The organism is Bacillus sp. 1A (assembly GCF_052682215.1).
In genome coordinates this window covers 682,843-798,185 of record NZ_JBQYLZ010000001.1, presented here as the reverse complement: position 1 = coordinate 798,185, position 115,343 = coordinate 682,843, and the positions used below count along the sequence as shown (strand labels likewise).

Sequence of the window (115,343 nt, the reverse complement as noted above, 5' to 3'; positions counted from 1 at the left end):
TGCTCTTCTCACAAAATACGTCATTCACTTTATCTTTCATCAGTCTGAATATCTTTTAGTTTTAGACCCACTATACATATTAATATTGATTACACGATTGCTTATAGGAACTATCCAGTATATAAACATACTTTAATACAAAACAAATAACTCTAATCGCTTAACACTAAATAGATTGTATTTTTCACAAAACTTAATTGTTTATGATGTCGAAATAGAGTGTTTCCTTTAGTACTTTTATATTGTACTTGTTTTAGCTGATCATTCTACTAAATGTGATATTAATACAGATTTCAAAATATAACTTCTAAATTTCTCTTCCATCTCAATAACACAAGTATACTTGTTCATTTGATACTTACTGCACTCTTTTTTTACAAATACCCATAGTAAAGGTTATGTAAACTGATAAAAAGTAAGTTGGTAAGCTAACCTACTGCATAACAATTGTCTAGAGGCATTTAGATCGATACAGTTATACCCTTTTTAATATTTTTGATTTTAGAAGCTATAACTTTGTCACTTAACATGCAAAATTATAGCCTCTTAATGTTATAGCATAAACTATATTATTTATTACTTTCCATTATAATTAACTTTACACTTTTAATTAATTCCATAACATCATTCCAAAAAGAAAATAATTCATCTTTACTAAAAACCACTCCAGAATCATGAGACATCTCATTTGCAATATTCACCAATTCTTGCTTCACTTCAGTTACAGGAAGCAAGAGCTCTTTTATTTACGACAAAATGGAATTATTATCATTTATTTCTCAACATTTAATATATTGAATTAAATTCTCTTTATTGGTATTATAATGGTGACAGTTTGTTTTTAGTGCTTTAGTTTAAGGACCTGTTTTAATACATCAGGTCCTTCTTAATTTTCTCACTAATAAAATATTTTTTTAACTAGATAAGCATGTTTTATTGTATAAAGACTTTCCACCCATAGAAATCTACCTCTTTTAAGATTATGCTTATATATTTGTTCTTCCTACTAGCTATGAAATAACGGTTTTGTTTCGTTTTTTATACACCTAAATTTCCATAAACATCCCCATTTACTTCAAACTCATTCAAGTCTTTAATAAGATACAGCTTTAATAAGCTAGCAAATCCCTCAGTCTTAAATACCAAACATGGATATAACCAACCATAGTATCTTCAATTATTTATGTATTTTCACTTTCTACTTGAATACTACCCAAATCAACTCTCTATAGATCCAATTTAAGTTTTTCAAAGGTTTGCATACCAAATGAACTCTACCTAGTTTCAATTTTTTAAATTATGCTATACGATTGTGAAACATAGAAAAATTTAAAAAAACGCCTAAGATATCAAGGGTATCTCTTTCTCATTTCTTTAAAATTACCGTCCGTTTTTCTATAAAAAATTAAAAAGCTGTGTTAATAGCGTTATTAATTCTTTAGTTTCTTTTATTAGAGATATATTTGATTAAGATACACACTAGCTAAATGTTTTAATACTTGAAAATGGATATTGGAGAATTTGAAATAACTGGGGCTCTATAAACTTTTTTAAAAGTAATAAATGATTATAATAATCATTTTGACTAGTAATCTAAATTATAAATAAAAAGAGAAGAACCCACCATAGTTCTTCTCTTTTTATTTATAATTTAGGGTATTCATATCCACCGATATGAATAGAAGTAAATTAATGGATGAATAATTTACTAATAGAATTATAACATAATAAACAAAGGCTTTTATATGCAATATTACATATAAAAATCCGATTTTCAAACAATCCTATTTTATAAAACATTTAAATTTAATATCATAAATATAAAATATTAGTTTTGGGATATTATAAACTACCATAATTACTCATTTAGTTATTTTGGTAATTAAACTGATAATAAAAAAGCAACTCGGATTGGGGTTCGAGTTGCTTTTTTAAGTAATGCTTATATATGTATTATAACATTTCGCATAACAAATCCAATATCAAATGACTAAATTTTCTTATTTCTCAATATTTTCAGTTTTATAAAATTACTCTTTAGCGTTTGGAAAACTATTGTAATTACCAAGATTTATTAAATTTTTTCAATAATATACTTCTTAATGAATGATAGAATGTTATACTATTTCATGAGTATAATTGCTTTTACAATTTGTTGAAAATAGATACTCAATAACTTTTGATCATCCGATGCTTTTTTCATAATATAAATTCCTCCTTTTTAAATTTTTTATCACATAATATTTTATATCTATATCTGAATACCTTTATAATACTAAACTCTGATTTGATTTACCATTTCACCTGTAATGGTAAAAGGTTATATTTTTTCTATTTGAAACTAATTTGAAAGGATTTTTTATCAAATGAAAAATACCGTGATTCAAACTAAATCCACTAACATGATTGGAGCGGAAAATAACAATAAGGAAACAAATACAACTTCTTTACAAGCAATATTAGAAATAAAAATAAAAGAAGGACAATTCCAGGAATTTATGGATTGTATACAGCTTGAAACAAATATTGAATTTTGTTATAGAGTTACAGGGAAGACTGATTTTATTGCTAAAATTATACTAGCTGATTTGAGAGAATTAGAAGAATTTGTTGATAATTATATTTCTGTAGCTCAAATAATATCTAATCTTATAATATTCAAAACAAATACTAATTATGATTTGACAGAGAATTAAGGTTATAATCGATTTTTCCTAATAATAAACACCATAACTAAAAACTACACTCCTAACAATTTGAGTGTAGTTTTTTGACAATATAAATTAAGTTTAAGTCACCACTCTAAAACATAATATAAATACATTACTACACAAAACACATAGTAAAATGGAACTAATACTTTCATATCTATATAAAGAATTAACGTGGATATTGTTTCATTTGAGAAATCTATTAATAGAGTAGTTGAAATTTAATTGCTTATTTGAATTGGAATTAGGAAATGATATTGACTATTTTAATTATAATTAAAGGCGAACTAAAAGAAATGAGTACTGTATAATACAGTACTCATTTCTACATAGTTATTTATACGTTGTTTCGACGTTATAAAATTTACTTCATTAGCTATTCTTTTCATTTAATACGCTGCTATTAAAATGATTTTGGAGCAACTTCTTGTTGTAAAACTTCTATTTTTTTTCTATGATTTAGTTCATTAAGATAAATTACCATCATAGTAGCAGCAACAACCGTACCTATCACTCCAAACAGATGGCCTGCATTCATAATCCCAATCCACTGAATAGGTAATGCTAACGATAAAGGTAAAGCGGCTTTGGTAAACTGGAATGCTAGTGTAGATCGACTAGACCAAATAACCGTTTCTTCTTTTGTTTTAATAAAGTCAAACATGACAGTTCTTTGATTGATACGTGAACGATTAAAAACAAAACCAAGCATAAATGAAACGGCAATTGCTAAATACCAGGAATGCACTAATCCTAAAGTAATATCAAAAACAGCAATTAATAGAAAAATTGACCTTGGAATAAATTTTTCAAATTTCCCAACAAGTGTAGCTAATAAAGCCCCTAAACCTGCTGCAGCACTAACAAATCCATACTGCATAGGATCCCAACGATATACATCGTGAAATAAAATTGGTACTAAAAAATTAAATGATGCAAGTTGTATTGTTAAAACAGCAATACCAGTAATTGTAATCCATAATATTTTTGAATTATCTATTGGATTTATTTTTTCAATATGATTTGATACAGGTTTTTTATTTTGCTGAACATCTTTACTTTTTAATAGCGGCATTAGAAGAGGTAAAAATACCCCAATACCTAAAGAGAATGCTAAACCATAAAGTACATTATTAAATCCACCTACATTCATCATAAATCCTGCTATTGCATTCCCACCAAATGCTCCAATTTGTATTGCAGTTTGTAACATATTTGAAGCCTTTCCTGCTGGAATTTCTCCTGATAGTACCATTTGAGACATATATGTTTCTAAGCTTTGCGTAGATAAAAATAAAATAATAGAAAAAACGCCTGCAAAAATATATAAAGTAAAAACATTAATATGCTCACTATTTAAAAGACTTATTATAATCAGAACAATACCGATGCAACGGACACCAGAGAAAATTAACAATGGACTTTTTGTTAACCACATCTTAAGACTTTTCGAATACTTTTGCATAAAGAATGGTAATAAACTCATTAATGTTAATATAATCCCTAAATGAGTAACTGATCCCCCTTTATCCAAAATTGTCCAAGTTAGAGTTACTGTTAACATACCTTCCCCACAAAGAGTCAGCGCCAATAGTACTATAAATATAAATTGAATTGGCATTATACATTCCTTCTTTCTTATATCGGTTGTTTGACCTTAAATTTGTTTTAACTTGTTTAAAGAAAGGGATTTGGAAAATACATAACAAAATTGCACATTGGAAATATTCTGTTATATCCGCCCTAAATACTATTAAATTGTTATTTAAATACTGTAAACAATCCAATCACTCTTATTTGCATTTTGTTTTTTATAGAAATTTTGGGCAATCATATTATCTTTTGCGGTAACCCATTCCATATATGCATAATTATTATCTTGGACGTACTTTTTGCAAGTATTAAATAACATGTCCCCAACACCCAAATTTCTATAATCAGGGATAACAAATAAATCATTTAAGATCATTGCTCTCCCCATACTTAACGTACTGAAAGTGGTATATAAAGTAGCAAATCCTATTGGCTCTTTATTAACCGTACAAACGTAGAATAATCCCAAATCTTTATTTTTTATAATAGTCTTAACTAATTTATCTAAAGAACTTTTTTCATGAATAGGTTTTTCATAGAATTCCATATACATTCTAATTAAATTGATAACAGTCTCTCTATCATCATAAGTCGCTTCAAAAATTTCAATATTCTCGAGATTGTTCATAGTCTTTTCTCTCCTTATACTCCAGTAATCATTTTCGCTATTCTCTTACCAATACCAGGAGCCAATTTTACTCCACCACCACTCCAGCCAGTTGCAACGATTAAACCTTCTGCTTGTGGAAATTGTTCTATAATTCCTCGATTATCTGATGTATATGCATCAAAGCTTCTTCTCCCACCTATAAATAAGTTTTTATTTAGATATGGCAATCTACTTTTTGAATTTTGAAGCATTTCTTCTAAGTCATTTGGGTCAATTGACATTTTTTTGTCCGGATCAATATCATACTTATCTACTGGATACCCTACTAGAGAAGTACCCAGATTATCAGGTCTGCCATATAATCCAGTACTATCATCTATAAAAATTGGATGGTCTTTTTGTCCTATTCCATCAAAGAAATGAATTTGAATAATTTTACTTCTTACTGGAATTTTAATACCTATAGTATCTAATATATTTCCACTCCAGGCTCCTGCTGCAACAACAACATGTTTACAATGTATAGTCCCATAGGAGGTCTTAACGCCTACAACACAGTTATTATCCATTAAAATTTCTTTCACTTCGATTCCTTCACAAGCTAATGCACCTTTATTTTTAGATGTTTCAATCCATGTATTCGTGGCTAACGCTGGGCTAATGTACCCTGCTTGTTCCTCGTAAGCTACACAGCAGTTTTTAGGGGAATTTATAAATTTAAATTCTTTCTTTAATACTTCAGGTGAAAGGATACTAATTTTATGTCCGGATTTTTCAAGTTCTCCAATTTGCTTTTCCATTTTTATATGTTGTGTTTCATTTTCAACATATAACATTCCAGTCTGCTTAAATTTAACCTCTTCACTAATACTAAAAAAGTCATTTATTCCTTCTTTTGCTATTTGAGTTAGATAAGGATCATTATGATAGACCCTTATAAAACCTCCAGATTGGCCTGTTGATCCACTACTAAAGGAATTTTTCTCTAATAAAATTGTATTTGTAATATTTTGCTTGGTTAAATAATACTGTATAGCTGCACCAATAATGCCGCCGCCAATAATAACTACATCAGCTGAATGTTTTATGGTAATTCACCTCAACAAAAGATTTATCAATAACTTGTGCAATTATCCATGAAGCTCCTAAACGATCTCCATTGCTTGAAAATTTAATTGTAGAATTACCTGTTGCTAATTTATTAATTAAGTTTTCTACATTAGATTCAATACATTCTAATAGATACGAAGCTGCAAGAAATGATGTTTCTACATAATCCTCTTTTGCTTTTATGGTAAAAGCATCATTAGAATAATCTTGGGCTAATTCTATAAATTCATCTACATAAGAATCATCTGAAGCTATAAAAATTCCTTTATACCCTCTCATCCTTAGTTCCCTTAAATAAGTTGCCGAGTTAAAGTGTGTCCCAGCAAAGAAGATTGCATCGCTATACTTATTATTTTCACTATTAAAATCTTCAATTCTAGTAACTTCTTTAAATAAAGAAGTTGCACTTTGATAAAGTAAATCTGCTAGGCTTTTCCCGTAAAATGTTTCATCAGAAACTGCCGTAATCGTTTGAATATCTTTAGTTTTCAAAAAATTAATAACGGTTTCCACTTGTACCAAATCATTAGAACAAAACCTAAATACTAATTCCTTGCTATTAAGCGTAACGTCTAAATTAGTTGATGCAGGAACTAAGAATGGAATTTTCGCCTTGGAATAAAACGGTATTGCTTTTAAAGCACATGCACTATTAAAGTGTCCAATTACAGCAACAACCCCTGATTCAATCATTTTTTTAGAAATATCTTTGATGGTATTTGGATCTCCTTTATCATCTTGATAAACCCATTCGATGTTACCAGCATAATTTAGCTTCGCACGATTTACACCCTCAATTAACATTTGTCCGTATACAGACCTAGGACCTGAAAAAGGGCCTACTACTCCAATTTTTATTTTCTCTTTCATAATTTGAGCTCCCTATATATTTTTTATTAGGAAATATAAGGAGGTAAGTACTACCTCCTTATATCATCAAATATTCTGAAGATAAAAACTGTCGTTTGTTTTTGAAAAATAATTCTCTTGAAGATCTACTTTCTGTCCAGCAGGCAAAAAGCTTACTTCGTCATCCAATTGCATGTCAATATTAAATCCCAAATCCCCCCATAGCATTTTACCAAATGTAGGCATGATTGGGCTAGAAAATAATGCTAAAATTTTTGCAGTATATAATTCTAGTGCAATAGCAGTATTTCTTCTTTGTTGATTATTCTTTAATGCCGTTAAAAATTCTTCTCCTGCTGAGAATTTTTTAGCAATTCTGACTAATTCATTTAATAATCTAACTACCTTTTGCGGTGAAAATGTATTTGGTTCATATGCATTCATAATTTCATTCATAATTCGATTTACATGTTGATAATACATTAAATAGTTACCTGATAGTGTCTCTAATTCTGGAGCACCATTTGGAAAATCTGCTTCTAACTTGCATTTTAAATCATATAACCATGATTCCCATTCTTGGTTTAAGTTCGTATCTACAATATGATTAAATTCTTCCATAGTGAAGTTTGTTTCAACTGTTTCCGGTCTACTATAAGATAAATAATACCTTACAACATCATGTGAAGCATTTTCTAATAATTCTTTGCCCCATACAGCATGTCCCCTGCTTGTTGAAAACTTAAGACCCTCTAGTTGATAAAATTCATTTGTTATCATTGTTTTAGGAAGAGTTATATCTTCACTATATGCTAGCCAAATAGCTGGGAAAAGCACTGAATGGAAATAGCCATTATCATATCCAAAGAAATTAATGATAGTCGTATCTTGATTATTCCAAAAATCTCTTAACGTATACGAAAGGTTTTTATCCTGAATTAATTCGTTTGTTGCAGATAAATATCCAGGTGCCATTTCAAACCATACATATATAGTTTGATTTTCATATCCTTCTACCGGAACTGGAATTCCCCAATCAGATACATGTGAAATAGGAATATCAGGCAAATCCTCATCTAGCATTCTCTCACATAATGCCGTTAGATGTGGCCCTATTTTTAATTCTTTGTAGTACTGTTTTAATTGTGTTTTATAATTACTTAATGGGAAAAATAGTTGTTTAATTTTAGATTGCTCTGGTTCGCTGCCACAACATTTACAAGTTGGGTTTAATAAATCTATACACAAATTAGGTCTACCACATTTTTCACAAGCGTTGCCATCTGATAATTCATCACAATGTGGACAATTACCTCTCACATAAGCTTCATAAAGGTGCTTATCGCATTGCTTACAGAATAGAATGTCGACTTCTTTTTCTACTAATTTACCTTCATTCCAAAGTTTTTCAAAAAACTCTTTGACAAACTCAATATGGAATGTTGAAAAATGAGGTTTTACAAAAATATCCGGATTAATTTCTGCTAGTCTTAATGTCTTTTCAATTTCATTAGCAAAATGATCTGCCGTTTCTCTAGGAGATTTTTCTAATTGTCCCGCCTTAAACGGCACATAGCTTTGATGATCATCTGCCCCACTCATATAAAAGACTTCATTTCCTTTAAGTTTTAAATATCTAGTTAAAATGTCAGCTCCTGTATATGGACCAGATAGGTGCCCCACATGTAAATCACCATTAGGTGTTGGTGGTGTGGCCGTTATTAAATATTTCTTTTTACCTGAATCTAACTTCTTGCTATTTTTTTTACTAAAAGCATTTTCCCACCATATGGTGAAGAATATCAAATTTTCATCTGTTGTATTTTTCAAACTATGTTCTTCAAATGGTGGAATAAAGATGGCGTCCCCTTGCGTAACAGGTTCTTCTTTTTTACCCACTTTAACTATTCCTTCACCCTTAAAGATAATAAAAGTTTCAACTTCATGATGTCCATGAATTTTAGAAATTTCTCCAGGTTCTATGATTCCCCACATTGCACCGAATGGTGAATCATACAATTTATTTGAATGCGGAAATAATCGTTGACACATAATATCATATTCATTTGTGAAAATCTGTGGATTTATCTTTTCAATATGCATCTTTAGACCCCCTATATTATGAAACCACGTTTTTAGTTTTTTCTTCTGTTAATGAATTATTTTCTTGTACAGTTTTTAAAATTTCATTTGATCGAATAGATAAATTAGATAATAAAGTGTCACTCAATCCATGAGTGCTTTCATTTACACCCTGCAAATAAATACCAGGTTTAAATTTATCCGTTGTTTCTAAACGATAATTTCGGGAAACTTCAATACTATCTGAAATGTATGAGTTAAGATTTTTTAATAAGGGATGGTTCTTTTTACTTTCGTACCCAGTAGCAAGAATTACAGCATCAGCTTCAATAACAACTTCTGTATGTTTAACTATGTCTTTGTAATAAACAACCGCTTTATCAGACAGTGTTTTTATCTCCGTTAATTCTAAAAATGGTTTTATTCTAAAACGATCTTCTCCATGAAATTTTTGGTTATATAAAGCTTTATTAATTTGGCTTATTAAACTTCCATCCGCAGCTGCATAATTAGTATCACTGTGGTGTTTTAATAAAGCATCTCGATTTTTTTCTGGTAAAGAATAAATAAAATCAATCATATTAGCGTCAAATATACGATTAACAAGCTTACTTTCATTTACAGCTTTATATGAGAAAGGTCTCATCGTTGCCGTAATATCTGATTTCGGATAATTATTGATTAGATGGAAAAATAATTCAGCTGAACTTTGTCCTGATCCTACAACTAAAAACTTATGAGCATCATTTTGTTTAAAGTTATTAATTTTGTTTTTAAATTGACTTGAATGAAATACTCTACTATTATTCATTTCAATATGTATTGGCGTCCTTGGTGTTCCACCCGTAGCCAAAACAATATTTTTAGTAATATAGCTCTCTAATTGATTAGTTTCTGTATTTTGCACAATAACTTCTAATAATTCGACAGAATCTTCAGATATAATAGGGTCTACTGAAATTACTGTTCGACTATAATAAACGTGTTCTTCTAATTGAGAAGCAACCCAAGACATATAATCATTGTATTCAAGTCGTGACGGATAAAACTCTGAGAGATTAATAAAATCGCTTAGTCTTTCATTTTCATGTAGATAATTTAAAAAGGAGAATTTACTTTTAGGATTTTTTAGAGTTACAAGGTCTTTCAAAAATGAAATTTGAATATTTGTATTCTCTAAAAGCATCCCCGGATGCCATTGATAGTGCGTTTTTTCTTCCAAAAAAATTCTTTCCATTGAATTATTTTCTTCTTCAATAGCAGTTGCCAAAGCTAGGTTTGCTGGCCCAAATCCAATTCCAATAACATCATAGATTTTATTATTCATTTGACTCGTCCTTTTCGTTTTTTTTAATTCTCGTATATAATTTTATTTTTTATAGTTTTAAAATTAATTTCAGAAAGCATTTTATTTAGACATAGTAACCTTCTTACTTAAAAGTCCAGTGATAAGTTCAATTGTTGTGTTGACAGTAATATTATCTATATCTAATATAGGGTTTATTTCCGTGAACTCTGCCGCTATTAGGTTTGTATTATTTTTTAACATATCAATTGCTTCTTTTGTGTCATCTAAACTTAAACCATGTGGAACAGCTAATCCTCCTCCAGGAGCAAATTCAGGATCTAAAGCATCTAAATCAAATGTTAGATGAACTGCATCTGTATTATTATTGAGAATCTTAATCGCCTTTTCCATAATGTTTTTTATTCCATGCTTTCTCACATCGTCTGCTGTAAAAATTGTTACTCCTAAATTTTTGAGAAACTCTTCTTCCCCAGGGTCTAAATCACGAACTCCTATTTGTACGATATTCTTTGGATCAATTTTAGATTCTTTCTCTAGAAAATCTTTAAATTTTTCGTTACCGTATCCTAAGAGAATTGCTAAAGACATCCCATGAATATTACCAGAAATCGATGTTTCAAATGTATTTGCATCCCCATGAGCATCAAACCAGATTACTCCCAATCGTGGTATTTTTCTAAGAATTCCAGTAACAGTACCAATTGCAATACTATGATCTCCGCCTAAAACTAATGGGAAATGCCCTTTTTCTAATTCGTTCTCAACTGTTGAAGCAATATTTTCACATATATTAATGACTTCATTTGTAAAGTCTTGTTTGATAATTCCATAATTTTCATTATTGGTTGAAGGAAGAGAAATATCTCCTAAATCAACAAAATCAATTCCGATTTCAGTTAATTGTTTGGATACACCACCATATCTTACAACAAATGGTCCAAGGTCAACCCCTCCTATACTAGCTCCAAAGTAAGTAGGTGCTCCCAAAATAGATACTCTTTTATTCATAATATTTTCCACTCCTCCCCCATGTTAATGCACATAGGATTACTTGGTTTTTAATCGCTACTATTAAATACTTTACCAATAAATCTAGCGGTTATATTCCTCGTTTAAGACAAGGAATATAACAACCAGATTTACTTAAGTTTTTATGCATGCACCGGAATTTCTAATTCTATATCTAATTGATTATCTAATACTCTAGCTCTTTGGCGCAATTTTTCCACATCAGATTTAGCATTATATGGTGCTCTTAATGAAAGTAAGCCCGTTATATCAAATCCTTTTGGAGCATGATATACTTCAGCTCCTACTTTTGCTACAGGATAGTACGCCTTATACTCTGGCTGTTCAGCAACAATTCCCAATTCATTTTTCTTTATAATTCCAGATCTATATACAAATTTAATACAAGTACAAGATTTTGGTGTTGTAGATCTAGTTAAGAAGAATTCCATAATATCCCCTTTGCAATCTAATAAACCAAGAATATTAACGGCTACTAAATCAATTCCATGTACATCACGTATATTACGATAAACATGCCCGCCACTGATTCTAGTACTAAATTCTACAACTTTAAAATTCCCTTGCGTATCTCGGCGTAGTTCTACATTAAATAAACTGTTTTCAATAGCTAATTTTCCACATATTTCTTTAGCAATATTAACAACTATATCTTCATCTACACCAATATACGGTAAAGTGTATTCATCTTCCTCGAAATATGGACCCATCATTTTATTTTTATTGTGAATTCCACCAAGGTAAAATTCTCCATTTAAAACAACTCCATCAACTGTAATTTCTTCCCCAGTCAGAAATTCTTCTACTAATGCCACACATTGTTGTGTTTGGTTAAAATAGAATCCTTTATTTGTTTTAGAAAGATTAATAATTTTTTCTAATGAATTATTCAATTCTTCTAAACTGTTAACTAAATATACAGATTCACTGCTAGCAGCCATAGTAGGCTTAATGATTACAGGGAAAGGAATATTTTCTATTTCTTTCTCTGCATCCTCTATAGAATTAACTTTTGCAAATTTAGGACTAGCAATAGAATTCTTTAACATAAATTCTCTCTGCTTTGATTTATCTCGAGATGTCGTAGCAGCTTCAACAGATAACGCTTTATTCCCAAAGCGTTCATTAATTTTAGCAGTTAAGACAATATCAGTTTCTTGCCAAGTTACAAAAAAGCTAATTCCTATTTCTTTTCCTTTTGTAAAAATATAATTTTCAGCATCTATTTCAGAAGCCTCTTCAAGTACAATTACTTCTTTAAAGCGCGCATCCATTGTTTTACTTGATACACTCGTAAACAAGTAAAGTTCATCAGATATTCTCCCTGCAGTTTCAATATGATCACCATGAATGCTATAACCTTTTCTCATGATGATTCCAATTTTTTTATTTTTCATATGTAATCTCCTTTTCTTCTCTGTATATCTTGATAACACGTTGTAATCGTATACTAAAACTTTTGATTGTTCAATAGATTAGAAATATTTAGAAATATTTTTCCGTAAATATATTTTTATGTAAAAAAATACCAAAAACTCTCAAATTGAAAGGCATGCAACTAGATATTTTTACTTGAAAAAACAAACAAGAATTCATTAAAAATGCCGTAAGATTTACCTTTTTTAAACATAAATTTACTAATTTTAACATTTTAGTTTTTTTCTATTGATTATTATTTATTGAAAAAGTTTATTTTTCTTTAATGTAATAACATACCTGCCTATAATTAGTTGTTGTCTAATTTAAACAAACTTGATAAAAAGACTTTCATTTTCACCTTCTTATTATGCAATTATCGTTGTAATTTAAAATCTTTTTCGCAAGAATATTCAGCAGGTGCAAAGAAAACAAGTACCGTGAGATCTTCTTCAATAGTATGAAATCTATGTTTCATATTAGCCTTTACATAAATAATAGAACCAGATTCAACAAAAATATTTTCACTCTCTACTTCAAGTTGTGCTTTGCCATTGATAATATAATATACTTCATCTTCTGTATGTGGTTGTTGCATATCTAAAGAACCTGCTTTCAATTCATAAATTCCCATACTTAGGTCCGTTTCATGCAAAAATTCGTAATAATTTTTCTCAATATTTCTTTTTTCTCTTAAAATCTGTGTAAGTTGATAATTTTTCATTTGCTATCCTCCTAATGTTATAAAATTCTAGAATCAATTAACTAAGTTGACTTAATAAAAGGAATATATCAGGTATAATTTACATTCCTTTACATGTTTGTAAATAATTGATTAAAGATATATAAACTGCCAGCATTACAAAAAGAGATAGAAATAGTCCTATCTCTTTTCTACATAAGGGACATGCTTACAGATTATCCTTTCATATTAATAGGGGAAATCTTAATATTCAATCTCTAAAATATTTTCTCAATATGTATAATTTAATCTTTAATTTATACTATAGTTAACTCTTATTTAACACGTTATCCAAATGTATGGTGTTTTTTCAATCTTATGAAGGATATTAATTCAAGGATCATGTCGAGATCAATTTATTACTAGTATAGTTAACAAGTTCTTTAATGGACTACCTATTTTTCCTTACATAAAACACTTCTTATCAGATATCACGCTTTGTATAACAAATTACTAGATAATATCTTTTTGTTTTACTTTACCTTTAACCTTTTATTATAATTCGTAAAATAAAGAAGCAATGTATGTAATAATGACATACCAACTATCTTAATTATGAGCAGCCTTGTGAACTATAAACATCAAAGAGGAAGCTATATGCATACTAGTATTATTATAAATACCTTGGAACAAGGGGATTCATTCGGTTATGTTAAAATTAGTTCGATAGTAGCTATTAAATATAAAAATTAATCAGGGTAAATGCTACAGAGTGTTGGGGAGTTCATGTAACCATTTCGTATAATCAATAAATATTGAAAGGAGATACATACATATGAAAAAAGTGAAATTCATTAGATTACTTATACTTATATTCACAGTTATAGCTCTAGGAGCATGCAAGAATGCAGAACTTAACAATTCACTAAATTGGGATGTGCAAAAGTTCTCATTTACAGATCAAAATGGGAAGCAATTTGGATCAGCTGAGTTGAAAAATAAAATTTGGATAGCTGATTTTTTCTTTACAAGTTGTCAAACAGTTTGTCCACCTATGACAGCAAATATGGCAAAACTCCAGAGAATGTTGAATACGGACGGGATTAAAGATGTAGAATTTGTATCATTTAGTGTTGATCCTGAAGTAGACACACCAGAAAAAATAACAGAATTTATGAAGGTCTATGAAATGGATGGAGTTAAGACTCATTTCCTCACGGGGTATAAAAGAGAAGATATTGAAAAGTTTGCTAAAGAAAACTTCCAATCACTTGTAACTAAGCCAGAAAATGATACACAAGTTATACACGGCACAAGTTTTTATCTGATTGACAAAAATGGGAAAGTTCTCAAAAAATATTCAGGTGTTGAAAATACTCCTTATGATGAAATTATTCAAGATATAAAAAAATACGATAAACAATTCCATTGAATCAATATTTAGAGGGAAATGAAAGTAAATTTTCTATAACACTTAAAACTGTGTTTATAATAATTTTCTTAATATAGATAATCTTATTGATTATGGTTTTAATAGTGAACTCCCCGCCACTTAACGTCCTAACGGACTGTTTGAAGTGGCGGCTTCTCAGTTAATCGTTACTTTTGATAGCTAACAAATTAGCCTTAAGACAGCCGAGCTAAGTCCCTTGTTCCAAAGCTTATTTTTTTCAATATCAGACTATCATGAACAAAAGTTAGAGAGTTATGGAATAAAATATAATGTGTATGTAGGGGTTCGGAAACGATTCAAGGTATGAGGGGCCACTCTGGAGAAATATTCAAATTGATATGATAAATATAAACAAGAAACCTATCTGCGGATAGGTTTTTATTTTACAATTAAGATGGTTGAATATTGAAACATATATAGATTCTAGGGGGATTAGTTATGCCTAGTATTCAAGATACGATATATCCAAGAATCAAACATAATCTAAGTACAGAAGATTTAAGGAGTGTATATACACCAACCAGAAGTGAAATAGAATGGACAAGTATGAAAACAAAAGGAACATTACAGCAACTAGCATTACTAATTTTGCTAAAGACTGTACAAAATCTTGGCTTTTTTACACGTATTTCAGATATACCTCCAATTATAATTAAACACATTGCTCAGTCCGCTCAATTACCCATCCCTATTGAAACCGAATGGGAAGCATACAGTAAAACACGTACTATAAAAAGACATTATCATTTTATAAGACAATATCTAAAAATTCAACAATTCGATCATAATGCTCGTCAAATCATGCTTGATACAATGAAACATGTAGCCGGAAGCAAAGATGATTCAGCCGATTTAATTAATGCAGCTATTGAAGAATTAATACATCAAAGATATGAATTACCCGTTTATAACACTTTTAAAGAAGCGGCTAATGAAATAAGACGCAAATCGTATCGTTTAATTTATGAGCAAGTATATGAGTCCTTACATGAACAACAAATACGACAAATAGATTGTTTATTCCAAACAGAACCTGACACCTTTTATAGCCCTTGGAATCGTCTCAAAGAAGACGCCAAACGTGCCTCCTTATTTCATTTAAAAGAGTTAATTCTGCATTACGATTGGTTAATACATCAAAAAATACCTGTTTACCTTCTTGAAAGCTTTTCTTCAACCAAAATACAACAAATGGCTGCTGAAGCTAAAACATTAGATGCTTATCGTCTGTCAGAAATAGAAAAGAAGAAAAGATATACGTTAGCCATCTCTTTGATTTCTGTACAAACATCAAGAATTGTTGCAATTTAGCACAAAATTTCGTTCTGGGGGTACTATAAAATTTTAGCTAGATGCAATGTAGCGCTACCCAAAAATACAAAAATCTCTATCAAAAAAAGAATGGCGCCTACGCACCTTTCTTTTTTAATTCACTTGTACTCTCTTCAGCATCCAAAATCTGAATCACTTTAACGTAGCATTGTACGGACCTAATTACTTTTTAGAAAAATAATGAATTGTCTCCTTACTTTTCAGTAACATATTTCCTTTTATAATTAAAAAATAGGTAGCTACTAGAAAATAGATTATCCCTAATATCCAATCCAAATTTGTAGCTAAATTGTGTAAAAGAACATATCTCATATATGCATAACCAATCGGAACATGTAGTAATACAACCGCACCTAATCCTGGGTTGTATATTGTTTTAGCTTTTATATTCGCAAAAATACCATCCCATATGAATTGAAAAAATCCCATTAAAATAGGTCCCAACCCAAGCCATATAATATAATGAAAAAAATTGTGAAATTTTATAGCATTATGTAAGACATTTGATATCAAATATATTACATTCACTATGAAATTAGTTTATTTATAGAATTTCTATAGATAAACAAGGTACTAAATTGACTCTTAAGAAGTCATTACCATTACATTTGTCGAAAAATTGAAAAAATATGTGTAGATAGATATCATCTTAATTACATATATAATTAATTTTAATTCTCTGACATAATTCTTAAACCAGTTTTTTGTACATTATGAAATAAAATATTACACAATGTCAGTCTTTAAAAGATTATATATCAAAACTTTTAGAGAGGAAGAAAAACTATGAAGATGAAAAGAAAAATCATGATGACAACAGCACTTGCAGCTACATTAGCTACAGGTGCACTAGCTACCACATCAGTGTTTGCTGCAGAAAAAGAGGCTTCTATCCAACAAAACGAGGCACAAATGAGTATTCAACCATTAGCACAAAATAATTTAGAAACAGCAGTTAATGCTGCCTTAAATGGTCCAGAAGTCAAAAAAATAAAAGTATTTGAGCATGAATTTAACGTAAAAGAAATAGAAGTAGTAAATCTAGGTGCAGGAAAAAAATATGTTAAGGGACAAATTTCTCATCATTTAAGTTTCCGTCCAGATGATCAATTTTATTATGAGTTTACTGTGCAAGATGGAAAAGTAGTAGATAAGCCTGTATTTAGTATTGATAGAGGTGGTTGGACACCATTTGCTGCTCCACTTTTATCAATTCTTGCTGCTTATAATGGAATTCCAGTTAATCCAAATGATTTAAATGCACTTGGTCAGCAGATTGGTAAAGTTATAGATGGAAGCTGGGAACATGCAGCCCAATCTATCGCAACTGTAGTTAGTCTAAGTTTTAATGAGTAGAATGTTTTAATTTTTATTAGTATTATAGGGTCCACTTTTCCTAACTAGCCTTGTTATAAGAAATTCCTGAAACAGCTATAAATAGATTTTTACCACTCACTCACATTATCTTAATGTGTTAACCACTTTATCATTCATAATATGTCACAAAATAGAAGTCTTTTTAAGGCTTCTGTTTTGTTTGTATACAATACAGCAAAAAGCTTATTTTTTACCTTTCTATGCTTCCATTCTTTAAGAATCCGTTTGGCTGTTAGATACAATTCATTACAGTAAACTAATAATATCTCAAGTTAGCTCACTACCCCTTTTTCAATTACAAAAATTCATTGCATTAGGAATAATAAACAATAAATATAGTAAAGAACCATTTTATTATAGCTATTGTTTAAAAGTCAGGAGAGATATAATGATTAAAATAAAAATGAAAAATTTCTTTAAAGTTAGCATACTCACTTGTTTTACACTAGCTAGTTTAAGTACACCATCTATTATTTTAGCTGATAGTCATCCAGGTTATTCCTATGAATCCAATATAGGTTATCAGAATCCATCGTGGATGTCAGAAGTAGCTGATTCAACAAAATTAAGTGAAATATCTATTCCAGGAACTCATGGTACAATGGCTTTACATGGAGCAAGTTTTCTTGATGAAAATTTGACAAGAAATCAAACTATGAGTCTACCCCAACAATTAAATTCTGGAATTCGATATGTAGATATGCGTGTTAAACGTGTAAAAGATTCTTTTTCAATGTACCATGGTATTGTCAATCAAAAAGTAGTATTTGAAGATGTATTAAAAGAAGCACTTAAATTTTTGAAAGATTATCCGACAGAAACAATTTTAATGCGCTTAAAAGAAGAAACTACTCCCGAAAGTGGATCTCTATCATTTGAGGAGATATTTTTAAAATATAAAAACGTTAATGCTTCATATTTTTGGAATCCTAATTCCGTACCCACTATAGACAGAAACAACCCTACTCTAGGTGATATCCGGGGTAAAATTGTAATCTTACAAAACTTTACATCCTCTAAATTGTACGGTATTGATTACGATGGTTTAAATATACAAGATAAATTTGAAATTGGAAGCGGACCAGACGAAATATATGAAAAATGGAATGCGATAAAAACCCATTTACAAAGTGCAAATACTAACTATAATTATGGAAAAATATATCTTAATCATTTTAGTGGTACGGGTGGTGCAGCCGCATTTTTAAATAATGTATATCCTTGGTTTGTTGCAAGCGGAAAAGAGAATAGAAATACTGATAGTAGTCCTAAGTTAATTCAAACAAATTTCACTGATGCGTGGAGTGATTTCCCCCGCGACAGAAATGGGCAAGTATATTATAGTGGGATGAATACACTTGGGACCGAACTCTTACTACAAGGTAGAATTAGACATTCTGGTATTATCGCAGCTGATTTTCCTGGACCAGGTTTAATTGATAGTATCATTAAATTAAATGGTGTACATTCGAATGAAAAAGAGATATTAATTTCGCAAATCCCATCCGAATCTAGTCCTTTATCTGGACAAAAAAATCGTTCTAGTCAAAACTTTAAAATTGATAATTTACCTGTAGGGACTAAAGAATTAAAATGGGTTATTGAGCCTTCAGAGAAAGATCATCCTTCTACTATCTCTTTCAATGTAATGATTGATGTTTCCTTAGGTACCGATTCTATTCGTTGGAAAAATATTTCACATGGATCTAGGACTGAGGCTTACAAAAATACTAAATATTATATCGCAAGTCCAATTGGTGCCACTAGCAAATTCACTGTGAAAATATACGCTATTACAAATTAGAAAATAAAAGAATCCCATTGGAGTTCCTTTTTGATGGAATACCATTGGGATTCCTTTCTGATTTCATTTCGTAAACATTAGGATGATGATTAAATTTATTAGCATATCATTTAAATCATTAAGGGATTTATATTTGGAACAACCCTTTACTTTCAAAGAAAAATCCAAAAATTTTAACTACATTTTCCCGCTTATCATTTATTCAAAACTGGCTTCCAAAGCGATAGGGCAAAAATCCAATTTGTGTCACCATTGCCTTGATAATTTTGAACTGCTTCATACACTTTTCCCTCATGTACTACTCTATCACCTTTTGTATATGCTTTTCTTGCATCCCATTTTTCATATGTGGAATCCTCTGACTTTGTTATTACATTTAATACATCACTTCTACTAGATTCATTTCCAGCTAAATCAACCGCCGTCACTACATATTTATACGATGTATTAGCCTTTAATTCTTTATCCATAAAGGATGTATTAGCCGTTGTCCCAATTTTATTCATAACTCCAAAGCTTTCTCTATATACAATATAATGATCTACACCTACATTATCTTCAGACGGACTCCACATCAAATCAACAGTGGTCGCTGTTGTACTCATACTATGTAACCCTTTCGGTTGAGTCGGAGCTTCTATATCTGGGATTTCATTTGTTGTCTTAACCTTTAGTTCTTCACTTTCTTTTGATATGTTTCCAGCAGAGTCTAACGCCTTTATTGTATAGGTATATTCCGTATTTTCTTTTAGTTTTTTATCAATAAATGTTGTACCTGATACCGTATCAATTACTTCCCCATTGCGTAACACTTGATATTCCTTTACACCTATATTATCCGTAGAAGCCTTCCATGTTAGTGCAACACTATTGGCAGTAACTTTAGACGCATTTAATCCAGTTGGTTGACTTGGAGCTACTGTATCGGGAGTTTCATTATTTACTAGATTTACATCAATTACATTATAAAACGCATTTGACGTATCTGCTACATCCCATACAGCTAAAATAACATGATAACCATTGCGATCAGTTGGTACATTAATTGTATGTGTTAAATTATTTGATGCGGCAGAACCGTCATGTTTCACAGTTCCAATTGGTTCTAATTCAGCACGTGTTAATGGTTTATTAGGATCCCATCCCTTTTTTGTAATGTAATAATGCCATTTACTTGTAGGATGTGCAGCTGTATATTTCCATGTAAATGTATTTGCTCCACCCTTAATCGTATTTTTGAACCAGCGATTTGATGTTTGTTGGTCAAGAATCCCTCCAAACAGTCCTCCTGCCGAAGCGATTTTCCCATCAATCGGTCCACCATCTGGGAATCCTTTAGGTGCTTCTAAGCTTTGTGGTTCGTACATTATATTTCCACAATTTAAATTTAATGCTCCATAATTCTGACTACATAAAGCAGCACGGCTGCTTGGCTTTTCAACAAATCCATGTGCATAAGCACTTTGAGGAATCATTGTAATAGCCGTCACCCCTACAGCTAAAATACAGGCACCAATTCCTTTTTTACTTTTTCTTAATCCTTCAAATTTAGATGTTAATTCCAAATTCATTCTTGTCCCCCCAATATATTATTGTTATCGCTAATATAATAGCAATATAGAGATAAATGAACAAATTGCTATTAAATATACTAATATCTCTCATATATTGATACATTTATTATTATTTTTAATCTCATATATTAATAAAATAAATACAATAACTCTATTTTGTAACATTATGTATTAATAGAGGAATAAAATCCTTACATTGTTTCACAAAAAATTCAAATATTAATTTAAAGAATTATATTTATCCTCATGCTAAAAAAATACAATTTCAAAGTAAAAAAGTCTGGAAGAAGCTGATTAAATCAGTCTCTTCCAGACTTCACATTTCTGCTATATAACATACAAACAAGTCATTTCCAAGGCTAAATTCACACATATTTTCTAAACCCTAAAAAACACATTAAATAATCTGTTTATATTCACATGGTGAATGCACAAAAATCCTTTAATCTTAGACATTTACTCCTATAACCACATAACTACTGTAATTTATATATTGATTTGCTTCAGGATGTTCAAACTCATATATTAAAATTACCAGGCAGAATGAACTACCCACCACTTAGCAAAACATAAAGTGGGAGCTTCTCAGTTACACGACGAAATTAACCTTTCGTTTCCCTGATCGTTTGTCCAACTTAACTTTATAGTCCTTTTTAATAGTCATCTCCTACCCTGTTAATCCTTATTTTAAACAAATCATCAAGAGATTGATTATGTAAGATAAGAAAGAGAATTAAAAATCCAATTTTCCCCATAACGTTCTACCAATTTATTGTATTATTTTTACCTAATAAGGTACAGAAACAAAGGGAAAAACTTCAGTATGCTTGAGGTTTAATACTAACGTTTTTAGGGTGAAACGTTTAAAGGGTACAATACTGAATTTTTATTAAATGTTCCTGTACCTAGTATTTAAATTAACTTATGTCAAAATATTTTACAATACAAGTATGAAACGTTACATATTTCTATATTTAATGATACATTTCATCAACTTACTCTCCTAATCTTTATGCTAAATATAGAAAATTAAGCTCGTTTAGATTTAATTTTAGAATTCTCATAATAGCAAATGAATAGATTAGGCACATAACTGTCACAAATTAATGACTTATCTATTTTTTCATCCATGAAAACTTTATTACCACTTCAATATTTACACTTAAACTAAAACACATCTATACTCACACTTAATTAATAATCTTTCAAATGAGTCGATTCTTTTATATTTTTTATTTTTTTATTGTACATTTGTACATTTGATGTTAGGATTATGCCTATTAAAATTGAATCCTAACGATTCTTCTTTATAATTCCTATATTTTTATTTTCAAATGAAAATATAGATTCTAAAACACGATCAAAATCAAAACAAAAATGTCGTTATTTCACAATGATGTCATGAAATACCTTTAGAATGGAAAGATGTATGCAACAACGTGTTAAGGGGTTACAGGGGGAACAAAAATGAGAGACTTTTTTGATGATAAGTATAAAAATATTGAATTAAAAAGGAGGTTAATCAATTTAATAAGTGAAATTAGCGAGTTCAAAGGAAAATTAGCTGCTTATCAGGAACAAAACCCTGAAATATTTAATAGTTTAGAAAAAACTATACCGTTACATTACATAAAAAATTTCACTACTATTTATGAGGATATAAAAGTTCCTCATAAAAGATTAAAAGAACTTATTTTAGATGATATAGTACCTCAAAACATTTCGGAAGATGCTATTTTTTGTTATTATCAAACACTTTCTTTTGTACATAAAAACTCCTGTACTTTATCAATTAATCCAGCAACTATACAGGAATTACATTTTCAACTAATACATTACATTACCTCTGACAGTGCCAATTGGCGTGAAAAACCTTTTATTATTCCAGGTATTCCTGAGCATGGAATGCACTTGAATAGTTACCGCATTCTTCCACATGAACTTATCCCACAGTTTATGGAGCAATTATGTGATCAATACAACTCATTAAATACTAGTAAGGGGCTACATTCGCTTTTATTAATAGCTCGTTTTATATTAAATTTTTATTGCATAGTCCCTTTCAATCAAGGTAATGGCAGGCTAGCATTTATGTTAATGCAGTTGTTGCTAATTAAGAGTGGACATACATTTGTAAAATATATATGTTTGGATAAGTATATTAAGAAAAATGAATCTGAATATTACAATTCGATTTATAAATCTTCGGTAAATTGGTACTGCGAGGAACATAATAGTAGCTTTTGGTTAAAAACGTTTTTAACTATTATATTAGAGGCTTACAAAGATCTGCATAATACCGTTCTAGATTCTATATGTAAGCATACTAAAGTTGAGAGAATTCAGGATTTTATATTTAAACAAAAACAACCCTTTACTAAGGAAAGTATTCGTAACAGATATCCAGACATTGCAGAGAGTACAATTAGTAAGGCTTTAAATTCCTTGCAATTATTTGGCCATATTAAGCTAGTTACAAAAGGAAGAAACGCAAAGTGGACTAAAGTTTGACCATACTTTTACAACTCTTACGGTTCAAAATTCAATTATAACGTTATAAATGGTTTTTATGACTTTGGGCTCAAATTCATTGAATTTCATTTTAATTTTAGGCTATTATTACTTTAGTTATATCTAATTCCTACAAAACATCTTATAGGAAAAGGTACGTTTCCCTCCACCTTTTCCTATAAAAATATTGGATATCAACGCGGGAAAATTGTCGAAAAAAGTCGTATTTTAATATTTTTTCTCTATTTTCTGGTTGTAAACGTTTCATTTTCATGTTACCATCTTAATCAAACAATAGAGGGTAATAAAAATGAAAGTAATTCTTTCCCTTAGAAACATATAAATGTACGGTAACATCAAGAAAATAAGGCCAAAGAAATATTTGATACCTACCAAAATAACCAATAGGAATTTTGCACATTAATTTTTCTGTTAATTCAAAAAACATTTTGTCCCTAAACAAAATTTGTTAGCATGCAAAGTTCAAATACACTAGAACACCCAAATTAATGTAACATCCTTTTTAATCGAGCATTAAGGTATGAAAAAACAATTCTTCCTACAAAATTCAGCTGATTAACTTAAAGACATCTAAATTACTACCTTAATTATCCTCTATTGTTGACAACATATTTACCAACTATGAAAAAGAGCCTATCAAGGGTTCTTTTTTATTATAATCATTCAAATTTCAATTCTATCTTGATACTTAGATTTCCCCACAAATTACCTCTACTTTTTTGCTCTCAATTATTAATTCCCATTCCCAATTTGTTTAAATTTGTGAATAAAATTCCATCTTATAAAAATAATAAATACAACTAATCGTTATATATTAAAGAGGTGTCAATTTTGTCCTTAAATGAAGAGGCCTTAGAAACTAAAACAGATAAAAACATTGTAAAAATCCAAACAAGTAACTTAAAAGAACTTAAAAATACATTAGATAATATCTTTGATATTAGTGCAGATTTAATTGAACACCCTTTGCAATTAAAAACAAACACGAATATTTTACTATATTACTTTGAAGGTCTTACTGATGGTGTCGCTTTAAAAGGCAATGTTGTTACACCACTATTACAAGAAGTAAATGAAGACAGTCAAATATTTAATTCTAATATTATTGCTACTCATACCAAAATAGTATATACATGGAATGAAATTAAAGAAGGATTACTTGAGGGTCAATGTGTTCTATTTATGGAAGGAGAAAAGCGCTCACTTCTAATAAATACAAAAGGCTGGGCAGAAAGAGCAATTCAAGAACCAATTTCAGAAGTTACTATTAAAGGATCCCATGATGGATTTATTGAAAATGCCACAAAAAATATAGGCTTAATCCGTCGATATCTTCCTTCTACAGAGTTAAAAATCAAAAAGCTGACGATTGGAGAACGGGCCACTTCTTTAGTCTATTTAATTTACTTAGGAGATGTTGCGAACGCAGACGTAGTCCAAGAAATAGAAAACAGAATCTGTAGAATTAAAACAGATGCGGTATTAAGCATTGGTGAGCTATCCAATTTTACAAAGGATCAAAATTGGTCTCCTTTTCCACAGGCTTATTTAAGCGAACGCCCAGATGCTATTTCAAATCATATACTTGATGGAAAAGTAGCAGTATTAGTTGATAGATCTCCTGGCGCGATGATTGTCCCAATGAATTTAATTGGATTTTTTCAGACTCCAGATGACTATAATATACATTGGCTCATTGCATCATTTTTTCGCTTATTACGATTTGCAGGATTTATTATAGCTATTTTTTTACCAGCATTTTATATAGCTATAGTCTCTTTTCACTTTGAAATCATTCCTATAGATTTATACACTTCTATTGCAACGTCAAGAGTCAAAGTCCCGTTCTCTCCCTTATTGGAAGCTTTTATAATGGAAATCACACTAGAAATGCTACGTGAAGCTGGTATTCGCTTACCACAACCAATTGGACAAACCATTGGAATTGTTGGAGGGATTGTAATTGGACAGGCGGCTGTTCAAGCGGGTCTTGTTAGTAACGTTATGGTTATTATCGTATCTATTACAGCCATTGCTTCATTTATTGTTTCTAATTATGATTTATCGAGTTCTATACGCCTTATTCGTTTTCCAATGATGTTATTGGCTTACTTTTATGGGATTGTAGGTATTGTTAGTGGATTAATGCTCTTATTTGCTCATTTTGTTTCACTAACTTCTTATGGTTCACCATACGGATTGCCAATAGCACCATTTCGTCTCCAAGAGTTAAAAGATTCTTTTGTAAGATTTCCTATTTCTATGCTTACCAGCCGCTCTAGTACAGGTCAACCGAAACAAAGAAAGAAAAAAGAAGGTGGTTCACATGGGGAATCTTAAATTCCAAAAAGTAACTTTATTCGAATTTATTATTTTCATTCATTCACTGCAACTTGCATCTGGTATGTTAATTATGCCAAGCCCACTTGCTACTACGGCTGGTACAGATGGCTGGATTTCGATCATTCTTGGATGGATAGCTACTTCTATAACCGGCGTATTTATTATATTAATGTTACAAAAAAATCCTAACAAAAATTTCTCACAAATCTTAAAAACTTACTTTGGTAAATGGATAGGGACAATTCTTTTTCTTTTATATGCCTTTTATCTATTTTTTGCTGGCTTTAATACTTTATTAAAGGCAACTGATATTGTAAAAGTGTGGATATTCCCTTCCACTCCTGCTTATCAAATCACCATATTATTACTATTACCTTTTATTATTTTAGCTCTGAGTGGGTTAAGGGCTCTTACTAGTTATTCTATGCTTGTTTTCTTCTTCACTACTTGGATGCCACTGTTTCTTCTTTTTTCACTAAAGAGTAACTACAACCCTTTACACCTACTACCTATTTTTAAAGAGGGATTATACCCTATTGTAAAGGCAACAAAAGAAACTATTACTCCTTATGCTGGCTTAGAAATTGCATATTATATATATCCGTTCTTACAAAAAAAACAAAAGGCCATAAAAGGACTACTAATAGCTAATACTGGAACCATGATTTTCTATCTATATGTGACTATTCTTTCTTATATATACTTTAGTCCCGAGGGGATAAAAGACGTAATTTGGCCCGTATTTCATTTGTTACAAGGGGTTCGTTTTTCTTTCATGGAACGATTAGAAATTATTTATATCGCTTACTATTTAATTGTATTCTCCACTACTTTATATCCTTATTTATTTTTCAGTTTTGAATCTATGACCATATCACTTCAAAAAAACGCCCGAAATTGGGCGCTGCTTGCTTTTATGTTATTTATAGTTGGCCTATTTATTTTCCTAAATCCCGATGTGGATCAATATTTTTTTATATATTCTCTTCTGGATATCTTAAATATCATTTTCTTTATTCTATTACCGATATTATTTTTCGTTTACAGTATTCTTTTTACTTGGGTTACTAGGAGGAAACAACTTTGATTCGAAAATGGATATGGATTGTAATTTGTTGTGTATATATAATTGGTTGTAGTCAGAGAATTCCTCTTGAGAAGGTTTCATTAATCCTGTTAATCGGCTTGGATAGAACCCCTAATGGAGACATAAAAGTTGGAACAAGCATACCACTCTTTCATCATAAACAGCCAAAAAGTACTATAGAACATTGGACACAAGCATCAACTGTGTATACTGGATTCAGTAAGATAGATACGAAGTTAACGGGCTATATAACAGCTTCCAAAGCTGAAATCATTTTAATTGGGAAAAAATTAGCGCAAGAAGCAAATTGGTTGCAGGAACTTGATTCTTCTTACCGTGATCCTTACGCTACCATTAATGCTAAAGTAGTACTTGTAGATGGACCTGCAGAAGAAATTTTTAAAATTCATAAGCCTAGTAAACCATCACTATCATCTTATATAAATGGTGTAATCGAATCCTCCATTCAAAATAACCAATCCGTCTCTTCTACAATTCAACAATTAATGAGAGAACAAAATGAAGAAGGCATGACGCAAACTGTTCCAATTATCAAAAAAACAAATAATGGAATCGACTCAGTAGGAATTGCATTTTTAAATCGCCGAGGGAAATATTTAACTCATCTCCCTAAAAAAGATGTTAAATTTTTCAACCTTATAAATAAGCCAAAGAGTAACGGCCGAATGATACTACACCTTGCGCTTCCTCCTAAAAAATCCAACAAAAAAACAAACACTTCTATCTTCGTACAGAACGCAACAAGGAAGGTAGATGTTACTTTTCAAAACGGAAAGTTTGTATTTAATCTCGATATCAATGCCAATGTAGCTTTAATAGAAAAAACCAATCCGATTTTAATTAAGGCGCACTATGATAATAAAAAAAATATAAATAATTTAAAAAGTGCTATTCAAAAAGAAATTAATAATAATATACAAAATATATTAAATGAAATACAGCAGAATAAAATTGATCCAATCGGATTATCCCTATATGCTAGAGCCTATCAATATAAAGAGTGGAAAAAAGTAAAAGGAAATTGGTTGCAAGCGTTAGTAGAGGCTAAAATAAATGTAAAGACACACGTCAAAATAAAAGACACTGGGACCATTAGAAATTAGTCTGGGATTTAATAGCATTTCTTAATGGAATTATCCCTCTTCAATAATTATTATGTAAAAGATGCTAATTCAAAGAAAAATCTACTGGTTAAATGCTAACCAATAGATTTTTCTTTTTATCTAAGGATTTTTTTAAAAGGATTACAATTTTACTACAGTAAACAAGGACAGGTTTCTAATTTAAGTTACTGGAGAATATATAACCCTCGTGTAATATCCCTACCACTTTCATTCCAATGGCAACTCCATGATATAACATCAAAAATGAAATTTCTAAACTTAGGAATTTTATCTTTTTAAGTTTGTACGAATGTCTTAGCTCTATATACTTGGATATATAGGTCCACATCAATATATTACTGCAACATATACTGAACAGATAATTTAAATTTTTTTATAAAAAGGATGATGAGAATGAACCTAGAAGATATACAAAAATCCTATGGCGTAATTGTAAGTTTAGGAGGATTGTGTCAAGTTACCAACCAAACCAAAAGGCACCATCTAAGAACATTTTCTGGACCTTTAGATTGGTTTTATTATCCATCACTTTCAGATGTAAACAGATTACTTCAAAATCGATTTGAAAAATTTATGAAGTTGGAAAATATGGTCATAGAAGGTTCAGAAAGTTACGGTCTTATTGAATCAGAATTTGATAATCAGACTAAATGGGCAGAACGAATTACCTACTGTATAAAGGACACTTATTATAATTGTTTTTCAATGCATGACTTTCCTATTAACTCAGATGAGGATTGGAAAGTAATCTATCCTTCTTTTAAAGCTAAATTAGACACTAAAATTAATCAATTCCTTGAAAAAATAACTAGTAGTGAATCCATTTTATTCATTAGAATTTGGGGAAATCGAGATGAAGCAGTTGAATTACAGAACGTATTATCCAAAATTACAAATAAAGATTTTAATATTCTTATCGTTAACTTTAAGGAGGGTTTATCTAATATTGTTGAACAAAACTGGGGCATACCGAGGGTTTGTTCAATTGAACTCCCACGTTATCAGGATAGATGGGAAGGTGATGATTCCGATTGGGATTATATTTTAAATAAAATAGCATTAACTTATTAATTTTCTTTTTACTTTTCACATAATTTTGTCTGTAGATTAAAATAGGCGTAGAGAAATAAAATTCCCCTCTAATTGATACACACTTAATTCATTATCCGTTCATATAATAATTCATAAGTCCTTCTTTATAGGATCAATAGTTCTTTACAAAATTAATTCCATGACTAGAGCACCTTTATGCGGTGCTCTTTTTTAGATTTCTAGAATGTAAAATGTAATATTTGTTCACTTTTCCTTTAAATAGTTAATTTCTTTGAAATCATTTATACAATCAGTATATTCTGCTACATAGTATGTTCATGACTACTTACTTCCATACTTTATCTTATTTTCAGTATAATTTTGTCTTCTTAGATTTTTCATTATAAGCTTCTTCAATTCCCCTCCCCCTCCCCCTCTTTTATCTTACGAACAAGCAATTTCTTTCATTAGTATTAAATAAAACTAAAGCATTAATTTTTAAAACAACCTAATTTACATACAATTGATGATAAACTACAGTGCGTATTCTCCACATTTAATCAGCATTTGAATTATAAATTTAACATATTTTTTGTAGTTGATTGTCATTATGGTACAACCGTGTATACATTTATCAAACAAGCTACATAGTTTAAATTAGTAAAATATATAGAGAGGAAGGAAATAGATCTATGAAAGTCATAATTTTGTGTGGCGGAAAAGGGCTACGGATGCAAGGAATTTTAGAGGACATTCCCAAACCATTAGTTCGAGTTCAAGGAAAGCCTCTCCTCTTGCATATAATGAATTGGTATAGAAAATATGGACATTCTGATTTCATTTTGCCCTTAGGATATAAAGGTGAGAAAATTAAAGAATATTTTATGGATTTTAGCTGGAAAGAGAATGACTTTAGTTTGAATTTTAAAACCAGTCAATATACGCTACTTCAGGAATTAGAAAATTGGAATATACACTTTATAGATACAGGAATTGATACAATGACCGGGGCAAGACTAAAAAAACTTGAACCCTTTGTACAGGGTGAAACCTTTTTATTAACTTATGGCGATGGATTAGCCAATATAGATATTGATCAACTAATAGCATTCCATAAAGAAAAAGGAAAAATTGCTACATTAACTGGAATTAAAAAGAATAGTCAATATGGCCTATTAGCGGTTGAAAATGGAATTGCTATTGATTTTAAAGAAAAACCATTACTTGATGAAGTAATTAACGGCGGGTTTTTTGTATTTAACAAAGAAATATTCAATTATTTAGGTAATAATGATGATTGTGTTCTAGAAGAAGATCCTCTCCGAAATTTAATAAAAGATAATGAGCTGGCAGTCTATGAACACAATGATTTTTGGGCTAGTGTCGATACACCTAAAGATTTAAAAACCGTAGATGAAAGTTGGAATCCTAATAAATTTTAGTAGAGAGGACTGAATAAACATTGAGCTTTAATGATAAAAAAATAAGTTTACCTCGATTATATATCCCCTCTAATGAGAAAATAATTAACCCGCTTTCAACAGAAATTAAGACTTCAAATCTCTCCCCTAAAAATACTCAAAAACAAATTAACCCTCAATTCTATAATCAACAACATGATCTAAATAATCATTTCTGTGTCATTGTAGGTAGTGAATATGTCTTGAAAATCATTGCCTTACAGCAATCATTAATGCAGTACTCAGAAAACTTTACATTGTGGATTTGTTGTATAGATCCTTTTGCATATTCATTATTAAAAGAAATGAATCTAATTAACGTAAACCTTTTACAAGTTGAAGAATTAGAAGATAGTGAACTAAAAGCAATTAAGAGAAAAAGAAAAGTAAATGAATATTGTTGGACTTTAAAATCTGTCTTAATAGAATATTTATTGGTAAATTACCATTTACCATCTATTCTATATTGTGATGGTGATTTATGCTTTTTCTCTAATCCTAATATTATTTTTGAGGAATGGGGTGAACATTCTATTTTCCTTACTCCCCAAAGAGATCGCGATTGGGTAGAAAAAATGTACGGTAAATATCAGGCTGGTCTAATTGGATTTAAGAATGATCTCTATGGACTAAAGAGTGTAAGGTGGTGGAAAAATAAATGTATAGATTGGTGTAGTGCCGAACCTGAGGAGGGAAAGTTTGGCGACCAAAAGTATTTAGATTATATCCCTATCTATTTTCCAAAAGTAAAAATTTCCAATAACTTAGGTATAAATGCTGCGCCTTGGAACTGTATATATAATAACGATTACAAAATTGACAAGAGTAACAATGATGTACTTATTGAAAATGATAAACTAGTTGTTTACCATTTTGCATGTATTACTATCTTTACTGAAAATGATTTTGATCTATGGTCTTTGGGAGCAATTTCAATACCAAACAATATATTAAACCATATTTACACTCCTTATTTAGAGAGAATCCAATTTGTTTTAAAGCAATTAAAAGAAAAATTCAATAAAAATACAAAACAATTTTTAAGTAAAAAAGATATAAATGAAGCTCAAACATTATATAAAGATTCACAATTAAGAAGAAAAATGAATCAATCCAATCATTTTATGAACTTTTCTATGATTATAAGTAAAGAACGATTAATTCAGGGATTGACCTCTTATTATTCCTTAGAAAATCTCGACACTAAATTTACTGTATGGATCTGTTGTATGGATGATTCAACTTACCAAATATTAGAAAACTTAAAATTAAAGCACGCCATACTCATTCCAGTAAAAGATATTGAAAATCATGAACTACTCAGTATAAAAAATGAGAGGAATTTACAAGAATATTGTTGGACATTAAAAGCACCTCTTTGTCTACATGTCCTTAGTCTTTATCCCGAAGTTGATCACATTATATATTGTGATGCTGATATGTATTTCTTTACAGCACCTAATATCATTCTTGATGAATGGTGGAAATACTCTATATTCCTATGCCCCCAAAGAAGTTCTATTGAAATTGAAAGCATACACGGTATATACCAAGCTGGTTTAGTAGGCTTCAAAAACGATCAAAATAGTAAAGAAATTTTAACATGGTGGAAAGATAAATGCCTAGAATATTGCAAAAATCATTATGATGTTGAAATGAATAGATGGGGTGACCAAAAATATTTAAATTACATCCCTAACATTTTTTCTAATATAAAAATCATGACTCATAAAGGTATTGATGCAGCACCTTGGAATGTAATTCTAAATAGCAGTTCTATATCAAAAACAGATAACAAAGTTCTTATTGATCAAGATGAATTAATTGCTTTTCATTTTGGAAGTATGCAGATTATTAATCCAAATGAGTTCGACTTATGGAAACATGAAACTTTAGACTTACCTCCAACGATTTTAGATCATATATACATTCCTTATATTGAACAATTGAACAAGACATGTCATATCCTTAATGAGACTTTTCAAAAATCCCCATCCCCTTTATTTGCTGGCCAAATTGATACAAATACAATAAAAAATTATTTTAAATACTCCTTCCCTCATCACAATTAAGACTGATATTCTCCTTATGTTAAAATAAGTGAATTTATTCCATTAACTAAAAATACATCTTAATAAAGGATAGATTATCACTATGATTACTTCATTTAAAAATAAAACTTTTCTTATTACTGGTGGATATGGTTTTATTGGTTCTCACTTGGTACGAAGACTTTTAAATTTACAAGCAAAAATTGTTCTTTTGATAAGAACATCATCCAATTCTTGGAGACTGAACGATATTCTAAAAAATATTGAAACCTATGAAATAGATATACGAGACAAAAAACAAGTACAAGATGCAATAAAGAAAGTTAATCCGGATTATATCTTTCACCTGGCAGCCTATGGTGTAAATTCTGCCCATACAGACTACATGCATGCTATAGAAACAAATATTATAGGGACATGTAACATAATTCAGGCAGCAAAATTAGTAAACTGTAAAAAAATTATTCATATGGGCAGTAGTTCTGAATACGGCAATAAAATGGAACCTATTCATGAAAATATGCTACTAACTCCTGTGGATATCTATGGATGTACCAAAGCTGCCGCTACTATATTAGCCCATCAAATTGCAAGCGAAAACAATATTAATCTTATAACACTAAGACCTTTTGGCATATTCGGAGAGGCCGAGGAGCCACATAAAATATTCAGCTATATTATCTTGCAAGTGTTACAAAATAAAGATGTAAATTTAACTTTATGCAATCAATTAAGAGATTATTGTTATATAGAAAATATAATAGATGCCTGTATCCTAGCAGTAGAAAATACCACTGTACAAAATGATATCTTTAATATTGGGAGTGGTACCATTCATCCCTTAAAACATTATGTAGAATTATTATTCAAACATTTGAACACCAATTCCAGACCAAATTACGGTGCAATTTCCTCTAGAACAAATGAAAGATGGGTTCCTGAAGCAGATGTTCACAAAATTAAAGAATCTCTTTCTTGGGAACCTAGAATTAATATTGAAGAAGGAATTATTAAAACTATTAATTGGTATAAAAACAATACACATTTATATCTAATCCCCTAAAAATATTGTACTAAAGGAGGTGGATTAATTGTTAAACAAAAACTTTAATAACGCTTTTTGCGGAAAGAAAATTTTAATTACAGGACATACTGGTTTTAAAGGTTCTTGGTTATCCCTATGGTTGAAGGAATTAGGTGCCACTGTAATTGGATATTCATTGGATCCTAAAAATAAAAATGACAACTTTAATGTTACCAATCTTCAAAATGATATAATAGACATTCGCGGAGACATAAGAGATTTTAGTAAACTAAATAAAGTTTTTACAGATTATAATCCTGAAATTGTATTCCATTTAGTTGCACAACCGCTAGTTAAGTATTCCTATGAATATCCTAGAGAAACATACGAGGTAAACGTTCTAGGAACTATGAATGTACTAGAGGCAATTCGATTACATGAATCCGCTAAAATAGGAATTATGGTGACAAGTGACAAGTGCTATGAAAATAAAGAATGGCCTTGGGGTTATCGTGAAATTGATCCTATGGGCGGTCATGACATATATAGTTCAAGTAAGGGATGCTGTGAGCTTTTAATTTCTTCCTATCGAAATTCTTATTTTTCAGAAGAGAAATTTTCTCACCACAAGAAAATAATTGCAAGCGTTCGAGCTGGTAATGTAATTGGTGGTGGTGATTGGTCAATAGATAGGATTATTCCTGATTGTATACGAGCATTAGAATCGAATAAAAAGATTATTATTAGAAACCCTACTGCTATTAGACCCTGGCAACATGTACTAGAACCCTTAAACGGGTATTTACTCCTCACAGAAAAAATTATTAATAATGGTATTATTTTTTCAGGTGCATGGAACTTTGGGCCATCCCTAGACAATATTGTTCCAGTAGAAAAATTAGTGACGAGCTTACTAGATATTTGGGGTTGCGGGGATTGGACATCAGAAAATATGGGTCCAATGAATTTTCATGAAGCAAATTTACTAAACCTTGACATTAGTAAAGCAAAATTCAAGCTTAATTGGCAACCGAAGTGGTCCCTACAACAGACTTTAGAAAATACAATAGAATGGTATAAACATTATAATTCTTACACCAGTACAGAGATGCTAAATTTATGTGTTAACCAAATCAAACAATATTCCACGCTTTGAACTATTCCCCCTTACTCATACTCACTGCTTGTTTCTTAAGGTGGGAGTCTTCTTAGCTAAAGACACATTAACTTTTTTAGTCTAAATTGTGAACCTACTATACCTAGAATCATGTGACTGCCCATTAACAAAGATTTTATTTCTTCGTTTATTTCAAATCATTCATAGACATTATACTTAAGAATAAAGGAATCACATATTGTGCTAGTGATTCCTTGGTTCAGAGAGAATAATGCCTTACTTTAACGACAATACAGTATATGAACTTATTCATTTATTTGTTCTAGTTATGAAGAAAATCTTTTCCTATCAAAAAAGCTTATTTTAAAGAAAAACTTCCTATCTTCTTCGACTTATCCTATCAGAAAAGAAAATAAGGTGAAAATTCCGGTAATTACACTGAACTTTAACAAATTTATACCTATCCCCTTCTTATAGCTACTTCACCAAAGCTCTTGCTTATATATTGAGTCTCTCATTTACTTTCACCAATGGTAATAAATTCATGAAATGTTTATTCTGTAGACAAATAGCTTTAAGAACCATCTTTCCAGAACGATTAAAGGAGATTTTCTCTTTTATGCACGTTATCCCCTACCGGTCTTTAAATTTCCTTTAATCAACGAAAAGAACACGACCTTAAAATAGTGCACCTTCTTCTTAAGCTCACAAAATTCCCAAATATTAAAATTCTAAATGCTAATACTCGTTATATAATGAAATCAAGTCATAAGTAAGATAGTTTCCCTGTTACGAGTAATGAGATAGTCTGTCTCACCTTTTTACATTATCTAAAAAACTTGTAGGAATGCCTACAAGTTTTTTTACTTTCTTTATTCTCTTCTTAATTTATATACGCAAAGTTTATACATTTCTTGGTAATACATACTATAGTACCCAATGAATTAATTTAAAAATGAATACGTAATGAATCCGTTTTATGAAAAGGAAATTTCTTAAATTCTAGGTACATTCGACATGAATTGATTATTTTTTATGAATTTTATTGAAAAACATTGTAAAATACCTCCATTTTTCCTTCTATTTTGCTATGATAGTTACAATTTAATAGGACTATGATAATTCTATAGAATGGGGGAATATATAGTGAGTGTTTCTGTAAAGGACAATGAACAATTAACCTCTCTATTGAACGACTGGTATCGATCTATGCTATCTCAACAGGTTGTAAAAGCTACTAATCTAAAAAAGAAAATTGATGAAAAAATTAATAAGTTAAGCATTGAGTCAAATCAAGAACGTCAGGATCAAAATTTGTTACTATATTACTCATTACTTGAATTTCGTTACACAGTCTTAACAGATAGTCTCGGTATTCAACAAAATAGTTTTGATGCTATTAGTGATTATGATATGCCTACAGACCATTTTCTACGCTTCTATTATCACTTTTTCAAATCCATTCATTCTACTTTTATATCAAGTTTTACTGAGGCAGAGGAACATTATAAACTGGCAGAAAAGATATTAGTAGACATTCCAGATGAAATCGAACACGCTGAATTCTACTATAGAATTGCTACCTTTTATCACCATACCTATAACATGCTCGCTTCTATTGAGTACGCAAATAAATCGAGAGCAATCTTTTCAAAGTATGAAGGTTATGAAGTAAAAACAGCCTTTTGTAATAGTTTGCTAGGAGGTTGCTGTATCTATTTAAAGCAGTACGAACAAGCAGAAGAATATCTGCATTATGCAATTGAATTACTACAAAAGAATAAGGAAGAAGATTCCTTGTTATTCGTAAAAAGTACTTTGGGATGGCTGTATTCTGATCAAAGTATGTCTACGTTAGCTATTCGTCACCTTTCAGAAGTAACAGAGAAAATCCCTACACACTTTAAGGCTATCTTCCTACAAGCTAAGGAGCATTATAAATTAGGACAACAATCAGCAGCTAGCAAACTCATTGTTAAAGGATTACAAATCTGCAGAGGAATTCATAACGAAGAATACACACACCACTTCTCTATTTTAAAAAGATTAAATGAAAATATTCCACTGGAAGAATTAGAAAAAATAATTCAAAAAGGAATCTTATACTTTGAGGAAGAAGAATTATGGGAATATGTTGTCGAGTACGCTGAATTATTTGCCACAAAATGTAGACAATTAGAGAACCACCAAAAGGTAAGTGACTATTTCCATATTTGTTACCAAGCAAGACGAAAATCAATCGAAAAAGGAGTGTTAAAATAATGAAAAAAATCAACCTATTATTATCGGGGATTGCTTTTATTGGGGTTCTAACGGTGGGGATTTCTCAATTTTCTAAAGCGGATCAGTTTGCTACTCATGGACATTATCCCGCTCCCACATATAGTGTTGGTGATCATGATGGTGCACCACAACAAACTTAATGTAAGTGTATTTAAAGCCCCCTCCATTCGGAGGGGCTTTACATATCAAAATTTATCTCTCACGTATCACCCTGTACACGCTTAAGGAAGGCGAATCTTTTAGGAAAATCTGTTAAATAATAATGGAAACACTCTAGCTATTATAACTACCGACTCTACATATGCAATATTACCTTCCCCAAAGTTAATTATAGAGTATTTCCCAAAAAAAGACACTCTTGTAGTGTCTTTTTTATAATATTTTGATTTACTCTCATCTTACTTTTGTTAAACTCGGATATGTAATAATGCATATTTTTTAGATTGTATATTATGATATACTCTCATTGTGAGCTGATACATAATTTCTTTAGATTGGAAAACTAAAACCTCGTTTACCCAAATTTGGGGCGCCTTATGGCGTCTTTTTTTTTTGCTATTGAAGTAAAAAACAGGACCGTAATATCATTGTTAAAAAAAATTGTATACTTTAACAAGAATTCCGCCTACTAACCCTTATTTTTTGCGGCTATTTATTTGTTTCAACATAATAATTTTCCATCTCGTATATGCAATAAACAATGATAGCTAAACTCCAACTAACACCATAGTAATCATGTGTGTAGAAGTCATAACCTGCCTTAATACCTTTTTCCATTACAACTAACGTAAATCCTAACGCCACCCACTTGTTAATTTTCATCTTAATATACGTTATCGCTATAATTATTAAAAATAAAATATTTGTAAGGTAGTTTATCATTAGCTCATATTTTTGAATGTATACTGCCATTATACAAGCAACCATATTAGTCGCAATGCCCAAGGCAACCACGGCTCCCCAAATCCTGTCCAGAATTCCCACTCCTGATTCAGTCCCTTCCTTAATCACATTCTTTTCCTTAATTCGTTCCTACACCCTATTCAAGGTATGCTGTATTATCCTTGTCTGATGAATATCTACTTATCTTTTCATATAGAGCAAACAAAATTTCCACTCATAATTTTTTCTTTATTAGGCAAACTAGGTTTAAGCCGTTTGAACTAGTGGCTTCACTCTTCTGGTAATGGGGTAGCAATTTATAGTAATTGACTAACTCATTCAGTCTATTGGCACCGGCAGGCGACACAATTGTTGTCTGCCATTTTCATGTATACTTTTTCTGATTCCATTTCAAACCTTATGTTTGCTGTACTGCTTTTGAAAAGAACGGTATTTGATTTTTGAATAAGTAAAAAAAATACAGCTCAGTCCACTTTTGGTATAGGACTATTTCTTTTTACATATACTATTTTTGAGCCTTTTTACCAATACGTGTTCTATTGGTGTCTTGAATTCCTCCTAAAAAGGGCGGCAGATACGACTGCATGTCCTTTTTATTTATATTGCTGTTCTATATCCAATACAGCAATTGAAAACTAAAGATGCACTATTACATATTTTTTTCAGTTCAGATTATGTTAAAATTTCTTAAGTTGTTTATTTCATAGTTGAATTATGGTTTCATATCTAATTCAGCAATATGTGAGCTGTACCCCAAAAGAAAAGACACTCAAAAGGTGTCTTTTCTTCTTTTAATTTAAAAAACATCTTTCTTTTTCAGGAAGATCCAATTACCTCAATAACCTAAACCCCTTATTTAAAGAAAGTTTGATCACGATGCTCCAAAGTTTTCATCTATATCAACAGATAAACAGTTCACTTCCAAATCATATCTCCACCAATATATTTCTTAAAGATTTTCTGTCTTGTTCTTAATTTTGTCAAAATCCTCTTATAACTATACAAAAAATATATGCTATTATGTTTTTAAGAAACTATGCGTTCCCTTAACCCTGTATCCGACCCTGTATTTTTTTACAGGGTCTTTGTTTATTTTATTTACTTTCATTAGCTTATAAGAGTTAATACAAACCCCATTTCAATTAAAATCGTTTAAATGTTAGTTAGAATTTGAAATGATAAATCTATTAGCTTTTTTGACAATTATAATCTAATACTAGATTTCTAAATGTATACTACACTAAACATCAGTTAACACTATACACATAGTGCTAACTATATTAATTGAATATTAGTAATAGTAAGTATAAACATTATCAATTTACTATATCTTACATTTATGTAAAAATAGACGTATGTTAAGCTTTTTCAAAATCTTTCCCCTAATAAAGATTTGAAGTAGCATTTCATGATTCTCCTTACTATTAATATGCCTTGAAAAAGAACCCAATAGGGTTCTTTTTCTTCTCATTATATCCTACGTAATTACTTATTTAACATACAAAAAGGACTGACAATTACTTGCAGTCAGTCCTTTTTACACCTTAATATACACTTGTATTAAGTACTTAACTCTTTATTTAGCATGCATATGAACTAAACCAGTCATTATTATATATATAAAACACTTCAAAATTTAGAAATACACAATAACAAATCTTTCCCAACTTCCAGCTACATAACTATTAGCAGTTAATTCTCTACCACTATTTGCTGATATAAATCTACCATTACTTAACGCTTGTAATACATATATCCTATTGTCTCCACCATTATATAAAATAAATTTTTCCCATGCCCCAATTGATGTACGATCTGCTACTACTCTACCATTTGGCTCAAACGAAACGTACTTTCCATTACTTTTCGCTTTTAAAGCATACGTATATAATTCCCCAGTCGGAATTAATTCGAATTTCTCCCATTCATTAACTGCATTACGATTTGCTACTACATTTCCCGATGGCTCAGCAGAAACATATTGTAAATTTGCAGCTTGTATAGCAACAGTCCAGCTTCCATTAAATAGACTCACACCTTTTAGTGAACTTGCCTTTAATTGCTCGGCTGCCAATGCACCATTCGATGGGGTTATCATCATTATCATTAGAACCATTGGCACCACCATTAAAACTAACTTTTTAAAGATCCTATTACCATTTGCATGAATTATGAATCTCTTCATTCCCATTCCTCCCTTAATATATATCACTCATATACATCATACCAAATATGTAAAATATTGTAATACAAGAGAGTCTTTATCAACAAATACCTTATTATTCTGTTTCTTTTTTCTCAAATCTATAGCACCTAAACATCACTCAGTCCTCAAACATATTTTTAAAATTAATTTCACTTTATATTAAATAAAAGCCAAATAGCCGTTCATAATGAACGACTATTAAGCATCTAACTAAAAATCCGAATATTTTTCATGTTAATCTATTTTGTTTAATCCCGTTGAAGTAACTTGATAGATTCTTTTATTGCCTATATATTCTTGTTTATTATTCTCAAGGTTAGTAAGTGTAGCCCGAGTCTTTTCATTCACTGCTTCCCCTTCTATATGGGTAAACTCAATATAATCTCCCACTTTGACTGGCACAGTTTGGCTTTCAGCAGTTTGCTGTCTATTTCCCACTATTTCCTTATTGTACACAACACTACCGGATGAATTCTGTACTTTGATACTCGCATATGTATTATTAAAATAAGAATGTGGTACGCCTGCTTCTAAATTCACCTGTATTTTCTCTGTTACCCTATTATAATTTACTTTTGCAATTTTTCTATCACTATATCCTTTTAAAGACCAACTAAATTGATTTCCATCTAAAACCGTTGTTTCTGGCATTTTTTCTACTTTTTTCAAACCTTCTTTTGTAACTTCGTACATTGCTTTTTTTCCAAAGCTTTCTTGTTTACTATTATCTACATTTGTTAAAGTAGCTCTATGCACACCTTCTTGATGTGTTAACTCAATATAATCTCCTACTTTAACTGGAACTTTTTGCAATTCAGCATTTTGTTGTTTGTTTCCATAGATGTCTTTATTGTATACTACTTTGCCTGATGCATTTTGTACTTTAATACTCGCATATGTTTCATTAAAATAATGATGCGGTACGCCTGCTTTTAAGTCCACTTGCATTTCTTCTGTCGACTTATTAAAATTGATTTTGGCAAACTCGAAATCACTAATCCCTTTTAGTGACCAGCCAAATTGATTTCCATCTAAAATTGTTGCTTCTGGCATTTTTTCTACTTTCTTCAGGCCTTCTTTTGTAACTTCGTACATTGCTTTTTTTCCAAAGCTTTCTTGTTTACTGTTATCTACATTTGTTAAAGTAGCTCTATGCACACCTTCTTGATGTGTTAACTCAATATAATCTCCTACTTTAACTGGAACTTTTTGCGATTCAGCATTTTGTTGTTTGTTTCCATAAATGTCTTTATTGTATACTACTTTGCCTGATGCATTTTGTACTTTAATACTCGCATATGTTTCATTAAAATAATGATGCGGTACGCCTGCTTTTAAGTCCACTTGCATTTCTTCTGTCGACTTTATGAAATTGATTTTAGCAAACTCGAAATCACTAATCCCTTTCATTGACCATGCAAACTGGCTTCCTTCTAAAATATTATTTGCATTAGGCACATCTGGTTTAATCGGATTAGAATCCGTCCCCTTCCAAATCTCTGCTGTTAAAATCGGATATCCTAATGCAGCCACTTTTTGAATGGTATCATTGTTTGGACGTAATCCCCACTTCTCAAAGAAAGGCATCAAATTTTGTTTGGCTACTTTTGATGCTGAGATCATAAATAATTGTTTTTTATTTTCATCAGTTTGTGGAAGTTCATTAGAAGGCATATCTCTATACAATTGATGCAGTTTAGGATAGAAGTCTTCTCCATATGCTAATTGTAGTTGCCAAAGCATAACAAGCTTAACAAAAACATCACTAATTTCGTCATAATTTTTATTCGTTTGTTCTAGATATTGAAACGCTTTCAGATAAATTCCACTTTTCTCTAAATTGGATGGTTGATTAAACGCCTTTTCTACAGAAAGGCTGTAAATATTATTTTGTACTTCTGTCATATTATAAAACTTCCATGGTGATTGCTGTCTCAAATGCCCTGCCTCATGCCAAGGACCCCAACCATCTTTTATAAATTTATTAATATCTAACACGTATTGAATTGCATCTCCTACATATGCAGTTCGATAAGAAGTCGCATACATATAATAATCTGGTGAATGATTTTCTTCTACGTAATGAATATAATGCTTGTCAGCTTGTTCTTCGGATAATCCAGCTACTTTGTCTTGAATTCGGGTAGCTTCATCCATCTTTTTTAAGAGTTGTACAGGATCTGTATTAGAACCTAGCAAATATTTCTTAACACGTGCAGGGCTGGCCGTAATTAATACACGTTCTCCTTTTAGCTCCACTGCATGTGCATTTGGGTATTGGTTCAGCATGTCTATTAAATCTTGTTTTGTATGCTTGCCTAGTTCAAAGAGAGGAGTAGTCGTTCCACCAGTTGTGACTGTTGTTCGAATGGTACCACCTTGTTGTTTATTGTAAAAATAAATCATTCCTCCATTTGGAGATTGGATTGTGTTTATACCTGGTTTTAATGTAAATGATTTTATTTTAGAATCTTCTCTCCAAGAAGCATCATACGAATACGTTCCAATGTATGCTTGAATATTTTGATATCCTTCTACATTAATCGTTATTTGTTCATTTGGCTTTGCATATAAACCAGTCGGTTCATATGGACTAAATGCCATACTTTTTCTTTCCTGTTGTTTCAGTACCTCTACATCCCCTTTTCCTGGGACTGTATATGTCCTATTTTCTGATTTAACTGACTTTTCCTCCTGAAGTGATGTCGATATTTTATTTTGCTGCTGCGTTTCCTCTGCAATGATATTTGTTGTAGAAATCATTCCAGTTGCAAGCATAGTTACTGTAGCGGTGGCTGCAAGTATTTTTCTAGTTTTATGTTTTGAATTATTCCCCATATTATCTCCCTCATTTTTCCTTAATGCACTTAAGGATTTTTGTTTTTTTTATGTTTTTACACCCCAAGCTATTCATGATTCATGCTATCTATGTTGTATCTTTTAATCTATTTTTTCTCATAATAATCTCCTTTTCTTTATTTATCATTGTATACAAATACTATTTGATGACACATTAAATAACAACTTTACGATAAACTCATCAATAACAAACTATTATGTTTTGATTCAACACCCTTAACTTCCATCTAATTGTATAAATGTATTCATTTGGCGAAATAAGTAAATAAATTTCAACATTTAAAGCTTATAATCTAGCAAAAAATTCATAAAAGTTTTTTTAACTTCAAAGGTTTTAATAATTGCAACCACATTTATTTAAACTTCCTCAACTTTTTTCTAAGCTATTCTCTAAGAATTTTATTGTTTATTGTAAATAAACCAGGTTGCTACTCTATATGTAAAAGAAAGGCGGAATCTTTAATATGACTCCGCCTTTTTTGATATAAAAAGCATCTAATTCTATTTGAATTAGATGCTTACGCTTAGTTCTTAAACCAAGCATTTTAAACTACTTAAGCCCCTGTAAATCTTTTTTTATTACATCCCATAGTGGATTATCTTGACGTATCGGCTTACCCTCTTCGTCCCATTTTATTTTTCCTGTTCCCAATTCATAATTCATTCCCGTCCATGTGTCTTCACGGAATGCATAGAATGATTTATGCCAACCTTTTTGGTTGAAGATAGAAATAAGATCTTGCATGTATTGGGTAGCTCCTGGAACGGTACGGTTAATTCCAAACTCCTCTGCAATAATTCGATTAGATGGTACATGATTTTTCTTAGACCATTGTTGAATCGGTTTTAAAAATTTCTCTAACCCCTGTTTATTCCACATTACAGGTTTCTCTAAATCCCCTACTTTTACTAATCCAGGATATTGATATTCCTTGTTTTGTTTTTCAACTTGACTCGTTAATTCATATGGTTCATACATATGAAATGCGTAAAGTGTTTTTTTATCCTCTACTGGTTTTAAATATTTAAAGGCCCATGGAGTAGCATATAAACCTGAATCTAATATAACCGGTGTTTCTTGATCCACTTCTCGAATGGAATTGATCACCTTTTCATAAAATCTGTTTAAATCTGCTGTCGTTCCTTTTACTTTTGCATACCATTTCTCGTAATCTTCCGTCCAAAAATCATTATATCTATTATTTTTGGCTGTTTCTGGATGCGGTTCATTTATAATATTATAACCGACCACTGCAGGGTGATCTTTTAGCTCCAAAGCAAGGTCTTTCCAAAATTGACTTGCTTGTTCTTGATATTTCTCGTCTTCCCATATTCTGTCGTCATTCTTGTTATTATTAAATTGGCGCCACCGATCACCGGGCAATGATAACATTGTAAGAACAACTTTCATTCCCTGCGATTGTGCGGCATCTAAATCCGCTTTTAATTTTTCTAAATCCTCCTTTACTAATCCCTGATAGTTATCTGCATTACCTATCAGAAAATCCTTTCCAGAGGTATCTGGTTTATCATCAAATAAATAGTCTTTATCTTTTGCCCATTTATCAGGTGCTAAACGAACATATTCAATATTAGCTTCTTTTGCACTTTTATAGTTCTCAGGTAATGACGTACTATTCATGAAATTAGTACCCTTTCTTTTTGAATCCCAAAAACTAATTTTTGAATCGCTCTTGTAATAGGTATCAGCTCTTACATTCATTTCCTGTACTCCAAAATTCATCATGCCTAACAACGCAACAATTGGTAAAATTTTTTTCACAACTTTTCCTTCTTTCTCTTTATCTTTTACACACATAACATACCTTTGTTTTGTTACAGGAATATGGCAATTTTCCAAAAATACCTTTTATGTTTATAAAAAAGACAGAGATAATAGGAAGTTGCTTCATTTTCTAAAAAACAAAAAAGGAATCCTTTACGGATTCCTTTTTGACTTGCACTCTTTTTCAAATAGTGCATTTTTGCACCTACTTTTAATATACCTTACAATTCTTATAAAATAAATAAGATTAAATGATTTTTCTATATTTTCAAAAAACATCATACTCTCTTATAAATTTACAGATAAAACAGCGTATTATTAAAACTCATCTCTTGAACATTCCTTTAGTTGTTCCATAGCAATCTTTCGCGCATGCTCCTCACTATCTATCAAAGTCAATCCTTGTGATATATAACTCCAAAATTCATATCCACAATCCTCCATCCATCTATAAGCTTCTGTCGTATATAGCCCATCTTTTCTCCTAATGATTTGAACCTTATAGTTTTTACTTGGAGAAAAAAACTCTTGTATAACCTGCTCCATTTATGAAACACATCCTCCTTAAATCTATTATTTGAAATTATATTTTCACATAATCTCGTAATAGAAACCTCTTTTTACGATAAATTACTATCACTTTTTGAAAGGATAATATACCTTACATCCTCCCATCATTTTCTTCCTGTACTAACCAATATAAAATGATAAAAAAGATCAACTACCATTTAAAGTAGTTGATCTGCATGTGCAATCTCTATAAAAAATACATATTATATTTACTTACTACATTATAAGGTTTTTAACTGCTATCCTTAAACATACTATCTAGGATTCTATCCTAGAATCTGAACTTATATCTTAAATCCACCAATTAATTCTTGAAGTTCTTCGGCCATCTGTGCTAATTGTATTGCTGAAGAATTTATCTCTTCCATAGAAGCATGTTGCTCCTCAGATGAACCGGCTATCGTTTGCATACTTGAAGAATTCTCTTTCACAGCCATAGATATTTGATTAATTGATGTATCGACTTCCATTACATCACTTGTCATTTTATTTGATAATTCCACCATACCATGTACTTTTGACACGATATCATTTGCAGATTTTGAGATTTCATAAAAACTTTGTTTTGTATCATTCGCAACCTGAATCCCCGACTGCACTTCAACTCCTACTTCATTCATAGCTTTTACAGTTTCATGTACATCTGCTTGTATTTCAGTAATTAAATTTCCAATTTCCATTGAAGATTCGGATGATTGCTCTGCTAACTTCCTGACTTCATCGGCAACAATTGCAAATCCACGCCCTTGTTCTCCTGCTCTAGCCGCTTCAATCGCTGCATTCAATGCTAATAGATTTGTTTGTTCTGCAATATTTTGAATTGCTTCTAAGATACTTCCGATTTGCTGCGATTTTTTATCTAATAATTTAATTACATTATCGGATTGAGAAACAGAATGATGGATTGACTCCATTTGCGTTACAGTTTGTTCTACTAATTGTTCGCCCTCATTAGCTTTTTGTTTTGTATATAAGGATGAGGCCGATACTTCAGAAGCATTATCAGCTACGCATTGAATGTTACGCGTAACATCACCAATTAATTTCGCTCCAGACGCCACTTCATTATTTTGAACCTCTGCACTATTCGATATCTCTTCCATTTCTTTTGTAATTTGTTCTGTCGCAACACTTGCTTGCTCTACGCTAGCAGTTAGTTCCTCAGACGAAGCGGCCACATGTCCTGCAGATGTGTTAATTCGAGAAATTATATTACGTAACGACTCTGCCATTGTGTTAAAACTACTACCTAATTGACCAAATTCATCCTTGGAACGAATATCTATTTTCTCAGTTAAATCTCCCTGACTAATTCTTTGAGCTGAAATAACTAATTGTCTTAGTGGATTAATAATAGATTTAAGAATGAAGAAAATTACAATTCCACCTAACAACAATGAAGCCACAATTATAGTGAGCGTTTTATAAAAAATAGGATTGGTAGCTTCTTTAATTTCTTTAATAGGCATTACACCAGCTATTTTCCAACCTGTTTTTTTGTTTGTTTTAAAGCTTATGTTTCGATCCTCGCCATTAAGACTATAAGTAATTACTCCATCTTCTTTCTTGTATAGTTCATCTGCTAATGATTTCTCTAATTTCTCACCTGGCTTAAGTGTAGGATGAACAACGATAGTCTTATCTTGACTTACTATAGATACAAAGCCTTGTTTTCCTATTTTTATCATTTTAGAAGTTTTTACGATATCATCAATATTTAAGTCCACACCAATGACACCACTTTTATCAGCATTTTGCTTTGCAATTGCTATTACCATATTTCCTGTAGACTTTGATTTATAAGGAGACGAAACAATAATTTCTCCATTGGCTTTTACTGCATCCTTATACCAACTACTTTCTAACGAATTAAATCCTTCTGGTATTTTTCCAACAGGTGCTTGAATAAATTGATTATTACTGGATGTAGTATAAATTGTTTCTATCTCTGGATGTAACTGTATATATTGTTCAAATTTACTTTGTACATTTTGCAATTGGTCAGCATTATAATCACCTTGTTTAAGTATCTTTGCAAAATAAGTTACATCTACTTGTTTATTTTCTAATTCATCATCAACTATCTTATTTAAAATACTCACATTATCTTTCGCAGCTTGTAGAATTGTATCATTAAGATCTGTTTTCGACTCATTATAAGATGTTATTCCCACAATAAGACTTGGTATAATTAATATTGCAATAAATGCCATAGACAACTTCGTTTTAAGCTTCATTTGTTCCAATCTTTCTTTTATTTTAAACACTCTCTACTTCTCCCTTTCATTCTAACAACTGATATAGTTTATTTAATCGCTTGCTCCTTTATTTTTTCTACATTCATTTATGGTATCATTCAATATGAACTCACCGTTATATCCTTTTACATATATCTTATCATATAACAATTTAATTTTTACAAGCAGAGTTTTATCTATCCACCTTTCAAATATGTTATTTTCTATATTAAGCAATGTTAAGACTACAAATTATTCTAAATTACCTAGATGAAACATGGAATTCATTTAAATGCTGATTTTTGACTTTGATGGAATCACAAGTTTAATCTAGAACGATTCAAATTTAATGAAATCCTTACCATAATAAATTTTCTAAAACTTAACTAAGTGAATTTATTTTTGGTTAATTATACTTAATAGCCTTTTAAACACTCTAACCGCTTCATTTATTTATTTATTTATTTATTTATTTACTACAACCACTTTTGTATTATTGGATACTAAACCATAAATTCTAAATAGGAGAATAAAATAAATTGGAGAACTTCATTGTAACACGTGTCCAGAAGTTTTAAATATTAAAATTTAAAAATATTTTTTCATTATCTTCTCTTCATGAATTACTAATAATAGATTGCAGACTTTTTTGGACTAGTGTTTATATCAGGGTATTACTAAGAGTCAAATGAATAACAGCACCAATCAATATGTATTTTAATGATGATGTTCTTTATTTAACCCACCACTAAGTTATTTGTATATTCTATAGATATATCATTACTCTATCCCTATTAATAAAACAGGACACTTAGTCAGTAAAGAAAGTTATTCTATTACCTAATTTGTTAATTTTCGCTAGATTCTCTTTTGATATTTTCTTACTCTTTTTTTTATAAATATATAACTACGTTTTTCCCATATGTATACATTATAGATGCTTACTTTTCTTTAAACTGAAACTTACATTAGAATGTTTTTCTTTATTTCTCAATATTAAGACCCTAGGATTTTTATTAATTAATCATGTAATATACGAGCCAGAAGTAAATAAAAAGACTTACTCTGCGCTATTGAGGGAGAGCCTGAGGGCCATCTCAATATGTGGCTACATAGAGTCTCGCCACCAAAACTTGGATATTATACGCTAAAAGACAGTTCAGATTTAAAAGCCGATTTTCGCACGTTAAGGAATTTCCCTTCTTATGTTTCTAGCATATTCACACATCATTTTTTAAAAATACAGTTGAGATGAGTTCAAAAAAATAGAAAGACCTCATTCAAGCATACTTATCATGAATGAAATCTTTCCCTTATAAAAGTTATTTAATTTCCACCTTGAAAATGGTATATGTTAATTGATTTTAAATAATTAAGTCCAACTAGTTCTATTTCATTTAAATCTTTTTAACAAATTTAGATTTTAATTTCATAGCTCCAAAACCATCAATTTTACAGTCAATATCATGGTCGCCATCTACTAAACGTATACTTTTTACTTTTGTACCGATTTTCACAACCGATGAAGTTCCTTTTACTTTAAGATCTTTGATTACTGTTACAGAATCACCATCGTTTAAGACATTTCCATTAGCATCTTTAATAACCTTTGCATCTTCATTATTTTTAGTTTCTGATTCTAAAGTCCACTCATGAGCACATTCTGGGCAAACAAAAAGATTTCCATCTTCATAAGTGTATTCTGAATTACATTTTGGGCAATTTGGTAAATTGGACATATTTTTATTTCCTCCACACTTTATCATTCTAATAAGTATTTTTTAAAATTTCTGTTTACAACTTCATAAGAATAGCAATTATGAACTTTAATTTTGAAAAGTGGTTCTTATCTGTATCTCAAACACCTATTTTCATCCCATAGCTTTCAATTTCTTAATAATCATGTTCGGTGTCGCCCATTCTTCACGGTCAAAGTCAGAAATAGACACTTCGATGTTTAAACGGTCTTGAAATTCTACTAATAAAGATACTGTAGCAAAAGAATCTAGAATTCCTTCTTCAAATAATTGCACATCTGGGTTCTCTTTTACGATATCATTTTCACATACTTCTTCTAACACATTTAACACTTGATCTTTAAATTCAGACATTATTTTTTCTCCTCTATAACTATAATTTATATTAAACTTCTTCATAGACTTCTATTTTTTAACACATTATTTTTAAAAATCTATCCCATCATCATTACAAAATTATGCCTGGTCTTTGTATAATAGTTATTAAGGCATAACAGATAGTTGTTCCCCGGAACATATGTGATTACAAATCTGGTATTTGTTTCTTGTGGAAAAGGAATATATATAATCGATACCGTTTATATAATCCATTTTGCGTTTAAACGTAAGGAAAATATTCTCTTCTTGCTGTTCGATAATCATTTATTGGATGTATGAAAAACCTTCTTGTTCACACCCTGTAAAAATATGCTCCGCATTCGCCAAAGTAAACTTTCTCCTTCTCTATTTTTATAAAAGGATTAAAAGAGTGAATCAAACAAACTTTGTATGTGAAGTGAATTTTTTAAAAATCTAATGCATTTGTCTTATTCTTTATTGTATTCACTTCCTGGGATTGCTGAGAAAGCCCGGTACACTCATGAAATGCGAAATGCTTACATCCTATACATCTTTTTGTATTCAAATGTCCTAAAGCACAATTAATAGCTTCCCCGGTATGATCAAAAAAGTTTTCTTTCCCAATCTCAGCATACAATCCACTCTTATCTAGTGTTACTTTTAGTTCTGATTGAATTCCTGAAATAAGAAGTATGCCACCTTGTTTTTTAAAATGATGAACGATATTCCTAAAGTAAGACTCTCCTGTGGTATCAATAAAAGGAACTTTTCCCATACGCAAAATTAGAACTTTTGGTTTATAATTAATGGTCGTTAAAATATTTTGTTCAAAAGTTTGAGCAGCCCCAAAGAATAATGGCCCTTCTATTGTGTAAATACTAATTTGTGGGCAGTCATGAGCTTTGCTTACCACATGTGGTAACAATTTTTCATTCTTTTTTGTATGATCAGGAAGCACTTTTGTTATGACAAGCATATTACTCATACGTTTTGTAAACAAAATAATAGCTAAAATAAGACCAATTTCCACAGCTGTTGTTAAACTAGTAAATACAGTAAGTAAAAATGTTACCAATAATACAAGAGAGTCTCCAGTCTTCATTTTAAGTATGTGATAAAAATGTTTTTGTTCGCTCATATTCCAAGCTACCACCATTAAAATGGGAGCCATACTAGCAAGAGGAATATGTGAAGCATATGGAGCTAACAATAAGAGTGTAAATAACACAAATCCCCCATGAATAACACCCGACATCGGAGATACAGCTCCACTCTTAATATTAGTTGCTGTACGGGCAATTGCTCCAGTTGCAGGAATTCCACCAAATAATGGGGTTACAATATTAGCAACTCCCTGACCGATAAGCTCTTTGTTGCTGTTGTGTTTACTATTTGTCATACCATCTGCCACGACAGCAGATAAAAGAGATTCAATTCCACCGAGCATCGCAATAACAAATGCAGGACCAATTAACTGTTTTATACGTTCTAATGTGATTTCTGGTATATCAAACTGAGGAAGTGTATTTGGAATCGTACCATATGCTGTACCAATAGTAGGTACATGACCTGAGAAAAATACAGTTGCAATTACAGTTGAAATAACAACACCCACTAATGAACCGGGTACTTTTGGAAAAATCTTTGGTGTGATAAGTATAACAAAAAAGCAAATCAAAGCCGTTATAACACAATAAAAATTGGTAGTATTGATATGCATAAAGATTTCCTTCAGATTCGCTGAAAATTCCTCATGCTTTTTTATACCTGTTAGACCTAAGAAACTAGCAATTTGTCCCGTAAAGATAATAACAGCAATACCTGACGTAAAGCCAATTGTTACAGGGCGTGGGATAAACTTAATCAAAGATCCTAGTTTAAAAATTCCCATAAGGCATAAGATGATTCCGGCTAATAAACCAGCAAGCAGTAAATTTTCATACCCATAGGTAATTACAATTCCTAAAAGAATCGGAACAAAAGCACCTGTAGGCCCTCCAATTTGATACTTCGAACCACCAAATAGTGAAATGAGTATCCCAGCAATACATGTTGTATAAATTCCATACTCCGGCTTAACGCCAGAAGCTATAGCAAAGGACATAGCAAGTGGAATCGCTACAACTCCGACAATCATTCCAGAAAGAAGATCACTTTGAAAATGTCCCAATGAGTATCCTTCAAACCTTCCCGTAAATAACCCTCTCATTACAAACCCTTCTTTTCTATTTTTAATAAATCTTACTTCTTTTGAAAGAATATTTTTTTGATAAAATTGAGCTACAAGTGCGTTTCTCATACCCTTATACAGACAATTTTTAACTCTTTACACAAGAAAATCATCCTAATATTGGTTATATGTTTTACTTAAATGACGTTCTAATTTACCAATATCTCCTCCTTCTTGTATATAGGAATTTAATCTTTCTACTAAAAGTAAACTACCTCGACTATCTAAATTTTTCAGTTCAATAAACGATTTAATTTTCACATTATCTGGGGTGCAATCTCTACGAAACATTTGCCCCGGAATTCCATTCCAGAAACGATTCCATTCGTTCAGTAACCCTATTTGATCAAATAAAAAGCTTTGAATCCCACATAACCAAGCTGTACAAGCTGTATTTCTCTTTTGACATCCAACTCCATCCTGTAGATGCTGGCATGAAAAACAGCAAGAATGCCCACTTTTAATACAAACATTACAAACATGATGGGCTCCTATTGAGCTAAATACTTCAATCCCATGCTGAATGATATCTTCTTTTTTAACGTCAATGCTCAACCTATCCCTCCGTTACCATGGTTTCACTTTCTGTTTCATCTAGCTCTTCTAACATTGAAATTGTATCGATTAAATGGTTGTTAAAAATTTTACGTGCAACTACCAGTAAATCCACAATCATAGGGTCTCGTAGAGAATATAAAACTCGTTTTCCATCTTTAGTACCAACAACAATGTTTTTTGAACGAAGCACACTTAATTGTTGAGAAACAGCTGAACCTTCCTTGTTAAGGATAGTTTGAATTTCATTTACACTTCTTTCACCCTCTGACAATAGTTCTAGAATACCTATTCGTAATGGATGTGATAAGGCTTTAAAAAAATCAGCTTTAAATTGTTGCATTTCATTTCCCATAAAAACACCTACTTATTTTTGATTAAAAACACAAAAGTATCATATACATCTTCAAATGTTTGAATATGTATATGATACTTCCAGGACTTTAAATTTTCAATACAAATCATAAAATATTAAATAAGAAACAAAAAGCACAGAAAACATTTGCTACACTCTATTCGCAAAGAAACAGCATCAGATTCCATTGTCATGAGCAAAATGGACTCTTACTCCCGGCAAAACAGTCTTATACCAGCACTAAGGGACGCATTGAAAAACACTGTTTAACCTAGACTATATTTTTTCAAAACCTTACGCCAATAGATTCCACGAAGATTGAAATTATGAGTAGTTACAAATGCCTTAGCACACGTAATTTTTTTGGAAAATACGGGGATTTTCGAGAATGAGCACTACAAGACCAATTACAGCGTGCCAGTGCATTAAATTTAATTATCAATACAATCAGCATATGGAATACTGTGTATCTAACCAATGATTATTCAAATAAAAACTCCCTTATCATTAAACAGATACGGGAGTTTTTTTATCAATTTCACTTTCCTCATTGTATAAACTTTACTTTTCAGACACATCGCTCACATTTTAACGATTTTATACACCAAGCGATTCTCAAAAATAGCGTAATAATATTCATCCCACCATTCATTTCCATGGGGTATACACTTCTTGAAATAGCCTTCTCTCCTCATTCCAATTTTCTCCATCACTCGATATGATGGGGTATTTTCTGGCTGACATGTAGCTATAATTCTATGTAATTTCATTTCCTTAAACCCATATTTCAATGTAGCTTGTGCTGCTTCAGAAGCATATCCTTTATTATAATATTTAGGATTGAATATCCAACCGATCTCATAAGTATGATCACCAAAATATTTATGAAAAACAATATGACCAATCAGGATATTTTCATCTATTAGTATCACAGGAAAGTTCTTAGCATTTTCACCCATATTTTTATTTACAAAATTTCTTGTACCTTCTTCAGTAAAAACCCCTTCAGGTATGTATTTCATAACATTGCTATCTGATGTATACTCATGAACAGCTTCCCAATCCTTGAATTCAAATTTTCGTATTAGTAATCTTTCTGCTTCTATAAACATTTACTTTTCTCCCCTCAAAAAATCGTTACTTTATTTCAGATTCACATTTAATCCTTAAAAAAGAACTTGCAGGAATCTCTACAAGTTTTTTTATATGAGGTGAATATATGGGACAAACAAACTATCTTACCGATTCATCATAGAAACTACAGGGGTAGTACTTTGACAACTATATTATATAACAGATATTAACATCCGCAGATTTTATTTTTGAAAATTTTGTTAATTAAGAGCAAAATTATCTTTTTCCTTAACTATTCTAACTTCTATTCACTTAAATAAACTACTCAGTTTGATTTTTTAAAACTTCTTGAGAATGCGTAACAACAATTACACAATTAACTTCTTTATGCGCGAGTTCCTGGAACACTCAATAATTTTATTTGCTGTGGTTCATCAACAATAAATAAAACAACATAGCAAGATAGTGCCCTAGCAATTACTACACGTTGTCGGTATTTGCCACTTAATTGAATTAAATGAACGTTGCTGAGTATAAAGAATATGTTTACTTTTATTCTAAAAATTCTCTTCTTTAACGAGGTTTTTTTGATTAAGTGTCCATGATTCGGGGTACAGTTCATACTTCATTGTAAGGGCTTTTATTTTTTATAAAAATCCATCCTAGAAATGTTATAATTACTCCATTCCTTTTATATTCATAAGAAGAATTTAAAAAGATTAGAATATTTAAAGAGAGGAGGAAACTATTAATGTATACACAAGACAATTTTTATAAAAAATTAATTGAGGAACAAAGAATAGTAAATATTATCCTAATCAACGGAGTTAGAATACCTGGAATCATTATTGCCTTGGATAAATTTTCAGTGCTAATCTCCAGCAATGGAAAGCAACAATTCCTATATAAGCAAGCAATTTCAACGGTCGCTGTATAAAATACCGTAAATTTTGATGTTTCATTATTAATATTCTCCACTTTAAAATTAAATTTGAATTATATTATATTGTATGAAGCAATAAAAAAGGAATCCTTATTAAAAGGATCCACCCCAGGAAAATATAAAGAGATACATAAATAAAAAGAATTAAGTATATTATAATATAAAAACAAGTAATTAGATTGAATATTCTAAGGGTTAAACATAAAATGAGTATGAGTCGAATAGCAACTCATCTCTAACCCTTGTATGAAAAAGAGATCGAGTATCATGATCTCTTTTTCATACGTAATTTTAGCCTGTGCATACAGGCTCTTTTTATTTGATAGAAAAGAAAAATGTTCGCTATACTAAATGCGCACAAATATATGCAAAATCACAAATAAAAAAGGGTAGCCTGGCATAGCTGCCCTTTTTTTATGTTTATTCCCGTAACCTACTATTTAGTTTAAGTTATTTATAAACCTAGCACACTAACAATCTGGCATGCTTTGGAATTTACAATATGATAGTACATCTCTAACCCTCTTCTTTCCGAGCGAAGAATCTTCCCACGCATCTTAGATAGATGCTGAGATACGGTTGATTGAGGCACTTCTAATAGCTCTGTTAACTGTGTTACATTACAAACTTTACGACGTTCCAGTTCTTTCACGATTTGTAATCTAACTGGATGAGCCATAATCTTTAATAATTCCACATCCGCTTCTGGAATTTTGCACATTTCATTACTTACTTGTATTGTTGTCATTTTTTTCTCCTTTTTCATTTCATTTTTGTTTTTATTATCAATTTATGAGCATTTTTAGTTTGTTTAAATATATATTTCACAATCACTTTGTTGCTCGATTTTTTGTCTCTCTATCAGATTTAATATATAAAAGCATTATGATGGCTAAAAATCCAACAAAAGATAGCATAGGTATCGAGATGAAACCAAATAAATTCAAGTAATCTTCTGTACAAGAAACGCCTACTGAACATACCTTTATTTCACTTGTAGGAAATGCCTGAATTGTGATTTGATAAACGGCTAGTATTAAACCAATACATGCAAATGGAAATGCATATGTACTTACGTTGGAATCTTTTCTATACATTCCTATACCCAATATTAATACTAATGGATACATGGCCATCCTTTGATACCAGCATAAATCACATGGAGGTAGTTTCATCCATTCACTAAAAACCAAACTTATGAGCATTGCACTTGTAGCTATCATCCAAGCAATTGCAATGTGATACTTTCGAATAATTGACATCTTATATTCGCCTCACCTGTCTTATTAGAATGCAAAACGTTCGCTAATATATGACTGGTTTATTTCCGTGTTTGGAGTACCCTGTTTTAATAGACAGTATCCAATCGTTAATATCTTCCCAGACATAACCTTCTCTTTTAATTCTAAAGGGAAAAGATTCTTAAAGTCATCACATGTTTTATACATGGTTTCTAATGCTTTTTCTAACGATTGTTAAAAAGAATCGGGTAATAAAAACTAGTAAATCGTACTTTGCTAATTTAATAAATGTCCCGTTTTTTTGCTTTGAAAATACAAAAAAATACTCATCATTACAATATTTATTACACCAGCTGCAGCACCAATTTTGGAGATAACATACACATATTCATTACTACTAAATGGAAATAGACTCGCGAAAATAAATAAAATTGAAATAATAAAGGATAAGATCATATTTCTTTTGTTCTCATTCATTTATGAAACCCCCATTTTTGTAGAGTATTTGTATTACAACTATTAAGTGTGTATGGAGTACTAAGCCGCATCATTACGGTTATAATGATGTTTCCTTTCATCTACAAAATCTTTTATGTTCCACACACCAATCTTTGATGCTTTCGCTTTCTAGCATTTGTGGCAGCAGCGAAGTGTTAGGTTTTGATATATAAGCTATAATGCCATATCCTAATTTGACCATTAATTCGTTTATATGTATCCCTTCACAAAATACATATGCCAATTTCCTACCATATTTGTCCTCTTTTGGTCCACAATCATAGACTAATGTTACACTTTTTCCTTTTAATTGTTTCTTTAGAAATGAAGATGCTTCTTTTCCCATCTTTTGTGGTGGGATTTTTTGAGATACAGACTCAGGGGTATCCACTAAGGGCAATCTTACCGTCTGTTTCTGCCCATTAATGCTCACGTCTATTGTATCACCATCCTTTATATGCACTACCTTCCCTTTAACTGTTTCTAAGCCATTTAATTTATCATTATAAGCTTCTGTAATATCAACAATACCTTCCCCTTTTACGTGCTGTTGTACTCCCTTTTGTACTGTTTGGGCAGGTTTCGAACCATTTACTTGTATCGAACTGTTGCATGCTGTCATTTGAAGAACTAATGACGTAATACAAATAACCTTAATCCAAGATTTCATAATGTATTATCCTCCAAATAAGCGTTTCTCTCTACTTAATAAACAAATGGACTATATATTGAATTGACCGCTCGATAGTTACAACAAATACAACACTGAATCCAATTCGGATAATCATTAAAAACAGGTTTAAATAAGTGCTTTTCGCATGCTAGACATTTCAATACCATGCCTCTCTTATTCTTTTTTTTGCGTATACACTTTTATAAATAGCACACGACACTTATCTCCCCTTTTGATTCCAAAGTTTTAAAACAAATAAAAAAGGACACACCTATAGCATATGTATGCGTAGGTGTGTCCTTTTGCAAGATAGATTTAGAAGAATTTTGTTACTTTCATCATATCATATTTCTTATTAATTTTATATACAGAATTTAAGATTTTATTACATTATTTCTTCTTATCTAAATAGTATATTGAGAAACTTATTTAATCACCTTTTTACTTTACGTGATATTCGTTCAACTACTCGGGTATACCGAGTATATTTTTGTAAATAATAAGGTCGTTAAATGTTGAATCGAGGAGGATTTGTATGCAAGATCATAAAAAAGCTATAAAAATCCCTGGTTCTGTTATGAAACCAGATTTTGCTGAAACTGATGCGCAAAAAGTAAAACAAGAAATTCAAAATGATGTAAGAGCGGGACAAGGAGCAATGACTTCCCGAGAGGCAGGGGCAATGCGAGACTAAGAAAACACTCCTTATTGGTTTTTTCTTCTCTAGAAATGTAACCAGTAAGGAGTTATTCCAGAACTATTTTAGATTTTTACATTTATCATTTAGAAACATACTACGTTTCCCTAGTAAATCATAGGTTAATTTTATATCAAATTTTTTCGATTAAATCTCTTTTTTCAAACTAAGATTATTTTCTTTTAGATAACTTATTGCATCTTTGTTCACCGATCGTAAATCTATACCTTGTTTTTCTGCTGCAAATGAACATCCACAATAACATTGACGGAAAACATCATATTCATTACACATTTCAATTGAGCGTTGATATCCATTACTTTTTTTGAAATCACTTGGTAAATAACGTGAATCATAATTTTGTTGCACACCGATCCCAAGTTCATTTATTAATTGACTATTTTTATTTTTAGAAAGAGTAATTGCACTGCCGAAGTAATCAAATCCCCTTTCCTGTGCTACCTCAGCTGAACGATCCAATCTCATATCAAAACAAGCTGAACAACGAAGCCCGCCTTCTGGCTCTTCTGCCAAACCTTCCTCTTTTACCATTTTAAAAAATACATTTGAACGATATTTATCCTCAATAAATTCTACTGTGTGCCCTGTACGATCATTAAACTTGTCTACAAAAATCTTTTGTTCATTAGAGCGTCGCATGTATTCACTTTTTGGGTGGATATTTGAATTTGAAAAAAAGATTGTGACATCTGCATGTTCTGCAAGAAATTCCAATGAAGAAGTACTACAAGGAGCACAACACGAATGAAGTAACACTTTTGGTCTTTCATTTCTTACTTCCCAATCTTTTATCATTTTTCTTAATACTTTGTCATAATTTATTTTCTGATTCTTCATTTTTTGTAAATACGTTTCAACATCTAACACTTCTTTCACAACTAAACCTCCTATTTATTTTTATTTATCTATTTTATCATTTGAATCTATAAATATAAATATAGTTATATACATCCATTTACACTGCTTAAAACGGTTCTTTTGAACGTTTAATGACGGCCCAAATAATGTACGTAGTCTATTATCTTTATGTCTACAATATATCTTTAGTCATTCTTTTTCATCACAAAATCTTTTGGGTTACCTTTTAACTGGTAATACTTCACGTTAAGACGAATAACTACTACGATGATTACCAAAAATCCTATTATATATAACATTATTCCTTTCTCCATTTCTTATTGTTTAACGAACCTATTCTGTAAATACTTCACATGTTTCTTCTCAATATCCTTATCCATAATGTTTGCTTGTAATATAGTTTGATAGATATGTTGGACTTCATCGATTGTTTGTTGCGGTTCAATATATGATTCAATACATTTTTTTAGATTGTTATAATATAGGACATGTTTATCTTTAGAATGAACATTTACCCTTTTTAGACTGCATTTTGGATGAAACGCGGCAATAGAGATATACGGCAGCTCTTGTTCCATCACCCATTCAATTGCCTTTATATGTTTATAGTTTTGTCGAAATGGGTTTTGAAAAGAGGATTTCTTTCTAAAAATACCCTGTGTCCACCTAGCTGATTTCTCACTTCCACAAATCCAGCCCTCGTAGTTCTTTGTCTCTATAACAAATACACCTGTTTCCGCAATAACAATATGGTCAATTTGCGTTGTATCACCATACTCCGTATGAACCGTCACATCATGTAACACATAATAACTTTTGGAATCTAATTTGCCCAATATACGTTTCACTAGTCTTTCCCCGGCTTTCCATTTCGGTACATGTTTTTTTAAAACAATGTTCAAAGGAATCAGAATCACAATGAGAATCAATTCGAATATCAATACTTTCATAATAAAAGCCTCCTTTTCACACTCTTGCGTTTCTGCACATCAAACGATATACATACATTTCTAACCCTAAAATAAAATATGAGATACATAAGCCTTTTATCACCATCTCTACGAATCCCAATGCTAAAGAAACAAGGAGCCCACCCCGAAACTGAAAGGGTCTGGTTACCCTTCTATTTACTGGTTTTTCAATGACACCACAGTTAGCCCAGGTAGGTAAACGGTTTTCTACATTCTTTATTGTGCCCATTAATCCGTATTTTAGCGACAGAATGAAACATCCGATTAATAAATATATAATGGAAGAAAAATAGACAGATAGGCCCATAACAATAATTGTGAGCAGCCAACCGATTAAAATGGAATTTCGCAAAACAATATATTCTCGATTTCTTTTCAAAACAAACAGTCCTTTCAAAATAAATCAGGTTATTTTTAAACGGGAAATATTCACATTCAATTATAAGCATAATGTGATACATCTCTATTAATTTACGAACTAGCCTAAAGAGGATTGTAATAGACATGTTAAAGCTTATAGTAGATAATACGGTAACAGAACAAGAAAAAGATTCAGCTTTTTCAAACCTTTTCACCTGCAAAAATACAACTGTATTTCTAAGTGGCATATTATCTCCTATATCGCCGGAAATACTTGAAGAATATGAAAGAAGAAAACAAATAGATAGATAAAAGGTACTGAATGTAGATTCAGTACCTTTTCCATCTTTATATATAGTTCTTCACATATTAGCAAATAACCATGGAGCGAGTACGGCTAACATACACAACAAACAAGAACCCGTTATAACACGGTTGGACCAACGGTAATACTCTGGCTGTTTCGTACTCTCATGAATTTTTCTTAAACGAATACCTGAGATTAACATAAACGGTGTGAAAATAAGTGCTGTTGCTTTAAACAGGTTTAAAAAATCCGTAAAGATGTTCATAAACGAAAATACATCCGAACTGAACAAGAAGTACACACTTAGTCTCAGGGACATCATACTAATAAATGAGAAAATCATACTTCCAGTTGCCCACTTCATCCACTGGCCATTCTTTGTAATTAACGCCATAACCATGACAATAATGCCTAATACGAATGAAATAGAAAAGATATTTACTCCTACCTTAAAAGCCGGTGCATACAAACCTTCAATCTTTTGTATGATTGATGAGCCAAATGAATCATCTTTCTCTTTTATTTTCGTTCGATTGTTTAATCCCTCTTTAAAGGATGACGAAACATCATTCCCCTTTAATTCATTAAAATCTACTTTTACAGAGGCCTGAGCTGCTTGTAAGGGGATAAAAAGTAAAGCCATTAAAACAAGCGTACATAAAACTCCTATCATCCTTTTTTCTTGTTTCATCACACATCCCCCGCTAATTTTGGTTTAACGCTCTTTAATTTGATTTGATTTCCTTCTGCAACATAATAGAGATCTGCCGCATAATAGATATTTGCTTTTGTATATGCCCCCATAATTGCATTCGCGATTTCTTCCTTCTCTACTGCCATATATGTTTCATTTTCATTGTAAAATCCAATTTCAATTCGATTAATATTATTATTTAATACTGTAATATGTAACTCTTTTAAGCTATCTAAACGATTTCCTAATCCACACACTAACTTAAATACTTTATTTGCAATTGTTGGTGGTTTGACATAAGTCGTATTAAAATGAATAGTTTCATCATCTATCAATCCATCCTCCTCAACTGCACATGTCATAATGAACGAATGATTTTGTTTTTCTATTTCTTGTTGACTCAACTTGCGATTAATGACATATTTCAGGCTTATTGATAGATTTTCTATATATTCATCCAGTTCGGTATTTGAAATTTTAACCTCTGAGAATTCCGGAAAAATCATGTAAACGTGTATATTAGAACTACTTTTACTTACACGCAATAACTGAACTTGTTTCTTTTCATAGCGCACCGCTTGTTCTAATTTTTCTACTACGTTGTTGCTTATATGATCGATTGCCATATATTATCACTCCTATTTACTTTGATAAAATAATTTTTCATACAATACTCATGTTTTGATACTATCTATTTAAAGCATTGGAATATTACGAAGAGTTCTCAATTCTCCTGTTCTAAGACTGTTAATCACTTGAATCTTATAACATTTTAATATTACAATGATGTACATCGTTCCATTATAGTAGAATATCCTAATATAGTGAATCACTCTATCTCACTCATTTGTACAAAAATAAAAAAATTTTATCCTTGTACAAATGAGTGAGAAAATGCTGTTTTTCATGCTATTTAACTAAGAAAATACAACTAGGAAATACATTCAGATATTTCCTAGTTATCTACCACTCCATCTAACTAATGTATAGGAATACGATGAATCAATTTTTACTTCTAAATACAGCAGTTGATTTTCTGGTAATATCTCTCCCCCTGTATGAATCAATAATGCTTGTTATCAAACATATTCATGACACGTGTCAGTCATTGTTCTCGTCCTATCACTTTTGCAGCCCACTTTACAAAAACCATATCTTCTACATTGGATACTCCTCTTTGAACTGGAAAAATGTGTTCTATGTGTTCTATGTGTTCTGTTTCTAATAGAAGCGAAACATGTTCTAGTTCTGGATAAAATTCCTATATCCTAATAGTCCCTCTGGTATATCCTCATCACTTGGAAATGGAATATCATAAACCACTTCATCATAATCCACTTCTTCTATAGCTTCATGTTTTAACTTGTTACCCTCTTATTTATCGAGATTCTCACGAACTGATGTAGTAACTAGATTATATATACTTTCTACATCCTTTTCTAAGTGGATTTCTTTCGTTGGAGCAGTAACACGCTCTTGTTCCCTTCCGATAGGTCTATTTTCTCTAGGGCACCAATAAACGGGGCGTTCCATCGTTTTATTTTCCCTTTCTTTTTTCTTTGCTTCTTCTATTAGAAATTTTTCCTTTGAATTACAAACTACCAAAAACACATAACAAAATAGACCGATAAAAATTTTTGTAAACATGATATTCCCTCCAATTTCTTTTTTACAATAAAAAAAGAAGATCCAAGTATATACATCACTTAGTTCTTCCTTTTTCCCTCTATACACTACCTCGACATAATTAAAATGGTAGTTCATCATCTGTAATTTCCGATAGCTTATCCATAACAGTAAATATATCACCTGGCTCTTTGGATTACTTTCTTTTTTCCTGCTCTTTTGAATCATCTAATACTGTCCAAATGTTATCTTTTTTCATTTTCATATCTCCTCTTTCTTGTAATTTGTTAAGATTCATAACCCAGCCTGCGAACTTGAAAACAGTACAAAAAAGGCTTCTTCAAGTCGATTAATAATGTGCATAGCAAAATAAGCTATATATACACTAATCGGCTCAAAGAAGCCCTTTCACAAATGAAACAAGACGCAACTTGCTTCTACAACTCAACCACAACACAATAAGGTGTGGGAATAAACGGAATCAAATAAACTAACAATATACCTATATATTATACATTTCAGATTTACATTTCAAGATTTTTCAAAAGAAATTATTCTATCCTCTTAAAATCTAAGAAGAAAATTATTATTACTGATAATAAAAATCAATAATTTTAGCGTACTTATAAAAGTATAATGTGTCTACTCATCTCCCTCCTAAAACGTAAAAAAGCACTTATTGCCTTTAATTGACAATCAAGTGCTTTAAGTTCATATGTTTTTAAGTAGCATAAATTTGTAAGTTTTATAGTAACAGTATGACACCTTTTATATGTCATAACAACTACTACGTTAAAACTTACGAGTTTGTACGAGTTCGTTAGTTTAATATACAATCCATGTGTTTATATTCGCCACCAAGTAAAATGTCATCTCACCTAAGCTCGTACTTCGTTTTCTATTCTATTATTGGACACAGTACCCTATGATGGCCAATCATCATGAAGTACGTAATTTCAAACACTTATTTCTTTCCCTAAAATACTAACCTTTATTCTGCTTTTTAATCATTTCCATCCCATTCATAAATCTCTTAATAGAATCCTCATTCTTCAATAATTCACTTAAGTATAGCAATACATCAAATTCTTCAGGGTCTGCATCATAATAAATCATTCCTGGATCAATAAAAGGCTCATAAACTATATTACAGATATTTTGTCCTCCTATTGTTACACTAAAACATCTTTTCAATTTTGAAATATAACTATTTGTACAAATTAGATTTTCTATAGATGTTTCAAATGATTTTCCATTATAGAAAAAAAATAGTTTGTTATCTTTAACATAAATACCAACTACCTCTCCATCTTCACTAAATCCTCCGACGCCTTGTCTAACCAACTGTACTTTATTTTTTTCAACTACTGAATATCCGCTAGGTTCTAATATAATATACGTTCCTGTCTTAGAGTAATTATTCATTATTATCATAAGTTATCCTGTCCCTCCTAATGCTCTAATCCTAATAGTGTGTTTATTACATCATCTTTTTGCATTGATTTTTGAATTATAATTTTCCATACTTGTTCATCTGATTCATAAATTCCTTTATCAATGTACGAATCTTTTATCTTATTAAACATACTCTCAGCTGTCGGTCCTATTGGATTACCATATTTTTTTATATTTCTTTCCTCTAAACCGGCTCTCTCCTCAGCAGTCATATTTTCCCTCGCTGCATTTTTTTGCTGATTACGTGCTTCTACAACATGTTCAGCTATTTTTTCTTTAGAAAATCCTTCAGATATCATTTTTTCGATATCACTTTCTAATTGTTTAGATGCTTCAAGATAATCTTTTCTTACATTTTGCATTTCTTTTGTCCATTCAACATTTGTAAAGTCATATTCTAGTTTATTATATGCAGTACCCTCTTTTGGTAAATATCCATATGCTCCATTATCATCAGCATGTATCTGTTTAAGTACATCGGGCTTTACTTTTTCTAAAGGTATTCCCTCACCCGTTTTACCAACACCAGTTTTACCCATACCCTTATTTCCACTAGAACTGCCCTCGCCTTTAGCAAACTGATGGGTTGATAGCTTTTCTTCAACTCGATGAAAATCAGGTGTATCAAATTTAGAGCGTATATTATTTGCACCTGTATAGGCAAATTGATTTTTTGGCATTAAAATATTATTCAACATGTCAACACTTTGCTTAAACTTATCTAAAGTTATTACGTTTTTAGTGCCTTGTATAAAATTTACACTTTCACTAAGTTTTGAGGTTTTGCCTAACGTTGAAACTTTATCTACACCTTTTGTTCCTACAAATAATTCAGCAATTGCTAATTTAACTTGCATCTCTACATTTCCATACCATTTAGCTCTGCTATTCCAATCTCCATTTACAACATCTTGATTCCACGAATCAGAAATAGCTTGTTCTACAGCAGCAAATGTTTCATCGATGTGAGAAAGGGCATACACAGCACCCTCAACACTATCTATTGGATGTAAAATTGTGTTTACTATTCCTTTAAGTTCATCTAACACCGCTTCATTTTGCCCTTTTTTGTAGTTATGATATTGCCCGATAATAGGAGTGTTTTCTATCTGGCGAATAAATTTTTTGTACAAATGATCCATCGCTTCTACGTTATTTTCAACAATATCTTTAAATTTATCGAACAACGATTCTTCTATAATACTGATTTCTTCAGAATGATGTTTTTTTTCTTCTGTAATCGCTTGGATAGAAGTCGTCCATTCCATATTCAAGCCTTGTGTACTAAACGTACCACTAACAGGACTAAATCCTTTCCCACTTTGAACTTCGGCAAGACCAGTAGCAATACTAACTGCTAATTGAAGGGCCGTGCTGTAGTTATTACTGGATGTATAATTGAATTCATATAAATGCTCTAATTTTTCTTCAAGTTTTTTTCTCATCTCAACTAAAACAGCTACAATTGCGTCTATACCCTGCATTGGTGTAGCTTCATCTATCACTTCTATACTTGCAATCATTTGATTGATTTCTTGAATTTGCTCTCTTACTTCTTGTTCGATTACATCCGTGGAAGCAACTTGTGATTGAAAATCTCTTGGAAAAGCATCATTTTGACGAATTAATTCTTCACATAAATAAATAATACCCTGTGCTAAAGGACGAAAGGTTTGGACAAAAAATATTTTTGCACTACTATATGTTCTTCCTTGCAGAACCGTATCAGTTGCAAAAGCATCAATCGACTGAATGACTTGTTCCATGCCTTGAATCGTAGCGGTACATACAGCATTCATGCTTTGAGTCTGATTTTGTACTTCCCCTAAATACATATTTAAACTCATGCTTTGTCCTCCCTTTTTAATTGCTGTTTCCTATAAATAAGGTTGGTTTCTAAATCAATAAGATTGCATCTTTCTTTAAGCAATATTTCTTTGTGATTTTCCAATTCAAGTAATGATTTCCGCTCGATATGTTTCGATTCTTGAAGCTTATTTATAAAAAAATTAGAAATTTCTCTATCACCATGCCATGTTTTTTAAAGTCCTATTAAATAAACGATTATTTCGATTTCTCAATTCGTAAAATCCTATTACCGCTCGTCTCTGGATTTGAATCGCAGCTTGATTGCGACCCTGTTTTTCAAATATTATCCGAAATTCTTAATTTAATTGATTTATTTGCTTTTCAATGTTTTGATCCATCTTTTTCTTCCTCTCCTTCTCTCGCTACTGTAGATTATCACATTAGTAAAATGTCTTTTGTAGTTCGTTATCCATTCTTTCAAACCCCTTAGCTGCTGAATGAATATTATCAACTGCTTGTTGAAAGGTCCCACAAAATTGTCTAGTCAAATCCAGCATTTGTTGATTCGTTTTTTTTGCTTGAGCATTAACAGATAGTGTAGTACGACTCGCCTTTGTTATAGAAAGATTTGTCTTACTTTGGATTGTATCCGAAGCATTTTTCATCGATGTAGCGATTTGTTTAGCCGTTTGAAAATTACTTTGAAAGTTCTCCATTATTTACACCCACTCATTTTATAAAATCATATAGAAAATTATACCATGTAAGAATATTTCAATGTATCAAATATTTTTAGTAAAGCAATGTATAAGCTATAAGTGAATCAGGCGTGGAAGGCGGACTAGTAAAAACTGTCTAAATATATAATCCATCTACGGGTACATGGTCGTAAATAACAGATTTGAATACAGAAAGATGGAGAAATAATTCAGTCTCATTAAACAATAAAATTCATGTGACCGGTGAGGGTGCTTCACAATCTGGAGAGCTTGTTAATAGTATCTGAGTTTACTCAGAAACATTTTCTCCCACTTAGAGATTTGATAGGGATTGAGAATCATTAACGGAGATTTATACCAAATGCGGATAGGATATATATATACTGAATAAAATATTTGATAAATATTTGATAAAGATTCAATTAAAAGACAATCAACAAATAATAAAGTTTATGCAGCTACATTTGAAGTTAATTTTGGAAAATCATTTATATTTAATTAGTTAATTTAATTAAAACATAAACAAAAGCTATCCTTTCGGGGTCACTTCACAGTTGAATTATAATAAAGGATAGCTTTTTGTTTTTTCTTCACAGTACATTTATAAAGCACAATACGAGTAGATATAATGTTTTTCTTATTATTTTAAATCTTATTGATAGACCTTCTTTTCACTTTCCTTCACATCTATGTTGTTCTCACTTATTCATTCTACATCGTGATTAAAAATTTGAAAAAATCTTCTTCATTTACAGGTTTACTGTAAAAATAGCCCTGAATTAAATAGCATGAATTACTTTGTAACACTATTAATTGCTCCTTCGTTTCTACCCCTTCTGCTATTACTTTCATATTTAAAGTATGGGCTAGCGAAATAATAGTTTGTATAATTTCATCCCCATCATTTGAAGTTTCAATCCTATTCACAAATTCCCTTGGAATTTTCAAAGTATCAATTGGATACAAAGGTAGATAGGCCAATGAAGAATATCCTGTACCAAAATCATCAATTGATAAATGTACACCATATGATTTTAATGCTTTTAACTTCGATAAAGTTTCTTTTTCATCTACCATGGCAATCCGCTCCGTTAATTCCAAATCGATCAAATTAGCTGGTACTCCAATTTCTTCAATGGTAGATATAATGGCTTGAACAAAATCTTTCTGTTCAAACTCTATAGCTGATAAATTTATCCCCATTTTTAGATTTGTATAACCTGCAGAATGCCATTCTTTCAGTTGTAAACACGCTTGCTGTAGCGTCCATTTCCCAATTGTAATAATCTGTGATGTTTCTTCCGCGATAGGTATAAACTCAAAAGGTGAAATTAGCCCCAGCTCTGGATGTTGCCAACGTATTAATGCCTCTGCACCAATAACCTTTCCTGCCTTACTATCAACTTGTGGTTGGTACAATAAAAACAACTCATTATTTTCAACTGCATTCGGTAAATCTTGCTCTAATTGTAATCGTCTTGTTATTTTTAGAGATAATGTCTCGTCGTATATACAAACAGCATTGCTACCTTCTTCCTTTGCGCTATACATAGCAATATCAGCATGTTGTAAAAGTGTTGTGGCATTTGTTCCTCCAAATGGATACAACGCTATTCCTATACTAAGGGATAAATAAAAGCTGTGTTGATTTATTACAAATGGTTCTTCAGTTATACGAAATAATATTTCGCACAAATCTAATAGCTGTTGCTCTGTTTTGTTATGGACAATGATTGCAAACTCATCTCCCCCTATTCTTGCTAAAGGAATAGCTGGTGACAGACATGTCCTAAAACGTTTGGCAACTTCTTTTAAAACACTGTCACCAATTGCATGCCCCAGTGTATCATTAATGGTCTTAAAGCGATTTAAATCTATATACAGAAGTCCAAACTTATCCTGTGTTTTTTGTACACGCTCAATAGATCTGTCTAATTCTTGTTGGAAGAATATTCGATTTCCAATCCCCGTCACTGTATCATGAAATGCTAGATAGTTTATCTCATCCTGTTGTTGCTTCATCCTCGTTATGTCTTTTACCATTATATAACTCCCAAAAGTTTGTCCTTCTATCATGATAGGAACAATAGTAACGTACCAAAAATGTATATCCTTCTCATTATTATTTTTCACACGTAACTGTAACGAAGACGAACTACATCGTTTCCCCATCTTTAGAGCTGCTTCCAATTCAGGTTTATCTTCATCTAAAAAAATAGAAAAGCACTCTTTTCCTATTAATGCTGCACTGTCTTTTCCTAATAACATACTTCCAGACTGGTTTATATTTAATACGGTACCATTTGAATCAATTGTTAATATAGGATCTGGATGGTACTCATATAAAGACTTAAACCTCTCTTGATTTTTCACCAAATCATTAGATTTTTTTATTAAATCTGCTGTTCTTTTAGATACTTTTTGCTCTAATTGATTATTAAACACTTTTAATGTTTCGGTTAAATCTTTGTTTTGCATTCGTACAATTGTATGACGAATCAGTACAAATACAAAGGCAATACAATTTCCCGTAATCAGTGTAGAGGAAGAAGTTTGCTCTTTGAAAGTAAAACCAATTAAAATTGCAACTGAAAGATAAGGAAATATGACAAGAAGTTTCTTTCCAAATGTCGGATTAATAATAAAGTAATCTCTTCTAGAAGATGTACTCCTTGGAATAGTAGCAGCAATGGCAATAAATAATAGAAAAACTCTATACAAACACCTTAATAATATAAGTGAACGATGTGATAAATCATCTTGTAAATAGAAATATAAATAGTCCGTAATAGACAATCCCGTTAATACTAAGATAAAAATAAATAATTTACTTTTCGCATTAAAAATTGCTGGTCGAAAGATAAGGCTAACTCCTAGTAATAGAAGCAATAAATCTATAATTGGGAAAATAAATGAAAGAAAAACATCTCCAATTGATAAGAATAAGATATTTGCAGAAGGTTTATTAAATAGGTACCACTCTAAGGTAAAAATGGCAGTAACAACAATACATAAATCACAAATTAAATACGCTTTTTCCCATTTATTACATTCCATCATGATTTTATAAAAGAATGCAAAGAGAAAGAAGAATAAGAAAAACAACAAAAACACATCAGAAATATTAAAATTTTGTATTGGTAATTCTACATTAAGTACTTGAAAAGCGGATATAAAATTTCCGATCAAGAAACACCCTATAGCAATAGTAATACAAGCCCAAAACACTCCTAACTTAACTTTTCTGGATACTATAGAATAGAGTAATGAAATAAGTACAATAGTTTCAACAACTAAAGATGAGAGTCGTATATTAAAATCTGATACAAAATACTGATTCGGAAAAACAAATAAAAATATAAAGCAAAAGCTTAAATAAGCTATTAGAGCCAATATCAATACATAAAATTGCACATGTGAATGTTTACGCAATATATTCACCTTCTTAAGTCTTTCATCATTTTTTATTAAATTTGTTTCTAATTATTATTTCTATTATAACCATTTCAAAAGATTTCTTTCAAAATAAAGCAACCTCAAATTACACCTGTTAATATTCAACAATTATAGAACAGGAATTATAAAAATGTTTCTAACCGTATGAAACGAAAGGAATCTTCTGTCGGAAAATGATAAATCACCATATTTCTCTGCATCCTTTTTCTCATAAAAAGCCACAAATATGTCTAGTACTCTAGCATGCTTTCAAATGGATTGGACAATGCTAACATCATGATTCCAAAATTAATAGATTACAGAAAGGCTTATACTGATTAGATGCATTAAATATTATCAACAAAAAAAGTTTTTATATCTCTATAAAAAAATTTCACGAAATTAAGTGTATGTATAGACTTTCCAGTCAAAAGAATATAAACAGGACCATCATTATATAAACATGTATCTCTGAGAAATTATATAAATGTAACATATACCCAATTGATGGAGCTATTATAGTTACTTATATGAATGAGTGTCCACGACAGAAATATGACATTTTTGCAAGCAGCTAATAAAAATGAAACAGAAGATAATGTTTTAAAGTAACTAATTCAAAAAAGCCTTGTAACATATTACAAGACTTTTTGAATTGGTATATACATTATAGATGGATAATTTTATTTTATTAAAATCAAGACCAAACCCATTGCTCTTTATTTGTATTCTTTTTAATTTTATCGTTAATTTTCTGGATATGGTCATACGTTGTTTTATCCATTCCATGGAAATTAGATCCATCATGAAAATCTACTCGAACCATATCACCTATATTAAATTGTTGACCTTGTGTTAAATCCACATAAACAACATCATTTTTCCCATTTTTAGAAGGGTACATGACAGCTACATAATCGGTATAATCTTTGTCTATTTTTGTAATTTCTCCGATTACAAAATTAGGTTGACCATCTTCTTTTTCATACATTCCTGGTTTCAATGTTGTACCTTCTTTTTCTAAAGACTCAGTACTAGTACTATAATCATTAATTTGCGTTTTAACTTTTTCTACTTTTGCATTTACAGCTATAGGTGGTATGGATCTCGCCCAAAAATCACTTTCTACTTTCACTAAGTCATTAACCTTAAAGTTATGAGTGTTTTTTAGAGGTACACGAAGATCCTCTGGATTTCCGTTATTATCTATATATGCAACTAACAACTCATTAGAAGAAACTTCACTTACATGCCCTACTGTATATTGTTCGTAGTTTCCAGGAGCTAATTCAAAATGCTCAACAGAATTAGCCGTTAAACTTGTAGTAAATGCGTTTTGAAGTAATGGACCATTACTATTTACTTTTACATATTCACCTGGTTTTGCATTTGCTTGAAAATCAGTATAAATAGTTACACTTTCATTTAATTCTTTACTTTCAATGATAAAATACTTTGACTGTACTTCTATTACTTTCCCCTCAACTGTAGTGTTGAACTCTTGTACAGCTGCACTTGCTGTTATTGAATCTAATCCAGGTATATTGCTTCCTGTAAATGCTGCAATTCCTAATGCACCAGCTAAAATGACTTTCTTCATATGCTAAAACATCTCCAATCATATCTATTCACTAAATGATTTTAATTATCAATTAGAATGTAATCATTATAGTTACACCTTTTAAAGAACGTCAATAAAAATATCCTTACACTTTTGTAAGGTAATAAGGTTAATAATATAGAAAGGAAATTTTTCACGAAGTAAATTTTTTATGTTTATTATTGATTAAAAATGAAGATAATCCACCTATCTGGGGTGATTGTACAATTTATTAGCAAATCGTATCATTTATTATAAAACCTAAATTTTTACTAATTTGCTAACTTAAAGAAAAAACAGCCGATATTTAGAAATATATTAATACAAACTTTTCCGTTTGCGTGGCAACTTATTAATCTTTATGGGCGATTTAAGTTTAATAAACAACAAGAGTTTGTTGACATGGATGCATTTATTCAAGAATTAGCGCGATCAAAATTACTATCTAAAATACAGTAAATAGTATATTCGAAGTATTTCATTAGACATTTTAGGAGAGTATTTCTTATTCGCCTTTTTCAGGGGATGTGCCAAAATACCCCACATACAAATCTAAATTATTTAATCTACTCAATTATTTCAATGATTACTTGATAACGACCAACATAGGTATAATCAAACCTGTTGACCATTTGGAAAGAGGCCACCCTGACTGTTTAAATTTAAAAACCCCGCAGTATGATGACCAAATAATACGAATAAAAATAGAATTCCAGCGAAGATAAAAACCACAATAAATTACTAGTAAATAATGCTAAATATCCCTCTTTTATTTAATCTAGACAGCCCTCTCATTACATAGGATTAAAAACAAATTTATTCCTCCTTATAATTATTATAATGAGTAATTATTCATCTTATATAATAATTACTTACTTTATTATTAACATGGTTATCTTACAAAAATGTAATTCTTTTTCAATTGACACTCGTACATACGAGTAACTATACTAGTTACACATGCTTGGTGAATATATCAAATAGTCCCTTACTACAAGTGTATGTCTGTGAATTCTTTTCGAAATAATATTTTGAATCAACCATATATTACTTATATGTAATATAGTGATGAAACCAACCCAATCTATTAAACTAGGTCATATTACTTATGAGTTTAACTATAAATGATAGATTTACCAAGCTGTAATAATTTTTAGGAGTGTTACATTTTGAAATACAAATTAATTGCTACAGGAATTCTTGCTGGAAGTCTACTTTCCTACTCATCTAGTGCATTTGCAAATACTCACAAATTCCCAGATGTCCCTGCATGGGCTGACAAATCCGTTAATTATTTAGTTGATAAAAAAGTATTAAGTGGGTACCCAGATGGCACTTTTGGTTCAAGTGATTCATTAGATCGAGCTGCTGCTGCAACAATTATGACAAAAGCTCTAGGTATACAAGTTGACTTCGATGCAAAACCATCCTTTACAGATTCTCAAAATCATTGGGCAACCCCTTATATTGCTGCTGCTGAAAAGGCAGGAATCATTAAAGGTGAAGGAAATGGGATATTCAATCCCTCAGGAAAAGTTACACGTGCTGCTATGGCAGCAATGTTAGTAAATGCATATAAGTTACAAGATATTACAAATAGTCATGTGCAAAGTAAATTTGATGATATAAAAGGACATTGGGGTGAAAAACATGCAAACATTTTAATACAAACGGAAATTTCTAAGGGAACTGAAGATGGAAATAGCTGGTCTCCTAATAGACCGATTACTCGTGCAGAGGCTGCACAATTTCTTGCAAAATCTGATCAAATCCACCACCAAACAAAACAAGTAGAAAATACTGTAGTTGGAGTAATAAATGATGCAGACCCTTATTATGTGACTGTTACATATAAAGATGCTAATGGAAATAGTCAAGAAGTTACTATAGACTTCCCGAATGGTAGTAACTCTAACTTTAAAAACGGTGACAAAGTTAAAGTTGTTAACAAAGATCAATGGAAACATCAAACAATCTATGGACAAACTATATTTTACACTGATGTAAATTCTATTTCTAAAGTAAATGAAGAATCTAACAAACAACAAGAAAACCATGTAGTTGGGGTAATAAATGATGCAGATCCTTATTATGTGACTGTTACATATAAAGATGCTAATGGAAATAGTCAAGAAGTTACTATAGACTTCCCGAATGGTAGTAACTCTAACTTTAAAAACGGTGACAAAGTTAAAGTTGTTAACAAAGATCAATGGAAACATCAAACAATCTATGGACAAACTATATTTTACACTGATGTAAATTCTATTTCTAAAGTAAATGAAGAATCTAACAAACAACAAGAAAACCATGTAATGAGTAAAGATAAAGAACAAAAACTCTTAGCACAACTAAAAAAACGTTCTGGTACAGTGACAAAAAAATCCGAAGATAGCTTAGAAATTTCAAGTGAAAATCAAACCATTCTTGCCCATGTTAATCCAAAAGTATTACCAAACATTCAGATAGGTGATACAGTAAATGTTTATGCTCAAGCATTTGAAATGGCCCCTATCCTTCTAATGGACTTACCTTTCGAGGCAAGAAACGCGATTATTCAAAAAGGATATGAACAAAATATTTTAGAGAATCAATACAAAAAAATTACAGGAAATGTTACAGGAAAATCTGATAATTCAATCTTAGTTTCAAGTAACAACATAACTTATGAAGTTGAAACTTCAACAGAAGTATTACAAGATATTGTAATCGGTGATACGGTGAACGTTTATGCTGCATCTTTTGAGTTTAGCCCTATTTTACTTGCTGGTGTTCCTGCGAAGGCTATTTCTCCTATTGTTGAAAAAACAAACTAATGTTCAACATTCTATAAATTTGTTGACTTCATCCGAATAGAACTCCTAAATAACATAGGAGTTCTTTTTATGAAGTTATGTTTTTCTATCGTGCTCGTAAGACCTAGTATATTAATCGTGATTTACTATCTGTCCAACAGTAACTATCTTATTTTTATTTCCATAAGTTTTTATCAAGAGACAGAGCTTAATTTGCCCTTCTTTCTTTGAACTCCCCCACTCTCACTTCTAGATAAAGTGAACGTGTGGAATTCAACTGTTTTTAAGAAATATCAAATTTTATGAATAGGGAAAAGCGCATAAATTATCTGAGGTAAAATTTATAAATCTAAACATAATAATATATTTAAGTATACTACTTAGAGCGTTTAACGAGAAAAAAAGCCCTTAAAAGTTGCATCACACTTATGCAGCTAATCACTATAGTAAAAACAAAGATTTTGTTCTATTAGTGAGCCAACCAGGACATCACTTAATGGAAATAACATGTTTGAATAAAAAGATTGATGATCCAAAACACCGTGAAGCTATTGAACGCTTGGAACAGCGTCAATTAGAAGATAGTAATAGCTAACGTAATATACTTTAACTAGAAATGGAACATATTAAGATTTTTATAATATTTTTAGGAGTTGTAAATTCCAATGAATAAATTCACTAAATTAGTCGCTGCTGAAGATTTTTCAGAGAATGTGTGGACAAAGAAAGATTATATCGTTTTACTTTTAATCCCATTAATATTATTTGTAGGCTTTATTACTCAATATTTCTCAGTAAAAAATCAATTGTCAGTAATTATTGATACCAGTTTACGCATTATTATGTTTATTTTCCTTTTGGTTGTTTATGCTCCGATGCTTCGTAGACATTGGAGTAAATTTAAACTGGCATGGAAACGTTCCGTTCTATTAGTAATTGTTGGTGGTGTTCTTTTACAAATTATAGTTAGTTTGGTTCGCTCACTTATTCCAACAGTTAGCACCAACTTAAAAACAGATGTACCATCTTTAATTGACCCTTTAACTGCAAGTCCTGAAATGTTCATGCTCTTAATTTATATCGCTTTAGGTCCTATTGTTACAGGATTAATTGAAGATACTGTTTTTCGTTATACACTTCTCGGTAAAATATTTCAGGGTAGTTTTTTTAAAAAAGCATGTATTATCATTTTGAATTCAATTCTTTTCGGGTTAATTCACTATTATAATTTCGGGAGCGTAATAGGTACAATCCCCTTCATGTTTGCAGGTCTATTTCTAAATATAATATATCTATGGACTAAAAACATTTGGCACGTGCTATTAATCCACACTGTCAATAATGCGGTCCTTACAATAGGGGCGCTATTAATCATAGTAATCTTACGACTACTTGGCCTAAAGGCATAACAGCGGAATAATGAACAAGCATAAAAGCCTTAAAAGAGTATTTCTCTTTTAAGGCTTCTTTTAACGTATTTCCCGAAAGAATTCTCCTTCTTCAAGCGTGTGAAGGGCGTAGCCCAACGATAGGTGAGTCCTTCCCCTATTCCTTTTACAATTGTACTATATAATAAGGAAGCAATTGAACACAAATTGAATACCATTAACTGTTTTCGCAATTAAGATTTCTTATATTTTATATACTTTATTTATTAGCATAGATTACACTCCACTTTCATCTCCACCTAAAATTGGAGTTTCACACCTTCACATTTTTTGAGAAAGGTATATTATATCGGAAAATGATAAAGGCGTTACGTAACATAGGCCTTCCTTTCTCAATTAATTCATTCTCATCCCAGCTGTACCCACTTGTTAGGTATACCTCTACCATTGAATCGACTATTTTCTGAGTAATTTGCCTAAGTAATATTGGTAGTTTTAATAACTTCTTTAATCGATACACCTGTTTTGATGTTGGGTCTATCCCGTAGCTTAACCATCTAAGATGATTTACATAATATTCATAGCCATACTTTCTAGAACAATCCAATACTAGTTTATACTTCAAAAAAGACCATGAAAACTCAAATATACTTTCTCTCCCCTTTGTTCTAGCTGTATGTGAACTACCGGCCACTTAACGTCCTAACTGGGGGCTTCTCGGTTATTCATTACTTTTAATAGCTAACTCGTCCTAAGACAGCCGAGCTAACTCCCTTGTTCCAAAGGTTATTTTATTGCTATTTACGCTAACGTTAATAGGCGTATTTAAGAGCTCTGCCTAAAGTCTTCTCTTTTTAATTCCCTCTAATATTAAAAAATCAACTGTATTAACTTCATCCAAAAAGCACTCCTCAATAACCTCGGAACACTTTTAAAACATTTTTTTATTAAGATTACAAAACCTAGTATACTCCCCATACATTACTACCTGTCTAACATTAACTACCCCTTTTTCTTCCGTCTTCCTCATTTTTGGGTAACAAGAATCTCACAGCTGGTCCCTTTAGATTTTGGATTGTCAAATGCTAGGTTTATTGGTTAATGCGAAAATAACCCTATTCACTAAGTCTTCTGGCATCCATTCATGATTATTATCATTTGTTTCATCCGTCCCTAAAGAATCAATGAGCTTTTTAAACTTTGGAAATAAAACAATAGAAGTGATCCAATGTATCGTATGATTTATAGAGAAGAAATGAAAAACCTCTTGTTTTTCACCCTCCTGTAATATTTCTTTTAACTGTTCAAAACTACCTATAAAAAAAGGTTTAATCTTTTCTAATCTGGAACTTTCCTTAATAATCTCCTCATATGCCAATGTTCCAATTTCAGGATTCTCTTTTATATGTGTAGTAAAGACTGTTAAATATTCTCTTAGGGCATTAATAGGATTTAACTGATTCTTCTCAAGAAAATTGGGTAACTCATTAACAAGACCATATTTCTTAAATACCTCATAATATAGGTTTTCTTTTCCATTAAAATAGTAAGAAGCCATAGCAACATTCACTTTCGCTTCTTTTGCAATTTCCTGTATGCTCGTACCTTCATAGCCACGTTCTCCAAATTTCTTCTTAGCAGCCTTTAAAATATTTTCCATCGTCCGCTCTCGTGATTTTCCCATTCCCCACACCTCAACTAGTATATAGCTCATTTCAAAAGTTCAATAAGGACTTTGAATTGATTATCTTTTTAATTAATTTTAATTATATGTTAAAATAGTAATTTAACAATCGATGAATTCTTAATCACTTTGAGCAATTCATTACACAACCAATATTTTAAAAACACAACATCTTCTGAACATATTCTTCTCCTACTTCATCAAAAAAGTATCCATTTAGAATCCATACGACAAGCAAACAGACATATATTAGATAGATAGTGAAATGATACTGACAAATTGTCCAGCAACATTTTATGTATGTCGAACAAGTAAGATGGCTTCCTGCTCTTCCTTGTTCGAAGCCAATTCATCTTCCACCTACTCACCGGGCTGTGGCCCTTCACGTTCCTTGAGTAAGGAGTCTTCTTGGCTAAATGATAAAATGAATAGCTCCCAATTACTTCATTCTCTTATCTAAATTAGTGAAAAATTGGGTGACAAATGTCTATTTTCAGCTTAATCTCGTGTGCGAATGAAAAAATAATAAGGATCAAATCTTATCTATTTTACGAATAAGATCTGATCCCTTCATTGCATAATACGTGTTTAAAAAATTCTACATTAATCATGTCTTGATGAAATAATCATCCATCATCCATCATTTGTATCTCATTTATTGATTAGATTTGTTTAACCTCAATATAAGGTCCTTTGATGTTTAACTTGTTAATATCATTTGAGATATTACCTACAGTTGTTTTTTCATTAAACGTATAGACTTTTTCACCATTTACAAAGATACCCCAATTTTTATCTGCGTAACTGATACCATAACCAGCATTGCTAGATGTAGCTGTAAGTTGATTTCCATTCATTGAAAAAGATAATTTCCCTTTTCCTTTGTTAAGTTTTTCATTTACACTATTGATACCATTCATTTGTTCCTCAAGGGCTTTTTGATTATCAAGAGTAACTTGATGTTTGTTCCAGTCTAATTTATAGTGGTTTGTAAAGAACTCATTATATGTATCCTTGTTGTTTGTTCCCCACCATTTTGAACTTACCCATTCAATATTGTACTGATCTGAAATTCTACGATTTGTTATTTTTAAATCTGATGTAGATTCTGTTTTATCAGCAGTAATAACCGCTACTACGTTTGGAGAAAAACCATATCCTGTTAAAGCTGGTACTGTATCTTTTGAAACAAAATTATTCGTTCCTTCATTATAACTACGTGATTTCATGAATAGTTGATTACCATAGAAAGTATTGAATGAATCACGATTATAAATTCCCCACTCTGGGTAATTAAATGATTGGAATCCTACTTTCCAATTTAATTTTTTATCTGTCTGAGTCTCTAATACTGTTTTATAATCTGCTTGATCGTAAGATACACTTTCTTTCCAAGCAAAACTACCTGTAATACTCGCTTCAGCATTTGGTCCTTTATCATTTACCCCAACTTTAACACTTCCACCAAGTGTATACCCTACTTCAGAACTAACCTTTGCTGAAGTCATTGTATTAACTGGGGCAGCTTTATGAAATTGAGCACTATCATCACTTGTTATTTCTGCTTCCGTATGATATGCCGATGGCCATTTTAATCCGCCATTATAGTATCCGCCATTAATTGTATATTTAGCATCTATGTTACTACCATCCGTAGTAACAATTGCAATCTTTTTATCTGCGTACGGATCCTCAATAAAGGAAACCTTTATTGAATTTTTGATATTCTGCTTCATGTCATAAGTAGTTTTAAAACTATTATAGACCTTCCCACCATTTTGAAGATTTTCTACAGTTCCCTTAGAATCTGCCAATGCAGATGTTGTTTGTAAACCAAATGTTCCAGACATAATAACGGAAGCTACCGCAACATATTTAGCTATTCCTTTTGTTTTTTTCATACAAACAGCCACTCCTTCTATAAACATATTATTTTTAAATTTCAATACTAGAGATAGATTCATAACAATACAATGTAGAAATTTATAAATCTTTATAACATTAACTAGCAGCACCTGTTTCGCTAATTTTTATCTCTCTTATTGATATCTATTATCAATATTATTAAAACACAAGATAACGATTTAAACAACAAATTTAAATATGAATTTAAATTTGTTGTTTAAAAAAGGACAAAAAATTATGGGTATTCTTTACTCCTCATTTCTTCTTGTGTAACTATTCGTATAAAAAAACTAATCCTGTAATACGTTCTTATTCAAAACCAATTTAGCCGCAATTTATTATTTATTCTAAAAATTTTATAAATCTCTATTTTGGTTATTAAAAAAATGAATTTAGTACAAACAGCTTTGTAGATTTGATTTGATTATAAATAACGCATTTCATTACTCATCCAAGACATATAACATTCTCTCCAAATATGTAATATATACCCAATTTTAATATCTATTATATTCACCCATACATACAAGTTTTATCAAAATAAACTTTATATCTTATGAATCACTAATAGCACCTGATTTTATTATAAATAATTTGTAAATAACACTACATATTCCTCTTTTATTTAATTCAAGGAGCCCTTTCGTTTCATAGAATATAAAACATTCTTATCAACTCTTAGATTTATTACAAGCGAGTAATTATTCATCTTATGTAATAATTACTCACTATATTATTAACATAGTTACCTTACAAAAATGTAAGATTCATTTCGTTGACACTCATATATATAAGTTCCTATACTAGTTACACAATGTTGGTAAATATATAAATAGCCTCTATCTCTAAGTGTGTGACTGTGGATTCTTTTTGAAATAATAGCCTTTATTTAATTATATATTCCCTATCTGTAATATATAATGCCACTTACATTTGTTCTGGTACAAAGAAACTAAAATACTCTTAAAAAGGTGTGTGATAAGTATGTAAAAAGAATATAGATTCAAATAGAAACATTATCAGCCAGATAGGTGAAACCCCATATACTAAAATATAAACATTTCAATTCATATATTTCAAATAGTGAAAAGTTGTATTTTTAAAATGAAAACATCCAGATTTATAGTTATGCCATAAATCATACTTTTCGACATAGTGTATAACTTTTTAATAAATAAAAGTAACCCTTCCCTTTTAGGGATCTAGACAAAAACACCCAGGTAACGTTTTATGTTGCCTAATACAAATTAGGGGGAATATGTATCATGTTCCAAGAGAGGAAAATAAACGGAAGACCAGTTTATCACTTAAAATACTTAGGTGAGACAGTAGCAATCTGTTCACGGAATGCTTGGAAACGTTGGGAAGTCAAGGGCATTACTATCGATATTTACATATCGGCAAAAACAAAGTTTCAATCAATTAATTTATTTGAACATAAGTATAAATTGTATTTAAGAGGTATAAAGTATGATAACTGATTTTATTTGCAAACTTTCCTAACCCTAGTTACAATCTAGAAAAAAGTGAGAAAAATCAACGGTGATTACAACAGACAAGGTTCCCGCTATACTTCACACACCTTTAAAGGAATCGAAACCATTCATATCCTATGTCCTATATTAACAACAACGAAGTTTGACAATCAAACTTCGTTTTTTCGGCTTACAATGGATTACAGAAACGATTCAAATTTTCATAGACCCTATCTACTCAATTAGAATCGTTTTGTCTATGTGAACTACTCGCCACCTAGCAAAACTTGAAGTGAGAGCCTTTCAGTTTCACGACGAAAGTAACCAAAAATATTTTTGTTAATACACAAACACAATATAATTTTACAAAAGACGAAAAAAGAAGAGGGATTTCTTCCCTCTTCACCAATAAAATTGAACATATTTACAATTAAGGAAGGGTATACATTCATCAGGGGATGAATGTAATAATAATAGTTCACCTAGTGAATTATAACATAAATACACTTCCATTAATAGATAATTTTAACATTTATGGATTATTTGTGACAGAATGGTTAAACATCTTAATATTAAAAGGTTTTATATGTATAGAACTAGAAAATGGCTAGTGTAGGGATAAAATATAAGGGGGATATATATTATGTTTACAAAAAAACAAAAATTAGTAACAACAGTAACAGCTTTAACTTTAGGATGTGGATTAACTTTCGGATTAACACCGGCATTTGCAGATTCTAATCAGGCGTCTGTAAGCACTACACCTATTCATTCTATTCAAAAACAAGAACAAGAGCCGTTTACTGGATATGTCATTTCAGTAGATAACAATTATTTAGTGGTTGCTGCTACTTCTACAAAAGATGAAGCACTTACTTATCAAAATGATTGGTGGGAGTTAGTTTCTCAAAATAAGATTTTAAGGGTTCCTGTTTCAGATGGTGAAAATTACACTATAGGTGAACAGTTAAATGTTTATGCTGCTGCATGGACCAAATCTTTACCACCAATTGCTGTAATGCCTAAAATTGAAAAAGTAATTCAATAGATTATGCTAAAAATAACAGGGCATCATTCTAATTAGAATGATGCCCTGTTATTTAGTAAAAAACCGAATACGTAAAATCCTACATCTCACATTACTGTAAAGATATGAATCGCTCTCTTTCAATAGTAGTATCGTTTACAATTCCGTGACATACCCTTTAAAAGCATTAAGAAATACCTTATTTCATACTCCCTATCTTTTACAATCTTACTATTATCGCTAGCCAATTTAATTCTTCAATTCTATTTTCACAGATTCATATATTCTTCTAAAGTCAGCTTTTTCTTATATATACTTTCAGCAATATCCCCTACATAGCGAATATGCCACGGTTCATATGCATATCCAGTAATGCTCTCTTTGCCTTTTGGATAACGGATGATAAAACCTGCACGATGCGCATTTTCTTTCAGCCATTTTCCTTCTTTCGTATTCGCAAAGGTTAGCTCTAGTTCATTATTTGCACTTTTAGAAGAAACATCCATCGTTAATCCTGTTTGATGTTCACTATGTCCAGGCTTTGCCGAGAAGCGATCTGTGTGCTCTTGTCCTTTTCTTTTCACATTGTTTGCATACAGGTTTTTTTGATAATCATAGGAGCGAAACCCTGAAACAGCATTCAACTGGATTCCTTCTTTCTTTGCTAAATCAAATAACCTTTCTAGTGCTTCTGCTGCCTCTTTACGAAGGTAACTCTTTTCTAGCGTTCCACTGAATGAGAATGGTACATTAGGTACAACTAAATCTTCCGGTTTATAGTCTTCGGGTAATCCATATTCCTTATTAACTATAGCCTGTATACTAGCAAAAGAACTTGCTATGTTATTTGAAGTACCATTTTGTTCTTTATTTATGGAGTTTTCACGAGTTTCATAGTTTGTCTTTTTTGGTTCTTTACCAATAGATTGATTGGTGTAAAAGATAAAGATACCTAGTATCACAATCATACAAGTAAAAATCCCTACTAATTTAATTCTCATTATTCATTTCCTTCCTGCCACTCTTAATGTTTCTCGTTCATAATACTACAACCATATCAAATTCATATTAATTCGAAGTGAACTTTTGTTCTTAACATATTACTTAACAGAAAGACAGCATATCCTCCTATTCGTTTGACACACTAAAGATGCTAACACGTAGAAACCAATTCTATTCTTACATATGGAAAATTAATCTAAAAATTTGTATAATAAGATTAGAAGTGTAGCATTCTATTATAGAAAGGTCTTGGTATGATGCTAGGTATTAATGTAAAAAACAAAAGAAGAGTTAATTATTTCATGGCAATTGGCGAAGATTACGATTCCATTAAGTGATGTGATAGAGGTAACCGAAGATGCTACCTATGCGGGTATTGAAGATACTAGTGCAATCCGTATTGGAACAGCATATGGAGCAACTGACCGTATATTAATAAAAACGATCAAACAAAATTATGTCTTATTTACAACAAATAAAGTTTCCATTTTAAATGCAATAAACGCTTAAAAATGAACATATTAACGGGCTGAAACAAAGGCCAAGTTAATTAAAAAGGTGGGAAGCCATAGAATTGACTTTACACCTTTTTTAAATACTCTATATGAATGTAAATCCCCTTTAACACTTCAGTAAGATCTTTATCATTTCTATCAAACCTTACTACTTTACATCCCATTTTTCTAAGTAAAGTAGAACAATACCCCATTCTCTGTATTAGTTACACCGTACTTCGCACCATGTAAGTCAAATATGTTTTTTACAATTGAAAGAACAAAGCCCGTGCTGAAGCTTGGAAAATTATTTGAGATAGACAAGGTTTTTATTCCTGAATACAGCATAAAAAAAGACTTGGCGACCAAACCAAGTCTTTTTATGACCTTACGCCCTATCAACAAGAATCAGAACCACCCGACTTCTTGTTCATTATAATCTAGCATACACCATCACTGTACTATAGGTTTTTTATATTTTCAACAGTTTGAATTCCTTTCACACAGCATTGATACTTTTCAATTCTCAATGTACCCTTACTCTACCTCTGCCCTATAAATCTCCATTCAAATACAGTTTGTACATCGTTATCATTCTACCTTCATCATAATCAAATACACTATATTAGTAATTTCTCCTGTTTTTATTGATAAATATAAAAAGACTGCCTAGTACACTTAATGAAAGCACAAAATATAACAATAGATCAGGTAGAAATTCTGAAGAAACTATATCTATTGATTGAAAAACAATAATGGCAATGATACCTAAATATAAGATGTTGTACAACACATTATTTGTTTTATATTGAATTTCTTTTCCTCTTTCGTCTTTTGCTTCATCACTGGATTGAAATTGTATTACATACATCTGACTGATGAATATTACAACTAAAAATAAAATTTTTAACCACAACATATGACTCACTCCTCCTGATAATCGAACACGTCAGTTATTGGCTTTTCAAATACATTTGCGATTTTAAAGGCAAGAATTAGAGAAGGGTTATATTTATTCTTTTCAAGAGTAGCGATAGTTTGTCGACTAACACCAACCCTTTTTGCCAATTCTTCTTGAGTCCAACCTTTTTCTGCTCGACATACTACAATTTTATTATGTAACAATAGGAACACCTCTCAGGGAAATTGTAATTTATTTCTTACAATTCGTAAAGTATTTTTTACAAACTCTTCAACTCTTCAATACTTAAAAAAATTAAAATATAAAGATTTTGTATTATAATCCTCCAAGTTATCCCCCCTTAATAAAAATTAAAACCTTTAAAGTATTTAAATTTCCCTAATCAAAACTAAGAAAGTATTAAATCGTATCTGATTAAATAGAATTTTCATTTGATACTTCTGTACACTTTCATTATGATACTTACTTGGCGGAAGTATAAACCTACTCTCCCCCTTATAAGAAGTATTCAATAGAAAATGGTTAAAAAATAAAAAAATCCATTAACGAAACTTATCCTATCTTACCTATACCTTTTCAAATTTAAAACACGGACAATAGATAAAATCAGAATATTCTGTATATTAATGAAAAAAATCATGATTAAATTTAATTTATCGAATTCCTGTTATTATCAGAATAAGCCTTTACAGAGAAATGGGGGATATTATGACTGTTCAAGAAAAAAGTAATAAACAATTGATGGAATTATTACATGAATGGTATGCAGAAATTCGTTTATATCATGTAGTAGAAGCAAAACAAACATATCTAAAAGTAAAAGAAAGTTTAAAAGGAATAGAAACAGACCAATATGTATCATTCTATTATTCTTTACTGAATTTTAGATATAAAGTTTTGGTAGATGGAATGAGTATTACAAAAGATTCTTTTAATCAAATAGAAAAACTACCTCATATTAAAGATGAATTTTCATTTTTAGCTTACTATTATTATTTCTTTAAGGCAATCCACTCTACAATTATAGCAAATTATACTGAGGCAAAAACATACTATGAAAAGGCGGAAGGACTTTTAAAAGATATACCTGACGAAATAGAAAAAGCTGAGTTTGAGTATAGATTTTCAACATACTGTTATCAATCTTATCAACCATTTGAAGCGATTCAACATGCAGTAAAAGCCAAAGAAATATATTTGAATCATGTAGGCTATAAAATTAATATTGCTTTATGCGACAATGTATATGGACTGGCTTGTATAGATCTAAGAGAATTTGAAAGAGCGGAAGAATGTCTCAATATGGTTATTGATGTTTTTAAGAAGTATGATGAAGAACAATTATTATTACGAGTACGATCCAATTTAGGCTGGTTATATAATATTCAAGATTTATATCCATTGGCGATTAGACAGAGTTCTGAAATTATAAATACCATACCGAACCATTTTAAAGCATTATTTGTCTTAGCAAGAGCATATTATAAGTTAGAAGGCGTTGAAACAGCAAGAGCATATATCGAGCAAGGAATGAAATATACAAATGAATCAGGAAATGAGGAATATAAACACCGTTTCGCAGTTTTAAATGAACTAATCACAGAAATGCCTAGAATTAAACTAGAAAAAGTAGTTACTGATGCCATTTCTTATTTTGAAAAAGAGGAAATGTGGGATTGTGTAAAAGAATATGCAGAGATTTTAGCACTGCAATTTTACGAAGCAAATAATCATGTTAAAGCGAGTAAGTATTTCTATATTAGCAATAATGCTGATAAGAAACATTTAAGAAAAGGAGCGTTAAAGTAATGAAAAAAATAAAAAAATTGTTATTCAGTACGATAATAGTAAGTACATTAGCATGTAGCATGATTAGTTTAAATGTATCACAACACTCTTCATTTAATGGTGGAGATACGCCAGCACCAACAAAACTGAGTGTCTCTGGTGGAGTATCTATTAATTAACGTAATCCAGTTTTCCCACTTAAAAAATCAGAAAATTCATACTACAAACACAAAAAAAGTTGAATACAGTGGATAAAATATTGAACCCCCAGTCCGAAACAGATTTGTTTCGGACTATTCACGTTACTATATTTGTGCGTAGGGTGATAGACTAAAAGTAGACAAGATTTTCTATACATAAAAAAGAGCATCATATCCCATTGCATTCATCGCTACCATCATTGGCGATTGTGGCTGATCATAGAATAACTCTACTGAGTTTCCTTGAATTGTATCCCCAGCATCTACTAATATGGTATTGGGATTTTCCTGACGCACCTTCTTTATAACCGTATAAAGCTGCGTTAAACTTCCACTCGTATTTGCACCATCAAACGCATAATCCCATGGCATAAATCTACCATGAATATCGGCAGTACCTAACAGTGTAATATTAACATCAGATTCCTCAGCTTTTGAGATAGATGGTTTGACTGTTACTGCTGTTCCGAGAAGTATAAGAATAACAAAATAACATACATAGTTCTTCCATTTCATTTTTTGCATAATAACAATATTTCTCCCCTTTTTGTACTGTCATAAAGTTGCTTGAACTTTAAAAATGTAACTTATTATTCGGAAAACTTCAACTGCAAAAAGTACTTTTATAGAAGAACTACACTTTTGAACTTAAATTTTGTACATCTTTATTCATCATTAATAATTTTTCAATAAGTTAACTTTCAATATATGTTTTGTATATAATTCCATTCAGAGGCACAAAATATCTAAGTGACTATTCATAATTACATTGGTTTTTATTTAATTCCAAAAAGGAGCTGTATATATAATATGGATAAAGAAAATCTATTAAGCCACCAGATCAATCACGTACCATCGGATGCTCTGAATACTCCTAGTAAGGAACAAGAACAAATCCTAGAAACATCATCTCTAGTGGAACATAATCCAAACAATAATGTTAACAAAAAAGACATTAACCAAGATCTATATGGCACAAACTTACCCAGTTCAGATGTAGATAGAACAACAAACAAGAAATGAATTACAAAGAAAAATACACAGTAACCAGCAAACTGAATTTTTTCACCAACAAAATTGGTAAACCTTTTTAAACACTGTAAAACCAAGTCTTCAATTTCTCTGCGAATGAGCAGTTTTTTCGTTCTAACTGCTCTTTTTATTTTTATAGAGTATTTGGTAAAACATTGATTCTTCTATTCCTATTCTTTTACTCTCAACACTTAAACTAAATGAAATATGAGTTCAGTTAAAAAATAGCAAACAAAAGACCGCCTATTATAGACGGTCTATTTTAAATCAAATCGATAGCATTAACCACGCTTCTTCTTATAATAAAAGCTGAAGACACGGAATGAAAGCATTTGGAATTCATTACTACAAATGCTTCCATAAACCCTAAACTATCTTAGTTATATTTTATTGCATGAAACAAAACAAGTACGTCCCACTGATTAATAACCATTTGTATTACGAAATTGAATAGTGATTATTAACCTGGGCATCATGAAATATATCATTTTTACATTTACCTGTAGTCAAAAACGGTATTCTCTGTTTGCCTACCTTTTAATAGATATTATATTTTAATAAACCCCTAAGCTTTCTGATCCATATAATTTTAAATATTCTTGGATTGCAGATAGGTGGATATAGGTTTTCCCGTACTCTTTTTCCATATAATTCATTACATCAGAGATTTTAGCTACTGCATATATTTCTACACCATACGTTTTTGATGCCTCTTCTAAGGCTGAAAGTTGAGAATCTAATGCTTTTTCTTCTCTATCAAGAGCAACCAGAAATGCAGATAATTCTCCACCTTCCTTCTCAATAATTTCTTTTGTTTCTTTAATTGTTCTGCCTGAAGTAATAACATCATCTACTGCAAGTATTTTCTTTCCTTTTAGAGATGTTCCAATAATATTTCCGCCTTCACCATGGTTTTTTGCTTCTTTACGATTAAATGCATAATTAACTCGTAAGCCATGTTTATAAAACAAAGCCATCGATGCAGATAGAGAAATTGGAATCCCTTTATACGCAGGTCCAAAAATGACATCAAACTTAATGTCATTTTCTATAATATTAGAAGCATAGGATTCTCCTAATCTAGATAATTTAACTGAGTCATCAAATGATCCAAAATTAAAGAAATACGGACTATGACGTCCTGATTTTAATTCAAAATCACCAAACTTAAGAATATTTTCCTCGAAAATGAACTTTATAAATTGCGCCTTATTGGCATTCATTTCACTATTTGCCCCCTTATTAATAGAAATTACATATATTTATGTGCGTAGGTAGTTATTTCCTGTTTTTTTAAACTTATAATAAAAACTAGTATATTTAATACAAACCATGGATTTAAAGGCTATACTTTTTAAACCAAAGTTTTATTTTCTAAGTTGTCTGATGTCATAAACTGCTTCGCATTTATCCTTTGTTGAAGCTGCTCTTTGTCTAATAATATTATTCCTCTTTGCTCTAACCAGATATCATCATAAATTTGATCCAAATAGTTTACTCCTGTGTCTGGAATAATCGCCACAACTGCCTTTGCATTACTATTTTGTAGCCATGCCAACGCTGAAATGACTGATAATCCGCCAGAACCTCCCATCATAATTCCATACTCTTTAGCTAATATGCGACAAGTTGAAATTGCTTCTTGATCACTTGCTATACAAACTTGATCTATAACTTCTAAATTCGTATTTTGTCCTCTCCAGCTCAGCCCTACCCCATTAATTAAGTACGGATTAAATTGATTTTGGAATACAGCAGAACCTTTAACATCACAAGCAATTACATTTATCTCAGGGTTAAATCGTTTGATAAATTTTCCAATTCCGCACAAATGTCCACCTGTACTTACTGCCCCTACAACAGAATCAATAGGTAAATCGACAATTTCTTTACCAGTAGTTTCAGCATGAAAATTAGGGTTATCGGGATTATCATATTGGTTTGTCCAATATGCATTAGGATATTGTGATATGAGCTCTTTTACACGTTGAATTCTCGCTTTTTGGAAGCCACCATTTTCATCTGGATTTTTTACCATCTCAACTCGAGCACCGTATGCGTTATACCATTTTAATAAGTTAGAACTAATCTTTGGATCCACCACAATAATTACCTGAAATCCATACACAGCTCCTAACATTGCTAGAGATTTACCCAAATTACCTGAAGTTGATTCTATTAAAATGTCACCTTTTTGAATTTTCTCATTTTTTATAGCAGCTTTTACTAATCCAAGGGCTGTTCTATCTTTCACGCTGAAATTCGGATTAAAATAATCCAGTTTTAAATATAATTTTTTACCATAAGGTACTAAATTACTTTTGAAATCTACTACGGGTGTATTTCCAATACATTCTGTAATATTATCATATATCATACATTTATCACTCCACGATTTTGATATGCCCTTTTGTGCTAGTTAACACTTTATTACCACTGGAAGAAATCAAAACTGGATCCTCTACATGTAAGGCTCCTAAACCAAACTCATAATATGGTGTTTCTACAGATAAGACCATTCCTTCTTCAATTACATCCTCATTATTTGGAGCAAGTATAGGCAACTCATAAGGCTCCAATCCTATACCATGTCCCACATGATGTCTTCTATATTCTGTGAAACCAGATTTATAAACTGCATTCATCGTTAAGTCAAAAACATCTGACCCCTTCATGCCAGGCTGAATTTCTTGCATAGCTATACATTGGCCTTTATAAAGAGCATTAAATTTATCATATTCTGGTTTCATATACTTATATGATAAGACTCGAGCAATATCAGCCCAGTATCCATCACATACAATATCGCAGTCGAACCAAATTAGGTCACCTGGCATCAATTTAATGTCTTTACTTTGTCTTCGCTGACCTCCAACGGCATGTCTTCCTACCTTAATCATCGGTAAAACAGGCAATGCTCCTTTTTTGGCGATAGAACAATTAAAAATGTCTGCTATTTCATATTCACTTATGCCTTCAAATAAATTATTTGTTACATCTTCAATTGCATTTTCAATACAATTTGCCGAATAAGTCAGTGCCTGAATTTCATGATTTGTTTTTATAGATCTAACATGTCTTAAAATATTTGAAACAGGATTTATACTACTTTTCTTAAAATAATTACTAATCGTATTAATATGATTTGGTTGCATTCCATCTTCATCTATACCTATGTTGCAATATTCAACATCTATATCTTTTAAAAGAGCAATCAATGCTTCAATTCCATTAGAATAGCTTGCATCAACATTAGATAATAGTTTTAGTCGCTCTTCTTCTTCAGTAAGAGGAACGTTATTTAGATATTCCCTAAAAAAAACTCCATAAGTATATACTTTTCCTACTTGCACTCGTGCATCTAATACTTGATCAATTTCTCCAATAGAATGTACAAGATGCACAACTTCAGGACTATCAATTGTAATAATTGCATAACATTGTCCAAAGTATGGATTTAATGTCTTTACTACTGGCTGAAACCCAGTAAAATAACGAATATTTTCTTTCGTAGCAGCAATAATGACATCTAAATTATTTTGTTTCATCTTATTAACTAAACGTTCTATATTATAAATCAATGTAGTTGTTCACCCCAATATTAATAATTAATCCCAGCTTTTTATTAATTCCAACACTGCTGGAGCTAATAAATTCGTTTCCTTACATTCAATCCAATCCACTTCACTAATCTCTGCCTTAGGTTGAATTTCCCCTTCCCACTCTGCAGAAAAACACACCAGATCAACTAACGCTTTTTCATTATATGCTGGTCCAGTAACTGTATATAAATATTGAATACTCTTCGGTATTAGTTTTATATTTAATTCCTCACGTATCTCTCTTTTTAAAGCTTCACTAGCTATCTCGCCTTTTTCAATCTTCCCACCTGGTAAATACCAATGCTGATTATCTCGTACCCTTACCAATAACAATTTATTGTTTTCTTTTTTAACGAGACATGCACACTTTATTCGTTTCACTCTTCAAAATCCTTTCCACCATGTTATACATTTGACCTTTTTCATATGAAAGGTAATGTCCAGCAGCTATACGCATTGGATCACCAGCATGGTAGTACTCATATACTAATTGACGCTGACCAAAAGCGTCTCCCGAAGCATCCCATGCCAAATTAAGTAGCATTGTTCTTTCTTTGGCATCAAATTCACCTGTTGATAGAGCCATCATTAAGTAATCTCCATTTTCATTAAAGAAATCTTCATGATGAGGTGTCGCAAGCATAGAACCAGCAGCTAGAGATTGAATACACTTCACCATTCTTTCATACATTTTTGGAAAATTATATCTAATAGCTTGGATTGCATTAATACTTGGTGTAATCACCCCTTCAGGACTCATATATGCGTCCTGCTCACTTAACACGATACTTGCTTTTAATAACTCTACATAGGATGTTAACTCTCCTAATTTTTCTTGCACATTTATAAATTGATTAAGTTTTAGCATTTCAGCTAGTTTAATCGCAATGCCAGTCAATAGCTCAGCTTTTGCAAGCCCTCTTACAATTCCTTGATGTCCTGTATGGTGCCTTGCAAAAGTCTTATCATAAAATTGATTAGATTTTTCTACATCTCTAAATATTAGAACTCTATCCCAAGGAACAAACACTTCATCTAATAATAAGTAAGCATCTATTTCATCAAATTGATTTGTTAATGGATGATCAAACTTATCATATCCCTCTTTCACCAAAGGTTTTCTGCAGATTACTTTTAATCCTGGAGAATTTACAGGTATAGTAAATGCTACTGCATAATTCTCATCACCAGCTTTAAGCCCCGGCATATTAAAGATTAGTAGTTCATCTGCAATTGGTGCTAAAGTAACAATCATTTTTGCACCCTTAACCACAATTCCGGATGCATCATAACGCACCACATGTACTCCTGCAAAATCATGCTCTTGTGCACCTAAAGCTTTTGAACGATCAATCTGTGGATTAATTGATCCATGTGCTATAAATAAATTATTTTTCTTTACATGCTTATAATATTGCTTTGCATTTTCCGTGTAATTTGCATATTCCCCGCTTCCGAAAAAACTAGCATGGGCAGATATTGTAGCTACTGCTGCATTGATAAAATCAGGTGTTCTACCAAGCATTCCATAGGATATATCAGCTATTTCTTTATAAGCCTTTCTTTTTCTTTCTAAATCCTCTATGTTTTTAGGAACTAGTAAACTAATTGAGCATTGTTGTCCATCTTCATCTATAAAACTATGCTCTTCTGGTTTCTCATTCTGTAAACTGTAATACTGTTCTACACAATGAATCGCCCCTTCAAATGCTGAGTGTTTTGATACGTCTTTAATTAATTCTCCATTTAAATATACTTTTCGATTATCATTAGTTCTTTCTCTATACAACATTTACAATACCTCCAAATTTACAAATATTCATTTTTTCAGAAAAATAAATCTTCTTTTGTTTAAGTCTCACATAAATATATTGGATCTGTATACAATCTAATAGATTCTCTCCATAGATTTAACATCTCTTTCCAATCTTCTTCAACATAATCTTCACGGATAATAAAACTTAAAGGCACATTTAAATTTAAAAAACGTCCGCAATTTATTGTGAATTTTGTAACACCAGCAGGAAGTAAGATACCTTCTTCTACTATTTGAGCGATTTGTTTTAAATCTAAAGAAGGATAACGAATAACAATACCATCTTCTTTTAACTCATTATTAGAAATACGTTGAAAATGATATTTATCTGTATATACATTTACAATTTGTTTCCATAAATCTACCATTGCGGTCAAATCTAATTGATTCATAAACTTAGAATAAATATAATGATTATTCCCATCAATTGTAATAATCGCCAAAAAATTTTGTTTTTGAATCGGAACATCGCTCCAATAAAAATTAGGATTTTTTTTAAAATCTGCGATAAAGTTTCTGTCATTTGGAATATAGTGTGCCCATGAATCAATAGATATCAATTCTGATTCCACTACTTGAACAACCATTCTCTTACAATTTAGAGCTTGCAGCGATGATGTTCTATGTGCACCATCAAGTATTAAATACTTGCCATTATTTATTTGTAAAGCAATAGGTGGATTCTTTAACTTTTGTTCATCTTTGATTTTTTTACAAATCGATTTTAACCTCTCTACCTCATATTCTTCATGTAAAAATATTTGTTCGATTGGCACTACCCTTAATGCAGATAACACAGATTTCCCTCCCTGATTTCTTAAATATCTTGCTAGTAAAAGCAATAAATCCATTTTTCATATTCAATGCATTCTATTTCAATCCATTAATTCACGAGGTTAAACAGATATCAATAGTCTAATAATTCCCAAACTTCCAATGATTAATAATATATCAAACAAGAAATGTATATTCAATAATATATTGGTAAAATTTATTATTTTTTTACAAAAAAGTAATTGTCTGACATCATTCATCAGATTTCATACATTTCATTTTTCATTATTTCTCTAAAACTACTAGTATTATCATAAACTCAAAGATTCTCTTAATTAAAAGTACGGATTACAGTATAATAAAATCCACTTGGTAATATACTTAGTTTTTATATTTGTAAACTAATATCACCAAGAAAAAACTTGATAAAATTTTGTTAGAATTTTTTATTATTAATTAATACAAACATTTGCTATATCGAATTTTATTTTTCAAACAAAAAAGAGGGAACTTATTTTAAGTTTCCCTCTTTCCTTATTAAAAACTATATTCATTCTCTTTATTTAACCCATTTATTGACTATAACATGATTATAATTTTTCATTTTCTTTAAAAGATCTTCTATATTTGTTGAAGAAAGAATTAAACTAAGATTTTCAGGTCTTGCAAATCCTTTTTCAACTGTATGTTGTAACATATCAATTAAAGGATCAAAGAACCCGTCAACGTTAAGTAGGCCTACCGGCTTTTTATGTATGCCAATTTGTCCCCAAGATAAAACTTCGAACATTTCTTCATAAGTTCCATATCCACCAGGCAATACAATAAATCCATCAGCCATATCATTCATTTTTTGTTTACGCGAATGCATAGAGTCTACAACTATTAAATCCGTAATACCTTGATGCGCAATTTCTTTATCTCGTAAAAATTCAGGGATAATTCCTACTACATTTCCACCAACTTGTAGGGCAGAATTTGCTACACTCCCCATTAATCCCACTTTTCCTCCACCATAAATTAATGTGATATTTTTTTGACCTAAATATTCACCTAACTTTTCTGCTGCATTTTTATACTCTTCACTTTCCCCATAATTTGATCCACAAAATACACATATTGATTTCATAACTTTGACCCCTCATTTCTAAAAAATATTTCTCTATTATTATCGCTAACACTAATAATCATAACAAAGAAATTCTATTATTTTCTATTTTATTTTTTATAAAGATATTAAGAAATAAATTTCATAGTCTGAAAAATCAGCCTAAAAAACATTTGAATAACACCCACCTATGGAATATAATGGGTGAGGCGCCCTCGGATTATTCATAAAATACTATTAATTTTTAAAAATAATATTACATACTTATTCTATATTTAACAATTTCATATAAGTAAGGAGAACTTTTATTATGTGGGTTTTATTCTTAATATTTGCCTTCTTGGCTGGACTTGCTTTACCTATTCAATTTAGTATTAATGCTCAATTACGTACTGTTGTAGGGTCCCCCCTTGTAGCTGCGACTATTTCCTTTATAGTTGGGGCGATTACTTTATTTACCATTTCATTATTTAAAGCTGGTTTTAGTTTTAATAAAGGGATTGCTTCTGCACCCTGGTGGGTATGGACTGGTGGCGTTTTGGGAGCTTTTTATGTACTGGCTACCATTATTCTTATTCCAAGAATCGGAGCAGGAACCACCGTTGCGTTAGTGCTTGCCGGGCAGATTGTTGCATCTGTATTAATAGATCATTTTGGTCTAATTAATGTGCCTATACATTTATTGTCCTTACCCCGTATTCTTGGTGCTATTTTAGTTATTATAGGTGTTGTACTTATCCAAAAATTTTAATTATCAATCATCTAGATTACACTTCACATTGTTCATTTTAGATAAAGAGTTTTTATCGTTCTTTTTATTTTATTTGAAGGGAAGATTCTAACCATGTATGCAAATATCCGCAATTTATTATTTAAGATAGACCCTGAAAAAGCTCATACGAGAACTATTCATGCTCTAAAAATGATGCAATCATTTTCATTTGCTAGAAATATGTACAATAAAAATATGAGATTAAATGATTCTAGATTGGAATGTAAATTGCTAGATATTAAATTCCCTAACCCTATTGGTTTGGCCGCAGGGTTTGACAAGTTTGCTGATGTATACCCAGCTCTTGCATCCCTTGGATTTGGATCAGTTGAAGTAGGTTCTATCACACCTAAACCTCAACCCGGAAATCCTAAACCGCGCCTATATCGTTTACCTGAGGATACGGCACTTATTAACCGTATGGGGTTTAATAGTGAGGGATTGAATAGAGCCAAGCAAAACTTTATGACTTTACCACGTCCCAATATTCCTCTAGGGATAAATTTAGGGAAAAATAAAGATACTCCAAACTCAGATGCCACTTTAGACTATCAAAAGGGATTGGAAACACTATATACCTATGGTGACTATTTTGTTATTAATATTAGTTCTCCAAACACTGAAGGATTAAGAGACTTGCAATATGTCGATACTTTAAAACCATTATTAACTTCTATATTAAATAAACGTAATGAGTTATGTAAAAAACATAATGTATATCGTCCTATTATTTTAAAAATTGCTCCGGACTTAACTCCAGAACAACTGGAAGGAGTTATTGCAATAATTCAAGAAGTAAAAATTGATGCAGTTATCGCTGCGAACACGACTATTAGTCGCACTAATCTAAATTCAAAATTTCAAAAACAAATTGGTGGTTTAAGCGGTAAACCATTAAATCATCGTTCTACAGAAATTATTTCAAAAATCTATCGACAGACTCAAGGTAAATTACCCATTATAGGATCCGGTGGGGTATTTACTGGAGCAGATGCATATGAAAAAATTAAATCTGGTGCTTCACTTATTCAGATTTATACTAGTATGATTTATCGTGGCCCCTCTGTTGCAAAGCAAATTAATCAAGAAATCTTAACTTTACTAGAAAAAGATGGACTCAATAATATTACTGAAGCTATTGGTCTATATCATAAATAAATGCTGCCTCGATTTAAATTTTGAATCGGGGCAGCATTTTTTATAATAACCTTGTATATTCTTCTTTGGATAGTTAATTTTTATTAACTATTTTATTGAAGCTTGAAGCTCATTCCAAGTCATTGGTTCTTTACTTGTAGTTTCAATCATATCAATTGCTCCATCAACAGGACAAACAATAGAACATAAATTACACCCTACACAATCCACTTCACGAACCTTGAGAAATTTACTTCCATTATCGTTAGTAAGTATTTCAATACACTGATGTGATGTATCTTCACAAGAAATATAACATTTATTACATTTTATACAAACCTCATCATTGATTCTTGCTACCACATGATAACTTAGATTAAGGTCCCCCCAATTGGAGTATCTTGGTACAGATTTCCCTACTATATCCATCACAGAAGAAATTCCTTTTTCATCTAAATAATTATTTAAACCGTCTAACATATCTTCTATAATACTAAAACCATGATGCATAGCAGCTGTACAAACTTGTACGCCTGTTGATCCCATTAATATAAACTCTACCGTGTCACGCCAATTAGAAATCCCCCCCATACCTGAAATTGGTACATTGATTTTAGGATGACGTGCACACTCTGCAACCATATTCAATGCAATTGGCTTTACAGCTGGACCACAATATCCACCATGTGCTCCTTTTCCATCTACATGTGGAATGGGATTCCATGTATCAATATTAACTCCCATTAAACTATTAATTGTATTAATCATACTAACTGCATCTGCTCCCCCCTTTACGGCTGCATATGCAGTTGCTGTAATATCTGTAATATTAGGTGTTAACTTTACAATTACCGGCACTTCTGCTACTTCTTTTACCCAATATGTCTGCTTTTCTACAAGATCAGGTACTTGCCCGGATGCAGCTCCCATTCCACGCTCAGCCATGCCATGAGGACAACCAAAATTTAGTTCAAACCCATCGACCCCTACATCTTGTACCCTTTTAACAATCTCATGCCATTGATGTTGCTTCGGCTCTACCATAAGTGAAGCTATAATCGTATGATTCGGAAACTTTTTCTTTGTGTCATAAATTTCTCGCAAGTTTTCTTCAAGGGGACGATCTGAAATTAATTCAATATTGTTAAATCCAGCAACTTTTTTCCCTTGAAAATTTATAGCAGAAAAACGAGAAGAGACATTTACAACTGGTGCACCTAACGTTTTCCAAACAGCTCCTCCCCATCCTGCTGCAAAAGCCCTTTGTACTTGGTATCCTGAATTTGTTGGTGGTGCCGATGCTAGCCAGAACGGATTAGGAGATTTTATCCCTGCTAGGTTAATAGACAGATCCGCCATTATAAAACCTCCTTCATCATTCCATCTAATTTGTAACCAAACACATATTTATGAATAGCATATGCTGTTTGTTTACCTTGCTCTGCCGCACTAACTACCATTGCTTCACCTTGACCATCACCAAAAACAACATCCCCTGCAGCAAAAATTTTCGGATTAGATGTTTGGTTTGTTTTTGGATTAATTTTAACGATACCTTTATTATGAAGCAGACCAAATTCTTCAATTAATTTAATATAACGCGTCTGCCCAATCGCCTTAATTACTGCATCCACTTCAATAATAAATTCCGAACCCTCGATAGGAATTGACCTACGACGCCCAGAAGAGTCTTCTGCTCCTAATTCCATACGTATACATTCCAATTGTTTTACATGTCCATTTTCATCACCAATAATTCGCCTTGGTTGTGTTAACCACTTAAATTCTACTCCATCTTGTTTAGCAAACTTATATTCAAATTGATATGCAGGCATTTCTTCCTGGGTACGACGATAAATCATTTTTACATTTTCAGCTCCCAACCGAACTGAACAAGTTGCTGCATCAATTGCTGTATTTCCTGCACCAATAACTGCAATACGCGAACCTAAGAACCGACTAGTGGGCTCTTTACTTTTTGTATCTTCAACAAATTGGATTGCATCATATACTCCCTTCAAATTTTCCCCTTCTATATTAAGATTGGGTACAGAAGACATACCAATCGCTAAAACAATTACGTCAAAACTATTCATTAGTTCTGATACTGTAATATCCTTACCCACTTTTGTGTTAGTAAGAATTTTAACACCTAATTTCTTAACTTGATCAACTTCCCACAGTGATACTTCTTGTGGCAATCGAAAAGATACTATTCCATAAGTATCCAATCCCCCAGCTTTTTCTTTTGCTTCAAAAATTGTAACAGTATAGCCTAACCTTGCTAATTCTCGCGCAGCTGATAAGCCTGCTGGACCACTCCCAACAATAGCAATGGTTTTCCCCTTTTTTTCTCCTTCCTTAAACAACTGGACTTCATTCTTCATTGTCCAATTTGTAACATGGCGCTGTAAATCTCCTATCTTTATTGGTTGAGATGCTTCATTTAATACACATGCACCTTCACATAGTTCTTCAGTTGGACACACTCTTGCACAAGTTGCTCCAACTGGATTAGCCTCAAAAATTACGCGAGCAGACCCTTTTAAGTTATCTGTAGTAATCTTTTTAATGAAAGAAGGAATATCTATGCTTGTAGGACAAGCTTTTATACACGGAGCATCGTAACAATATAGACATCGATTTGCCTCTTCTATTACTTCTTTAAATGTTAAATCTGGTTTCACCTCAAGAAAGTTATGTTTTATATCTTCTATCGCACTATAAACTTTAGAGGTTTTATTCATACTTTCTCCCCCTCAGTAACAATTTAATTAGTAAATTTCAAGCTATCTTACTCAATGAAAATCTATATGCACATACCATTGCTTCTAAATAAAAAAGGATAAGACAATTCACTGTATCTTATCCTCTATTAAGTTTCACACATTATAAATTCCGCAAAAACAAAATGGAAACTAACATTTTTTCTTCAATCCTATTTGATTACAATTCTATCTCAAAATAAACTACTATTTATTTTCTAATTTTTGATTTAATAGTTCTAATAGTTCACTTGGTGTATTAAACACAAAGTTTGGCCCCTGTATTACGAGTTTTTCAAACATACCTTCTCCCCATAATGCTGCTCCACTCTTCATTTGAGAAGCATGAGCAGCTTGTATATCAGTAATTTGATCGCCAATATACATGCATTGTTTAGGATTTATATTTAATTCCTTAGCTGCTTGAATAAGTGGTAAAGGATGCGGTTTACTTTCTACACAATCTTCTACCGTTAAAACACTCTGAAAATATGAGTGAATTTTATTATTTTCCAATTCACTATTCGCAAAATGTTTCAACTGTGATGTAACTATTCCCAATTTATAATCCTTCATTAACAAACTCTCAAGCATATTTTCTATCCCATCATATAGCTTAACTTTATAAATATTTTCTTGATAGTAGTGAAGAATATGAGATTTAATTAAATCCGATTTATCAGGGAATCGGCTTAAAAATAGAGCTATCGGCTTCCCAACTAGTTCTTCTTTCTCCTCTACAGTTAGTGTTCTCCCTAATACCTCTTTAAAACCAAAATTATACGCCTCTTTTGCTAACCATTCACTGTTAACTAATGTGCCATCTAAATCCATTATGATAGCTTTCACTATTAGCACTTCCTTACATTTTCTTTTCTATACGCCTCTAAAGCCTTAATTGTTGTAAGTGTTAATGGTTTTGGCAAATCATTTAAAGAAAACCATCCGATTTCAAGTATCTTATCTGGTTCCATTCTTTTAACTACGCCTTCATTTACCGTTGCAATATATGTCGGACAAACCCAATGCACTTCTTGTTCTTTTATAATATGATCTGTTACGCATAATAAAGATTCTAATTTTATATCTAAGTTCGTTTCTTCTTTGATTTCTCTAACAACTGTATCTTCTACGGTTTCCATCCACTCTACTTTTCCTCCTGGAATACTCCAGTGCATTCTCTCAGGATTTGTATTACGTAATATTAATAGTAATCTCTCGTTTTCATCAATAATAAATGCTCCTACTCCAACTCTTGGATTCAAAAAATCACTCCTAACTTTTTACTAATTCTTTATTTCTGGTATGAATGTCTCTAGCTATTACTACTCCAGTAGTCGCGGCTTGAATAATTCCTCTTGCCCATCCAATGGCATCTCCAGCTACATAAAATCCTGAGATATTCGTACGTAAATGTTCATCTACATGCACTTTATCCCAACATAACTCCCATACTGGGGCATGTAGTAAAGTATCTTTTGTAATTAACTTATTTGATAAACCAGATAATTTGCCTAAAAAGCTTTCTATATGATTTGTTACATAATCAGGAAGTACCCATCTTAAGTTAACCGGTGTAGCTTCTGGAAGTGTTGATTGGATAGAATTATTTTCTAGCCCCTCCTTACTTGTAGGACGATTTGCAATAAAGTCTTCGTATCTCTGTACAATCGTTCCCCCATAACCCGAGGCTCTATTAATTGCTTGTATAATTCCCAGTTGCATTCCCATTGGATCAACATACTCTGGGAAGCTTTGTCTTACTAACACACCAAAATTCGCATTATCAGATTTTTTATCTCTAAAAGAAAATCCACTGATTGTACAAATTTTTTCGTTAGGAACATAAGAATCATAGTAACAATTAACTAGATATCCTCCATTACACATACAAAACGTTCTTACTTCAGCTCCATCATCCATCTTCGTTTTTATTTTAGCGTCTAAATGAGTTTCCGACAATGCAACTATACCTTCTCTTTCAGTTTCCACTCGAACACCTAGTTCAATTTCATTAAAAGAATAATTTACATTTAATTTATCCATTATGTTTCTTAAAACATGACCAGAAGCTTTTCCAGTTGCCATGACTAAATTATTTGAAGAAATTTGATACTCTTCTCCCCTTCTATTTATTAAAGTAGAGATAAAAATATCTTCTTTCTTTTCTACGCTTTTTAATTTTGTTTGAGTTAGTAAATTTAGTCCACCATTGATTAACTCCTTTTCTAACTCAATACAATATTCAATAATACCTTCTGTACCGATATGATAGACATCATAACATTTCCAGTCTAATTTATTATCTGTAGCCTGTTGTATCATACATGAATCTTGCGATTCATCTGCTTTTGTTTGCTTAATTCCATCATTATTCATTTTAGAAATAAATGGGTCTAAAACATGATTATTTAATTCAATTACTTTTTCTTCGCTTCCAAGAAGCTTAACTAAACCACTACCTGCTGGAAAAGATGATAATTTTCCATCTGAATACATTCCAGCACCACCAACCCCCTCAACAACATGACAAATATTACATTGTGTACAATTCCCTTTGTTAACCAAAGGGCAATATCTCTTTTTAATAGATCTTCCACTATCCACTAAAGCTACTGTCTGATTAGAAATCTCTAGTAATTCTTTTGCTAGAAATAATCCAGCTGGTCCAGCACCAACGATAAGTACATCAACATGTTCACTCATAATTTCCCCCTGTAAAAAATGTAATATATAACCATATAAAACGAATACTACCACAATTTTACAATTCATAACTTTATAAATAAAAGACTGAATTTTCAATGCGAAATGTTATCCCTAAGATATTTTCTCCCGCTATATAATTAAATGTATTTTTTATTCCCTAGCTTTTACTTTTTAAGCACATGAAGTATGACAGCCAAGGTAGATGTTAGAGCCAAAAACTTTTGATAACTTGATAATAAGGGTGCGGGAAGAAGATAGATTGGAGAAATCAAACTCTTCGGTTCCTTTGTAAAATATCAATATTAAAAAAGGAACAGCCATACTGAACATCTTACTTTGAAGTAAGACTCAGGAAGACGAGAGATTACTTTTGTCGTGGCACTGAAAAGCTCCTACTTCAATTTTTACTAAAGAGCACGTAGTTTATCATTTTGCTTCTTGGTACACAAAAGGAATTCTTTTAAAATTTGTAAGTATTTCTAGCTTTTATCGTTGTGCTTCATATTTATGAACTAATCAACCTTGATGAAACACTGGTAGAAAAAAATTTGACCGATTTGCTTATTAGACATTTGATTTCCATATGCAAGGCTCCTTACAACCAGAGCATGCAGGAACGTTTATGTTCCCCCCATTTACACCATCTCACGGTAATCTCTAATTATTTATTGTAATTCCTAATATTAAGATGTAAAATAACATTATCTTATATGCGCTTAAGATAGATCGGAATAAGAAAAGGAACCCTTGTGGGTTCCTTTTTCTATGCAAAATAAAAAGCATTCTATTTAAATGCTCTGTGCTCTTATTTTTTCTATATAACACTAATTCCTATTGCCATAAGAATACCTCATACAATACATACTAACCCTACTAATATTGAAAACTCTAGTAAACAAAAATATCCAAGTATCATACATAGAATAAAGCCTATAGGATATACAAAGACTTCTCTCCAATTTATCCATTCATATAGAGGACGTAGTTATACGATGATTAAAACTCCTAAAACAATTAAAACAACACACTTTCTTCTAATCCTTTTTGCTTGTCCTTTTACTGTCTCGATAATTGAAACTAACCCTTTCTCCTTTATAAAATCAAGAAGATTTTATCCAAATCTAGTTACTGGTCCATCTCCAATTTTTTAAATATAGCACCATTATATTTTACATCTACATAGATACATCCATCAAATACATTGTATTTATATATAATTATAATAGGTTTAAATGTACTTATTAAAATTATATATCGCTTTTAGGAAGGAAATGTTATGAAAAGAAAATTAGTTAAATTATGCTCTGCACTATCTATTAGTACCTTAACAATACTTGGAGTTGGACATTATACCGCCCATGCTGAAGAAGTCTTTACTGATGTACCACAAAACCACTGGTCATTTACAGCCATACATGACTTATAAGAAAAACAGATCCTATTTGGATACGGAAATGGGATATTTGGCTTTGGAGATGATGTAACACGAGAACAAGTTGCCATTCTTATTTACAATTACCTCAAGCCAGAAATTAAAGAAACATATACTAATCCTTATTCAGATATCAGTTCTCTCACAACCCATTACACAAAGGAAATTTTATCTCTCACAAACTTAGGAATCTTCACTGGAGATGAACATAGTAATTTCCGCCCTAAGGATACTTTAACACGTGCTGAAATGGCTTCTGTATTAACGAAGGCATTCCAATTAAAAGCAACGGGAGCATTTACTTTTAAAGATATACCGAATGGATATTGGGCAAAAGATGCAATTCATGCTATTCATTCCAACCATATCGCGGAAGGCACAGGTAACAATAACTATAGTCCTTATATGAAGGTATCTAGAGAACAGTACGCACAATTTATCTTTAATGCTATGAACAGGAATAATGAACCCGATAATAATAATTTACCACTTATTCCTGTTGAGGAGCTTGGAGAAATTGGAGAGTCTCATGTTACTAATGGTGGAACATTATTTAAAGGATAAAATTCACTAATACAATATTTATAATTAACCATCTATATCTACTTTCGAATAATACACCGAAAGTTTGCTAATACTATAAAAACCAAGTCTCCAATTCCCCTGGAGCTGAGCAGTTAGTTCATTCTAACTGCTCTTTTTATTTTTATCGTCACCCTTCCATAGTACCTCCATATGTTGTATAGAGATATCTCCTTCTAAATTGTCATTGATGCCTCTTTCAAGTCCTAATGTACATCTTAAAAAGAGCACTTTTTAAAAGTGCTCTTTTTACTATGCATGTCACTCAGCCTACGATGAATTAAGATCTTAACTTATGAATAACTTATTAAACCCTTGCCAATAATATAAATAAATTGGTAACAGCCAATCTGTATCCATAATGAATCTCTGATTTTCTTGAATTCTCCCTGAGGCAAGGCGGCTATTTTTTATAGCTGCCTTTCTTGTATGAATTATAAATTTTTACACATACTATTTACGGAATGCTTGAATCATTGTCATTGAAAATGTTCAGCACTTCCGCTCCTTAAGAGAACAGTCTACGCAACTGTTCTCTTTCCTATTTCCTTTTTTCACACATATAATATGACAAGCATTATAAAGTCCGCTACAATCAATAGCATAGCAACATTTTCAACGTTTACTCAACAATTTCTCAATATTTTTCATGGACAACAGCACACTTACTCAACAGGTTTAATATCTTAATATTAAATACTGAAAGGAGATGTTGAAAAATGACTTGGTTCATTATTTTAGGATTTATGCTTATTTTAATAATAAGCGGTTTTCATGCACATAGTATTCATATCATTTTCAAAATAGGTTCAGATACAAAAGCTGTGCCAAGTTGGTCTTTCGTTAATAAAATAAACTTCCAAACATTAAAAGAATTAATAAAAGGACTAAATAAGGATAAACTTAAAATCCTTACAATAGGAGAACTTGTTATTCCTTTAAGTTTCTTTAATAGATTATTTAGCAAAACATTAATTTTTCTATTCCTATTCTTTTACTCTCAATACTTAAACTAGCGTAATATGAGATAGGTTAGAAAATAACAGTCATTGAGCATAGCAAGCCAACAATCGATTTCCTATGATGAACTGGACCTGAAGAATTAAACAAAGAATTAAGCGGCTGTTTGAATGTGAGTCCGGTATTGTACTGGACTCATTCCTTTTAACTGTACTTTGTTTTGCGATTGTAATGACCTCTATAATTATCTAATACTATTTTAATATGTTCCATCCTTTCGAATTTAATAAGATAAATTACTCTTGCTTTATCTTGTTCTGTAATTCCATCTCTTTTTGAACGAAGGCCTTTAACTTTTTTAAGTAATCGATTTCCATACGTAAACATTCATTTTCACCTTTTAATGCCTCTATAGCCTCTTCAATAGCTGCATTATCTAACTTCGATCTTGTATTTGTAATTCCCATAGCTGGATCCCCTTTCTTCTTTTATATAGGAAATCCATGTCTTATAAATCATATATTTCCCTTCATCTACGGACTATTTCAATGAATTCCTTAAGAAAAACGATTCATTTATTTCCTTTGTTTTCAATCCATTTCTAAACATTTCAGATATACTCTTTGAAAAATCCCACTATATTTATTCCATATTTTTCTCTCCTAAATGAATCGTAGTACATATTACCTCCCAACACATTTATAGGTTTTAATAGTATTTTTAACAAAATCTTCTTACATTTAAATAGACATACCACTTTAATCTGTCAACCCCACCTATATTGATAAATATAGAATATCCAATTTATTTGACATTTCAATGACTTGTAATAGGAAAATATATACATTAAATAAAAGCTCATGTATCTTTGATTTGTAAGTCGTAGTTAGTTGGCCAACTTTCCATACAATTTAATAATATAAAATAAGGGGGATCTAAAATGAATCAAGTATTAAGGAAAAGTAAGAAAAAAATGATGTATTTAGTTGGTTCACTTCTAATTTCTCTATCAATGTTTTCAACTACTAGTTTTGCAGCTACAGAAGGTGCTATAAAAAGTGTTACAAATAGTACCTATACCGGGATTGCAGCTGATATAAATCTACCAAAATCAGTTGTTGTTAAAGATGGGTATGTGAATTGGTATTTAGGTATTGGAGCATCTAAAGTTGAGGGTGGTATTTCCAAAACACCAAGTGGATATAAAGTATTTCTAAATTCAGGATATAATGAATCAGGTCAAAACAGTAAGTATTGGAACACACAGTATGATGCGTCAATTAAAGATGGTGCTCGAGTAAATCTTAAAATAGTTAATAACGGAAATGGTACGGTTACTATGTATGTAAATGGAAACCCTAGATATGCAAATCAGCCTGTATATGGCTCATTTTCTCAATATGAACCAGTAAAAATGGTTCAGGGGGTTGAAGATACTGGGCGTAACTCCTTTAGCCAAGCTAGCTTTTCAAACGTACTTCTAAGAGCAGATACATCTGGAGCTACCTACAAAAGTTGGAACGGTTCAATTTCTTCCTCATTTTCTAAACACGGTACTTATGGTAACAGTTTCACAGTTTATTCTCAAGTGCCATTAAGCGCAAGTTTACGCTAAGGTTGTTCTTGTATACGAATGGTTTTGTGAAAAAGGTAGCTGTACAAAATAATCTGTACCCTTTGTAAAGGACATTTTGAAAAAAGTTAGGCAACATCAAGAAGATGATTTCTGTATCCAACAGGAGTCACCTTTTTTAAATTCCATTGATATCTATAGTGATTATAGTACGTCATATATTTCTTAATCTCTTGTTTCAACTCATCAAAGGACGCGCAAGGTTTTATATGAGCTTCATCTTTCAGATGACCAAAAAACGATTCTTGTGGGGCGTTATCCCAACAGTTTCCTCTTCTTGACATGGATTGTCCAAGATTTAGCTTTTTGACTAGCTTTTGATAGGTAGGGCTTGTGTAGTGGGCTCCTTGATCTGAATGAATATAAGCACCTTCAGTCAATCGAATCCGCGGATTCCTTTTTAGTTTATGGAGAGTTGTCGTTACGAGCTCTAATGTCATCTGTTCTGAAACATGGTAAGCTAAAATTTCATTAGTTGAGCCATCTAAAATTGTAGATAAATAGGTCCTTTGATTCTTACCGTAAACTAAATAGGTGATATCTGTAAGAAGTGTTTTCCCTGGGGTATTTTGTTTAAATTCCCGATTTAATTGATTCGGTACTATTCGATGTTCTTTTGTAGCTTTCAGCATTCGTTTATAAGGATTCGCTTTGCGAACCGGACAGACAATCTCGTATTTCTTCATAATTCTACGGATACGCTTTAAATTGTAGACAACTTGAAACTGACCCGCCAATATCATCTTTATCTGACGAGCCCCTTTTTTCTATTTCTAAATCGAAGTGCTTTTAATATGGTTTCTTTCACGATTTCATCTCGATCACTCTTTTATTTCCGTTGTTCTTGAGATGAAATTGAAAAGTAATTATAGTAACCCGAATGGGATACACCAGCTACTTTACACAAATGACTGACCATATTCCTTAAGTTGTATTTCATGATGACAGAACGAATTAAGATGAATTTCTGACTAGGTGGTAGTGTTATTTCCTTCTCATCCTCCCTTCCATAAGTTTTACTTTTTTTAGCAATTCGCTTTCCGCCTTTAGTAAGTTTCGTTAGGCTTCTAAACGGGCATACTTTTCTTTCAACGTAAGCTCTCTCTCAAGAGTTCTTCCAGCGTTTTCGGTACGTGTATCCCGTAAACCCAATACACCATTTTTTCTATAAGCAGCACGCCATCTACTTCCCAATGACATAACCCGTTTCATTCCAATCATATCTATATCAAAACCACATTCTTCAAAAATATTTCGAGGTAGCTTTCCTTTTTCATTTTCCTCAATAAAAATATGCTTAAATTCCTCTGTATAAGTGATACCTTTCTGACTTACAGATTTTACATATAGGTTATTTGATAGAATTTGAATTTCTCTTTCTGTAAATAGCTTTTTTGTCATTTTAGACATTCTCCGATCCCAATTTTCCCTTTATTATACAAGAAATACCCTATAGAATAGACTTTTTTCGAGCGTCTATTCTATAGGGTATATTTTAAAAGTACAGCTACCTTTTTCATACTTGAATTGGAAAAATCGTGTTAAAAATAAAAAGATGAAATTGCAAGTATATTCACTTCACAATTCCATCTCTACTAAAAATTGTATATCATCAACTCTCTTGATCCTCGCTATTCTACCAAATTAATAGCAACACATTATGTAGGTATAGGTTTATACTATTCTACATTTAAATACATGTAATATTGCCTATACTTTGTTATTTTCATGTGAAACTAATTCACTATATATCTCTTTCTCTATATTTTTCAAGAGAATTTCCAACCTATTTTTTGTAGCTAGATTAAAATGTGGATTTAATTCTTTTATTATAAATTCAAGTATCTCAAAGCTTATGTAATCCCCTAATTCAAGTGAATATTGATCACCCAAGAAAGTTTTTAACTTTTTAGAGATCTCCACTTTATCTTTTTTGGTAATATTTACCCCATCCGATAACAAACCTCTCTTAGATCAGTCTTAAATACTAATTCAAAAAGTTTTTATAACATAATAAAAATGTTTTGAAATTAATATATATCATATAATGAAATTTTTACAAATAAATAAAAAATATACATCATAATCACTAAACAGTATATTATGCATCATAAACATATATTGGCTCGTCATAAAGGCGTAAACATTTTGACCAATTTCCACATAACGTTTCCCATTCACCAGCAGGATATACTTCCGTACGCAATATATGAAGTGGTATACGTAAATTCAATAACCGACCACTAAGCGTCGTACGAGTAACTCCCGCTGGCATTAAAAGCTTTGCTTCAATTATCTTTTTCAGTTCCATCAACGAGTATTCTGGATAACTCATCAATATTTCATTTGAATGAGGCCAGACCTCAGTATCATTTGAATGACGACGTACCGTATACTCATGTTGATATAAACCGACAATACGATGCCATATCTCTAAATGGGTAAATAAATCGCCATTTAAATTCCTTGCATATAAAAAATGTTCTTGTTTATTTGCTTCTGTAATTTTTACCAGCAAACGTTTATTACCAATAATTTTATCTGACCAAATTATTGTAGGTTCTTTCTTTAAATTATTTATCCATTCCCCCATTGGTAATAAATGATTCCAAGCACGAATTTTTATTTTTTCATCAGGTACTACCTGTACGGCAACGCGTTTACAGCCTAATGCCATCATAGCCTTCATACGATGGGCACCATCAAGTAACAGATAATTACCATCACTAAGCTCAGATACTAAGGGAGGATTCCGTAAAACACTTTCGCTTTCCATTACACGACAAATTTGTTCCAATCTTTTGTGTTCATATGATTCATGAAAGCGAATTTGCTTGGGATGTAAGAGATCTAAGGCCGAAATAATTTCACTCATAAAAACAGCTCCTCAAGTAATTACATAAATTCTAAGCTTATCAAATAACTAATTTTCTATAATTATTAGTCATGTTTACCGATATTTAGCAGCCATTAGACAATTATTTCAAACTGCGTTTTAATAATTTTACTAGTCTTCTAATAAAACACCAATTTCATTTTCCCTAGCCCTTTGATAGTAATAAGCAGCAATGGCTACATCAAATATGGCCATACCCATTGGATTAAATAATATTGCTTTATCATAAGGGAAATTTTGCAGTGCTCCTCGGATTACAACGTCAGCAATTGATATTGTATCTTCTTTTTGTAAACCTCTTTCAAGATGCATCCTTTCAACATCAGTTTTTTCACGACAGACTTCTTCCCAATTATCAACAACTAGTGATTTTGTATATTCTAAGATATCAGGCTTAAAATCACGAAGAGAAACATTGAGTAGTAGCGCCCCATCTTTAGGTTTTTTATCAATATAACCTTCTGCAGAAACAGTACAAGTAATAAAAATATCAGCATCATTATAGGCTTCTTCATATGCATTAACCTTTTGAGTTTTAGAATAAATTTCCTCAGGAATTAATTCGTCTTTAATTCCATTGATATCATATAAGTAAACATTTTCGATTTTATCGCCTAATAAGGCAGTTACCATCTTCAAATGCACTTGACCAATAGGTCCAAATCCAATAATTCCAACTTTAATATTATTTAAATCTCTTAACTTGGCAAACTCTCGAATCATTAACCCTGTAACAGAAGCTGTTCGTATTACACTGACCATTGCTGTATTAAGTGTTGCAAATGGTTTTCCAGTCATAGCATCATTTAATATAGTAACTGAATGAGCACGTTGAATACCTTTCTCAATATTCTTTGGAAAACTAGCTATCCATTTTATTCCTGAAACCTTAAATTCTCCTCCAATATAAGCTGGCATAGCAATAATTCTATTAGCCGGATTATCGAAACGTAAGTATGGTTTAATTGGCTGAGAAAAATCTTCTGAATCAAGACTTTTTACTGCCTTTGAAATGACATTTATTGTTTCTTCCCAATTAACACCCATTTCATTGATATGTTTAGTATTTAAATACATCATAATTGCTTCCTCATTTCTATATCATTTTTATAAAGAAACTAATTGGTCTTCTACTGATTTTTGTGTATTAAGCCATTCTACCCATTCTACGTTGTAAATAGTTGATGTGTAAGCTTGACCATTATCAGGACATAAGAAAACAACATTAGGGGTATTTTGAACATCCCTATTTTCAAAATACTTTTGGATTGCATAATATGAAGTCCCTGATGATCCACCAGCAAATATTGCATGTTTATTAAATAGCTCATAACAACCTGCAACAGTATGAACCTCCGGTACAATAATTACATCATCAATCAATGCTTTTTTAACCATACCAGGTATCATACTGGCACCAATTCCTGGTATGTATCGTTTACGAGGCTTATCACCAAAAATAATGGATCCTTGACTATCTACCGCAATAATTTTAATATTAGGGAATTTTTCTTTTAATCGTGTAGATACCCCAGCGATAGTTCCTCCAGTACTCACTCCAATGAAAGCATAATCTAACTGTTTAAAATCATTAGATATTTCTCCACCAATTCCTTGATAATGAGCTTCAAAGTTATCGGCATTATTATATTGATTTGTCCAGTAGGCATTAGGAATAGTATTTAAAAGTTCTTTCACCTTATTTAAACGCGTTAATAAATAGCCACCTGTTTCATCTCGTTCATCCACTTTAGCTACTTGATAGGAAGTTGCTCTCAAAAAATTCTCATAACTATTGTTAATATTTGGATCAATAACTGGTATGAATTTCAGACCAATATACCTACAAAGAGTAGCAAGAGCAACCGCAAAGTTACCAGATGAAGATTCGATAATTGTAGAATTTTCAGTCACTTCACCGCGACTTATTGCTGATTTTAAAATATGGTAAGCAGCACGTACTTTAACACTATTCATTAAATTGTAATATTCTAGTTTTGCATACAGATTAATCTTTTCATGCTCTAATTTAATCATAGGCGTGTTGCCGATTACCCTTTCTAAACTCTCTAATTTCTTGAGCATAATTTGCTTCCTTTCTTGGTTAAAATCTAAAAAAAATAATTAAAGATAAACATTTATAAATCCGAATATAAATCATCTTTAAATAACTTATATTCAGATTTACTTTAAATGTTCTTTCGAATGTACCTCAAATAGAACTTATACCTGAAAGACAATAAATGCTGGATTCTTTAGTATCGATAAGCTAAGCACCATTCAAGTACTGCCATAGCACTATTTAACTTATTTTCGGCCTGGGTAAATACAATACTTTTCGGTCCATCAATAACTGTTGCTGCTACTTCTTCACCCCGGTGTGCTGGAAGGTCATGCATAAAAGTAGCTTCCGGATATAAAGTCAAAATTTTCTCTGTCACTGCAAATGGATTAAATGCATCTTTCCATAAAGGATCTATTTTGCTTGTACCTGTTGTTTGCCACCTTGTTGTATATACAACATCCACTTCATTAGGTAACATTTTTATATCATGACATTCAATAACTTTAGCACCAGAAGATCTTGCATATTCTTTTGATTTTTCAAGCACACTTGGAGACACTCCATAACCAGCAGGTGTAAAAAGATAAAACTCTGTACCTGGAAAACGAGATAAAGAAAGGGCTAGAGCTGCTGCACTGTTATTACCTTCTCCCATATATAAAACCCGTAATCCAGCTATTTCACCAAATTTTTGTTTCATTGTTGTTAAGTCCGTTAGCGCTTGTGTTGGATGTTCTTCCGCACTCATTGCATTAATGACTGACATACGACTTTGAGATGCCAGTTTTTCCATTTCCTTTTGACTATCTGCAGTTCTTGCTACTAGTCCATCCAGCATTCGCGAAAGCACTTGAGTAGTGTCTTCTATAGACTCCCCTGTATTTTCTTGCAAATCATTTGGACCATACGATACAATTTGTGCACCCATCTTTAATGCTGCAACAGAAAATGCCGATCGAGTTCTAGTCGATGTTTTACGGAAGTAAATCCCAATTATATTTCCCGCTAATATGTGATTAGGTTGCGATTTACCTGTGGCAAACTCTACCCCACGAGTTACAATTTGGTTAAGATCACTATCAGTAAGATCCTCAAGAGTAATTAAATGTTTTCGAATAGCCATTATTATATTACCTCCCTTTTGAATAAGTGCATGTAACAAAAATGTATTTACACATATATGTAAATCAAAACTATTAAACAGCTAAGGTAAAAAATAATAGATTGAAAATATAATTCATGTGGATCCATTACCACACTTTTCTATATTTGTTTTTAAACTAATGTATAGCAGTTGATATATAGCCTATATGAACTCGAATACTATTTTTACTCATAAATACTTAATTATAATTCTATTGTTAGTCTATATTCCTATTTTTTATGATATAGCTCTGCTGAATATATTACACACTACAACACTAAAAATATACTCAAAACACTGAATTTTCAGCTTTCTCAATTCTTTTATCAATTTTCTGTCAATTCATACTCGAATTCTCTTTTTTACTAATAATATACATACAATGTTGGCCGTGTCTTTTATAACCTCATTTCCCAAAAAATCCGCCCATTCAAAAATATCATTTTCCGGATCATCAGTTAATAGGCAAATTACTGCTGCAGTCATTAAAAATCCCTCTTTAAAAGAGATATACTCCTTCTACTGGCTTGGCTATTTGTAGTTATGATAATCTCTTAATTGTTACAGATACAACTCTAACAAGTGTTATTCCAACCCGTTGATCTAAATACTAATATATACAAAGTAATCTATTAAGCGTAAAATGATTGCATATCCAGCAAGTTTAATTACTTATGAATAGATATAAGTAAATTAAAAGCGTCATTTGAATATTAAAATGACGCTTTTGTATAATATACTAAATTCAGATATTTACTTTTAGAACTTTCAAAATTAAATTTCTAAAATTTTTCTTTCCCTAGGGAAATATCAATCATTTTAAACTAAGTAAAAATGCTTATTTTCTATAAAGTAATTACACAAATCAACAAAATCAATTTCAATTATTGATTCTGGAAAACTATCTAAAGAAGCACAACAAGAAAGCTTATAATCTTTACCAATAGTAAACTTTTTATAATAAACCTTATTAGATAGCATGTCACCATAAAATATTGTATTTTTATTAATAACAAAAGAGTTTAAAGGTATAGTTAGTCCTTTCCCTATCCATTTAACAAAGCTTTCTTTTATAGTCCATAATTCATAAAACACATCTAATTGTTGTTCTACATTTAATGAATGTAAATAATTAAATTCTTCCTCAGTAAATATATTTTTAATCATTGTAGTATCTATGGGCCGAACTTTTTCTACATCTATTCCTACTTCTTCCTCATGAATAGCTCCAACAACCCAACTTTCGGAATGTGATATATTAAAATGAAAATTATTTAACTCATCAACATAAGGCTTTCCGTATTCATTGTATTTATATTTAATATCTTTATTTTTTTTTGAGAAATTTGTAGTAATTAAATATCTTATTATAATGTCTCCAATTAAGGCGCTATATTGGTCGGGCTTTCTTTTATATTTCTGTATTTTCATCTGCTTTTCTTTTGAGACCAAACGTATAAGCTTCTGCATAATATCATGTTCTATATTTCCTGGCACACGTACCTTATATATATTCATTATATCCTTCTCACCTAATCCCTTATATAGATACAAAAAACTCACAATGAATAATTCCCATTCATTTTCTAACCTCTTTATGTTTATTATTGAATAGGCTCAGAGAAAAAAGCCTCATAATATGTTACACATGAATTTATGAGACTTTTACAAAATTAATAGTGTACAATTTAAAAAAACATTTCACTTATTTACATGTGCTAATAAGAGCATTTGTTTAAAACTCTTTTTTATACTCTTTACCAATTCATGAATATGGGGTTTCTCTAACATACTTAGATGGGAACCTAACACTTGCATAGCGTATACTTCCCCTGATGTATATTCATTCCATCTGTTATAATCTACTAGTGGGTGAATGTCATTAATAGATGCATTAAATAGAAAGATATCTGCTTTTATTTTTTGTTTACAATTATATTTTAGGTATGCATATCTATTAGCTATCATTACTTTTAACTTATTCATCATTGGATCTTCAAAATTTTGCTGACAACTATTTTCATTCAATGTAAATTTTTTCAGTAAAGATTCTATTAATTGTTCTTCACTCATTTGCTCAAAACTAATTTTCTCAATCCCTAACTGATCATTGAATTTTTCCAATTCTTCAAATGCATTCTTAATATTTAAACTAAGAATCTCCTTACCTTGTTCAATAGGATGAACATCAAGTAAACCTAGAAAACTAACTTTATCACCTAGTTCTTCTAATTTTCTAGCCATTTCAAATGCAACTATTCCTCCAAAAGACCATCCTAATAACGTATATGGCCCTTCCTTTTTTACTTGTTTAATCTCTTCTATATATCTTACCGCCATTTCCTCTACAGATAAGTTTGGAAATCTACTATCATCATATCCTATAGATTGTAACCCATATACAGTCTTATCCTCTCCTAATTCTCTAGCCAAATCATAATAGTTTAATATAC

The 115,343-nt window shown here is 31.2% G+C and carries 95 protein-coding genes and 11 pseudogenes (1 of these 106 running past the window's edge); 36 read left to right on the top strand and 70 right to left on the bottom strand.

Annotation, left to right across the window (positions count from 1 at the left end):
• Nucleotides 1-2,366: 2,366 nt before the first annotated feature.
• Nucleotides 2,367-2,696, top strand: a complete 330-nt coding sequence (locus tag ACUN0F_RS04045; protein ID WP_445539165.1) for an Lrp/AsnC family transcriptional regulator — start codon at nt 2,367-2,369, stop codon at nt 2,694-2,696.
• A 418-nt stretch (nt 2,697-3,114) separates the two neighbouring features.
• On the opposite strand, the gene ACUN0F_RS04040 is transcribed toward ACUN0F_RS04045, so the two are convergent.
• The 9 genes from ACUN0F_RS04040 to ACUN0F_RS04000 form a co-directional block, all read right to left on the bottom strand.
• Nucleotides 3,115-4,332, bottom strand: coding sequence for an MFS transporter (locus tag ACUN0F_RS04040; protein WP_445539164.1), 1,218 nt, complete (start codon nt 4,330-4,332; stop codon nt 3,115-3,117).
• A 144-nt stretch (nt 4,333-4,476) separates the two neighbouring features.
• Complete coding sequence (locus tag ACUN0F_RS04035; protein ID WP_445539163.1) at nt 4,477-4,932, bottom strand: GNAT family N-acetyltransferase; 456 nt, start codon at nt 4,930-4,932, stop codon at nt 4,477-4,479.
• A gap of 14 nt (nt 4,933-4,946) precedes the next feature.
• Nucleotides 4,947-5,975, bottom strand: a complete 1,029-nt coding sequence (locus ACUN0F_RS04030) for an NAD(P)/FAD-dependent oxidoreductase (RefSeq protein ID WP_445540799.1) — start codon at nt 5,973-5,975, stop codon at nt 4,947-4,949.
• 10 nt (nt 5,976-5,985) lie between these two features.
• The gene (locus tag ACUN0F_RS04025) at nt 5,986-6,894 is read right to left on the bottom strand and encodes a branched-chain amino acid ABC transporter substrate-binding protein (protein ID WP_445539162.1); all 909 of its coding nucleotides are present in this window, start codon (nt 6,892-6,894) and stop codon (nt 5,986-5,988) included.
• Nucleotides 6,895-6,960: 66 nt separating this feature from the next.
• Nucleotides 6,961-8,976, bottom strand: coding sequence for a class I tRNA ligase family protein (locus tag ACUN0F_RS04020; RefSeq protein ID WP_445539161.1), 2,016 nt, complete (start codon nt 8,974-8,976; stop codon nt 6,961-6,963).
• 16 nt (nt 8,977-8,992) lie between these two features.
• Nucleotides 8,993-10,282 (bottom strand): lysine N(6)-hydroxylase/L-ornithine N(5)-oxygenase family protein, encoded by a 1,290-nt coding sequence (locus ACUN0F_RS04015; protein ID WP_445539160.1) that lies wholly within the window; start codon nt 10,280-10,282, stop codon nt 8,993-8,995.
• Nucleotides 10,283-10,363: 81 nt separating this feature from the next.
• The gene (gene rocF, locus ACUN0F_RS04010; RefSeq protein ID WP_445539159.1) at nt 10,364-11,272 is read right to left on the bottom strand and encodes an arginase; all 909 of its coding nucleotides are present in this window, start codon (nt 11,270-11,272) and stop codon (nt 10,364-10,366) included.
• Nucleotides 11,273-11,415: 143 nt separating this feature from the next.
• A complete protein-coding gene (locus ACUN0F_RS04005) occupies nt 11,416-12,690 on the bottom strand; it encodes an ATP-grasp domain-containing protein (protein ID WP_445539158.1) in 1,275 nt (424 codons plus the stop codon).
• A 395-nt stretch (nt 12,691-13,085) separates the two neighbouring features.
• Nucleotides 13,086-13,433, bottom strand: coding sequence for a cupin domain-containing protein (locus ACUN0F_RS04000; RefSeq protein ID WP_445539157.1), 348 nt, complete (start codon nt 13,431-13,433; stop codon nt 13,086-13,088).
• Between the two features lie 793 nt (nt 13,434-14,226).
• On the opposite strand from ACUN0F_RS04000, the gene ACUN0F_RS03995 reads away from it, so the two are divergent.
• Complete coding sequence (locus ACUN0F_RS03995; RefSeq protein WP_445539156.1) at nt 14,227-14,823, top strand: SCO family protein; 597 nt, start codon at nt 14,227-14,229, stop codon at nt 14,821-14,823.
• Between the two features lie 459 nt (nt 14,824-15,282).
• Complete coding sequence (locus ACUN0F_RS03990) at nt 15,283-16,155, top strand: DUF4158 domain-containing protein (RefSeq protein WP_445539155.1); 873 nt, start codon at nt 15,283-15,285, stop codon at nt 16,153-16,155.
• Nucleotides 16,156-16,338: 183 nt separating this feature from the next.
• Here the strand turns inward: ACUN0F_RS03990 and ACUN0F_RS03985 are convergent, their stop codons facing one another.
• Nucleotides 16,339-16,707 (bottom strand): HXXEE domain-containing protein, encoded by a 369-nt coding sequence (locus ACUN0F_RS03985; protein WP_445540798.1) that lies wholly within the window; start codon nt 16,705-16,707, stop codon nt 16,339-16,341.
• Between the two features lie 255 nt (nt 16,708-16,962).
• On the opposite strand from ACUN0F_RS03985, the gene ACUN0F_RS03980 reads away from it, so the two are divergent.
• Entirely contained in the window at nt 16,963-17,532 is a 570-nt protein-coding gene (locus tag ACUN0F_RS03980) for a methyltransferase (protein ID WP_445539154.1), read from the top strand.
• A gap of 409 nt (nt 17,533-17,941) precedes the next feature.
• On the top strand, nt 17,942-19,357 hold the full coding sequence (locus ACUN0F_RS03975) for a phosphatidylinositol-specific phospholipase C (protein WP_445539153.1): 1,416 nt from the start codon (nt 17,942-17,944) through the stop codon (nt 19,355-19,357).
• Between the two features lie 194 nt (nt 19,358-19,551).
• Here the strand turns inward: ACUN0F_RS03975 and ACUN0F_RS03970 are convergent, their stop codons facing one another.
• Nucleotides 19,552-20,928 (bottom strand): lytic polysaccharide monooxygenase, encoded by a 1,377-nt coding sequence (locus ACUN0F_RS03970; protein WP_445539152.1) that lies wholly within the window; start codon nt 20,926-20,928, stop codon nt 19,552-19,554.
• Nucleotides 20,929-22,398: 1,470 nt separating this feature from the next.
• Here ACUN0F_RS03970 and ACUN0F_RS03965 point away from each other — a divergent pair.
• The 11 genes from ACUN0F_RS03965 (at nt 22,399) to ACUN0F_RS03915 (ending at nt 37,145) form a co-directional block, all read left to right on the top strand.
• Nucleotides 22,399-23,442, top strand: a complete 1,044-nt coding sequence (locus ACUN0F_RS03965) for a Fic family protein (RefSeq protein WP_445539151.1) — start codon at nt 22,399-22,401, stop codon at nt 23,440-23,442.
• An 852-nt stretch (nt 23,443-24,294) separates the two neighbouring features.
• On the top strand, nt 24,295-25,803 hold the full coding sequence (locus ACUN0F_RS03960) for a spore germination protein (protein ID WP_445539150.1): 1,509 nt from the start codon (nt 24,295-24,297) through the stop codon (nt 25,801-25,803).
• Complete coding sequence (locus ACUN0F_RS03955; RefSeq protein WP_445539149.1) at nt 25,790-26,893, top strand: GerAB/ArcD/ProY family transporter; 1,104 nt, start codon at nt 25,790-25,792, stop codon at nt 26,891-26,893. The genes ACUN0F_RS03960 and ACUN0F_RS03955 overlap by 14 nt, the downstream gene beginning before the upstream one ends.
• Nucleotides 26,890-28,017 carry a Ger(x)C family spore germination protein gene (locus ACUN0F_RS03950; RefSeq protein WP_445539148.1) on the top strand — a complete coding sequence of 376 codons (1,128 nt, stop codon included), beginning with the start codon at nt 26,890-26,892 and terminating at the stop codon, nt 28,015-28,017. Before ACUN0F_RS03955 ends, ACUN0F_RS03950 begins: the two co-directional genes overlap by 4 nt.
• Before the next feature lie 414 nt (nt 28,018-28,431).
• Nucleotides 28,432-29,109, top strand: coding sequence for a papain-like cysteine peptidase (locus ACUN0F_RS03945; RefSeq protein ID WP_445539147.1), 678 nt, complete (start codon nt 28,432-28,434; stop codon nt 29,107-29,109).
• Nucleotides 29,110-29,762: 653 nt separating this feature from the next.
• A complete protein-coding gene (locus tag ACUN0F_RS03940; RefSeq protein ID WP_131935149.1) occupies nt 29,763-30,512 on the top strand; it encodes a sugar phosphate nucleotidyltransferase in 750 nt (249 codons plus the stop codon).
• 20 nt (nt 30,513-30,532) lie between these two features.
• Nucleotides 30,533-32,602, top strand: a complete 2,070-nt coding sequence (locus ACUN0F_RS03935; protein ID WP_445539146.1) for a glycosyl transferase — start codon at nt 30,533-30,535, stop codon at nt 32,600-32,602.
• An 82-nt stretch (nt 32,603-32,684) separates the two neighbouring features.
• Nucleotides 32,685-33,644 (top strand): NAD-dependent epimerase/dehydratase family protein, encoded by a 960-nt coding sequence (locus tag ACUN0F_RS03930; RefSeq protein WP_445539145.1) that lies wholly within the window; start codon nt 32,685-32,687, stop codon nt 33,642-33,644.
• A 28-nt stretch (nt 33,645-33,672) separates the two neighbouring features.
• Nucleotides 33,673-34,761 carry a CDP-glucose 4,6-dehydratase gene (rfbG, locus tag ACUN0F_RS03925; RefSeq protein WP_445539144.1) on the top strand — a complete coding sequence of 363 codons (1,089 nt, stop codon included), beginning with the start codon at nt 33,673-33,675 and terminating at the stop codon, nt 34,759-34,761.
• 1,107 nt (nt 34,762-35,868) lie between these two features.
• Nucleotides 35,869-36,984, top strand: coding sequence for a response regulator aspartate phosphatase (locus ACUN0F_RS03920; RefSeq protein ID WP_327960770.1), 1,116 nt, complete (start codon nt 35,869-35,871; stop codon nt 36,982-36,984).
• Nucleotides 36,984-37,145: a hypothetical protein gene (locus ACUN0F_RS03915; protein WP_445539143.1), complete on the top strand. Its 162-nt coding sequence runs from the start codon at nt 36,984-36,986 to the stop codon at nt 37,143-37,145. The genes ACUN0F_RS03920 and ACUN0F_RS03915 overlap by 1 nt, the downstream gene beginning before the upstream one ends.
• A 508-nt stretch (nt 37,146-37,653) precedes the next feature.
• On the opposite strand, the gene ACUN0F_RS03910 is transcribed toward ACUN0F_RS03915, so the two are convergent.
• From ACUN0F_RS03910 to ACUN0F_RS03855, 12 genes and pseudogenes are all read right to left on the bottom strand, one after another.
• Nucleotides 37,654-37,989 carry a hypothetical protein gene (locus tag ACUN0F_RS03910; protein ID WP_131935178.1) on the bottom strand — a complete coding sequence of 112 codons (336 nt, stop codon included), beginning with the start codon at nt 37,987-37,989 and terminating at the stop codon, nt 37,654-37,656.
• A 1,555-nt stretch (nt 37,990-39,544) separates the two neighbouring features.
• Complete coding sequence (locus tag ACUN0F_RS03905; protein WP_131934613.1) at nt 39,545-40,093, bottom strand: fascin domain-containing protein; 549 nt, start codon at nt 40,091-40,093, stop codon at nt 39,545-39,547.
• 255 nt (nt 40,094-40,348) lie between these two features.
• Nucleotides 40,349-42,952, bottom strand: coding sequence for a putative mucin/carbohydrate-binding domain-containing protein (locus ACUN0F_RS03900; protein ID WP_445539142.1), 2,604 nt, complete (start codon nt 42,950-42,952; stop codon nt 40,349-40,351).
• A gap of 571 nt (nt 42,953-43,523) precedes the next feature.
• Nucleotides 43,524-44,792, bottom strand: coding sequence for a glycoside hydrolase family 5 protein (locus ACUN0F_RS03895; RefSeq protein ID WP_445540797.1), 1,269 nt, complete (start codon nt 44,790-44,792; stop codon nt 43,524-43,526).
• Between the two features lie 285 nt (nt 44,793-45,077).
• Nucleotides 45,078-45,305: a hypothetical protein gene (locus ACUN0F_RS03890; RefSeq protein WP_087985478.1), complete on the bottom strand. Its 228-nt coding sequence runs from the start codon at nt 45,303-45,305 to the stop codon at nt 45,078-45,080.
• A 308-nt stretch (nt 45,306-45,613) separates the two neighbouring features.
• Complete coding sequence (locus ACUN0F_RS03885) at nt 45,614-47,596, bottom strand: methyl-accepting chemotaxis protein (RefSeq protein WP_445539141.1); 1,983 nt, start codon at nt 47,594-47,596, stop codon at nt 45,614-45,616.
• Nucleotides 47,597-48,963: 1,367 nt separating this feature from the next.
• Nucleotides 48,964-49,305 carry a zinc ribbon domain-containing protein YjdM gene (locus ACUN0F_RS03880; protein ID WP_445539140.1) on the bottom strand — a complete coding sequence of 114 codons (342 nt, stop codon included), beginning with the start codon at nt 49,303-49,305 and terminating at the stop codon, nt 48,964-48,966.
• A gap of 132 nt (nt 49,306-49,437) precedes the next feature.
• Nucleotides 49,438-49,677 (bottom strand): D-alanine--poly(phosphoribitol) ligase subunit DltC, encoded by a 240-nt coding sequence (gene dltC, locus ACUN0F_RS03875; RefSeq protein ID WP_131934607.1) that lies wholly within the window; start codon nt 49,675-49,677, stop codon nt 49,438-49,440.
• An 80-nt stretch (nt 49,678-49,757) separates the two neighbouring features.
• Nucleotides 49,758-50,028 (bottom strand): annotated as a pseudogene (locus ACUN0F_RS03870) (hypothetical protein).
• A gap of 79 nt (nt 50,029-50,107) precedes the next feature.
• Complete coding sequence (locus ACUN0F_RS03865; RefSeq protein ID WP_327988515.1) at nt 50,108-51,871, bottom strand: SulP family inorganic anion transporter; 1,764 nt, start codon at nt 51,869-51,871, stop codon at nt 50,108-50,110.
• Nucleotides 51,872-52,006: 135 nt separating this feature from the next.
• A complete protein-coding gene (locus tag ACUN0F_RS03860) occupies nt 52,007-52,447 on the bottom strand; it encodes a DNA mismatch repair protein (RefSeq protein WP_131934605.1) in 441 nt (146 codons plus the stop codon).
• Between the two features lies 1 nt (nt 52,448).
• Complete coding sequence (locus tag ACUN0F_RS03855; protein WP_016090018.1) at nt 52,449-52,802, bottom strand: ArsR/SmtB family transcription factor; 354 nt, start codon at nt 52,800-52,802, stop codon at nt 52,449-52,451.
• Nucleotides 52,803-53,155: 353 nt separating this feature from the next.
• On the opposite strand from ACUN0F_RS03855, the pseudogene ACUN0F_RS03850 reads away from it, so the two are divergent.
• Nucleotides 53,156-53,278 (top strand): annotated as a pseudogene (locus ACUN0F_RS03850) (Tn3 family transposase); the annotation flags it as partial.
• Between the two features lie 105 nt (nt 53,279-53,383).
• On the opposite strand, the gene ACUN0F_RS03845 reads toward ACUN0F_RS03850, so the two are convergent.
• Nucleotides 53,384-53,914 (bottom strand): GNAT family N-acetyltransferase, encoded by a 531-nt coding sequence (locus tag ACUN0F_RS03845; RefSeq protein WP_131934603.1) that lies wholly within the window; start codon nt 53,912-53,914, stop codon nt 53,384-53,386.
• 713 nt (nt 53,915-54,627) lie between these two features.
• On the opposite strand from ACUN0F_RS03845, the gene hfq reads away from it, so the two are divergent.
• Nucleotides 54,628-54,813, top strand: a complete 186-nt coding sequence (gene hfq, locus ACUN0F_RS03840) for an RNA chaperone Hfq (protein WP_445539139.1) — start codon at nt 54,628-54,630, stop codon at nt 54,811-54,813.
• 460 nt (nt 54,814-55,273) lie between these two features.
• Here hfq and ACUN0F_RS03835 read toward each other — a convergent pair whose 3' ends face one another.
• The 4 genes and pseudogenes from ACUN0F_RS03835 to ACUN0F_RS03820 form a co-directional block, all read right to left on the bottom strand.
• Nucleotides 55,274-55,567: an ArsR/SmtB family transcription factor gene (locus tag ACUN0F_RS03835; protein WP_131934601.1), complete on the bottom strand. Its 294-nt coding sequence runs from the start codon at nt 55,565-55,567 to the stop codon at nt 55,274-55,276.
• 82 nt (nt 55,568-55,649) lie between these two features.
• Nucleotides 55,650-56,081, bottom strand: coding sequence for a disulfide oxidoreductase (locus tag ACUN0F_RS03830; RefSeq protein WP_131934600.1), 432 nt, complete (start codon nt 56,079-56,081; stop codon nt 55,650-55,652).
• A 255-nt stretch (nt 56,082-56,336) separates the two neighbouring features.
• Nucleotides 56,337-56,537, bottom strand: coding sequence for a hypothetical protein (locus ACUN0F_RS03825; protein WP_445539138.1), 201 nt, complete (start codon nt 56,535-56,537; stop codon nt 56,337-56,339).
• A gap of 60 nt (nt 56,538-56,597) precedes the next feature.
• A pseudogene (locus ACUN0F_RS03820) lies at nt 56,598-57,228 on the bottom strand (thermonuclease family protein).
• Nucleotides 57,229-57,766: 538 nt separating this feature from the next.
• Between ACUN0F_RS03820 and ACUN0F_RS03815 the strand changes: the two are divergent.
• A complete protein-coding gene (locus tag ACUN0F_RS03815) occupies nt 57,767-57,925 on the top strand; it encodes a hypothetical protein (protein ID WP_165915441.1) in 159 nt (52 codons plus the stop codon).
• Nucleotides 57,926-58,075: 150 nt separating this feature from the next.
• On the opposite strand, the gene ACUN0F_RS03810 is transcribed toward ACUN0F_RS03815, so the two are convergent.
• From ACUN0F_RS03810 to ACUN0F_RS03800, 3 genes are all read right to left on the bottom strand, one after another.
• Nucleotides 58,076-58,816: an epoxyqueuosine reductase QueH gene (locus tag ACUN0F_RS03810; RefSeq protein ID WP_445540796.1), complete on the bottom strand. Its 741-nt coding sequence runs from the start codon at nt 58,814-58,816 to the stop codon at nt 58,076-58,078.
• Between the two features lie 308 nt (nt 58,817-59,124).
• Complete coding sequence (locus tag ACUN0F_RS03805; RefSeq protein WP_445539137.1) at nt 59,125-59,757, bottom strand: nuclease-related domain-containing protein; 633 nt, start codon at nt 59,755-59,757, stop codon at nt 59,125-59,127.
• 16 nt (nt 59,758-59,773) lie between these two features.
• On the bottom strand, nt 59,774-60,157 hold the full coding sequence (locus ACUN0F_RS03800) for a hypothetical protein (RefSeq protein WP_445539136.1): 384 nt from the start codon (nt 60,155-60,157) through the stop codon (nt 59,774-59,776).
• A 125-nt stretch (nt 60,158-60,282) separates the two neighbouring features.
• On the opposite strand from ACUN0F_RS03800, the gene ACUN0F_RS03795 reads away from it, so the two are divergent.
• On the top strand, nt 60,283-60,450 hold the full coding sequence (locus ACUN0F_RS03795; protein ID WP_179192142.1) for a hypothetical protein: 168 nt from the start codon (nt 60,283-60,285) through the stop codon (nt 60,448-60,450).
• A 50-nt stretch (nt 60,451-60,500) separates the two neighbouring features.
• On the opposite strand, the gene ACUN0F_RS03790 is transcribed toward ACUN0F_RS03795, so the two are convergent.
• The 10 genes and pseudogenes from ACUN0F_RS03790 to ACUN0F_RS03745 form a co-directional block, all read right to left on the bottom strand.
• The gene (locus tag ACUN0F_RS03790; protein WP_142287476.1) at nt 60,501-61,136 is read right to left on the bottom strand and encodes a hypothetical protein; all 636 of its coding nucleotides are present in this window, start codon (nt 61,134-61,136) and stop codon (nt 60,501-60,503) included.
• Complete coding sequence (locus ACUN0F_RS03785; protein ID WP_445539135.1) at nt 61,136-61,765, bottom strand: hypothetical protein; 630 nt, start codon at nt 61,763-61,765, stop codon at nt 61,136-61,138. Before ACUN0F_RS03785 ends, ACUN0F_RS03790 begins: the two co-directional genes overlap by 1 nt.
• A gap of 333 nt (nt 61,766-62,098) precedes the next feature.
• Nucleotides 62,099-62,786: pseudogene (locus ACUN0F_RS03780) on the bottom strand (transposase).
• 602 nt (nt 62,787-63,388) lie between these two features.
• Nucleotides 63,389-63,595, bottom strand: coding sequence for a hypothetical protein (locus ACUN0F_RS03775; protein ID WP_149214287.1), 207 nt, complete (start codon nt 63,593-63,595; stop codon nt 63,389-63,391).
• Between the two features lie 154 nt (nt 63,596-63,749).
• Nucleotides 63,750-64,199: a hypothetical protein gene (locus ACUN0F_RS03770; RefSeq protein ID WP_445539134.1), complete on the bottom strand. Its 450-nt coding sequence runs from the start codon at nt 64,197-64,199 to the stop codon at nt 63,750-63,752.
• A gap of 17 nt (nt 64,200-64,216) precedes the next feature.
• A complete protein-coding gene (locus tag ACUN0F_RS03765) occupies nt 64,217-66,067 on the bottom strand; it encodes a T7SS effector LXG polymorphic toxin (RefSeq protein ID WP_445539133.1) in 1,851 nt (616 codons plus the stop codon).
• Nucleotides 66,064-66,376, bottom strand: a pseudogene (locus tag ACUN0F_RS03760) (DUF3958 family protein). Before ACUN0F_RS03760 ends, ACUN0F_RS03765 begins: the two are co-directional and overlap by 4 nt.
• A 93-nt stretch (nt 66,377-66,469) precedes the next feature.
• Nucleotides 66,470-66,745, bottom strand: coding sequence for a TIGR04197 family type VII secretion effector (locus ACUN0F_RS03755; protein ID WP_445539132.1), 276 nt, complete (start codon nt 66,743-66,745; stop codon nt 66,470-66,472).
• Nucleotides 66,746-67,459: 714 nt separating this feature from the next.
• Nucleotides 67,460-70,180, bottom strand: a complete 2,721-nt coding sequence (locus ACUN0F_RS03750; RefSeq protein ID WP_445540795.1) for an EAL domain-containing protein — start codon at nt 70,178-70,180, stop codon at nt 67,460-67,462.
• A 700-nt stretch (nt 70,181-70,880) separates the two neighbouring features.
• The gene (locus tag ACUN0F_RS03745; RefSeq protein ID WP_193673081.1) at nt 70,881-71,783 is read right to left on the bottom strand and encodes a hypothetical protein; all 903 of its coding nucleotides are present in this window, start codon (nt 71,781-71,783) and stop codon (nt 70,881-70,883) included.
• Between the two features lie 1,169 nt (nt 71,784-72,952).
• Here ACUN0F_RS03745 and ACUN0F_RS03740 point away from each other — a divergent pair.
• From ACUN0F_RS03740 to ACUN0F_RS03730, 3 genes and pseudogenes are all read left to right on the top strand, one after another.
• Complete coding sequence (locus ACUN0F_RS03740; protein ID WP_445539131.1) at nt 72,953-74,599, top strand: S-layer homology domain-containing protein; 1,647 nt, start codon at nt 72,953-72,955, stop codon at nt 74,597-74,599.
• Nucleotides 74,600-74,960: 361 nt separating this feature from the next.
• Nucleotides 74,961-75,173: pseudogene (locus ACUN0F_RS03735) on the top strand (tyrosine recombinase XerS); the annotation flags it as partial.
• A 70-nt stretch (nt 75,174-75,243) separates the two neighbouring features.
• The gene (locus tag ACUN0F_RS03730) at nt 75,244-75,987 is read left to right on the top strand and encodes a CPBP family intramembrane glutamic endopeptidase (RefSeq protein ID WP_149214369.1); all 744 of its coding nucleotides are present in this window, start codon (nt 75,244-75,246) and stop codon (nt 75,985-75,987) included.
• 1,057 nt (nt 75,988-77,044) lie between these two features.
• Here ACUN0F_RS03730 and hlyIIR read toward each other — a convergent pair.
• Both hlyIIR and hlyII read right to left on the bottom strand, forming a co-directional pair.
• Entirely contained in the window at nt 77,045-77,650 is a 606-nt protein-coding gene (gene hlyIIR / locus ACUN0F_RS03725; RefSeq protein WP_131934590.1) for a hemolysin II regulator HlyIIR, read from the bottom strand.
• A gap of 662 nt (nt 77,651-78,312) precedes the next feature.
• On the bottom strand, nt 78,313-79,551 hold the full coding sequence (gene hlyII, locus ACUN0F_RS03720) for a hemolysin II HlyII (RefSeq protein WP_131934589.1): 1,239 nt from the start codon (nt 79,549-79,551) through the stop codon (nt 78,313-78,315).
• A gap of 1,269 nt (nt 79,552-80,820) precedes the next feature.
• Here hlyII and ACUN0F_RS03715 point away from each other — a divergent pair.
• Both ACUN0F_RS03715 and ACUN0F_RS03710 read left to right on the top strand, forming a co-directional pair.
• Nucleotides 80,821-81,036 carry a hypothetical protein gene (locus tag ACUN0F_RS03715; RefSeq protein ID WP_087985454.1) on the top strand — a complete coding sequence of 72 codons (216 nt, stop codon included), beginning with the start codon at nt 80,821-80,823 and terminating at the stop codon, nt 81,034-81,036.
• A 637-nt stretch (nt 81,037-81,673) separates the two neighbouring features.
• On the top strand, nt 81,674-82,078 hold the full coding sequence (locus ACUN0F_RS03710) for a DUF3221 domain-containing protein (protein WP_193673079.1): 405 nt from the start codon (nt 81,674-81,676) through the stop codon (nt 82,076-82,078).
• 248 nt (nt 82,079-82,326) lie between these two features.
• Here ACUN0F_RS03710 and ACUN0F_RS03705 read toward each other — a convergent pair whose 3' ends face one another.
• Nucleotides 82,327-83,058, bottom strand: coding sequence for a M15 family metallopeptidase (locus tag ACUN0F_RS03705; protein WP_131934587.1), 732 nt, complete (start codon nt 83,056-83,058; stop codon nt 82,327-82,329).
• A 258-nt stretch (nt 83,059-83,316) separates the two neighbouring features.
• Between ACUN0F_RS03705 and ACUN0F_RS03700 the strand changes: the two are divergent.
• A pseudogene (locus ACUN0F_RS03700) lies at nt 83,317-83,569 on the top strand (SunI/YnzG family protein).
• 153 nt (nt 83,570-83,722) lie between these two features.
• Here the strand turns inward: ACUN0F_RS03700 and ACUN0F_RS03695 are convergent.
• The 3 genes and pseudogenes from ACUN0F_RS03695 to ACUN0F_RS03685 all read right to left on the bottom strand — a co-directional run.
• A pseudogene (locus ACUN0F_RS03695) lies at nt 83,723-83,844 on the bottom strand (sensor histidine kinase); the annotation flags it as partial.
• 334 nt (nt 83,845-84,178) lie between these two features.
• Nucleotides 84,179-84,472: a hypothetical protein gene (locus tag ACUN0F_RS03690; RefSeq protein ID WP_131934585.1), complete on the bottom strand. Its 294-nt coding sequence runs from the start codon at nt 84,470-84,472 to the stop codon at nt 84,179-84,181.
• Between the two features lie 5 nt (nt 84,473-84,477).
• On the bottom strand, nt 84,478-84,678 hold the full coding sequence (locus tag ACUN0F_RS03685; RefSeq protein WP_131934584.1) for a helix-turn-helix transcriptional regulator: 201 nt from the start codon (nt 84,676-84,678) through the stop codon (nt 84,478-84,480).
• Nucleotides 84,679-85,183: 505 nt separating this feature from the next.
• Between ACUN0F_RS03685 and ACUN0F_RS03680 the strand changes: the two genes are divergently transcribed.
• Both ACUN0F_RS03680 and ACUN0F_RS03675 read left to right on the top strand, forming a co-directional pair.
• Entirely contained in the window at nt 85,184-86,284 is a 1,101-nt protein-coding gene (locus ACUN0F_RS03680; RefSeq protein WP_193673078.1) for a response regulator aspartate phosphatase, read from the top strand.
• Entirely contained in the window at nt 86,284-86,442 is a 159-nt protein-coding gene (locus tag ACUN0F_RS03675) for a Phr family secreted Rap phosphatase inhibitor (RefSeq protein WP_048524871.1), read from the top strand. The genes ACUN0F_RS03680 and ACUN0F_RS03675 overlap by 1 nt, the downstream gene beginning before the upstream one ends.
• Nucleotides 86,443-86,628: 186 nt before the next feature.
• Here ACUN0F_RS03675 and ACUN0F_RS03670 read toward each other — a convergent pair.
• A pseudogene (locus tag ACUN0F_RS03670) lies at nt 86,629-86,988 on the bottom strand (hypothetical protein); the annotation flags it as partial.
• A gap of 285 nt (nt 86,989-87,273) precedes the next feature.
• On the opposite strand from ACUN0F_RS03670, the gene ACUN0F_RS03665 reads away from it, so the two are divergent.
• Complete coding sequence (locus ACUN0F_RS03665) at nt 87,274-87,486, top strand: hypothetical protein (RefSeq protein WP_131934579.1); 213 nt, start codon at nt 87,274-87,276, stop codon at nt 87,484-87,486.
• Nucleotides 87,487-88,049: 563 nt separating this feature from the next.
• Here the strand turns inward: ACUN0F_RS03665 and pyrE are convergent.
• From pyrE to ACUN0F_RS03630, 7 genes are all read right to left on the bottom strand, one after another.
• Nucleotides 88,050-88,718, bottom strand: a complete 669-nt coding sequence (gene pyrE / locus ACUN0F_RS03660) for an orotate phosphoribosyltransferase (RefSeq protein WP_131934578.1) — start codon at nt 88,716-88,718, stop codon at nt 88,050-88,052.
• Between the two features lie 131 nt (nt 88,719-88,849).
• Nucleotides 88,850-89,872: a PLP-dependent cysteine synthase family protein gene (locus ACUN0F_RS03655; RefSeq protein WP_426967021.1), complete on the bottom strand. Its 1,023-nt coding sequence runs from the start codon at nt 89,870-89,872 to the stop codon at nt 88,850-88,852.
• A gap of 7 nt (nt 89,873-89,879) precedes the next feature.
• Nucleotides 89,880-91,076, bottom strand: coding sequence for a M24 family metallopeptidase (locus ACUN0F_RS03650; protein ID WP_445539130.1), 1,197 nt, complete (start codon nt 91,074-91,076; stop codon nt 89,880-89,882).
• Between the two features lie 27 nt (nt 91,077-91,103).
• Nucleotides 91,104-91,478, bottom strand: a complete 375-nt coding sequence (locus ACUN0F_RS03645; protein WP_445539129.1) for an NUDIX hydrolase — start codon at nt 91,476-91,478, stop codon at nt 91,104-91,106.
• Nucleotides 91,447-92,889: a 4-hydroxyphenylacetate 3-hydroxylase family protein gene (locus ACUN0F_RS03640; protein ID WP_087983559.1), complete on the bottom strand. Its 1,443-nt coding sequence runs from the start codon at nt 92,887-92,889 to the stop codon at nt 91,447-91,449. Before ACUN0F_RS03640 ends, ACUN0F_RS03645 begins: the two co-directional genes overlap by 32 nt.
• 59 nt (nt 92,890-92,948) lie before the next feature.
• Nucleotides 92,949-93,710, bottom strand: a complete 762-nt coding sequence (locus ACUN0F_RS03635; protein WP_426967023.1) for a ParB N-terminal domain-containing protein — start codon at nt 93,708-93,710, stop codon at nt 92,949-92,951.
• Between the two features lie 536 nt (nt 93,711-94,246).
• Nucleotides 94,247-94,816, bottom strand: a complete 570-nt coding sequence (locus ACUN0F_RS03630; protein ID WP_087983555.1) for an LOG family protein — start codon at nt 94,814-94,816, stop codon at nt 94,247-94,249.
• A 289-nt stretch (nt 94,817-95,105) separates the two neighbouring features.
• Here ACUN0F_RS03630 and ACUN0F_RS03625 point away from each other — a divergent pair, with 289 nt between their 5' ends.
• Nucleotides 95,106-95,546 (top strand): DMT family transporter, encoded by a 441-nt coding sequence (locus ACUN0F_RS03625; protein ID WP_087983553.1) that lies wholly within the window; start codon nt 95,106-95,108, stop codon nt 95,544-95,546.
• 93 nt (nt 95,547-95,639) lie between these two features.
• The gene (locus tag ACUN0F_RS03620; RefSeq protein WP_087983551.1) at nt 95,640-96,725 is read left to right on the top strand and encodes a quinone-dependent dihydroorotate dehydrogenase; all 1,086 of its coding nucleotides are present in this window, start codon (nt 95,640-95,642) and stop codon (nt 96,723-96,725) included.
• An 87-nt stretch (nt 96,726-96,812) separates the two neighbouring features.
• On the opposite strand, the gene preA is transcribed toward ACUN0F_RS03620, so the two are convergent.
• The 5 genes from preA to ACUN0F_RS03595 form a co-directional block, all read right to left on the bottom strand.
• Nucleotides 96,813-98,063 carry an NAD-dependent dihydropyrimidine dehydrogenase subunit PreA gene (gene preA, locus ACUN0F_RS03615; protein ID WP_087983549.1) on the bottom strand — a complete coding sequence of 417 codons (1,251 nt, stop codon included), beginning with the start codon at nt 98,061-98,063 and terminating at the stop codon, nt 96,813-96,815.
• The gene (locus ACUN0F_RS03610) at nt 98,063-99,451 is read right to left on the bottom strand and encodes an NAD(P)-dependent oxidoreductase (RefSeq protein WP_445539128.1); all 1,389 of its coding nucleotides are present in this window, start codon (nt 99,449-99,451) and stop codon (nt 98,063-98,065) included. The genes preA and ACUN0F_RS03610 overlap by 1 nt, the downstream gene beginning before the upstream one ends.
• Nucleotides 99,452-99,676: 225 nt before the next feature.
• A complete protein-coding gene (locus ACUN0F_RS03605; RefSeq protein ID WP_256933021.1) occupies nt 99,677-100,318 on the bottom strand; it encodes an HAD family hydrolase in 642 nt (213 codons plus the stop codon).
• Nucleotides 100,319-100,320: 2 nt separating this feature from the next.
• The gene (locus ACUN0F_RS03600) at nt 100,321-100,734 is read right to left on the bottom strand and encodes an NUDIX hydrolase (protein ID WP_087983545.1); all 414 of its coding nucleotides are present in this window, start codon (nt 100,732-100,734) and stop codon (nt 100,321-100,323) included.
• Nucleotides 100,735-100,744: 10 nt separating this feature from the next.
• Complete coding sequence (locus tag ACUN0F_RS03595) at nt 100,745-102,175, bottom strand: NAD(P)/FAD-dependent oxidoreductase (RefSeq protein WP_445539127.1); 1,431 nt, start codon at nt 102,173-102,175, stop codon at nt 100,745-100,747.
• Between the two features lie 1,279 nt (nt 102,176-103,454).
• Between ACUN0F_RS03595 and ACUN0F_RS03590 the strand changes: the two genes are divergently transcribed.
• The 4 genes and pseudogenes from ACUN0F_RS03590 to ACUN0F_RS03575 all read left to right on the top strand — a co-directional run bounded on the left by ACUN0F_RS03590 (nt 103,455) and on the right by ACUN0F_RS03575 (nt 105,208).
• A complete protein-coding gene (locus ACUN0F_RS03590; protein WP_243707085.1) occupies nt 103,455-103,604 on the top strand; it encodes a hypothetical protein in 150 nt (49 codons plus the stop codon).
• A gap of 9 nt (nt 103,605-103,613) precedes the next feature.
• Nucleotides 103,614-103,853: pseudogene (locus tag ACUN0F_RS03585) on the top strand (S-layer homology domain-containing protein); the annotation flags it as partial.
• A gap of 6 nt (nt 103,854-103,859) precedes the next feature.
• Nucleotides 103,860-104,174 carry an S-layer homology domain-containing protein gene (locus ACUN0F_RS03580; protein ID WP_256933030.1) on the top strand — a complete coding sequence of 105 codons (315 nt, stop codon included), beginning with the start codon at nt 103,860-103,862 and terminating at the stop codon, nt 104,172-104,174.
• 737 nt (nt 104,175-104,911) lie between these two features.
• A complete protein-coding gene (locus ACUN0F_RS03575) occupies nt 104,912-105,208 on the top strand; it encodes a hypothetical protein (RefSeq protein WP_000219733.1) in 297 nt (98 codons plus the stop codon).
• Between the two features lie 240 nt (nt 105,209-105,448).
• Here the strand turns inward: ACUN0F_RS03575 and ACUN0F_RS03570 are convergent, their stop codons facing one another.
• Complete coding sequence (locus ACUN0F_RS03570; protein WP_016136248.1) at nt 105,449-105,619, bottom strand: hypothetical protein; 171 nt, start codon at nt 105,617-105,619, stop codon at nt 105,449-105,451.
• Nucleotides 105,620-106,092: 473 nt separating this feature from the next.
• Here ACUN0F_RS03570 and ACUN0F_RS03565 point away from each other — a divergent pair, with 473 nt between their 5' ends.
• On the top strand, nt 106,093-106,767 hold the full coding sequence (locus tag ACUN0F_RS03565; protein ID WP_445539126.1) for a hypothetical protein: 675 nt from the start codon (nt 106,093-106,095) through the stop codon (nt 106,765-106,767).
• A gap of 86 nt (nt 106,768-106,853) precedes the next feature.
• Here ACUN0F_RS03565 and ACUN0F_RS03560 read toward each other — a convergent pair.
• From ACUN0F_RS03560 to ACUN0F_RS03520, 9 genes and pseudogenes are all read right to left on the bottom strand, one after another.
• Nucleotides 106,854-108,195 (bottom strand): annotated as a pseudogene (locus tag ACUN0F_RS03560) (IS3 family transposase).
• Between the two features lie 300 nt (nt 108,196-108,495).
• Complete coding sequence (locus ACUN0F_RS03555; protein WP_000947505.1) at nt 108,496-108,747, bottom strand: DUF2164 family protein; 252 nt, start codon at nt 108,745-108,747, stop codon at nt 108,496-108,498.
• 139 nt (nt 108,748-108,886) lie between these two features.
• Nucleotides 108,887-109,660 (bottom strand): ParB N-terminal domain-containing protein, encoded by a 774-nt coding sequence (locus ACUN0F_RS03550; RefSeq protein WP_445539125.1) that lies wholly within the window; start codon nt 109,658-109,660, stop codon nt 108,887-108,889.
• A 132-nt stretch (nt 109,661-109,792) separates the two neighbouring features.
• Entirely contained in the window at nt 109,793-110,761 is a 969-nt protein-coding gene (gene sbnB / locus ACUN0F_RS03545; RefSeq protein WP_149173933.1) for a 2,3-diaminopropionate biosynthesis protein SbnB, read from the bottom strand.
• A 27-nt stretch (nt 110,762-110,788) separates the two neighbouring features.
• The gene (gene sbnA / locus ACUN0F_RS03540) at nt 110,789-111,766 is read right to left on the bottom strand and encodes a 2,3-diaminopropionate biosynthesis protein SbnA (protein ID WP_046955333.1); all 978 of its coding nucleotides are present in this window, start codon (nt 111,764-111,766) and stop codon (nt 110,789-110,791) included.
• Nucleotides 111,767-111,936: 170 nt separating this feature from the next.
• Nucleotides 111,937-112,869, bottom strand: coding sequence for an ornithine carbamoyltransferase (locus tag ACUN0F_RS03535; RefSeq protein ID WP_087984400.1), 933 nt, complete (start codon nt 112,867-112,869; stop codon nt 111,937-111,939).
• Nucleotides 112,870-113,232: 363 nt separating this feature from the next.
• Nucleotides 113,233-113,376, bottom strand: a complete 144-nt coding sequence (locus ACUN0F_RS03530; RefSeq protein WP_165915440.1) for a hypothetical protein — start codon at nt 113,374-113,376, stop codon at nt 113,233-113,235.
• A gap of 333 nt (nt 113,377-113,709) precedes the next feature.
• Entirely contained in the window at nt 113,710-114,408 is a 699-nt protein-coding gene (locus tag ACUN0F_RS03525; protein WP_149173932.1) for a 4'-phosphopantetheinyl transferase family protein, read from the bottom strand.
• A 183-nt stretch (nt 114,409-114,591) separates the two neighbouring features.
• On the bottom strand, nt 114,592-115,343 hold the 3' portion of the coding sequence (locus tag ACUN0F_RS03520; RefSeq protein WP_445539124.1) for an amino acid adenylation domain-containing protein. It continues 5,785 nt past the right edge of the window; only the last 752 of its 6,537 coding nucleotides appear in the window; its start codon lies off the right edge, out of view — the gene reads right to left on this strand; it ends in the stop codon at nt 114,592-114,594.

What these genes read in the sequence shown, in the direction of transcription:
- ACUN0F_RS03765 (WP_445539133.1), bottom strand. Translation starts at nt 66,067, where the DNA reads ATGAGTTTAAATATGTATTTAGGGGAAGTACAAAATCAGACTCAAAGC.
- ACUN0F_RS03625 (WP_087983553.1), top strand. Translation starts at nt 95,106, where the DNA reads ATGTGGGTTTTATTCTTAATATTTGCCTTCTTGGCTGGACTTGCTTTA.
- ACUN0F_RS03965 (WP_445539151.1), top strand. Translation starts at nt 22,399, where the DNA reads ATGAGAGACTTTTTTGATGATAAGTATAAAAATATTGAATTAAAAAGG.
- ACUN0F_RS03525 (WP_149173932.1), bottom strand. Translation starts at nt 114,408, where the DNA reads ATGAATATATATAAGGTACGTGTGCCAGGAAATATAGAACATGATATT.
- ACUN0F_RS03855 (WP_016090018.1), bottom strand. Translation starts at nt 52,802, where the DNA reads ATGGGAAATGAAATGCAACAATTTAAAGCTGATTTTTTTAAAGCCTTA.
- ACUN0F_RS03655 (WP_426967021.1), bottom strand. Translation starts at nt 89,872, where the DNA reads ATGATATATGATAATATTACAGAATGTATTGGAAATACACCCGTAGTA.
- ACUN0F_RS03530 (WP_165915440.1), bottom strand. Translation starts at nt 113,376, where the DNA reads ATGACTGCAGCAGTAATTTGCCTATTAACTGATGATCCGGAAAATGAT.
- ACUN0F_RS03665 (WP_131934579.1), top strand. Translation starts at nt 87,274, where the DNA reads ATGGATAAAGAAAATCTATTAAGCCACCAGATCAATCACGTACCATCG.
- ACUN0F_RS04025 (WP_445539162.1), bottom strand. Translation starts at nt 6,894, where the DNA reads ATGAAAGAGAAAATAAAAATTGGAGTAGTAGGCCCTTTTTCAGGTCCT.
- ACUN0F_RS03825 (WP_445539138.1), bottom strand. Translation starts at nt 56,537, where the DNA reads ATGAATGAGAACAAAAGAAATATGATCTTATCCTTTATTATTTCAATT.
- ACUN0F_RS03755 (WP_445539132.1), bottom strand. Translation starts at nt 66,745, where the DNA reads ATGGAGAACTTTCAAAGTAATTTTCAAACGGCTAAACAAATCGCTACA.
- ACUN0F_RS03535 (WP_087984400.1), bottom strand. Translation starts at nt 112,869, where the DNA reads ATGGCTATTCGAAAACATTTAATTACTCTTGAGGATCTTACTGATAGT.
- ACUN0F_RS03890 (WP_087985478.1), bottom strand. Translation starts at nt 45,305, where the DNA reads ATGGAGCAGGTTATACAAGAGTTTTTTTCTCCAAGTAAAAACTATAAG.
- ACUN0F_RS03905 (WP_131934613.1), bottom strand. Translation starts at nt 40,093, where the DNA reads ATGAAGAGATTCATAATTCATGCAAATGGTAATAGGATCTTTAAAAAG.
- dltC (WP_131934607.1), bottom strand. Translation starts at nt 49,677, where the DNA reads ATGTCTGAATTTAAAGATCAAGTGTTAAATGTGTTAGAAGAAGTATGT.
- preA (WP_087983549.1), bottom strand. Translation starts at nt 98,063, where the DNA reads ATGGCGGATCTGTCTATTAACCTAGCAGGGATAAAATCTCCTAATCCG.
- hlyII (WP_131934589.1), bottom strand. Translation starts at nt 79,551, where the DNA reads ATGAAAAAAACAAAAGGAATAGCTAAATATGTTGCGGTAGCTTCCGTT.
- ACUN0F_RS04015 (WP_445539160.1), bottom strand. Translation starts at nt 10,282, where the DNA reads ATGAATAATAAAATCTATGATGTTATTGGAATTGGATTTGGGCCAGCA.
- ACUN0F_RS03805 (WP_445539137.1), bottom strand. Translation starts at nt 59,757, where the DNA reads ATGAAAGTATTGATATTCGAATTGATTCTCATTGTGATTCTGATTCCT.
- ACUN0F_RS03715 (WP_087985454.1), top strand. Translation starts at nt 80,821, where the DNA reads ATGTTCCAAGAGAGGAAAATAAACGGAAGACCAGTTTATCACTTAAAA.
- ACUN0F_RS03795 (WP_179192142.1), top strand. Translation starts at nt 60,283, where the DNA reads ATGTTAAAGCTTATAGTAGATAATACGGTAACAGAACAAGAAAAAGAT.
- ACUN0F_RS03770 (WP_445539134.1), bottom strand. Translation starts at nt 64,199, where the DNA reads ATGATAATAATGAATAATTACTCTAAGACAGGAACGTATATTATATTA.
- hfq (WP_445539139.1), top strand. Translation starts at nt 54,628, where the DNA reads ATGTATACACAAGACAATTTTTATAAAAAATTAATTGAGGAACAAAGA.
- sbnA (WP_046955333.1), bottom strand. Translation starts at nt 111,766, where the DNA reads ATGCTCAAGAAATTAGAGAGTTTAGAAAGGGTAATCGGCAACACGCCT.
- ACUN0F_RS03865 (WP_327988515.1), bottom strand. Translation starts at nt 51,871, where the DNA reads ATGAGAGGGTTATTTACGGGAAGGTTTGAAGGATACTCATTGGGACAT.
- ACUN0F_RS03575 (WP_000219733.1), top strand. Translation starts at nt 104,912, where the DNA reads ATGACTTGGTTCATTATTTTAGGATTTATGCTTATTTTAATAATAAGC.
- ACUN0F_RS03835 (WP_131934601.1), bottom strand. Translation starts at nt 55,567, where the DNA reads ATGACAACAATACAAGTAAGTAATGAAATGTGCAAAATTCCAGAAGCG.
- ACUN0F_RS03680 (WP_193673078.1), top strand. Translation starts at nt 85,184, where the DNA reads ATGACTGTTCAAGAAAAAAGTAATAAACAATTGATGGAATTATTACAT.
- ACUN0F_RS03995 (WP_445539156.1), top strand. Translation starts at nt 14,227, where the DNA reads ATGAAAAAAGTGAAATTCATTAGATTACTTATACTTATATTCACAGTT.
- ACUN0F_RS03745 (WP_193673081.1), bottom strand. Translation starts at nt 71,783, where the DNA reads ATGAAGAAAGTCATTTTAGCTGGTGCATTAGGAATTGCAGCATTTACA.
- ACUN0F_RS03990 (WP_445539155.1), top strand. Translation starts at nt 15,283, where the DNA reads ATGCCTAGTATTCAAGATACGATATATCCAAGAATCAAACATAATCTA.
- ACUN0F_RS03565 (WP_445539126.1), top strand. Translation starts at nt 106,093, where the DNA reads ATGAATCAAGTATTAAGGAAAAGTAAGAAAAAAATGATGTATTTAGTT.
- ACUN0F_RS03595 (WP_445539127.1), bottom strand. Translation starts at nt 102,175, where the DNA reads ATGAGTGAACATGTTGATGTACTTATCGTTGGTGCTGGACCAGCTGGA.
- ACUN0F_RS04005 (WP_445539158.1), bottom strand. Translation starts at nt 12,690, where the DNA reads ATGAAAAATAAAAAAATTGGAATCATCATGAGAAAAGGTTATAGCATT.
- ACUN0F_RS03955 (WP_445539149.1), top strand. Translation starts at nt 25,790, where the DNA reads ATGGGGAATCTTAAATTCCAAAAAGTAACTTTATTCGAATTTATTATT.
- ACUN0F_RS03675 (WP_048524871.1), top strand. Translation starts at nt 86,284, where the DNA reads ATGAAAAAAATAAAAAAATTGTTATTCAGTACGATAATAGTAAGTACA.
- ACUN0F_RS03785 (WP_445539135.1), bottom strand. Translation starts at nt 61,765, where the DNA reads ATGGCAATCGATCATATAAGCAACAACGTAGTAGAAAAATTAGAACAA.
- ACUN0F_RS03610 (WP_445539128.1), bottom strand. Translation starts at nt 99,451, where the DNA reads ATGAATAAAACCTCTAAAGTTTATAGTGCGATAGAAGATATAAAACAT.
- ACUN0F_RS04000 (WP_445539157.1), bottom strand. Translation starts at nt 13,433, where the DNA reads ATGAAAAATTATCAACTTACACAGATTTTAAGAGAAAAAAGAAATATT.
- ACUN0F_RS04035 (WP_445539163.1), bottom strand. Translation starts at nt 4,932, where the DNA reads ATGAACAATCTCGAGAATATTGAAATTTTTGAAGCGACTTATGATGAT.
- ACUN0F_RS03915 (WP_445539143.1), top strand. Translation starts at nt 36,984, where the DNA reads ATGAAAAAAATCAACCTATTATTATCGGGGATTGCTTTTATTGGGGTT.
- ACUN0F_RS03580 (WP_256933030.1), top strand. Translation starts at nt 103,860, where the DNA reads ATGGCTTCTGTATTAACGAAGGCATTCCAATTAAAAGCAACGGGAGCA.
- ACUN0F_RS03590 (WP_243707085.1), top strand. Translation starts at nt 103,455, where the DNA reads ATGAAAAGAAAATTAGTTAAATTATGCTCTGCACTATCTATTAGTACC.
- ACUN0F_RS03945 (WP_445539147.1), top strand. Translation starts at nt 28,432, where the DNA reads ATGAACCTAGAAGATATACAAAAATCCTATGGCGTAATTGTAAGTTTA.
- sbnB (WP_149173933.1), bottom strand. Translation starts at nt 110,761, where the DNA reads ATGATGTATTTAAATACTAAACATATCAATGAAATGGGTGTTAATTGG.
- ACUN0F_RS03790 (WP_142287476.1), bottom strand. Translation starts at nt 61,136, where the DNA reads ATGAAACAAGAAAAAAGGATGATAGGAGTTTTATGTACGCTTGTTTTA.
- ACUN0F_RS04040 (WP_445539164.1), bottom strand. Translation starts at nt 4,332, where the DNA reads ATGCCAATTCAATTTATATTTATAGTACTATTGGCGCTGACTCTTTGT.
- ACUN0F_RS03880 (WP_445539140.1), bottom strand. Translation starts at nt 49,305, where the DNA reads ATGTCCAATTTACCAAATTGCCCAAAATGTAATTCAGAATACACTTAT.
- ACUN0F_RS03900 (WP_445539142.1), bottom strand. Translation starts at nt 42,952, where the DNA reads ATGGGGAATAATTCAAAACATAAAACTAGAAAAATACTTGCAGCCACC.
- ACUN0F_RS03710 (WP_193673079.1), top strand. Translation starts at nt 81,674, where the DNA reads ATGTTTACAAAAAAACAAAAATTAGTAACAACAGTAACAGCTTTAACT.
- ACUN0F_RS03815 (WP_165915441.1), top strand. Translation starts at nt 57,767, where the DNA reads ATGCAAGATCATAAAAAAGCTATAAAAATCCCTGGTTCTGTTATGAAA.
- ACUN0F_RS03980 (WP_445539154.1), top strand. Translation starts at nt 16,963, where the DNA reads ATGAAGATGAAAAGAAAAATCATGATGACAACAGCACTTGCAGCTACA.
- ACUN0F_RS03830 (WP_131934600.1), bottom strand. Translation starts at nt 56,081, where the DNA reads ATGTCAATTATTCGAAAGTATCACATTGCAATTGCTTGGATGATAGCT.
- ACUN0F_RS03895 (WP_445540797.1), bottom strand. Translation starts at nt 44,792, where the DNA reads ATGTGTGTAAAAGATAAAGAGAAAGAAGGAAAAGTTGTGAAAAAAATT.
- ACUN0F_RS03975 (WP_445539153.1), top strand. Translation starts at nt 17,942, where the DNA reads ATGATTAAAATAAAAATGAAAAATTTCTTTAAAGTTAGCATACTCACT.
- ACUN0F_RS03970 (WP_445539152.1), bottom strand. Translation starts at nt 20,928, where the DNA reads ATGAATTTGGAATTAACATCTAAATTTGAAGGATTAAGAAAAAGTAAA.
- ACUN0F_RS03940 (WP_131935149.1), top strand. Translation starts at nt 29,763, where the DNA reads ATGAAAGTCATAATTTTGTGTGGCGGAAAAGGGCTACGGATGCAAGGA.
- ACUN0F_RS03570 (WP_016136248.1), bottom strand. Translation starts at nt 105,619, where the DNA reads ATGGGAATTACAAATACAAGATCGAAGTTAGATAATGCAGCTATTGAA.
- ACUN0F_RS04045 (WP_445539165.1), top strand. Translation starts at nt 2,367, where the DNA reads ATGAAAAATACCGTGATTCAAACTAAATCCACTAACATGATTGGAGCG.
- ACUN0F_RS03630 (WP_087983555.1), bottom strand. Translation starts at nt 94,816, where the DNA reads ATGAAATCAATATGTGTATTTTGTGGATCAAATTATGGGGAAAGTGAA.
- ACUN0F_RS03690 (WP_131934585.1), bottom strand. Translation starts at nt 84,472, where the DNA reads ATGTTGTGGTTAAAAATTTTATTTTTAGTTGTAATATTCATCAGTCAG.
- ACUN0F_RS03730 (WP_149214369.1), top strand. Translation starts at nt 75,244, where the DNA reads ATGAATAAATTCACTAAATTAGTCGCTGCTGAAGATTTTTCAGAGAAT.
- rocF (WP_445539159.1), bottom strand. Translation starts at nt 11,272, where the DNA reads ATGAATAAAAGAGTATCTATTTTGGGAGCACCTACTTACTTTGGAGCT.
- ACUN0F_RS04020 (WP_445539161.1), bottom strand. Translation starts at nt 8,976, where the DNA reads ATGCATATTGAAAAGATAAATCCACAGATTTTCACAAATGAATATGAT.
- ACUN0F_RS03640 (WP_087983559.1), bottom strand. Translation starts at nt 92,889, where the DNA reads ATGTTGTATAGAGAAAGAACTAATGATAATCGAAAAGTATATTTAAAT.
- ACUN0F_RS03620 (WP_087983551.1), top strand. Translation starts at nt 95,640, where the DNA reads ATGTATGCAAATATCCGCAATTTATTATTTAAGATAGACCCTGAAAAA.
- ACUN0F_RS03845 (WP_131934603.1), bottom strand. Translation starts at nt 53,914, where the DNA reads ATGTTTATAGAAGCAGAAAGATTACTAATACGAAAATTTGAATTCAAG.
- ACUN0F_RS03550 (WP_445539125.1), bottom strand. Translation starts at nt 109,660, where the DNA reads ATGAGTGAAATTATTTCGGCCTTAGATCTCTTACATCCCAAGCAAATT.
- pyrE (WP_131934578.1), bottom strand. Translation starts at nt 88,718, where the DNA reads ATGAATGCCAATAAGGCGCAATTTATAAAGTTCATTTTCGAGGAAAAT.
- ACUN0F_RS03930 (WP_445539145.1), top strand. Translation starts at nt 32,685, where the DNA reads ATGATTACTTCATTTAAAAATAAAACTTTTCTTATTACTGGTGGATAT.
- ACUN0F_RS03705 (WP_131934587.1), bottom strand. Translation starts at nt 83,058, where the DNA reads ATGAGAATTAAATTAGTAGGGATTTTTACTTGTATGATTGTGATACTA.
- hlyIIR (WP_131934590.1), bottom strand. Translation starts at nt 77,650, where the DNA reads ATGGGAAAATCACGAGAGCGGACGATGGAAAATATTTTAAAGGCTGCT.